The organism is Janthinobacterium sp. MP5059B (assembly GCF_001758645.1).
Taxonomy (GTDB): domain Bacteria; phylum Pseudomonadota; class Gammaproteobacteria; order Burkholderiales; family Burkholderiaceae_D; genus Janthinobacterium; species Janthinobacterium lividum.
On record NZ_LRHX01000006.1, the window covers coordinates 56974 to 167121 of the forward strand.

General features: G+C 64.6%; 111 protein-coding genes (2 of these 111 cut by a window edge). 52 read left to right on the forward strand and 59 right to left on the reverse strand.

Features of this window, described 5'->3' with window-relative positions; translation table 11 throughout:
- The 9 genes from JAB1_RS05000 to JAB1_RS05040 all read left to right on the forward strand — a co-directional run.
- Positions 1–271, forward strand: partial view of an alpha/beta hydrolase gene (locus tag JAB1_RS05000; protein WP_070279046.1) — the end only. Its footprint begins 587 nt before the window's first position; the window shows 271 of its 858 coding nt (coding positions 588–858); its start codon lies beyond the left edge, outside the window; it ends in the stop codon at positions 269–271.
- The gene (locus JAB1_RS05005) at positions 268–873 is read left to right on the forward strand and encodes a glutathione S-transferase (RefSeq protein WP_070279047.1); all 606 of its coding nucleotides are present in this window, start codon (positions 268–270) and stop codon (positions 871–873) included. The genes JAB1_RS05000 and JAB1_RS05005 overlap by 4 nt, the downstream gene beginning before the upstream one ends.
- A 75-nt stretch (positions 874–948) precedes the next feature.
- Entirely contained in the window at positions 949–2529 is a 1581-nt protein-coding gene (locus JAB1_RS05010) for an AAA family ATPase (RefSeq protein WP_070259207.1), read from the forward strand.
- Complete coding sequence (locus JAB1_RS05015) at positions 2526–3011, forward strand: hypothetical protein (protein WP_070279048.1); 486 nt, start codon at positions 2526–2528, stop codon at positions 3009–3011. Before JAB1_RS05010 ends, JAB1_RS05015 begins: the two co-directional genes overlap by 4 nt.
- Positions 3012–3020: 9 nt before the next feature.
- Positions 3021–3992, forward strand: a complete 972-nt coding sequence (locus JAB1_RS05020) for a hypothetical protein (RefSeq protein ID WP_070279049.1) — start codon at positions 3021–3023, stop codon at positions 3990–3992.
- Positions 3989–5752: a VWA domain-containing protein gene (locus JAB1_RS05025; protein WP_070279050.1), complete on the forward strand. Its 1764-nt coding sequence runs from the start codon at positions 3989–3991 to the stop codon at positions 5750–5752. The genes JAB1_RS05020 and JAB1_RS05025 overlap by 4 nt, the downstream gene beginning before the upstream one ends.
- A 1-nt stretch (position 5753) precedes the next feature.
- Positions 5754–6347: a hypothetical protein gene (locus JAB1_RS05030; RefSeq protein WP_070279051.1), complete on the forward strand. Its 594-nt coding sequence runs from the start codon at positions 5754–5756 to the stop codon at positions 6345–6347.
- Entirely contained in the window at positions 6344–7711 is a 1368-nt protein-coding gene (locus tag JAB1_RS05035; protein ID WP_070279052.1) for an AMP-binding protein, read from the forward strand. Before JAB1_RS05030 ends, JAB1_RS05035 begins: the two co-directional genes overlap by 4 nt.
- Entirely contained in the window at positions 7708–8736 is a 1029-nt protein-coding gene (locus JAB1_RS05040) for an AAA family ATPase (protein ID WP_070279053.1), read from the forward strand. The genes JAB1_RS05035 and JAB1_RS05040 overlap by 4 nt, the downstream gene beginning before the upstream one ends.
- Here the strand turns inward: JAB1_RS05040 and JAB1_RS05045 are convergent.
- Complete coding sequence (locus JAB1_RS05045; RefSeq protein ID WP_070279054.1) at positions 8708–9271, reverse strand: TetR/AcrR family transcriptional regulator; 564 nt, start codon at positions 9269–9271, stop codon at positions 8708–8710. The genes JAB1_RS05040 and JAB1_RS05045 overlap by 29 nt on opposite strands.
- Positions 9272–9437: 166 nt before the next feature.
- Here JAB1_RS05045 and JAB1_RS05050 point away from each other — a divergent pair, with 166 nt between their 5' ends.
- Positions 9438–10241 (forward strand): SDR family oxidoreductase, encoded by an 804-nt coding sequence (locus JAB1_RS05050; RefSeq protein ID WP_070279795.1) that lies wholly within the window; start codon positions 9438–9440, stop codon positions 10239–10241.
- Positions 10242–10259: 18 nt separating this feature from the next.
- Here the strand turns inward: JAB1_RS05050 and JAB1_RS05055 are convergent, their stop codons facing one another.
- The 12 genes from JAB1_RS05055 to JAB1_RS05110 all read right to left on the reverse strand — a co-directional run bounded on the left by JAB1_RS05055 (position 10260) and on the right by JAB1_RS05110 (position 26685).
- Positions 10260–11252 (reverse strand): GyrI-like domain-containing protein, encoded by a 993-nt coding sequence (locus JAB1_RS05055; RefSeq protein WP_070279055.1) that lies wholly within the window; start codon positions 11250–11252, stop codon positions 10260–10262.
- Between the two features lie 49 nt (positions 11253–11301).
- Positions 11302–12588: an aminotransferase class I/II-fold pyridoxal phosphate-dependent enzyme gene (locus tag JAB1_RS05060; protein ID WP_070279056.1), complete on the reverse strand. Its 1287-nt coding sequence runs from the start codon at positions 12586–12588 to the stop codon at positions 11302–11304.
- Positions 12589–12682: 94 nt separating this feature from the next.
- A complete protein-coding gene (locus tag JAB1_RS05065) occupies positions 12683–13594 on the reverse strand; it encodes a PfkB family carbohydrate kinase (protein ID WP_070279057.1) in 912 nt (303 codons plus the stop codon).
- Positions 13591–15270, reverse strand: a complete 1680-nt coding sequence (locus tag JAB1_RS05070; RefSeq protein ID WP_254671975.1) for an alpha-amylase family glycosyl hydrolase — start codon at positions 15268–15270, stop codon at positions 13591–13593. Before JAB1_RS05070 ends, JAB1_RS05065 begins: the two co-directional genes overlap by 4 nt.
- Complete coding sequence (gene malG, locus JAB1_RS05075) at positions 15228–16118, reverse strand: maltose ABC transporter permease MalG (RefSeq protein ID WP_034783032.1); 891 nt, start codon at positions 16116–16118, stop codon at positions 15228–15230. The genes JAB1_RS05070 and malG overlap by 43 nt, the downstream gene beginning before the upstream one ends.
- Before the next feature lie 10 nt (positions 16119–16128).
- Positions 16129–17640, reverse strand: coding sequence for a maltose ABC transporter permease MalF (gene malF, locus JAB1_RS05080; RefSeq protein ID WP_071653298.1), 1512 nt, complete (start codon positions 17638–17640; stop codon positions 16129–16131).
- Between the two features lie 140 nt (positions 17641–17780).
- Complete coding sequence (gene malE / locus JAB1_RS05085; RefSeq protein ID WP_070259175.1) at positions 17781–19001, reverse strand: maltose/maltodextrin ABC transporter substrate-binding protein MalE; 1221 nt, start codon at positions 18999–19001, stop codon at positions 17781–17783.
- 98 nt (positions 19002–19099) lie between these two features.
- Positions 19100–20185: a sn-glycerol-3-phosphate ABC transporter ATP-binding protein UgpC gene (gene ugpC / locus JAB1_RS05090; protein ID WP_070279060.1), complete on the reverse strand. Its 1086-nt coding sequence runs from the start codon at positions 20183–20185 to the stop codon at positions 19100–19102.
- Positions 20186–20407: 222 nt separating this feature from the next.
- On the reverse strand, positions 20408–22045 hold the full coding sequence (locus JAB1_RS05095; RefSeq protein WP_070279061.1) for an alpha-amylase family glycosyl hydrolase: 1638 nt from the start codon (positions 22043–22045) through the stop codon (positions 20408–20410).
- A gap of 283 nt (positions 22046–22328) precedes the next feature.
- Positions 22329–23342: a substrate-binding domain-containing protein gene (locus JAB1_RS05100; protein WP_070259168.1), complete on the reverse strand. Its 1014-nt coding sequence runs from the start codon at positions 23340–23342 to the stop codon at positions 22329–22331.
- A gap of 312 nt (positions 23343–23654) precedes the next feature.
- Complete coding sequence (locus JAB1_RS05105) at positions 23655–24872, reverse strand: carbohydrate porin (protein ID WP_034783044.1); 1218 nt, start codon at positions 24870–24872, stop codon at positions 23655–23657.
- Between the two features lie 238 nt (positions 24873–25110).
- The gene (locus JAB1_RS05110) at positions 25111–26685 is read right to left on the reverse strand and encodes an MFS transporter (protein WP_070279062.1); all 1575 of its coding nucleotides are present in this window, start codon (positions 26683–26685) and stop codon (positions 25111–25113) included.
- Between the two features lie 115 nt (positions 26686–26800).
- Between JAB1_RS05110 and JAB1_RS05115 the strand changes: the two genes are divergently transcribed.
- The 3 genes from JAB1_RS05115 (at position 26801) to JAB1_RS05125 (ending at position 30888) form a co-directional block, all read left to right on the forward strand.
- Positions 26801–27727 (forward strand): LysR family transcriptional regulator, encoded by a 927-nt coding sequence (locus JAB1_RS05115; RefSeq protein ID WP_052140180.1) that lies wholly within the window; start codon positions 26801–26803, stop codon positions 27725–27727.
- Between the two features lie 313 nt (positions 27728–28040).
- A complete protein-coding gene (locus JAB1_RS05120) occupies positions 28041–29162 on the forward strand; it encodes a patatin-like phospholipase family protein (RefSeq protein WP_070259166.1) in 1122 nt (373 codons plus the stop codon).
- Between the two features lie 79 nt (positions 29163–29241).
- The gene (locus JAB1_RS05125) at positions 29242–30888 is read left to right on the forward strand and encodes a methyl-accepting chemotaxis protein (RefSeq protein WP_070279063.1); all 1647 of its coding nucleotides are present in this window, start codon (positions 29242–29244) and stop codon (positions 30886–30888) included.
- 210 nt (positions 30889–31098) lie between these two features.
- Here the strand turns inward: JAB1_RS05125 and JAB1_RS05130 are convergent, their stop codons facing one another.
- From JAB1_RS05130 to JAB1_RS29370, 3 genes are all read right to left on the reverse strand, one after another.
- Positions 31099–31413, reverse strand: coding sequence for a hypothetical protein (locus JAB1_RS05130; RefSeq protein ID WP_070259164.1), 315 nt, complete (start codon positions 31411–31413; stop codon positions 31099–31101).
- Between the two features lie 512 nt (positions 31414–31925).
- A complete protein-coding gene (locus tag JAB1_RS05135) occupies positions 31926–32342 on the reverse strand; it encodes a hypothetical protein (protein ID WP_175445023.1) in 417 nt (138 codons plus the stop codon).
- A 6-nt stretch (positions 32343–32348) separates the two neighbouring features.
- The gene (locus JAB1_RS29370; protein WP_139144436.1) at positions 32349–32609 is read right to left on the reverse strand and encodes a hypothetical protein; all 261 of its coding nucleotides are present in this window, start codon (positions 32607–32609) and stop codon (positions 32349–32351) included.
- A 117-nt stretch (positions 32610–32726) separates the two neighbouring features.
- Between JAB1_RS29370 and JAB1_RS05140 the strand changes: the two genes are divergently transcribed.
- From JAB1_RS05140 to JAB1_RS05165, 6 genes are all read left to right on the forward strand, one after another.
- Entirely contained in the window at positions 32727–33194 is a 468-nt protein-coding gene (locus JAB1_RS05140; protein WP_254671978.1) for an SRPBCC family protein, read from the forward strand.
- 272 nt (positions 33195–33466) lie between these two features.
- A complete protein-coding gene (locus tag JAB1_RS05145; RefSeq protein WP_070279066.1) occupies positions 33467–34237 on the forward strand; it encodes a creatininase family protein in 771 nt (256 codons plus the stop codon).
- Positions 34238–34292: 55 nt separating this feature from the next.
- Positions 34293–35564, forward strand: coding sequence for a YncE family protein (locus JAB1_RS05150; RefSeq protein WP_070279067.1), 1272 nt, complete (start codon positions 34293–34295; stop codon positions 35562–35564).
- A gap of 108 nt (positions 35565–35672) precedes the next feature.
- On the forward strand, positions 35673–36044 hold the full coding sequence (locus JAB1_RS05155; RefSeq protein ID WP_170846428.1) for a VOC family protein: 372 nt from the start codon (positions 35673–35675) through the stop codon (positions 36042–36044).
- Between the two features lie 26 nt (positions 36045–36070).
- Positions 36071–36406, forward strand: coding sequence for a hypothetical protein (locus JAB1_RS05160; RefSeq protein WP_052140423.1), 336 nt, complete (start codon positions 36071–36073; stop codon positions 36404–36406).
- Positions 36407–36686: 280 nt separating this feature from the next.
- Positions 36687–37325: a phasin family protein gene (locus JAB1_RS05165; RefSeq protein WP_070279068.1), complete on the forward strand. Its 639-nt coding sequence runs from the start codon at positions 36687–36689 to the stop codon at positions 37323–37325.
- Positions 37326–37430: 105 nt separating this feature from the next.
- Here JAB1_RS05165 and JAB1_RS05170 read toward each other — a convergent pair whose 3' ends face one another.
- Both JAB1_RS05170 and JAB1_RS05175 read right to left on the reverse strand, forming a co-directional pair.
- Positions 37431–38462, reverse strand: coding sequence for an alpha/beta hydrolase (locus JAB1_RS05170; protein WP_070279069.1), 1032 nt, complete (start codon positions 38460–38462; stop codon positions 37431–37433).
- A 105-nt stretch (positions 38463–38567) separates the two neighbouring features.
- Positions 38568–39458 carry a LysR family transcriptional regulator ArgP gene (locus JAB1_RS05175; RefSeq protein ID WP_034785706.1) on the reverse strand — a complete coding sequence of 297 codons (891 nt, stop codon included), beginning with the start codon at positions 39456–39458 and terminating at the stop codon, positions 38568–38570.
- 202 nt (positions 39459–39660) lie between these two features.
- On the opposite strand from JAB1_RS05175, the gene JAB1_RS05180 reads away from it, so the two are divergent.
- The gene (locus tag JAB1_RS05180) at positions 39661–40266 is read left to right on the forward strand and encodes a LysE/ArgO family amino acid transporter (protein ID WP_034785705.1); all 606 of its coding nucleotides are present in this window, start codon (positions 39661–39663) and stop codon (positions 40264–40266) included.
- Between the two features lie 4 nt (positions 40267–40270).
- Here JAB1_RS05180 and JAB1_RS05185 read toward each other — a convergent pair whose 3' ends face one another.
- On the reverse strand, positions 40271–41698 hold the full coding sequence (locus JAB1_RS05185) for a coniferyl aldehyde dehydrogenase (RefSeq protein WP_070279070.1): 1428 nt from the start codon (positions 41696–41698) through the stop codon (positions 40271–40273).
- Between the two features lie 147 nt (positions 41699–41845).
- On the opposite strand from JAB1_RS05185, the gene trxC reads away from it, so the two are divergent.
- From trxC to JAB1_RS05210, 5 genes are all read left to right on the forward strand, one after another.
- Complete coding sequence (gene trxC / locus JAB1_RS05190) at positions 41846–42298, forward strand: thioredoxin TrxC (protein ID WP_070279071.1); 453 nt, start codon at positions 41846–41848, stop codon at positions 42296–42298.
- A 71-nt stretch (positions 42299–42369) separates the two neighbouring features.
- Positions 42370–42879 carry a MarR family transcriptional regulator gene (locus tag JAB1_RS05195; RefSeq protein WP_217494281.1) on the forward strand — a complete coding sequence of 170 codons (510 nt, stop codon included), beginning with the start codon at positions 42370–42372 and terminating at the stop codon, positions 42877–42879.
- Positions 42876–43622, forward strand: coding sequence for a HEAT repeat domain-containing protein (locus JAB1_RS05200; RefSeq protein ID WP_070279073.1), 747 nt, complete (start codon positions 42876–42878; stop codon positions 43620–43622). Before JAB1_RS05195 ends, JAB1_RS05200 begins: the two co-directional genes overlap by 4 nt.
- 24 nt (positions 43623–43646) lie before the next feature.
- The gene (locus JAB1_RS05205; protein ID WP_070279074.1) at positions 43647–43982 is read left to right on the forward strand and encodes a DUF6616 family protein; all 336 of its coding nucleotides are present in this window, start codon (positions 43647–43649) and stop codon (positions 43980–43982) included.
- 62 nt (positions 43983–44044) lie between these two features.
- Positions 44045–44635 carry a DUF1287 domain-containing protein gene (locus tag JAB1_RS05210; RefSeq protein WP_070279075.1) on the forward strand — a complete coding sequence of 197 codons (591 nt, stop codon included), beginning with the start codon at positions 44045–44047 and terminating at the stop codon, positions 44633–44635.
- Here JAB1_RS05210 and JAB1_RS05215 read toward each other — a convergent pair.
- A complete protein-coding gene (locus JAB1_RS05215) occupies positions 44604–46076 on the reverse strand; it encodes a PLP-dependent aminotransferase family protein (protein WP_070279076.1) in 1473 nt (490 codons plus the stop codon). The genes JAB1_RS05210 and JAB1_RS05215 overlap by 32 nt on opposite strands.
- Positions 46077–46180: 104 nt before the next feature.
- Here JAB1_RS05215 and JAB1_RS05220 point away from each other — a divergent pair, with 104 nt between their 5' ends.
- Together JAB1_RS05220 and JAB1_RS05225 are read left to right on the forward strand one after the other, a co-directional pair.
- On the forward strand, positions 46181–46621 hold the full coding sequence (locus tag JAB1_RS05220) for a carboxymuconolactone decarboxylase family protein (protein WP_070279077.1): 441 nt from the start codon (positions 46181–46183) through the stop codon (positions 46619–46621).
- 80 nt (positions 46622–46701) lie between these two features.
- Positions 46702–46998, forward strand: a complete 297-nt coding sequence (locus JAB1_RS05225) for a hypothetical protein (protein WP_070279078.1) — start codon at positions 46702–46704, stop codon at positions 46996–46998.
- 79 nt (positions 46999–47077) lie between these two features.
- Here JAB1_RS05225 and JAB1_RS05230 read toward each other — a convergent pair whose 3' ends face one another.
- The gene (locus JAB1_RS05230; RefSeq protein ID WP_070279079.1) at positions 47078–48253 is read right to left on the reverse strand and encodes a multidrug effflux MFS transporter; all 1176 of its coding nucleotides are present in this window, start codon (positions 48251–48253) and stop codon (positions 47078–47080) included.
- A gap of 189 nt (positions 48254–48442) precedes the next feature.
- Here JAB1_RS05230 and epsC point away from each other — a divergent pair, with 189 nt between their 5' ends.
- Positions 48443–49381, forward strand: coding sequence for a serine O-acetyltransferase EpsC (epsC, locus tag JAB1_RS05235; protein ID WP_052140419.1), 939 nt, complete (start codon positions 48443–48445; stop codon positions 49379–49381).
- Positions 49382–49474: 93 nt separating this feature from the next.
- Here the strand turns inward: epsC and JAB1_RS05240 are convergent, their stop codons facing one another.
- The 9 genes from JAB1_RS05240 to JAB1_RS05280 all read right to left on the reverse strand — a co-directional run bounded on the left by JAB1_RS05240 (position 49475) and on the right by JAB1_RS05280 (position 57940).
- The gene (locus JAB1_RS05240) at positions 49475–49954 is read right to left on the reverse strand and encodes an META domain-containing protein (protein WP_070279080.1); all 480 of its coding nucleotides are present in this window, start codon (positions 49952–49954) and stop codon (positions 49475–49477) included.
- A 92-nt stretch (positions 49955–50046) separates the two neighbouring features.
- Entirely contained in the window at positions 50047–50952 is a 906-nt protein-coding gene (gene bla, locus JAB1_RS05245) for a subclass B3 metallo-beta-lactamase (protein WP_070279081.1), read from the reverse strand.
- 65 nt (positions 50953–51017) lie between these two features.
- Complete coding sequence (locus JAB1_RS05250) at positions 51018–51800, reverse strand: hypothetical protein (protein ID WP_070279082.1); 783 nt, start codon at positions 51798–51800, stop codon at positions 51018–51020.
- A gap of 76 nt (positions 51801–51876) precedes the next feature.
- Positions 51877–52611 carry an ABC transporter ATP-binding protein gene (locus tag JAB1_RS05255; protein WP_070279083.1) on the reverse strand — a complete coding sequence of 245 codons (735 nt, stop codon included), beginning with the start codon at positions 52609–52611 and terminating at the stop codon, positions 51877–51879.
- A gap of 15 nt (positions 52612–52626) precedes the next feature.
- Positions 52627–53457, reverse strand: a complete 831-nt coding sequence (locus JAB1_RS05260) for an ABC transporter permease (protein WP_070279084.1) — start codon at positions 53455–53457, stop codon at positions 52627–52629.
- Between the two features lie 6 nt (positions 53458–53463).
- On the reverse strand, positions 53464–54453 hold the full coding sequence (locus JAB1_RS05265) for an aliphatic sulfonate ABC transporter substrate-binding protein (protein WP_070279085.1): 990 nt from the start codon (positions 54451–54453) through the stop codon (positions 53464–53466).
- A gap of 28 nt (positions 54454–54481) precedes the next feature.
- Complete coding sequence (locus tag JAB1_RS05270; RefSeq protein ID WP_070279086.1) at positions 54482–55873, reverse strand: LLM class flavin-dependent oxidoreductase; 1392 nt, start codon at positions 55871–55873, stop codon at positions 54482–54484.
- A gap of 3 nt (positions 55874–55876) precedes the next feature.
- Positions 55877–56704, reverse strand: coding sequence for a MetQ/NlpA family ABC transporter substrate-binding protein (locus JAB1_RS05275; RefSeq protein WP_070279087.1), 828 nt, complete (start codon positions 56702–56704; stop codon positions 55877–55879).
- 21 nt (positions 56705–56725) lie between these two features.
- Positions 56726–57940, reverse strand: a complete 1215-nt coding sequence (locus JAB1_RS05280) for an acyl-CoA dehydrogenase family protein (RefSeq protein ID WP_070279088.1) — start codon at positions 57938–57940, stop codon at positions 56726–56728.
- A gap of 253 nt (positions 57941–58193) precedes the next feature.
- Here JAB1_RS05280 and ssuE point away from each other — a divergent pair, with 253 nt between their 5' ends.
- Genes ssuE through JAB1_RS05305 form a run of 5 tightly spaced genes read left to right on the forward strand, consistent with a single transcriptional unit; the run spans position 58194 to position 62678 of the window.
- Positions 58194–58814: an NADPH-dependent FMN reductase gene (gene ssuE / locus JAB1_RS05285; protein WP_070279089.1), complete on the forward strand. Its 621-nt coding sequence runs from the start codon at positions 58194–58196 to the stop codon at positions 58812–58814.
- A gap of 24 nt (positions 58815–58838) precedes the next feature.
- Positions 58839–59843 carry a sulfonate ABC transporter substrate-binding protein gene (locus tag JAB1_RS05290; protein WP_070279090.1) on the forward strand — a complete coding sequence of 335 codons (1005 nt, stop codon included), beginning with the start codon at positions 58839–58841 and terminating at the stop codon, positions 59841–59843.
- Between the two features lie 33 nt (positions 59844–59876).
- Positions 59877–61037 carry an FMNH2-dependent alkanesulfonate monooxygenase gene (gene ssuD / locus JAB1_RS05295; RefSeq protein ID WP_070279091.1) on the forward strand — a complete coding sequence of 387 codons (1161 nt, stop codon included), beginning with the start codon at positions 59877–59879 and terminating at the stop codon, positions 61035–61037.
- A gap of 1 nt (position 61038) precedes the next feature.
- A complete protein-coding gene (gene ssuC / locus JAB1_RS05300; protein WP_070279092.1) occupies positions 61039–61830 on the forward strand; it encodes an aliphatic sulfonate ABC transporter permease SsuC in 792 nt (263 codons plus the stop codon).
- 17 nt (positions 61831–61847) lie between these two features.
- Positions 61848–62678: an ATP-binding cassette domain-containing protein gene (locus JAB1_RS05305; RefSeq protein ID WP_070279796.1), complete on the forward strand. Its 831-nt coding sequence runs from the start codon at positions 61848–61850 to the stop codon at positions 62676–62678.
- On the opposite strand, the gene JAB1_RS05310 is transcribed toward JAB1_RS05305, so the two are convergent.
- Together JAB1_RS05310 and JAB1_RS05315 are read right to left on the reverse strand one after the other, a co-directional pair.
- Positions 62635–63345: an HAD-IA family hydrolase gene (locus JAB1_RS05310; protein ID WP_034782899.1), complete on the reverse strand. Its 711-nt coding sequence runs from the start codon at positions 63343–63345 to the stop codon at positions 62635–62637. The genes JAB1_RS05305 and JAB1_RS05310 overlap by 44 nt on opposite strands.
- A gap of 55 nt (positions 63346–63400) precedes the next feature.
- Complete coding sequence (locus tag JAB1_RS05315; protein WP_070279093.1) at positions 63401–63868, reverse strand: META domain-containing protein; 468 nt, start codon at positions 63866–63868, stop codon at positions 63401–63403.
- Positions 63869–64017: 149 nt separating this feature from the next.
- On the opposite strand from JAB1_RS05315, the gene JAB1_RS05320 reads away from it, so the two are divergent.
- From JAB1_RS05320 to JAB1_RS05340, 5 genes are all read left to right on the forward strand, one after another.
- Positions 64018–64953 (forward strand): hypothetical protein, encoded by a 936-nt coding sequence (locus JAB1_RS05320; protein ID WP_070279094.1) that lies wholly within the window; start codon positions 64018–64020, stop codon positions 64951–64953.
- The gene (locus JAB1_RS05325) at positions 64950–66425 is read left to right on the forward strand and encodes a PLP-dependent aminotransferase family protein (protein ID WP_070279095.1); all 1476 of its coding nucleotides are present in this window, start codon (positions 64950–64952) and stop codon (positions 66423–66425) included. The genes JAB1_RS05320 and JAB1_RS05325 overlap by 4 nt, the downstream gene beginning before the upstream one ends.
- Positions 66426–66602: 177 nt before the next feature.
- Positions 66603–67739, forward strand: coding sequence for a benzoate/H(+) symporter BenE family transporter (locus JAB1_RS05330; protein ID WP_244965475.1), 1137 nt, complete (start codon positions 66603–66605; stop codon positions 67737–67739).
- 86 nt (positions 67740–67825) lie between these two features.
- A complete protein-coding gene (locus tag JAB1_RS05335; protein WP_070279097.1) occupies positions 67826–68569 on the forward strand; it encodes a CPBP family intramembrane glutamic endopeptidase in 744 nt (247 codons plus the stop codon).
- A 31-nt stretch (positions 68570–68600) separates the two neighbouring features.
- A complete protein-coding gene (locus JAB1_RS05340; protein WP_070259099.1) occupies positions 68601–69143 on the forward strand; it encodes a gamma carbonic anhydrase family protein in 543 nt (180 codons plus the stop codon).
- On the opposite strand, the gene JAB1_RS05345 is transcribed toward JAB1_RS05340, so the two are convergent.
- From JAB1_RS05345 to JAB1_RS05375, 7 genes are all read right to left on the reverse strand, one after another.
- Complete coding sequence (locus JAB1_RS05345) at positions 69116–70057, reverse strand: fatty acid desaturase (protein WP_070279098.1); 942 nt, start codon at positions 70055–70057, stop codon at positions 69116–69118. The genes JAB1_RS05340 and JAB1_RS05345 overlap by 28 nt on opposite strands.
- Complete coding sequence (locus JAB1_RS05350) at positions 70057–70374, reverse strand: DUF3144 domain-containing protein (protein WP_034782889.1); 318 nt, start codon at positions 70372–70374, stop codon at positions 70057–70059. Before JAB1_RS05350 ends, JAB1_RS05345 begins: the two co-directional genes overlap by 1 nt.
- Positions 70375–70445: 71 nt before the next feature.
- Positions 70446–70949, reverse strand: coding sequence for a gluconokinase (locus JAB1_RS05355; RefSeq protein ID WP_254671981.1), 504 nt, complete (start codon positions 70947–70949; stop codon positions 70446–70448).
- Entirely contained in the window at positions 70946–71449 is a 504-nt protein-coding gene (locus tag JAB1_RS05360; RefSeq protein ID WP_070279100.1) for an OmpA family protein, read from the reverse strand. The genes JAB1_RS05355 and JAB1_RS05360 overlap by 4 nt, the downstream gene beginning before the upstream one ends.
- Before the next feature lie 16 nt (positions 71450–71465).
- Entirely contained in the window at positions 71466–72737 is a 1272-nt protein-coding gene (locus JAB1_RS05365; protein WP_034782885.1) for a diguanylate cyclase, read from the reverse strand.
- Complete coding sequence (locus JAB1_RS05370; RefSeq protein ID WP_254671983.1) at positions 72734–73321, reverse strand: YfiR family protein; 588 nt, start codon at positions 73319–73321, stop codon at positions 72734–72736. The genes JAB1_RS05365 and JAB1_RS05370 overlap by 4 nt, the downstream gene beginning before the upstream one ends.
- 194 nt (positions 73322–73515) lie before the next feature.
- Entirely contained in the window at positions 73516–75168 is a 1653-nt protein-coding gene (locus JAB1_RS05375; protein ID WP_034782883.1) for a Na+/H+ antiporter, read from the reverse strand.
- A 207-nt stretch (positions 75169–75375) separates the two neighbouring features.
- Here JAB1_RS05375 and JAB1_RS05380 point away from each other — a divergent pair, with 207 nt between their 5' ends.
- The 4 genes from JAB1_RS05380 to JAB1_RS05395 all read left to right on the forward strand — a co-directional run bounded on the left by JAB1_RS05380 (position 75376) and on the right by JAB1_RS05395 (position 80328).
- Positions 75376–76674 (forward strand): cytochrome c, encoded by a 1299-nt coding sequence (locus tag JAB1_RS05380; RefSeq protein ID WP_070279102.1) that lies wholly within the window; start codon positions 75376–75378, stop codon positions 76672–76674.
- Between the two features lie 24 nt (positions 76675–76698).
- Complete coding sequence (locus JAB1_RS05385) at positions 76699–77166, forward strand: (2Fe-2S)-binding protein (RefSeq protein WP_070279103.1); 468 nt, start codon at positions 76699–76701, stop codon at positions 77164–77166.
- Complete coding sequence (locus JAB1_RS05390) at positions 77159–79477, forward strand: molybdopterin cofactor-binding domain-containing protein (protein ID WP_070279104.1); 2319 nt, start codon at positions 77159–77161, stop codon at positions 79475–79477. Before JAB1_RS05385 ends, JAB1_RS05390 begins: the two co-directional genes overlap by 8 nt.
- A 185-nt stretch (positions 79478–79662) precedes the next feature.
- Positions 79663–80328 (forward strand): hypothetical protein, encoded by a 666-nt coding sequence (locus tag JAB1_RS05395; RefSeq protein ID WP_070279105.1) that lies wholly within the window; start codon positions 79663–79665, stop codon positions 80326–80328.
- A 9-nt stretch (positions 80329–80337) separates the two neighbouring features.
- Here JAB1_RS05395 and fghA read toward each other — a convergent pair whose 3' ends face one another.
- The 5 genes from fghA to JAB1_RS05420 all read right to left on the reverse strand — a co-directional run bounded on the left by fghA (position 80338) and on the right by JAB1_RS05420 (position 84189).
- Complete coding sequence (gene fghA, locus JAB1_RS05400; protein ID WP_070279106.1) at positions 80338–81204, reverse strand: S-formylglutathione hydrolase; 867 nt, start codon at positions 81202–81204, stop codon at positions 80338–80340.
- Between the two features lie 72 nt (positions 81205–81276).
- Positions 81277–81831, reverse strand: coding sequence for a hypothetical protein (locus JAB1_RS05405; RefSeq protein WP_070279107.1), 555 nt, complete (start codon positions 81829–81831; stop codon positions 81277–81279).
- A complete protein-coding gene (locus JAB1_RS05410) occupies positions 81831–82694 on the reverse strand; it encodes an NAD-dependent protein deacetylase (RefSeq protein ID WP_070279108.1) in 864 nt (287 codons plus the stop codon). Before JAB1_RS05410 ends, JAB1_RS05405 begins: the two co-directional genes overlap by 1 nt.
- Before the next feature lie 48 nt (positions 82695–82742).
- A complete protein-coding gene (lepB, locus tag JAB1_RS05415; RefSeq protein WP_070279109.1) occupies positions 82743–83414 on the reverse strand; it encodes a signal peptidase I in 672 nt (223 codons plus the stop codon).
- A gap of 223 nt (positions 83415–83637) precedes the next feature.
- Positions 83638–84189: a GNAT family protein gene (locus JAB1_RS05420; protein WP_070279110.1), complete on the reverse strand. Its 552-nt coding sequence runs from the start codon at positions 84187–84189 to the stop codon at positions 83638–83640.
- A 79-nt stretch (positions 84190–84268) separates the two neighbouring features.
- Here JAB1_RS05420 and JAB1_RS05425 point away from each other — a divergent pair, with 79 nt between their 5' ends.
- Positions 84269–84661: a VOC family protein gene (locus JAB1_RS05425; RefSeq protein ID WP_070279797.1), complete on the forward strand. Its 393-nt coding sequence runs from the start codon at positions 84269–84271 to the stop codon at positions 84659–84661.
- 1 nt (position 84662) lies between these two features.
- Here JAB1_RS05425 and JAB1_RS05430 read toward each other — a convergent pair whose 3' ends face one another.
- Complete coding sequence (locus JAB1_RS05430) at positions 84663–85247, reverse strand: DinB family protein (RefSeq protein WP_070279111.1); 585 nt, start codon at positions 85245–85247, stop codon at positions 84663–84665.
- A 158-nt stretch (positions 85248–85405) separates the two neighbouring features.
- Between JAB1_RS05430 and JAB1_RS05435 the strand changes: the two genes are divergently transcribed.
- On the forward strand, positions 85406–86404 hold the full coding sequence (locus tag JAB1_RS05435; protein WP_070279112.1) for an HDOD domain-containing protein: 999 nt from the start codon (positions 85406–85408) through the stop codon (positions 86402–86404).
- Between the two features lie 40 nt (positions 86405–86444).
- Here JAB1_RS05435 and JAB1_RS05440 read toward each other — a convergent pair whose 3' ends face one another.
- The 8 genes from JAB1_RS05440 to JAB1_RS05475 all read right to left on the reverse strand — a co-directional run bounded on the left by JAB1_RS05440 (position 86445) and on the right by JAB1_RS05475 (position 94578).
- Positions 86445–87146, reverse strand: a complete 702-nt coding sequence (locus JAB1_RS05440) for an ABC transporter ATP-binding protein (protein ID WP_034782870.1) — start codon at positions 87144–87146, stop codon at positions 86445–86447.
- 4 nt (positions 87147–87150) lie between these two features.
- On the reverse strand, positions 87151–87864 hold the full coding sequence (locus JAB1_RS05445; RefSeq protein WP_034782868.1) for an ABC transporter ATP-binding protein: 714 nt from the start codon (positions 87862–87864) through the stop codon (positions 87151–87153).
- Positions 87857–88819: a branched-chain amino acid ABC transporter permease gene (locus tag JAB1_RS05450; protein WP_070279113.1), complete on the reverse strand. Its 963-nt coding sequence runs from the start codon at positions 88817–88819 to the stop codon at positions 87857–87859. The genes JAB1_RS05445 and JAB1_RS05450 overlap by 8 nt, the downstream gene beginning before the upstream one ends.
- The gene (locus tag JAB1_RS05455; protein WP_034782865.1) at positions 88816–89688 is read right to left on the reverse strand and encodes a branched-chain amino acid ABC transporter permease; all 873 of its coding nucleotides are present in this window, start codon (positions 89686–89688) and stop codon (positions 88816–88818) included. Before JAB1_RS05455 ends, JAB1_RS05450 begins: the two co-directional genes overlap by 4 nt.
- Before the next feature lie 94 nt (positions 89689–89782).
- Positions 89783–90949, reverse strand: a complete 1167-nt coding sequence (locus JAB1_RS05460) for an ABC transporter substrate-binding protein (RefSeq protein ID WP_034782864.1) — start codon at positions 90947–90949, stop codon at positions 89783–89785.
- Positions 90950–91009: 60 nt separating this feature from the next.
- Complete coding sequence (locus tag JAB1_RS05465; RefSeq protein WP_070279798.1) at positions 91010–92548, reverse strand: AMP-binding protein; 1539 nt, start codon at positions 92546–92548, stop codon at positions 91010–91012.
- Positions 92549–92559: 11 nt separating this feature from the next.
- Entirely contained in the window at positions 92560–93714 is a 1155-nt protein-coding gene (locus JAB1_RS05470) for an acyl-CoA dehydrogenase family protein (RefSeq protein ID WP_034782861.1), read from the reverse strand.
- Between the two features lie 39 nt (positions 93715–93753).
- Positions 93754–94578 (reverse strand): IclR family transcriptional regulator, encoded by an 825-nt coding sequence (locus JAB1_RS05475; RefSeq protein WP_070279114.1) that lies wholly within the window; start codon positions 94576–94578, stop codon positions 93754–93756.
- A gap of 277 nt (positions 94579–94855) precedes the next feature.
- On the opposite strand from JAB1_RS05475, the gene JAB1_RS05480 reads away from it, so the two are divergent.
- Together JAB1_RS05480 and JAB1_RS05485 are read left to right on the forward strand one after the other, a co-directional pair.
- The gene (locus tag JAB1_RS05480; protein ID WP_070279115.1) at positions 94856–96853 is read left to right on the forward strand and encodes a TonB-dependent receptor; all 1998 of its coding nucleotides are present in this window, start codon (positions 94856–94858) and stop codon (positions 96851–96853) included.
- A gap of 30 nt (positions 96854–96883) precedes the next feature.
- The gene (locus tag JAB1_RS05485; protein WP_083299574.1) at positions 96884–97420 is read left to right on the forward strand and encodes a molybdopterin-dependent oxidoreductase; all 537 of its coding nucleotides are present in this window, start codon (positions 96884–96886) and stop codon (positions 97418–97420) included.
- A 52-nt stretch (positions 97421–97472) separates the two neighbouring features.
- On the opposite strand, the gene JAB1_RS05490 is transcribed toward JAB1_RS05485, so the two are convergent.
- Genes JAB1_RS05490 through JAB1_RS05500 form a run of 3 tightly spaced genes read right to left on the reverse strand, consistent with a single transcriptional unit; the run spans position 97473 to position 100339 of the window.
- Positions 97473–98402 (reverse strand): alpha/beta hydrolase, encoded by a 930-nt coding sequence (locus JAB1_RS05490; RefSeq protein WP_070279117.1) that lies wholly within the window; start codon positions 98400–98402, stop codon positions 97473–97475.
- Positions 98399–99265, reverse strand: coding sequence for an alpha/beta hydrolase (locus JAB1_RS05495; protein ID WP_070279118.1), 867 nt, complete (start codon positions 99263–99265; stop codon positions 98399–98401). The genes JAB1_RS05490 and JAB1_RS05495 overlap by 4 nt, the downstream gene beginning before the upstream one ends.
- 12 nt (positions 99266–99277) lie before the next feature.
- Positions 99278–100339, reverse strand: coding sequence for a sugar phosphate isomerase/epimerase (locus JAB1_RS05500; protein WP_070279119.1), 1062 nt, complete (start codon positions 100337–100339; stop codon positions 99278–99280).
- 140 nt (positions 100340–100479) lie between these two features.
- Between JAB1_RS05500 and JAB1_RS05505 the strand changes: the two genes are divergently transcribed.
- On the forward strand, positions 100480–101085 hold the full coding sequence (locus tag JAB1_RS05505; RefSeq protein ID WP_070259047.1) for a TetR/AcrR family transcriptional regulator: 606 nt from the start codon (positions 100480–100482) through the stop codon (positions 101083–101085).
- Positions 101086–101117: 32 nt separating this feature from the next.
- Here JAB1_RS05505 and JAB1_RS05510 read toward each other — a convergent pair whose 3' ends face one another.
- Positions 101118–101489, reverse strand: a complete 372-nt coding sequence (locus tag JAB1_RS05510; RefSeq protein ID WP_034782850.1) for a flagellar basal body protein — start codon at positions 101487–101489, stop codon at positions 101118–101120.
- 234 nt (positions 101490–101723) lie between these two features.
- On the opposite strand from JAB1_RS05510, the gene JAB1_RS05515 reads away from it, so the two are divergent.
- From JAB1_RS05515 to JAB1_RS05535, 5 genes are all read left to right on the forward strand, one after another.
- A complete protein-coding gene (locus JAB1_RS05515; protein ID WP_254671985.1) occupies positions 101724–102845 on the forward strand; it encodes a CocE/NonD family hydrolase in 1122 nt (373 codons plus the stop codon).
- 112 nt (positions 102846–102957) lie between these two features.
- A complete protein-coding gene (locus JAB1_RS05520; RefSeq protein WP_071653299.1) occupies positions 102958–104469 on the forward strand; it encodes an NYN domain-containing protein in 1512 nt (503 codons plus the stop codon).
- A 135-nt stretch (positions 104470–104604) separates the two neighbouring features.
- A complete protein-coding gene (locus JAB1_RS05525; RefSeq protein WP_070279121.1) occupies positions 104605–105222 on the forward strand; it encodes a hemolysin III family protein in 618 nt (205 codons plus the stop codon).
- A 91-nt stretch (positions 105223–105313) separates the two neighbouring features.
- Entirely contained in the window at positions 105314–106195 is an 882-nt protein-coding gene (locus tag JAB1_RS05530; protein WP_034782846.1) for a LysR family transcriptional regulator, read from the forward strand.
- 23 nt (positions 106196–106218) lie between these two features.
- A complete protein-coding gene (locus JAB1_RS05535) occupies positions 106219–106452 on the forward strand; it encodes a hypothetical protein (protein ID WP_139144437.1) in 234 nt (77 codons plus the stop codon).
- Here the strand turns inward: JAB1_RS05535 and JAB1_RS05540 are convergent.
- Entirely contained in the window at positions 106442–109321 is a 2880-nt protein-coding gene (locus JAB1_RS05540; protein WP_070279123.1) for an EAL domain-containing protein, read from the reverse strand. The two genes, JAB1_RS05535 and JAB1_RS05540, sit on opposite strands and share 11 nt — an antisense overlap.
- A gap of 154 nt (positions 109322–109475) precedes the next feature.
- Positions 109476–110148, reverse strand: the 3' portion of a protein-coding gene (locus tag JAB1_RS05545) for a transferase spermidine synthase (RefSeq protein WP_070279124.1). 104 nt of this gene lie beyond the right edge of the window; only the last 673 of its 777 coding nucleotides appear in the window; its start codon lies off the right edge, out of view; the stop codon is at positions 109476–109478.

Below are 110148 nucleotides of genomic sequence, written 5' to 3' on the forward strand. Positions count from 1 at the left end.
CTACCAGCACCAGGTGGCGCACTATAACGCCTGCTATACGATGGACTTTGCCGAAAGACTGCCGCAGTTGACAGTGCCGGTACAGGTATTATGGGGCCAGCAGGACGAGTGGCAGCCGGTGGCGTACGGCCATCGCCTGCAGCGCGATATTCCCGGCGCCACCTTGCATCTGTTTGACGAGGCCGGGCACTTCCTGATGGAAGACGCGCCCTTGCCCGTCGCGGCGCAAGTCATCGCGTTTATTCAGCAGATGGAGAGGAGAAGGCCATGATATTGATCGGCATGCTCGATTCGCCCTACGTCAGGCGCGTTGCCATCGGTATGAAAGTGCTGGGCCTGGAGTACGAACACCGGCCCCTGTCCGTGTTTTCCGATGTCGACCAGGTACGGAGCATTAACCCGGCCGTCAAAGTGCCGACCCTGGTCACGGACGACGGCCAGGTGCTGATGGACTCGACCCTGATCCTGGCGTATCTGGAGGAACTGGCCGCGCATGCTCCCCGCATCAGGCCGGAGCCGGGTCCGGCACGCCTGCGCGCGCTGTGCCAAACCAGCTATGCTTTGGCCGCCTGCGACAAAGCCGTGCAGATCGTCTATGAACGGCGCTTGCGCCCGCAGGAAAAACAGCACCAGCCCTGGCTGGACCGCGTCCAGCTGCAGTTGCATGGGGCCTGGGCGCAGCTGGAGGCGTCATTGCGCGAAGAGGCGCCAGACTGCTTGAGTATTGCCGGCATCACCATTGCGGTGGCCTGGAGTTTTGCTCGGCAGATGGTGCCCGACGTGATGGCGGCCAGCGATTATCCGGCCGTGGCCGCTTTGACGGCGCTGGCCGAGCAGCAGTCGGTGTTTCGGGCCACGCCGATGGCGGGCTGAGTTGCTTGTCATGCGAACCGGTGCTTGCAGGTGGCTTGTGCAATAATTTCATTTCCTTAATGGAAGAATATTGCCATGCCGTCTTTTAACCTGTTCCAGCGCCTGTCCCAGGCCCCCACCAAACCCAAGTCCGCGCCCGCTGCGCGGCAGTTCGACGTGGCGGACCTGTACCAGGGCCCCATCGCGCTGGGAGCGGAAGGCGAGGCGCAAGCGCGGCCGTTTGATGAAAAGCTGCGCCAGGCGTATTTCTGGATCGTCAATCACGCCATCATCAGTCCCCATTACGACATCGAATACAACGATGGCCCGTCGCAGACGTATTCCGTGGGCGACAGCCGCCGCACCCTGAATCTGCCGTCGGCGCAAAGCTATTCCAGCTTCATTTTGCTGCCTCTGCTGACCTTTGCCACGCGCCGCAAATGCCTGTTTGTCGGCGGGCCGGGGCGGGGCAAGACGGCCAGCGCCCTGCTGATGGGCGTGCTTGCCGGCTCCACCGTCAAGGAAGTCAAGCGCGCCATGCAGCATGGCCACCCGCAGATGACGGTGGCCGATTTGCTGGGCAATCCGCTGCCGGCGGACCTGGTGAACGCGCAAAGCATGGACGATATCCGCATCGCCTGGCGCGCCTGGCTGGGCATGCGCGTGAAGATCGTCGATGAATACAATCGCATCCCCACGCGCACGCAAAGCGCGCTGCTCACCGTCATGGGCGACAATTACGCGGAAGTGCTGAACCATATTTACGAATGCCCGGAAGCGGCCTGGTATCTGACGGCCAACGATGACCAGGGCGGCGGCACGTACCAGGTGATCGAAGCGCTGCGCGACCGGGTCGACGTGACGGTGCAGGCGCTGGCCTTCAACCCGCGCTTCCTGAACGAACTGCTGCTGCGCGTGGAAGAAAACGTGCGGCCCGAAGAGCTGGTGCCGCCCGATATCATCTTCACGGAAGGGGAGGTGGATCAGATCGGCGCATCCATCCGCCAGGTGGCCATACCCGACGCCGTACGCCGCCGCCTGGAATTCTTTGCCAGCCAGTTCGAGCTGTTCGAGACGGCCGGCGGCCAGTTTGAATACATGACCAAGGATACGGCCCGCCTGGCCGGAGCCGACCGGGGCGCCGCGCAGGCGGCCGACAATGGGCGCGACCGCCTGAAAGACCTGGGCTGCCAGACCTTGAACGGCATTTCCGTGCGCACCCTGATGGCGCTGATGATCTACGCCAAGGCCATGGCTTATTTCCGCGGCAATGGCGAGGTGGCGCTGGAAGACTTGCGCCAGGTACTGCCGTTCGTCCTGCATAACAAGCTGCAGCCGGACCCGGATGCGCCATTTTTCGCGCTGCCGGAAAACGCCGCCTACCGCAGCGACAGGCTGGGCTGGCTGCGCCGCCTGTTCGATTTGTCGAACGATGAATTCAACCGCCTGGATCTGGACCGCGATGATCCTGTCGGCGTGCTGTCGGCCGAATTCGACCTGGGCCTCGATGGCGTCAGCGAGCGCGAGACTCTGGCGCGCCTGAACCGCATCGAAAAGCTGATCGGCGAACGCACGAAGGGCAGAAAATTGTACGGTCCCCTGTACGACGACCTGCTGAAGCTCAAGTATCTGCACCAGCGCTATACGAACTACCGCACTTGGCTGCGTTCGCAATGAATGACGCTCTGAATATCGACCATTGCCGCGGGTTTCTCGATGCGCTGGCCATGTTGAACAGCGAGGCCAGCGACCTGTGCGCAACTTACGAGCTGCAACGCCTGCCCGACGCGCCAGACCTGGCCACGGCGCTGGGCTTGCGCATCGAAGAATATGCCTTGACTGTCATCGAACCTGCGCGCGACTTGCCGGCGGCCTTGTGGCAGATCGCGGCGGTGCCGTGCGGGCGTGCGCAGCTGGAGCAGCTATGCCAGCGCTGGTTCTTCTCGTCGGATCACATGCGCACGGCGCCGCCGGGCCGTTTTCGCGCCTGCCTCGTCAACGCCTTCCTCGAAGCGCTGGACATGTCGCTGGCCGGATTCAGCGTGCACGCCGTGGCGATGACGCCGCCACCTGGTGTCTGGTACGCGATTCACTGGGACGAGATCGCCTTCGAGTCAGGGGATGAGCGCTATCTGCTGCACTTTTCGCACAGCGATTGACAGGCTGCGATGATTTCCCCTGCCTTTTCCTCGATACTTGCCAGCGGCCGCGCCCAGTTCAATGCGCGCGCTGTGGAGGCGCTCCGGCGCTTTCCCGCGCTCGACATGGCCGCCTTTGGCGCCTTACTGCACGACGGCGTCGATCCGCTGGTGCTGGCCTTGGCCGCCGCCGCGCCCGAGCGCGTGGGCGGCGCTACCTTTGCCGCCTATGACATGGCGCTGGAACTGGTGGGCCATGGCCTGGCCGGGCCTGCCGCGAAAAATCCGTTCCTGAATACCGTCTGGCGCGAACTGGCGCCCTCGTTTGCGCCGTTGCTGGCCACCGCGCCCGTGGATGTATTGGGCATGCTCAGCAACGCCGCCATCCACATTGGCGCCGTGGCGGGAGCGCGGCCCGCGCAATGGCAGGCCGGAATGGCTGCCGTGGCGCCGCAAGTCGCCAGCGTCGCGCAGCTGCGCGCCGTGGGCCAGGTGCTGGCCTGGCGCGCCGGCGTCGCGCATTTCCGCCTGGGCGCGCTGGCCGCCGCCGACACCTTGCCACAAGCGCTGGCGCTGGCCGCCTTTGGCGAGCCGGGCGCGCAATGGCCGCAGGTGCATGCGCAGTTGCTGGCGAATCCCTGGCGCGGCAATGCCGAGGGCAGGGCGTTCGGCAGCTTCAGCGGCCTCGGTGGCGACTTCGGCACACCGCCGCAAGTGCGCGCGACAAAGGACGGTTTTGTCGTGCGCAGCGCCGAGCGCCACTACCTGCTGGTGGCCGACGCCTATGGCGCCGTGCTGCACAGCGCCACGGCGCAGGAGTTCGAGCAGGCGCCAGGTGCCATGCCGGCGTCCGTGCGCCTCGAGGGGGCGACCGTGCATATCGGCGCGCGCAGCATCGCGCTCGACCTGCCGGCCGGTGATATCGCGCTTGCCGCGAATGCGCATACGCTCGCCGTCACGTCACCGTGGACGCATGCGATCCGCCTGCTGCCGCTCGCATGAAGAACGATGCCGACTTGATCGACCGCTGGCGCGCCGCCTGGCCCGAGGCCCTGGCCGCGTGGAGCAAATTTACGCGCCTGCGCGACCCGAACCTGTGCGCCAGCCGCGTCGAGGCCAGCAGGCAGGGCTTGTCCGGCAGCTTCGCCATGATCCGCTTGCTGGACCAGAGCGTGGTGGTGGACTTGCCGCTGGTGACGGAGCTGGGCCTGGACGACTATGCGCTGGAAGTGCTTGCCCATGAAATCGGCCACCACATTCTCGCGCCGGGCAGTGCCAGCGACCAGTTCCGCCTGCTGGCGCGCATGCGCCGCGCCTTGCCGACCCTGGAGCAGCATGCGCCCATGGTGGCCAACCTGTACACGGACCTGTTCATCAACGACCGTTTGCAGCGCCAGGCGAATTTGCGCATGGCCGATATCTACCGCAAACTGCAGCAGGGGCGCTCTGCGCAAGCCGATGCCAAGGGTAGCGGCGGCGTATGGACCCTGTACATGCGCATCTATGAAAACCTGTGGCAGCTGCAAAAGGGCGAACTCGGAGGCGGTAGTGCAGACGAACGCCTGGACACGGATGCCTGGCTGGGCGCGCGCCTGATCCGTGTTTACGCGAACGACTGGATGCTGGCGGCGGGCCGCTTCGCCACCTTGCTGCTGCCTTATCTGGTGGAAGACACGGATGCCTTGAGCCCGAGCCGCTATCTGCTCGACACGCGCGACGCAGCCCGTGGCTGCCAGACCTATGGCGCGCAGCAGATCGAGGACGACGAGGCGGACGGCGCCATCCACCCGGTGCACGACAAGCGCATTTCCGGCCTTGATGGCGAGGAACCTGTGACCGAGGCGCCCGCCAGGCCGGGCGGCGGGCAACTGCGCGAACCGTTCGAGCTGGGCGATATCTTAAAAGCGTCGGGCGTGAACCTGAGCGACCATGAAATCGCCATCCGCTATTACCGCGAACGGGCATTGCCGCACCTGGTGGCGTTCCCCAGCCGCCCCGCGCCCGAGTCGCAGGAGCCGCAGATGGAAGGGCTGGAAGCATGGGAAATCGGCGACCCTCTGGAAGACATCGACTGGCTGCAATCGGTGATGCAATCGCCGCGCCCCGTGCCGGGCGTGACCACCGTGCGCCGCGTGTACGGCCGCGAACCGGCGCGCGCCATCGACGCCGTGCCCGTCGACCTGGACATGTACGTGGACAGTTCCGGCTCCATGCCGAACCCGCAGGCGCATACCTCGTTCCTGACACTGGCTGGCGCCGTGATCGCCTTGTCCGCCCTGCGCGCCGGCGCGAAGGTGCAGGTGACCCTGTGGAGCGGCAAGAACGAGGTGATGCAAACGCCAGGCTTCGTGCGCGATGAAGACATGATCCTGGGCGTGCTGACGGAATTTTTTGGCGGCGGCACCTGTTTCCCCATCCACCGCCTGCGCCAGACCTATGCGGCCAGGCGCGAACGGCCCGCGCACATCCTGATGATTTCCGACGACGGTATCACCACCATGTTCGACAAGGATGAACTGGGCAACAGCGGCTGGGATATCTCGGCGAAAGCGCTGGCGCAGGGCGGCGCGGGCGGCACCATGGCCCTGAACCTGGAGCGCGACTGGGATGGCGCGGCGGCCAACAAGTGGCTGCAGCAGACCTATGACGATCTGAAGCGCGCGCGCCGCGAGCAGGGCTGGGATATCCACGCCGTCGAGCGCTACGAGGACTTGCTGGACTTTGCGCGGGCGTTCAGCCGGCGCCACTACATACAACAATGACATGCATACTCACGGTCCCCACCTCGAAACCCTGACCCACCGCCTGGCCGACACCCCCGTCGAATTCCTCGCCGAGCCGCGCATCGCCGGCGTCGCCAATGCGCAGGCGGTGGCGGTGGCCGCGCTGGTCAACGATATTTTGCTGCTGCATGGTGCGCGTGCACCGGTCGTATCCCTGCAGGGTTTTATCGGCGCGCAGGTGAAGGCGGACCGCAACCGGCTGGCGCTGGCCATGATCCTGTGCTGGCTGCTGGCCGACGACTGGTTCATCGGCCAGCAGTTGCCGCAGCACGATTTGTTGCAGGTACTGGGCGAGGCGGCGCGCGAACTGGCCGCTGCCACGCCGGCCCACCAGTTCACGCAAGACCCCGAGCGGCGCGAGGAACTGGCGCGCATCGTGCTGGCGCGCCTGGGCTTTCGGCCCCGCGACGAAAGCGTGGCGCAGGCCACGGACCGCTTGTCCGCCATCAGCGGCACGGAGCGCCGCCGCCTGCTCGAAGCGAGCCGGCTGGCCGAGCAGCGCGCGCGCGAAATCCGCGAAGCGCTGGCAAAGAAGGCGGCCGAGGAATCGGCCGACAAGTGGTCGCGCGAATGAGTGTGGACGTCAATTTGCCGGACGGCGCCTGGGAATCGGACTGCGACTACTGTCCCACCCTGACGCAGGCGGGGGCGCGCATGCTGGAAAAACTGCGCAGCCATCCCGCGGCACCCCGGTACCGCAACCGCAGCGGCAACAAGCTGCTGGCCGGGGAGGTCGAAGCGCTGCGCGCCTACGAGCAGGAAGTCATGCAGGCGGAGATCGGCTGGAGCAAAGACGCGCCGCCGCCCTGGCTGGCGGATTTTCTCAGGACGACCTACGCCACCGTGCCGCATTACCGCGCCTGCGGTTCGCCGCCCGCGCGTCTTGCGGACGTGGCGCCCATCAGCCGCGCCGAACTGGCCCACGACATCGCCGCCTTCGTGCCCGACGACGCGGACCTGGCGCGCATGATCAACTTCCAGACGACAGGCACGACCGGCCACCCGCTGCTGATCGCCTCGCACCCACTGGTGGCGGGGCGCTACCTGGCCTTCCACAAGCGTGCGCTGCGCCGCTTCGGCGTCACCCTGCGCCATGGCGCGGGCCAGGTGGGCGTGATGCTGCTGGGGCATCAGCGCCGCTGCTTCACCTACGTTTCCGTCACGCCGGCGATGAACGAATCGGGCCTGGCGAAGATCAACCTGCACGAGGACGACTGGCGCGACCCGGATGACCGCGCGCGCTACCTGGACGCCATGGCGCCCGAGCTGATTGCGGGCGACCCCATCTCGTTTGCCGAGTTGCTGACCCTGCCCATGGCGCACAAGCCGGCCGCGCTGCTGTCCGTGTCGATGATGCTGTTGCCCGGCATGCGCGCGCGTCTCGAAGCGGCGTTCGGCTGCCCCGTGCTCGATATCTATTCGCTCAATGAGGTGGGCCCCGTGGCCGTCTACGATGAACAGGCGGGTGGCCACGTGCTGCTGCAGCACCGGCTGTACGTGGAAATCCTCGATAGCGCGGGCCAGCCCGTGCCGGATGGCGCACGCGGCGAAATCACCGTGACGGGCGGCTTCAATTTTTGCCTGCCGCTGGTTCGCTACCGCACGGGTGATTACGCTTCGCTGGCGCATGGCCCGCACGGTCCCGTGCTGGTGGGCCTGGCCGGCCGCAGTCCCCTGCGCTACAGGACGATCAATGGCGAATGGATCAACAATATCGACATTACGCATGCCCTGAAACCGCTGGCCATCGCCCTGTTCGGCGTGCACCAGCATGGCGACGGCGCCATCGCGCTGCGTCTGGCGCCGAACGCCATGCCGCAGGCTGACCGGGCCCGCTCCTTGCTCGCGCCTTTTTTCGGCGCCATCGCGGTCGAGACCTTGCTGGCGGAAGACAAGATCATTCAATACACCTCGGATTTGCAGGAAGCAGTGGCATGAACCTTTATAAACGCGGCCTCGTGGTCGGTAAATTCTGCCCGCTGCACCAGGGCCACGAACTGTTGATCCATCGTGCGCAAGAGGCCAGCGAAGAACTGCTGGTGGTCAGCTACACCAGGCCCGAATTTCCCGGTTACGAGCCGGCGCGCCGGGAACGGTGGCTGCGCGCGCAATTCCCGCAGGCGCACATCGTCGTGCTGGATGATGCGCGCCTGGCCGCTCTGTGTGCGGCGCGCGGCGTGCCGGCGCGTACGCTGCCGCACAACGATGACGATGGCGACGCGCACCGCCATTTCATGGGCTGGCTGTGCTGGACAGTGCTGGCGCTGCCCGTCGATGCCGTCTTCACCAGCGAGGACTATGGCCCCGGCTTTGCCCAGGTGCTGGAACGGCATTATGCCGGCGGGCTGGTGGCGCATGTGAGCGTGGACCAGGCGAGAACTGTGGTGCCCGTGTCCGGCACGCGGGCCAGGCAAGACCCGCATGCGCACAGCGCCTTCCTGTCGCCGATTGTGCGCGCCGATTTTGTCACGCGCGTGTGCGTGCTCGGCGGCGAATCGAGTGGCAAGACGACCTTGGCGCAAGCACTGGCGGCGCATTTCGAGACGGCCTGGGTGGCCGAATATGGCCGCGAGTTGTGGGAAAGCCAGGATGGCATATTGAACTATGACGATCTGCTGAAGATCGGCCGGGAACAGCTGCGCCGCGAAGCGCAGGCGCTATTGGCTGCGCGGCGCTGGCTGTTTTGCGATACCTCGCCCATGACGACGTATTTTTACTGTGTCGAGATGTTCGGCAGGGCCGAACAGGAATTGGCGCAGCTGGCAGAACACCGTTACGATCTGGTGCTGCTGTGCGCCCCAGACTTCCCCTTCATCCAGGATGGCACACGCCGCGACGAGGATTTTCGCGCGCGCCAGCATGCGTGGTACCAGGACGAGCTGGCGCGGCGGGGGATCGCTTTTATCAATGTGTCCGGCACGGTGGCCGACAGGATCAGGCAGGTGGCGCAAGTGTTGCGCTGACTGCCGCCAGGATCTCATCGGAAAGCGCGGCATCGTCGACGGCGCGCGCCAGCGCCACGGCGCCCACCATGGCTGACAGCATGACGATGGCTTCCTGTTGTCGGTTGCGTTTTTTCTGCCACGGAAAATGCGTGGCCAGCTTGCCGATGATGGATTTCAGGTGGACGGTGAAGGCGGGGCGCACGGCCGGCTGCTTGCGCGCGTCGCCGGCCAGGGCGGCCAGCAAACAGCCATCGCCCGGCGCGTCTCGGTGGGCCGCGCTCACGTAATCGCGCACATACTGGCGCATGGCTTCCGGGCTTGCCGTTGCTGCATCGAGCGCCACGCGCGAGTGTTCCGAGCCATGCAGGGTGCTTTCCGCCATCAGCGCTTCCTTCGAAGCGAAGTGGTTGTAGAAGGGGCCATGCGTGAGCCCCGTCGCCTGCATGATCTGTCCCACGCTGACGCCGTCGTAGCCTTTTTCACGGAACAGTCGCGCCGCTTGCGTCAGGATGCGCTGGTGCTTTTCAGCGGTTTCTTCGGCGGGATAACGCATGGCAGGCTCCTGATCGCGGTTCAAAAATAATGGTTGACATCATACATGATGTTCGTCATGCTTCAACACATTAAACATGATGATCGTCATATTTAATGTGTTGAAGCATGATGGCTGTCATGTTTTGTGACGCCAGTCCACCCCCTATCTTGAAGAAGGAATGATCATGAATGCAGTTACTACCCAAGGCACGGCCCTCGTCACCGGCGCATCGTCGGGCCTGGGCGCCGTGTATGCGGACCGCCTGGCCAGCCGTGGCTTCGATTTGATCCTGGTGGCGCGCCGGGTCGAACGCCTGGGCGTGCTGGCCAAGTCGCTGGCGGAAAAGTATGGCGTGTCCGTGCGCGACTTGGCGGCGGACCTGTCCGCACCGGCCGACCTGCAGCGCGTGGCCGATGAACTGGCCAGCAATCCGGCCATCACCATGCTGGTCAATAATGCGGGCGCCTCGACCCTGGCGCCCGTCGTCGATACGCCGAAAGCGGGCATCGCCACCATGGACAAGGTCAACGTGACGGCCGTGGCGGAGTTGAGCTACGCCGTGCTGCCGCAGTTCAAGCTGCGCAACAGCGGCACCATCATCAATATCGGTTCCGTGCTGTCCTTCCACATCTTGCCCGTCAGCACGATCTACAGCGCCACCAAGGGCTATGTGATGAATTTCACGCGCGGCTTGCAGCAGGAGCTGGCCGGTACGGGCATCGTGGTGCAGCTGGTGCTGCCCGCATCGACGGCGACGGAAATCTGGGAATTGAGCGGCGTGCCGCTGGCGCAGCTGGACCAGGCCACCATCATGCGCGCCGAAGACTGTGTCGATGCGGCGCTGGCGGGCCTGGATCAGGGCGAACTGGTGACCCTGCCTTCCGTCGAAGACCAGGCCTTGTGGGAGCAGTTTGACTCTGCCCGCCTGGCCCTGTTCGCAGGCGCGATGCGCGGCAAGCCCGCATCGCGTTATGGTATCGCGGGCTGATACACGCGAAAGAGGAAGCTACAGGGGCCGCACGGGGATGCAGATGTCGCAGGAGAATTCGCCGGTGGCCGGGTCCAGCGCCGTGGCCGCGGAAAAGCGCTCGAAGCACGGGCGCTCATCCCACTGCAGGCCGCTGACCTGCAGCCATTCGCGCGTCATGCGCGTCCATGTTTCGGCAATGGCGCTGGATGGTCCCTTGAATTGCGCCACCGCATAGCGCCCGCCCGGCAGGGTGGTGATGCTGGCCCGGCCGCCCGACTGGAACGCATCGGGCACGGTGACGCAGGCGTCGTAGCGGCATTTGTCTGGCGGCGTGATGCTGGGATCGTCATGGCCGATGCCGTAGCACGTCGCGTCGCCCAGGCCGTGCGACTGCATCCATGGCGCGATGGTGTCGCGCCAGAAGGCGCCGATGGCGGGACCGTAGAGGCCGATATGGCGCTGGCACGCCACCGTGGCGGGCGGCAGGTCGAGGATGGTGACTTGCATGGGACTCTCTCTATGAAGTGGATTGGAGTGCCCATGGTGCTGGAAGTTCGGCCCGTTTTCCTGACCAGGATTGCGCATGGCCTGATCCGGATTGCTATCTTGCCGGCGCAGGCGCATGGCTGCGAGCATGGCAGCGTTTTTTGCGGCGATGCCGGCGCGCCAGGCCGTTGGCGTGCAGCCGAATTTCAGCTTGAAGGCGCGCGCAAACGCTTCGCCGGAACCGAAGCCCGTCGCCAGCGCGATGTCCAGTATCGTTTCGTCGGGACGGCAGGCCAGCCGCAGGGCGGCCGTTTCCAGGCGCCGGCGGCGCGCATAGTCGCCCAGCGTCTCGCCCATCCAGGCGGCGAATACGCGGTGGAAGTGGAAACGTGAAAAATGCGCGACGTCGGCCAGCTGGGCCAGGTCCAGCGGCGTGTCGAGGTGGCGGTCGATATGGTCAAGCACGGCATTCATGCGCCGCGCGTATTCGGCGCGGAAATGGCCAGATGCCGGCTGCTCAGGGGGAGTAGGAGGGGAAGACATGCCGCCGATTATGGCATGAAGTCCCCTCCGGGCGGCGTGGAAAAGAGGCTTACGCCGCGTTCAAGGCTTGTTCCAGGTCTTCGCGCAAGTCATCGATATGCTCGATGCCGACGGACAGGCGCAGCATGTCTTCCGACACGCCTGCCTTCGCCAGTTCTTCGGGATTGAGCTGGCGGTGCGTAGTGGAGGCAGGGTGCGTGGCCAGCGACTTGGCGTCGCCGATGTTGACCAGGCGCGTGAACAGTTGCAGGGCGTCGAGCACGCGGGCGCCGGCCGCGCGTGGATCTTCACCAGCCGCCAGTTTCAGGCCGAACGATAAAATGCCCGAGGCGCGGCCATTCATGTATTTCTTCACCAGCGCGTGGTCCGGGTGGTCTTCCAGGCCCGCGTAATTGACCCATGCGACTTTCGGATGCTGTTTCAGGTGCCTGGCCAGGGCCAGCGTGTTGTCGCAAATGCGGTCCATGCGCAGGGCCAGCGTCTCGATGCCCTGGATCAGCTGGAAGGCGGAGAGTGGCGAGATGGCCGCGCCCATATTGCGCAGCGGGACGACCCTGGCGCGGCCGATGAAGGCGGCGGGGCCGAACGCTTCCGTGTAGACGACGCCGTGATACGACACGTCCGGTTCGTTCAGGCGCTTGAAGCGTTCCTTGTGATCGGCCCACGGGAACTTGCCGCTGTCGACGATGGCGCCGCCCACGGTGGTGCCGTGGCCGCCCAGGTATTTGGTCAGCGAGTGCACGACGATATCGGCGCCATGCTCGATGGGACGGAACAGATAGGGACTCGGCACCGTGTTATCGACGATCAGCGGGATGCCGTGCGCATGCGCGATCTCGGCCAGTTTCGCTACATCGGTGACATTGCCCAGCGGGTTGCCGATCGATTCGCAGAAGATGGCCTTGGTGCGCGCGTCGATCAGAGCGGCAAAGGTCTCGGGCTGGCGCGCGTCGGCGAAGCGCACTTCGATGCCGATCTGCGGCAGGGTGTGGGCAAACAGGTTATAGGTGCCGCCATACAGCTGGCTGGCGGAGATGAAATTGTCGCCCGCTTCGGCGATGGTCTGGATCGCATAGGTGATCGCCGCCATGCCCGACGCCACGGCCAGCGCGGCCACGCCGCCTTCCAGCGCCGCGACCCGTTTTTCCAGCACGTCCTGCGTGGGGTTCATGATGCGCGTGTAGATATTGCCGGCGACCTTGAGGTCGAACAGGTCGGCGCCATGCTGGGCATTGTCGAAGGCGTAGGCCACCGTCTGGTAAATGGGGACGGCGGCGGCCTTGGTGGTCGGGTCGGGGGTATAGCCGGCGTGCACGGCCAGGGTTTCGATTCTCATGTGGTCTCCGGTTGCTATGGTATGCGGTGGTGAAATCCGCAGCCATTGTGCCATGCGCCCGTTAGCTGGTTGCTACGCTTGATAGAATTTTAATTCATAAGCTAGTGCTGTCTTGATATAAGTCATGCAGCTCTGCCAGCCCGATGAACCGTTCATGCGTGCCGTTCTGCGCGCAGGCAAATGCGCCGCCGATGGCGCCGCGGTGCATGGCGGCGTCCAGGCCCGCGCCGCCCAGCCAGGCATGCAGGAAGGCCGCCACGAACGAGTCGCCGGCGCCATTGGTGTCTACCACGGGCAGCTTCAAGCCTGCCGTCGGCGTGTGACGCACGGTCTCGCCGCCCCGTTCCAGCAGGTAGGCGCCATCCGCGCCCGCCATGGCGATGACGGCCTGCGCGCGGCCTTCCGAGATAATGGCGCGCATGACGGACTCCGTACGCTCGCCCAGCGCGGCCGTGCTGAGGAAGACCAGGTCGGCGCGCAGCGCAAAGATCTTGTGGTGCGGGTTGACGCCATCCCAGTCGTGCAAATCCGTCGACACCGTGGTGCCGCACACTTGCGCATCGTCAAACAGCTCGGCCACCCAGCCCATGATGGAAAAGTGCGCATGGCGCGCCGGGCCCAGGTAGGGAAGATAAAAAGCGGCCGGCATGCGCACGTCTTCCGGATGGCGGCCGTCGTACAGCGACAGCCGGCGCCCTTGCGGATCGACCAGGTTGACGCTGCGCCGCGTGCCCGAGGGTTCGACAAGGTGTGAAAAATCGAGCCTGGCTTCCTTGTAGCGCTGCAGGATGGCCGCGCCCTGCGCATCGTCGCCGATGAAGTCGATGAACTTGCAGCGCAATCCCAGCGCATGGCAGCCCAGCGCCACGCCATTGCCCGTGTGCGCCACGTAGTCGTGGATGGGCGGCACGTGCAGCGAATCGGCCACGGGCAATTGCAGGTCGGGGACGCGCACGATCGTGTCGATGCCGGCGCCGCCGACCACTAAAATGTCATAGGTACTCATGGTGCAGCTTTCTCCAGCAGGACGGTGCCGCCCGCGTTCACCGCGACGGTGCCGTTTTTTACGATATAGGTTTGATTGGTGTAAGCGTCGCGCAGACTGGTGCCGTCGGCGAACACGCCGTGCACTTTCAGTTCGAGCGGGCCTTGCGCCTCGGGTACGGCGATGATGGCGTCGCCCTGTGTCACGCGGGCGAACGCATACGGTTTTTCATCGATGAAGCGGTGTTCGCCGCGCGCCAGGGCAGGGTGGCGCAGGCGGAACTGGCCCAGTTTGCGCGCATGCGCCAGGGTGGCAGGGTCCAGCGACGACCAGTTCATGCTTGACCGCGTGGCTTGTTGTTCGTCGCCGACGGGCGCCGCGCCAGGCTGGCGCGCGCTTTCATCGCCATAGAACAGCTGCACGCCGCCCGGCGCCAGCAGCAGGGCGGACAAGCCATGTTTCAGCCGGTCGCGCGGGAACAGGCTGGTGTCGTGCGACGAGATATACGACAGGATGTCGTAGCGGGGGCCCTGGCCCTTGCCCAGCAAGCCCGCGTACTGGCGGTAGACGCCATCGATGCTTTTCCAGTCGCCGCCAGCGCGGCTTTGAAAGTCGAAATTGATCATCGAATCGAAACCGGCGTCATGCCAGCTGCTGCGCTCGGGGCCGTGGCCCCACGCTTCGCCCGTCATCCAGAACGGTGCGTCATCGATCTTTTGCTGTGGATGGCGGGTTTTCCAATCCTTGAGGGCATCGGTGGCCGCCGCGCGCAGGGCCAGCCAGCTGGCCGGCTCCACGTGCTTGACGGTGTCGGCCCTGAAGCCGTCGACGCCGAATTCGCGCACCCAGTCGGCCAGCCAGCTGACAAGGTAAGTGCGGACAGTCGCATCGGGCAGGGCCACGGCGCGCGTGTCGGCCTTGCGCTGCAAAATCGGCGGCAAGCCCACGGCCTTGCCGCTCTCCGTGCGGAAGTCGGGCAGGTAGGCCAGCTGCATGGTGAAATCATCCTTGCCGCCGTCGGCGTAGCCGGGCAAGCCGGCGCGCACCCAGTCCGGGCCCCACCACTGCTTGAATTCGAAGTTGTTGTAGTCGATGAAGCTGTGATAGTCGCGCAGCACGGCCTGCTCATGGCCGGGCCACAGGACCGGCACCTTGTATTCGGACAGGGTGCGCAAGTCCGCGTAGCCGGGATGGTTCAGTACCACGTCGAACAGCACGCGGATGCCTTGCGCATGTGCCGTGTCTATCATCTCGCGCAGCTCGTCGCGCGTGCCCATGTTGGCATCCATGGTCGTGTAGTCGAGCGCCCAGTAGCCGTGGTAGGCGTAGTGCTGGAACTGCTGCTTGCCGCCCACCACCCAGCCGTGGATCTGCTCGTACGGCGCCGTGATCCACAGGGCGTTGACGCCCAGGTCGCGGAAGTAGCCGGCTTTGAGCTGCTGCGTGATGCCGGCGATGTCGCCGCCGTGAAAGCTGCCCACATCGCCGCCTTGCGGGTCGGCGGCGCGGCCATAACTGTGGTCGTTGCCGGGATTGCCGTTGGCGAAGCGGTCCGTTACGGCGAAGTAGACGATGGGGTTGTCAGCAAAGCTCCCTGCCTGCGCCGAAGCGCTGAGTAACAGGGCGGCCAGCGTAGTCAGGGCGCGGCGCATGGTCAGCCCTTCACGCCGCCAGCCGTCAGGCCGGAGATCATCCATTTCTGCGCCAGCAGGAATACGGCCGTGATGGGCAGGCCGGACAAAATGGCTGCCGCGGCGAAGTCGCCCCACAGGTATTTTTGCTCGTACAGGAACAGTTTCGAGCCGACGGCCAGGGTCAGGTTGTTCTGTTCATGCAGCAGCACGGAGGCGATCGGGTATTCGATGATGGCGCCGATGAACGACAGCAGGAATACCACCATCAGGATCGGCACCGTCATCGGCAGCAGCACGTAGATGAACGCCTGCCATTGCGTGGCGCCGTCGACCTTGGCCGCTTCCTCGATTTCGATGGGGATGGTTTGATAGTAGCCCTTGATGGTCCAGATATGCAGGGCGATGCCGCCCGTGTAGGCCAGCACCAGGCTGCCGTGGTGGTCGATGCCCAGCCACGGCACGTAGCTGCCCAGCACATCGAAGATGGCGTAGATGGCCACCAGGGCCAGCACGGCGGGGAACATCTGCAGCAGCATCAGCGCCGACAGGGTTTGCGACTTGAAGCGGAACTGCATGCGCGCGAATGCGTACGCGCAGGTGGTCGACAGCAGCACGGTGACGGTGGCGCTCATGCTGGCCACCTTGATGGAATTCCACAGCCACAGCAGCACGGGGAAGTCCGGCTCGACCAGGGCGCCGTTGGGCGCCTGGTAAGACATGCCCAGCGCCAGGCGCCAGTGCTCGAAGCTGATCTCGGGCGGTATCAGGCTGCCCGAGGCGAAGTTGCCAGGGCGCAAAGAGATCGACAAGATCATCAGGAAGGGGAACATCACCAGCGCGATCAGCGCGATCACGGCGACGTGGGCCGCCAGGATACGCCAGCGGTTGGAACGGTCGACAACGATAGCCATATGCTGTCCTTTATGCTTTGTTCATGCGCGTCAGGCGCATATTGACCAGCGAAATCGCGGCCACGAGGAAGAAGATCAGGGTCGAGATGGCGGCGGCCAGGCCAAAGTTCTGGCCGGAATCCTCGAACGCGATGCGGTAGGTGTAGGACACGAGCAAGTCCGTCGTGCCGGCCGGCAAGGTGGTGTCGAGGAAATCGGGACGTCCGCCCGTCAGCAAGCTGATCAGCACGAAATTATTGAAGTTAAAACCCAGGCTGGCCACCATCAGCGGCGTCAGTGGCTTGATGATCAATGGCAACGTGATCTTGAAGAAATTCGTCAGCGGTCCCGCGCCGGCCAGGGCCGAGGCTTCGTACAGGTCCGACGGGATCGCCTTGATCAAGCCCATGCACACCACCATCATGTAGGGATAGCCGAGCCAGGTGTTGACGATCAAAATCATGGCCTTGGCCAGGGTTGTATCCGAGAACCAGGCGGGCTTGATGCCGAACAGGGCATCGAGCACCAAGTTGATTTCGCCGAAGTTATTGTTGAACAAACCTTTGAAGACCAGGATGGAGATAAAACCCGGCACGGCGTACGGCAGGAATAGCAGGGTGCGGTACAGGCCGCGGAAGCGCAGCGCATCCCAGTTCAGCAGCACGGCCAGCACCATGCCCAGGCCCGTCGTCGTGGCCACGCTGATCAGGGCGAAAACGATGGTCCACACGAAAATGCGCAGGAAGGGGCCGCGGAACGCTTCATCGGAGAAAATCTTCACGAAGTTGGCGAAGCCGACATTGACCTTGAAGCCCGGTTCCAGCTTGGTACCGTCCGGCATTTCATAAAAGCCCGTCTTGAAGTTCGGTGTCACGAGCTCGCCCGTGGCGATTTTCTTCAGGGTCTTGTCGGGCAGTTGTTTGTAGACATGCGCGACGGGGCCGAATTCGCGCAAGCCCACCATGCGCAGCTCGATCTTGTTCGGCATGACCAGGGTAAGCAGCTTCAAGTCCTTTTGCAGGGCGATGATGTCCTTGATGGGCAGCGGCGCGGCCAGCACGGGCGCCTGCACGGGGTCCAGCGGCGCCACTTCCACGTTCAGGGGGACGGCGCGCTTGAGGGCCAGCGGCTGCGTCAAGAGCACTTCGCCCGTGTCCGGGCTTTCCAGGCGCAGGCGGTATTCCTTGTTGTCGGCATGCACGGTCATGGCATAGCCGGCGCTTTCCACGCGCTGCGTCTCGTCGAGCAGGTATTGCGTGGCACGCTCATACGTGAGCAGGTTGCGCGAACTGAAATTGGTAAAGCCGATCGACACCGTGTACACCATCGGCAGCAGCACGAAGACGATGACCGCCGTAATGCCGGGAAACAGATAGCGGTAGGCATAGGCGCGCGGCGACGTGAAGACAAACGTCGTCAGGGTCAGCAAGCCGAGGAAAACGGCGGCCAGCATGGTCTGGCCGGAAATGTACAACATGAAGAGCAGATACAGACCCAGCGCCATGCTGATGGTCAATACCGTAGGGCCGATAAACTTGCGCACGATGGATACCTGTGAAGATGGAGTGATACGAGATGGCGTAGGTCGGATTAGCGGCTATGCCGCGTAATCCGACAACATTGTTGGCTGCTGGTGTCGGATTACGGCCCTTCGGGCCTAATCCGACCTACGCCTTGACCTGCTTAATTGGCGGTCGTAATCCGCTTTGCCGCCGCATCCAGGCCATCCTTGGTCGTTTGGCGGCCTTGCGTGATGTTTTCCAGCGCCGATTGCATCGACGACCAGAAGCGGCCCATTTCCGGGTTGTTCGGCATCGGACGGCCCGCTTGCGCGCTTTCCATCGTCGCCTGGATGTTCGGATTGGCTTTCAATTCCGCGAACAGCACCTTGTTCGCTGGCGTGCCCAGCGGGACGTCGGCGTTGATGGTTTTCAGGCCATTGATCTGCAGCATCTGGTTTTCCAGGAATTCCGTGGCCAGGTCCTTGTTCGGGCTAGCCTTGGAAATCATCGCGCCCAGCACGCCCACGAATGGGGTGGCCGTCTTGCCTGCCACGGTAGGGATCGTTGCCACGCCAAAGTTGATCTTCGACTTGCGCGCATTGTCCCACGACCATGGGCCGTTGATCATCATGGCGATCTTGCCCTGATTGAAACCGGCTTCCATTTCCGCGTAGCCCGCGCCCTTCGGCATGGCGCCGCTGTTGATCAGGGTCATCAGCGCATTCACGCCCGCTTGCGAACCGGCATTGTTCACGCCCGTCTTGGCTGCATCGTAGCGGCCGTCGGCCTTGACTTCAAACGGGAAGCCGCCGCCCGCGCCCAGCAAAGGCCACGTGAAATAGGTGTTCGTGTAATCCCACAGTATGGCTTTCTTGCCCTGAGCGGACAATTTCTTGTCCAGCGCGGCGATTTCCTCGAAGGTTTTTGGTGGCGTCGGCACCAGGTCCTTGTTGTAGACGAGGGCGACGGCTTCGATGGAGATCGGGTAGCCCCAAGTCTTGCCGCCCACCGTGAAGGCATTCCAGGCCAGCGGCAGGATGGCGGCGCGCGCTTCCTTGCTTGGCGTCAATGGTTGCAGCAAGCCGGCGTCGATCCAGGTGCCGATGCGGTCATGCGGCCAGATCCAGATGTCCGGACCCTTGCCGGCGGCCGCCGCTTGCTGGAATTTGTTCGGCGCATCTTCCGGATGCTCGACGACGACCTTGACGCCTGTTTTCTTGGTGAATTCCTCGCCGACCTTGGCCAGGCCCTTGTAGCCCTTGTCGCCATTGATCCAGATCAAGAGGGTGCCTGCTTCGGCCGCGTTCGCCATGCTGACGGCGGCCAGGTTGCCGATGCCGGCCAGGGCGGCGGCGATCAGGGTGGTTTTGATGAAGCTGCGTTTCGCGTGTGTGAAGGACATGTCAATCTCCAGTGTCTTTTTTTATGTTAAGTATCAAGGCTGAGACGATACAACCAGGCCAGGCGGCGCCTGTAGCGCCTGGCCCTTTAAATTCGGAATCAGGTACGGGTCTGGCCATGCTCGTCGAACACGTGGACGCGGGCGGGCGCCACTTGCAGCGCCACGCTTTGGCCAATGGTCCAGTCCGTTTCCGCATCGGCGCGCACCACCAGCGGCTCGTCGCCGCCCGGTACTTGCACATACAGATAGCTGATGTCGCCCAGTTTTTCCACCGCCTGCACGGTGGCCGTGATGGCGGCAGTGGCGCCGGGCGCGCACGCCTGCACGTGTTCGGGACGTGCGCCGACGGTGACGGGGGTGCCGCTGGCCAGCGGCTGCGTCAGGACGGCCTGCAGCATGCCGCCCGCGTTGGTGGCGATGGTGGCCACGCCATCGGCATAGCTGTGGATCTTGCCTTTGAGGAAGTTCATGCGGGGCGAACCGAGGAAGCCGGCCACGAACAGGTTGGCGGGGTGGTGGTACAGCTCCAGCGGCGCGCCTACCTGTTCGATGCGGCCCGCGTTGAGCACGACGATGCGGTCGGCCAGGGTCATCGCTTCGACCTGGTCATGCGTGACGTAAATCATGGTTGAGCGCAATTCGCGGTGCAAGTTCGCCAGTTCGATGCGCATCTGCACGCGCAGCGAGGCGTCCAGATTCGACAGTGGTTCGTCGAACAGGAAGACGTCGGGTTTGCGCACGATGGCGCGGCCGATGGCCACGCGCTGGCGCTGGCCGCCCGACAAGTCCTTCGGTTTGCGTTCCAGCAAGGGTTCGATGCGCAGGATTTGCGCGGCGCGTTGCACGGCGTCGGCGATCTGCACCTTGCTCATGCCGGCCAGTTTCAAGCCGAACGCCATATTCTGCGCCACGCTCATGTGCGGGTACAAGGCGTAGCTCTGGAACACCATGGCGATGCCGCGCTTGGCGGGCGGCACGTCGTTCATGCGGGTCTTGCCGATGAATAAATCGCCGCCGCTGATCTCTTCCAGGCCGCAAATACTGCGCAGCAAGGTGGATTTGCCGCAACCGGACGGGCCCACGAACACCATGAATTCGCCATCGGCGATCTCCAGGTCGATGCCGTGCAGGGTTTGCACGTCGCCATATGCCTTCTTCAGGCCTGTTAACTTCAGTCCAGCCATGTCTGTCGTCCTCAATCTCACTGAATGTGCCTGGCCAAATCTACTGCGCGTCGAGATTTGCGGCTGGCGATGCTCACTGTGCCTTCGCACAGCTGCGCTTCTCTGCCACAACTCTCATCCGCTCGCTACGATTTTTCCAGGCACTGATACGCTGTTGTTCGGCCCCGCTGATGCGCGGGGCTCGTTATTGTAATTGGCGGCATGGCCGCCAAAGCCTGCGATTTACGCCAGGGTGCCGAACCAGCCGCCATGCGGAGGCAGGCTGAGCTGTTGGCCATCTTTGCTACCCGGCAAGCCGTGACCGGCCAGGTCGGCCGCTGGCGCCGCATCGGGCCAGGCGAAGGTGACCGCTTGCGTGCCCAGGTTGAAGGCGGCCAGGACGGACGGTTGGCCGGGCAAGTCGCGGCGCAGGGCCAGCACGGGTTCCGGTGCATCGAAGAAGACGATATCGCCGCGCAGCAATTGAGGCAGGGTGCGGCGCCAGGCGAGGATCTTCTGCGCAAACTGCAATGGCGAGGCGGAATCGTTTTCCTCGACATCAACGGCGCGGGCCAGATGCTCGGGCGGCACGGGCAGCCAAGGTTTGGCATTGCTGAAGCCGCCATGCGGCGCATCGGCCACCCATGGCATCGGCGTGCGGCAGCCATCGCGGCCCTTGAACTGGGGCCAGAACGGGATGCCGTACGGGTCTTGCAGCGCCTCGAAAGGAATGTCCGCTTCCGTCAGGGCCAGCTCGTCGCCCTGGTACAGGCAAGGCGTGCCTTTCAGCGCGGCCTGCACGGCCAGCACCACCTTGGCCAGCGATGGCGACGGATTCTCGCCGCCCCAGCGCGTCATGACGCGCACGCTGTCGTGGTTGCCCACGGACCAGGAAGCCCAGCCGTCGGCCACTTGCGCCTCGAACTCTTCCACCTGGGTGCGGATGTGCGCGGCCGAAAACTCCGCCGTCAGCAAGTTGAAACTGTAGGCCATGTGCAACTTGTCGGCGCCCGTGTAGGCCGCCATGGTGGCCAGCGCATTGTCGTCGCCCACTTCGCCGATGGAAATGGCCTGGTATTCATCGAGCACGGCGCGCACGCGCTGCAGGTAGGCGATGTTTTCCGGCTGCGTTTTGTCGTACACGTGCGCCTGCATGCCGTACGGGTTGATGGCCGACACGCTGCTCGCGTCGCGCTGCACTGCGGGCGGATTGTCGCGCAGCAGCTGGTCGTGATACGGGAAGTTGCAGGAATCGAAGCGGAAGCCATCGACGCCGCGCTCGAGCCAGAAACGCAGATTGTCCAGCTGGGCCTGCTGCACGGCGGGATTGTGGAAATTCAGGTCGGGCTGGCTGGCGAGGAAATCGTGCAGGTAATACTGGCCGCGGCGCGGCTCCCATTGCCAGGCGGAACCGCCGAACACGGACAGCCAGTTGTTCGGCGCCGTGCCGTCCGGCTTCTGGTCGGCCCACACATACCAGTCAGCCTTGGCATTGTCGCGGCTGGAGCGGCTTTCCACGAACCACGGGTGGTTGTCGGACGAGTGCGACAGCACCTGGTCGATCATCACTTTCAAGCCCAGTTCATGGGCGCGCGCCACCAGACGGTCGAAATCGGCCAGTGTGCCAAACATGGGGTCGACGTCGCAGAAGTCGGCCACGTCGTAGCCGAAATCCTTCATCGGCGACGTGAAGAAGGGCGAGATCCAGACGATGTCGGCGCCCAGGGCGGCGATGTAATCGAGCTTGGAAGTAATGCCAGGCAAGTCGCCGATGCCGTCGCCATTGCTGTCGAGGAAGCTGCGTGGATATACCTGGTAGATGACGGCGCTGCGCCACCAGTCGGCGGGCAGGTGGGCGAGATTGTTCTGGATGGTCGGCATGAATGATTTCTTAAAAGTTGCCTGTAGCCGTGGCTATCAGGGCAGCGCTGCTGGTTGGTAGGCGAACGTCTTATTTTAAAATTCAAAGCGCTTTGGGTATGAAATGAGTATAGTTCAAAGCGCTTTGAAAAGTAAAGCGATACACGCGCCAGACATACGATTTTTTTATGAGGGTGATTCAGGAAGGCAAAGCAGAGCGGAAGAGGGAGTTCTACGAAACCCCAAGCGGAGGCTGGGGTCGGACCCTGAGGGTCCGACCCCAGTAGTTTGCTCTAGGGGTAAATCATGCGTGTATTACGGGCCCTGCCGACTCGCCCGGCAGCAGTTCGCACGGCCACAGTTCCTGCAGGTCGGTGACGGGCGTGCCATCCATCAGGGCCAGCAGCATGTGGATCATCTTCGCACCGGCGCCGCGCGGGTCGGGCTGGACGACGGTGGTGACGTTGTGGCCGGCCAGGGAATCCTCCATCACGCCCCAGACGATCAGCGACATTTCGCTGCCGATGGCGATGCCCGCGTCGAGCAGGGCGCGCACGGCGCCCACGCCCGACATGTGATTGTCGACGATGACGGCCGTGGGGCGGGGCGAGCGGGCCAGCAGGCGCTGCATGGCTTGGTAGCCGGCGCGGCGGTCGTGCGCATTGTCGACCAGATTGTCGGGGTCGACGGCCAAGCCGCCCGCCTGCATGGCGTGCTGGAAACTCTCGACGCGCTGGCGCACGAAGTTCAGGTCCGGCGTGGCGCTGATCAGGCCGATGCGCTGGTGGCCCAGCTGCGCCAGGCGCTCGACGGCCAGGCGCATGCCCGCCTCATTATCGTAGTCGAACCACGCGTGCGGCTGGTTCAGCTGGGTGCGGCCATGGGCGACAAACGGCATGCCCTGCTGCGCCAGGTAGGCGATGCGCTCGTCGAACGGTTTCGTGCGTCCGACGATCAGGCCATCGATGCGGCGGCCCTTGACCATGCGTTCATAGGTGTGGAATTCGTTGCCGGCCGAGGCGGGCGCGATCATCATGTCCATCTGCTGGGCTTCCAGCGCTTCCGACATGCCACCCACGATTTCGATGAACATGGGGTCGGCCAGGTCGTTCGGCATCAGCGGGTAGATGATGCCGACGATATTCGTGCGTCCCACAGCCAGGCTGCGCGCCATGGGATTGGGACGGTAGCCGGCCGCCTGCGCGGCGGCCAGCACCCGCTCGCGCGTGCGTTCGCTCACTTCCGGATAGCCATTCAAGGCGCGGCTGACGGTGGTTTCGGATATTCCTAGCGTTTTGGCGAGATTTTTGAGGTTCATGGATGCTGCAGTTGGGGTCTATCCAGGGTGGGTCGGGAGCGATGCGGTGCGATGACGGGTAGTTTATCTGATAAATGCCGGAATGATCAGGGGTATGACAAGCGGCGGCAGCGCCCAAAAAAATACGCGGGCAAACCCAGGGGCGCCCGCGCTAAAAGAGGATACTGCTGAATCACTACATTGAAGCTGCCGGCCATCGCGTGCAGCGGCGAAATGGTGGGTCCGGATATTACTTGCCCCTGGATAAGCGGGCGGTGTTGCTGCCACCGGCAAGCGTCCGGGGACGCTTGCCGACGTTCTAGCGGCCTGCGATTACCACCAGCTTTCCACTTGGAAACCGACGGAGCTGCCGTTGGTCTTGCCACCAAACACGCCCGTCGACGACAGGGCCGATTCCGCGGCGGCGGCCGACTGGGCTGCCTTGTTCCATTTGGCGTAGGTGTAGAAGGCGCGCAGCACGGGGCGCGACCAGAAGCTGTTGCCGGCCGACAGTTGCGGCGCGAAGGTCAGCTTGGTCAGGTTGCGGCTTTCGCCGCCTTCCGGCTTGACGATGTCGTGGCCCAGTTCCACGGCCAGGCTGTAGTTGTCCGTGAAGTGGTAGACGGGGCGCGCGCCGATCGATGTCCACTTGCTGCTCACGCCTGCCGTTTCCTTGTCTTCATAGACGAAGGTGCCCATGCCCGACCAGGCGCCTTTGGGCTGGATCATGATCTGTTCCGTCAGACGCACGACCTTGTCATCCTTGCCGGCGCCCAGGCTGAAGCCGCCCGTGTTGGCTGCGCTGCCTTTGCCATACTGCAATGCCACCTTGTTGAAGCCGCCCAGCAGATTGCCTTGCGTATGCATGATGGTCAGCAGGTGGCCGCTGGCGATGGGGGCCGCGCCTTGCGCATTGCGCTTCTGGTTGAATTGCAGGCCCAAGGTCAGTTCGCCATCGGGATTGACCTTGATGCCGGAGAAGCGCAGGTCGTGGGACAGGCCCATGCGCTTGCTGTCGCCGTCATCGGCCGTGCGCACGACGGCGTAGGCCAGCTTGGCGGCGCCCAGGTCGATGTTTTCCAGGCCGGCGCCAGGGCCGCTGTTATTCCAGAAGTAGTAATCGGTGATGTGCACGTCCTGGCGGTCGTAGTAGCGCTTGCCGACCCAGGCGCGCGCTTCGGCGAAGGCGCCCGTGCCGATCTTGTCGGCGACGACGTTCATTTCGCGCCACGACGGGTCCGATTGCTCCCAGTCCTGGTTCTGGTTGACGGAAAACGCCACCAGGGTATTGATGCGGAAGGTGGTGCCGTTGGCTGCCTTGAAGGCTTCGCCGCCGAATTTCAGTTCGCCGTAGGTTTCGCACTCATTGCCAAGACGATACTTGGACGAGGCACCGGCCAGGCCGAAACACGCTTCCTTGCCGCCTTCGCTGCTGGTGCCGAAGCCCGAGCGGATATAGCCGCCGAAGTCGATCGGCAGGGCGGCCTGGGCCGACGCACTCAAGGCCATCAGCACTGCCGCTGGCAACGCTTTCAAGAAAAATTTGTTCATTGTGTCTCCAGTGTTTTTATAGGTGTGGGATCGGCGCGCATCAATTTGCACAACCAAAGCGCTTTAACTATGTTTCAAAGCGCTTTGAGTATAGTTCAAAGCGCTTTGATAAGTAAACTCGTTTTGTTCTTGAAAACTTTTGAGGTGTTGCAGAGAAACATCAAAGGCGGGCGGCGGCGCGTGGGCGCCGCCGGGTATGGCGGGGCAGGGAATGGTTGCCGCGGGAAAGCCGGGCGGCTTAGTTTGGCGCCTTGCAGGCGGGCAGGGCGGCTGTGTCCCGTGCGGCATCGGCCGCATTCGCCGGATGGCGCAGGAAGGCGAGGATCAACAGGGCCGACGCCGTCGTGATGCTGGCCAGCACATACAGCAAGTGGCGGAAGGCCGTGCCATACGCTTGCGCCAGCTCGGCGGCGGGAGCGTGTGGCAGCAGGGTGCTCGCATGGCGCAGCTCGCCCAGCGCCAGGAAGGGGCCGGCATGCGCCGCCTGCTCCGCGCCGATGCCGGCAATGCCGGCGCCGCCCAGCGCCGCGACGGTGAGCGTACCCAGCAGCGCGCTGACGATGGCCAGCGCCAGGCCTTCGCCCGCCACGCGCGTCGTATTGAAGATGCCGGCCGCCATGCCGGCCCGCTCGACGGGCACGACGCTGATGGCCAGGCCATCCATCAAGCCCCAGGGCAGGCTGATGCCGCAGCCGATCAGCAGCAGCGGCCCGATCAAGGTAGCGGGCGCTTGCCCTGGCGCGCAGGTGGAGAGCCACAGCAAGCCGCCCGCCGCCAGCAGCAGGCCGCTGGCGCAAATGTGGGCGGCGGCAATGCGCTGCGCCGCCATGCCGGCCAGGACCGGCAGCACCAGCATGGGTGCCGACAGGGCGATCATCATGCGTCCCGCTTCCAGCGCGCTGTAGCCTTCGATGCCGATGAAGCGGGCCGGCAGCAATACCAGCAGTACGACAAAGGAAAACGCGGGCGCTGCCGCCAGCAGTTGTACGCCAGCAAAAGCGGGCAGGCGGAACAGGGTCAAGTCCAGCATGGGCCGCGCCGCGCGCCGCTCCAGGCGGATGAATGCGCCCAGCAGCACGGCCGCGCCACCGAGCAGTCCCAGGCTGGCAGCACTGCCCCAGCCGCTGTCGGGCGCCTGCAGCAAGCCATAGGTAAACAAGGAGAGGGCACCCGTAAACGTCAGGGCGCCGGGCCAGTCGACGCCCTGCGCCTGCGGGTCGCGCGATTCGCGCATGGCGCGCGCGGCGGCCAGCAGGGCGGCCAGGCCGGCCGCGGCAGTGGCGACAAAAATGGCGCGCCAGCCCGTGTGCGTGATCAAGGTGCCGGCCAGGAAGGGGCCGAAGGCCAGGCCCGCGCCGAAGGCCGTGCCGATCAGGCTGAAGGCGCGCGCGCGGGCGGGGCCGTCGAATTCCTGTGCCAGGGCCGCCAGTCCGCTCGACAGGGCCATGGCGCAGCCCAGGCCCTGGACGGCGCGCAGCACGTCGAGCCACAGGATGCCGGGCGCGGCCGCCAGTGCCAGCGCGGCGGCGGAAAACACGCCCATGCCCAGCAAGAACACGCGCTTGCGGCCATAGCGGTCGGCCAGGGCGCCGGCCACCATCAGGCAGCCGCCAAAGCTGAGCATGAAGGCGTTCGTGATCCATGCCAGCGCCAGCGGCGTGCCGTGCAGGTCGGCGGCGATGGCGGGAATGGCGATGGCCGGTCCCGTAAAACTGAGCGGCATGCACAAGGCGGCCAGGCAGACGGCGGCCAGCACGAAGGCGCGCCGGGCTGTCGCTTGGTCCGTGGCTGGCGCGGAGAGATTCGTATCCATGGGAATGATTCCAGAAAGAGGGAATCCGATGATAATATGGGCGTAATCAATGAAAAAGTGGCTGAAAATCCACTCATAACGGACAAATATTCCCTAATCGAGATGGCGAGATGGCATGGATAATCTGAATGGCATTGCCGCCTTCGTGCGCGCGGCGGAAACGCGCAGTTATGTGGCGGCCGGGCGGCTGCTCGGCGTGTCGGCCTCGGCCGTGGGCAAGAGCGTGGCGCGGCTGGAAGAAAAGCTGGGCGTGCGCCTGCTCAACCGCAGCACGCGGCGCATCAGCCTGAGCAACGAGGGTGCGCTGTTTTACGAACGCTGCCAGCGCATCCTGGCCGACCTCGGTGATGCCGAGGCGGAACTGTCGCACCTGGCCGAGGCGCCGCGCGGCAAGCTGCGCGTCAGCCTGCCCGTGATCGGCTACCGCATCATCCTGCCCCTGCTGGCAGAGTTTACGCGGCGGTACCCGGAGATCGAGCTCGACCTCGATTTCAACGACCGCTTGGTCGATGTTGTGGCCGAAGGCGTCGACGTGGCCGTGCGCAGCGGCACCTTGACGGATTCGCGGCTGATGGCGCGCGAGCTGGGGCCGTTTGCTTTTGCCATCGTGGGCTCTCCCGCATATTTCGCCCGTCACGGCGTGCCGGCCACGCCACGCGCGCTGGAAGGGCACGCCTGCGTGCGCTATAAATTTCCCACCACGGGCAAGCTGCAGGAATGGGCGCTGCAGCGGGCCGACGGCGACAGCGGCGGCGAGTTGCGCTTGCCGACTGCCTTGACCTGCAACAATATCGAGGCCTTGATCGGCGCCGCCACGCAGGGCGTGGGCCTGGCTTACCTGCCTGACTTTATCGTGCGCGACGCCATCGCGCGCGGCGAACTGCAAGCCGTGCTGGCCGATTGCCTGTTGTACTCGAGCAAGTTCTGGGTGCTGTGGCCGTCGAGCCGTCACCTGTCACCTAAAATCCGCGTCTTTGTTGACCATTTGTGTACCCACCTGCATTTTTCTCCGCCCCCTCCCGACCCTGCATCATCCCTTTGATGGCCCTGGCCGCCGCGCTGGCGGCTGCTTGGGGAATATTCCTACCCCAAAACGATTATTCCTAACGCCGCTGGATTTATATTTGCTGCGCCGCATCACGCCATGCCGCACGGCATCAACTTATGGCCTTCCTGAATACCCGTCATTCGTTATGGAAATTGCCATAAGGAATTTATTTATGTTAATTTCATATCTGTTTCTGCAACATTGCATCGGCTGGTCGCTTGCGGGAACATGTGCAGGATTAGGCGCCATAAGCGTGTAGTAACCAACAATTAAGGGATGGTAACCCCGTTCCGTTCAGGGAGTGTGCATGAAGACAGTCACTACGACGCCGCAGGATCCGGCGCCAGCCACGACAGCGAAACCGGCCCGCAAAACGGGTTTGCTGCTGGGTGGCGGCGCACCAAATTCCACCTTGATCGCCGGCGCCCTGGCTGCTTTCCTTGACGAGGGCATCGAGTTCGACGTCATTTCCGCCTCGGGCGCCGGCGTGTTGATGGGTTTGCTTTACACGACGCCGCACGAGGCCACGCCGCGCCAGGCCTTGCAAAGCTGGGCCGACACGGGCGTGGCCGACAGCATCTACAAGATGATCCCGATCAACTACAAGGTGTTCCAGAAGCCGGGCATGCACGCGAGCACTTTCCGCGACGCCTTCCAGCCGCCGGCCAACAATCCTTTTTTCCAGGCATTCCAGCAAACGTTTGCGGGCGTACCCACGGCCTGGTCGGATTGGGGCAAGCTGATGGTGTCGTCGCTGTCGCCATCGGACCTTTCGGCGAAAAGCCTGGGCCTGTGCGCGCACTTGCCCTTCCTGGAAAAAGCCGTGGATTTCTCGGGCGTGGCCCGCATGCGCCCCGATTTCTACATCAATGCCTACAACCTCAGCGAGCACCGCATGCAAATCTGGGGCAAGCACGAGATCGAAGCTATCCACGTGCGCGCCGCGTTGTCGTTTCCCTTCCTGTATGCGCCCACGACCATCGCCGGCGACGACTACATCGAAGGCGCGGCGCTCGATACGCTCAATTTCGACCCGTTCATCGAAGGCAAGGGCGAGCACCATGACGCCGACACCCTGGTCATCCTCGACATCCTCGGCGACGAGCGACTGCTGCGCAAGCCGCGCAACCTGTACGACGCCTGGGTGCGCTCCATCATCACGCCGCTGGTCAAGATTTCCAAGAGCGAGCTGCGCCTGTTCGAACTCGAACATAACACGGATGCGCGCACGGGCCAGCCCAAGCGGCGCCTGCTCAAGCTCGACTTGATGGGCGGCATCCCGGAGCAGCACTGGCCCGATACGCTGGACTGGTCCAGTTCGAACATGCAGTTGCTGTTCGACGTGGGCCACAAGGCGGGCCTGGCATTTTGCCGCCAGCATGGCGACTTGCTGCGCCGCGCGCCCGAGGCTTCCCCGCTGGCGGCCTAGCAACCGATCCCCGGCCACCTGATCGGCAGCTACTTATCCTGCCTGGCCTTGCCAGGCTACCTTTTTACTGTGACACACCATGAATATCACCAAGCAATTAATTCTGACCCTGACCATCGCCTTGCTGGCCTTGCTATTGCTGGGCGCCGGTGGCGCCATCCAGCTGCAGCGCGCCCAGGAGCGTTTTGATACCGTGCAAAACCGTATCATTCCCAGCATCCAGGGCTTGAATGCGGCCAAGGGTTTCCTGGCCGACTCGCGCCTGGCCGGCTACCGCCTGTCCGTATTCTCGAACCTGGCCGACAAGACGGCGCTGGACAAGGCCGTGGCCGATGCCAACACGAATTTCGACAAGGTCATCGCCACCTACCGTGCCGAGCGCCTGTATGACGCGACGGACAGCAAGATGCTCGACGCCGACCAGGCCGCGATGGAAGCCTACCGCCGCGCGCTGGCGCCATTCTTTGCCGCCGCCTACGCGGGCGACATGGATGGCGTACGCGCCACCTTGCTGGCCGGCACGCCGCTGGCCATCACGGCCGCCGCCGCCAAGAAGAGCATGGATGACCATATCGCCTACAACAACAAGCTGGTCGATGACGTGAAGGCCGAAAGCCTGGCCGCCTACGACACGGCGTTCAACACCATGCTGGCCGTGCTGGGCGTGGCCGTGTTGCTGACGGGCGCGCTGGCCTGGCATATCTACCGCACCATCAGCGGCGGCCTGGGCAATATCGAACACACGCTGGAGCGTGTCAGCGCTTCGCTCGACCTGTCCGCCGCCATGCCCGTCGAGCGCATGGATGAAGTGGGCCGCACGGCCACCGCCTTCAATAAATTCCTCGAGCGCATCGTCGGCGTGATCGCCACCGTGCGCGCTTCGGCCGATACGGTCAGCGTGGCGGCCGCGCAGATTTCCGCCGGCAACGCGGACTTGTCGGTGCGCACCGAACAGCAGGCGTCTTCCCTGGAAGAAACGGCATCCAGCCTGGAAGAGCTGACCTCGGCCGTACGCCAGAATACGGACAATGCGCGCCAGGCGAACTCGCTGGCCGTGTCCGCCTCGGACGTGGCCCGCAAGGGCGGCGCCGTGGTGGCGCAAGTGGTGGGCACGATGGGTTCGATCAATGAATCGGCGAAGAAGATCGCCGACATTATCGGCGTGATCGATGGCATTGCCTTCCAAACCAACATTCTGGCGCTGAACGCGGCCGTGGAAGCAGCCCGCGCAGGCGAGCAGGGCCGGGGCTTTGCCGTGGTGGCCACGGAAGTGCGCAACCTGGCGCAGCGCTCGGCAGCGGCGGCCAAGGAAATCAAGGGCTTGATCGAAGATTCCGTGGACAAGGTCAACACGGGCAGCGCACTGGTCGACCAGGCGGGCGCGACGATGGAAGAAATCGTCGCCAGCATCCGCCGCGTGACAGACATCATGGGCGACATTGCCAACGCCAGCCACGAGCAAAGCGCCGGCATCGAGCAGGTGAACCAGGCCATTTCGCAAATGGACCAGGTTACCCAGCAAAACGCAGCCCTGGTGGAAGAGGCCGCCGCGGCCGCATCGTCGCTGCAAGACCGCGCCGTCGAGCTGGTCGACGTGGTGGCCGTGTTCCGCCTGCGTGGCGACACCCAGGCAAAACCGTTGACAGTGGCGGGCGGCTTGCCGGCCCCGGCTTCAGCCTCAGCCAGCCGGCGCCTGGCGCTGCCTGGCCGCAGTGCCCGCGCTTAAGTTTAGTCATTGAATTGCCCCGGTACGCCGGGGTTTTGGTGATGTCATTGTTTTATTCGGGGGGGGGCGTTGATGTTCGGTATCTGTGACGACGGTAAGTAAGGTTTCCTGGGCTGACAGGGAAGGAGGGCACTGCCCTGTTTCGCAAGTCAGGGTGCCTGCCTTTCGCACACGTGAGTCCGCTTTCGCCCCAAAGCGGACCATCGAGAACTAGGATTCCTTCTTGATGGTAATGTTGTTTGCGCGAATTCTGATGTCGCCGAAGTCACCTTCAAGGATTGCACCATCTTCAGTTGTTGCCGCACCTTCAAGCTCACCAAGACTTGGAACATTCTCACGAGTTGTGATGTTCCCGGCAAAACGAAGTTCGCCAACTTCAAATCCAATTGGCGAGCCATCGGAATTTGTCGCCAGCAACTCAAATCGTGTCCCGTCATAGCCAATCAACTTCGTCAGAAAATAGGAATGGCGCTGCTCCAGGTAGAAGGAGAGCACGTAGGTCTCAGCTAGGTCTTCGATCTTCATGCGCGATCATTCCTTTAATATTCCTGGCGTTGTTCAAGTATTTGGCTAGGTCCGCTTTTAGCCGGTTGCCGTCGTTGGCAGGTTGCGCCCCGAAGCGGAAGTTTACGCAGCAACATATGAAAATCGCTCGCGCATTTCCACTCGGATGGAATATTTACTAGCACAAGGGAATTGTGGAATGCCATCGCTGGCAACGGCTGCTTTTGGCCGGTTGCCGTCTTGTTATATCTTAACCTCTGATGATAAATTGGAGCTCGTATCAACCCATCGTGGGCGGAGTCCTTTCGCAAACTCCTCCCTTACCTTGGTTAACGAATACTCGTCGCCCATGTCTGCTTCAATTTCACCGATGCAGCCCCAACAGTCGCCACCACAGTCAACTGATAGAGGGTCATCTTTCTGGTCCAGTTTTCGACTGCATATACTGCATGTATTTCGCATCTTCAAACCTCTATACGACTACAAGTTGTTTGCGGCCACGGCGAGCGTCGGCTTTTGGCCGAACTCGGTCTCTAATCAAAAACAATTCGCTGTCCCACTTCGAATTCATTCTCATGGCAATAAAACAGGATAAGCGGTGTGTCGTGCGAATAGATCATCGCGTCGTCACGTGAAGGGATAAAAATATCCGACCAATTCTCGAACAGGAACACACTGCTGCACAAGAAACATTCGTCTTCTCCAAACACCACAACGACCTGCTGGTTTCCCGGCACACGGGCACGTAACCATTTGCTTGCGGTGGCCGCATCGTCTCCGGATGCGAACCGCTCGATCGAGTCAACGGTGTTTATGTTCAGGCTGAGATGGGTCTTTGAGTCGTGAAGGCCTGCTACCTCATAGGCGCGGCGGGCGTCTTCGGCATTCAGCCAGGCGATATCCGCTGAGTGATGCTGTAGTTCCTGAACCCGCCAATGTGCTGTATTCATCATTTCTCAAAGTTTCATATGCTCATGGCCATGGCGAGCAGCAGCTTTCGGTCGAATCCTGAGCATCCCTTGATCCTGGCGCAAAACAAGGCTGTCATCATGGCCCGGCTTTATCTGCGACCAGTATAACCACAATCTAATTCTATTTGCATGATAAAAAAACAGTGTATCCTGCAATTTCAGCGGATATATTTTTTGTCGAGGCAAAGAAAAGGCTGCGGCATTTGTTTCTGCTGGCGGAGTATCTTTGAATTGGCGCAATGGCATGGCGATACTGAGTGATGAATGCTATGCCGCGGGCCAATATCCCCAATTTTCATATACTGCGCGACGCCGGATAACAGGCCCAGTTACTTTCACACAATGATAGGGAGATCCCCCAAATTGGCGCAAATTGAAGAAAGCATCCACATTGCCGTCCCGCCCACGGTCATCGACCAGATTTGGAGCGAGGTCGACCGCTGGCACTTGTGGGATCCCGATACAAAGCAAGCCCGGCTCAATGGGCCGTTCGCGGTGGGAACACAGGGCAGGATAGTTCCCAGCAAGGGGATGGGTATTGCGATGCTGGTCACGGAGCGCTCGGCAGGCCGCTCGTTCACCGTCGAGGGCTACATCCCTTGGTTCCGCATCCACTTCGAGCACACGGTTGTTGCGGCAGAGGGCGGATCGCAAGTCGTTCACCGCGTGTGGTTCACGGGAGCCCTTGCCTTTCTGTTCGGCCCAGGCGTTGCCAGACAGGTCCGGGACGGGCTTCCCAGGACGATGCGCTCGCTGAAGGCCTATGCCGAGAAGCGCAACGACACTCGCCACAGCGCCGAGGAGGGCGGAGCTAACGCGACAACAGCCTGATAGATAGTTTCCCCTCGTCAATTCCTTGCAAACTGCCCCGTCAAATTAACGTGCCGTTCCCGTCATGATGGAATACAATTCCTGCGTGGCAGCCAGCTTGCCTGGCAAGGCCGGGCACGGCGCCTTTGACCTCGGAAAGATGTTGGCTTATGACTCTGCAGTTCCCTCAGCGAACGGCGCCTTGCGCGCCATCCACGCTCCGCATTTCACGCAAGCCCCCCGTTTCCCTGTTCGTCCTGACATTTTCGTGCCTGCTGGTCACGGCGCCCGTCATGGCGGCTGCGCCTGCCAGCAGCAGTGTCATGCTGGAAGAGCTGACCAGCACGGAGTTGCGCAGCCGTATCGACCACGGCGCCACGACCGTGCTGGTGCCGATTGGCGGCGTCGAGCAGAGCGGGCCGTATATCGCGCTGGGCAAGCACAATGTGCGCGCCGGCCTGCTGGCGCGGCAGATTGCGCAAAAGCTGGGCAATACCATCGTCGCGCCCGTCGTTTCCTACGTGCCGGAAGGCGCGGTTTCTCCGCCGGCCGGCCACATGCGCTTTGCCGGCACGATCTCGATTCCCCCTGCCGCCTTCGAAGCCGTGCTGGAAGGGGCGGCCGCCAGCCTGCGCCAGCATGGTTTCCGCGACATCATTTTTCTCGGCGACCATGGCGGCTATCAAAAAAACGAGCAAAACGTGGCCAACAAACTCAACCGCGCCTGGGGCAAGGCTTCCGCCGGCAAGGATGCACGCGCTTACGCCTTGCTCGACTACTATGACATCACGCAATCGGCCTATATTGCCGAGTTGCAGAAACGCGGCCACAGCAGCGCCGAGATCGGCTTGCACGCGGGCTTGGCGGATGCGGCCTTGATGCTGGCGACGGACCCGTCGCTGGTGCGCAGCGACGCCATGGCCCACGGACCCAAGCCCGGCGTGGCGGACGGCGTGCGCGGCGACGCGACGCGCGCCACGGCTGAACTGGGCCAGATCGGTGTCAAGCTGCAGGTGGATACATCCGTGGCTGCCATCAAACAGCTACTGAAACGTAATAAATAACTTCCGCTGGAAGTGCTGAACTTCCGGCTTTTGCAACGAAACGACGCGAAATCACATGAAAAAATCTCAACGACGCACCATCGTCACCTTGTCCGCCCTGGCTGCCGCACTGGCCGGCCTGGGCGTGGCCAGCCAGGTCACCGGCGCCAGCACAGCGGCTCCAGCCGCCGTCGCGCCGGCCGCCGCCTATTCGCCGCTGCCGGGCATGCCGCCGCTGGTGGATCCGAAAAACGTGTACGGCAGCATCGCCAGCAGCAATATGAGCCCCGTCGTCAAGGATCATTTGCGCCGTGTCTACGTGCCCAACCTGCGCTCGAACGATGTCTACGTGATCGACCAGGAAACCCTGAAAGTGGTCGACAAGTTCAAGGTCGGCAGCGGCCCGCAGCACGTGGTGCCGTCGTGGGACTTGCGCACCCTGTGGGTGGCGAACAATGCCGAGCGCACGGACAAGGGCAGTTTGACGCCTATCGACCCTTTGAGCGGCAAGCCGGGCAAGGAAGTGCCCGTCGATGATCCCTACAATATGTATTACACGCCGGACGGCAAATCGGCCATCGTCGTGGCCGAAGCGCGCCACCGCCTCGATTTCCGCGATCCGAAGACCATGGCGGTGCAGTATTCGATCGACACGCCCCAGTGCGGCGGCATCAACCATGCCGATTTCTCCAATGACGGCCGCTACGCCATGTTCACCTGCGAGTTCGACGGCACCATCGCCAAGATCGACCTGGTGGGCCGCAAGGTCGACGGCTACCTGAAATTGCAGATGCCGGCCAAGCGCTTTGCCGAATCCGGCCCCGTGGGCGGCCCGGCAAATGAAATCTGCAGCGTCAAGAAGGGCATGCCGCAAGACATACGCATCTCGCCGGATGGCAAGAAATTCTATATCGCCGACATGGACGCCGACGGCGTGCACATCGTCGATGGCGCCACCCTGAAGGAAATCGGCTTCATCCAGACGGGCGTGGGCGCGCACGGCTTGTACCCTAGCCGCGATGGCAAGAAATTGTACGTGGCCAACCGCGGCACGCACCGCATCCACGGCAAGCCCAAGGGCAAGGGCAGCGTCAGCGTGATCGATTTCGCCACGGAAAAAGTCGTGTCGAACTGGCCGATACCTGGCGGCGGCAGCCCCGACATGGGCAATGTGTCCGCCGATGGCAAGTACCTGTGGCTGTCCGGCCGTTTCGACGACGTGGTCTACCGTATCGAGACGAACAGCGGCGACGTTGCCAAGGTCAAAGTTGGCCAGGAACCGCACGGCTTGACCGTATGGCCGCAGCCGGGCCGCTATTCGCTGGGCCACACGGGCAACCTGCGCTAAGCAGGCGCATGGCGTTTCCTGAGCAGCCGGATTCGCAGTTGTGGTTGCTTAAAAGGCAATGTTGGCGCATACTGTACTTCCATTTCACTATCGCCAGGGAGCGCCATCATGATTCTTGATCACATCGGTTTGAATGTCAGCGATGCACAGGCCAGCAAGGCCTTCTTTTCGGCCGCGCTGGCGCCCCTGGGCGTCGCGGTGGTGATGGAAGAGCAGGGTTGGGTCGGCCTGGGCAAGGATGGCAAGCCCGATTTCTGGTTCGGCGTGGGCGGCACGCCGCATGCCGGCATGCATCTCGCCTTCGCGGCGGACAACCGTGCCCAGGTGGACGCCTTTTACAAGGCCGCGCTGGAAGCGGGCGGCAAGGATAACGGCGCGCCAGGCATCCGCGCCCTGTATCACCCGAATTACTATGGCGCTTTCGTGCTGGGGCCGGACGGTCACAATGTCGAAGCCGTCTGCCACCATCCCGAGCCCTGACACCGTTATTTCCTGAAGAGAGCAGCATGAAGCACAGCGCCACCCTGTTTGCCGACGATGCCGGCCGCTATGCCTACGTCAAGGCGGGTTTTTCCTGGCCGGCTCTGTTCCTGGGCTCGTTCTGGGCCGTCGCCAAGCGCCGCTGGTGGCTGCTGCTGCTCATGCTGGCGATGGATGCGTGCCTGTGGTTTGGCAGCCATCTGGCCACCGAACTGCGCATCGGCCCGATGATGCTGCTGATGGCCGTCTCGGAGCTCAGTTACCTGCTGGCGCGTGGCTGGTATGGCAATCGCTGGCTGGAAGCGTCGCTGCGCAGCCATGGCTACAAGCCCGTCGTGCCGGGCGCGGGCGCCGCTTGTTGAGCTTGCCTGGCACAGATTTTCCTTCCCGTCACTGACGTTTGCCAAAGGCAAGCCGTCCAGCCCAAACTTTCTGCGCAGCCTAGCGCACCTTTGATCCAGATCATCCCTCGCCAGCGGTGCTCACGTAGCCTTGGGACTCGCGTTGCAAAGCATCTTCCCACCAATCGGATATGTTTTTTCGCGTTTCGTGGCGTAGCCTGGCCGTTTGCCTCACCGTTCGACTGCCGGTGGTGTCGCCATTTGTTTGTGTCCACCCAACCGCTATTTAATGAGGAACTCCATGTATCCATATTCCCGTAGTGTTACCCCTGCCGCCAAAAACCACCTGGAAGCCCAGCTGGCTTTCTTCAATGGACTGTCGAAGTCGCTGTTCCAGTCGGTGCAGCACTTCAGTGACCTGAACATGCAGCTGGCGCAAGGCTTGCTGGAAGAAACCACGGTCACCGGCCAGAACCTGCTGACGGTCGAGCGCGCTGAAGATGTGTTCCAGGTGGCTGCCGCCTCGGGCCAGCCTGCCGCCGAGCAATTGCGCAAGTACCAGCAACAGGTAGCGCGCCTGGCAGCCGATACGCAAGTCGAACTGGCCAACGTGGCAGAGCGGCATGTGAATGAAACGAGCCGTACTGCCAAGGCCCTGGCCGAAGAAGTGGCCCGTACTGCTTCGGAAGAAACGGAGAAAAACGTGCGCAAGCAGCAGGAAGCCATGCAGCGCATCGCCGAACCGTTCCAGGCCTATCATCAGAACGGCGCCAGCCGCGACCAGCAGCGCGGCGCGCAAAGCCGTGACGGTCAAAGCCTGCAAAGCGGCAGCCATCAGGGCAGCCAGCAGTCGGCCGGCAGCGAAAGCTCGGCCAGCGGCAGCGTCTCGCAAGCGGGCTCCGCACAAAGCAAAAGCAGCAGCGCCAGCCGTAAAGAGTAAGCGGGCCGCTGCAGTCAACTGAATCCGCATTCGGGGGCCGAGCCTTGAGGTGCGGCTGGTTGACACGCAGCGTCGCGCGCAGTGGCCAGGCAGAGCGCCCGTCCCTCAGGGGGCGGGCGTTTTGTCGTGGACGCGCGCCGCGGCAGCCTGCGTGGCGGTGCCCTGCGCCATTGCCGGCTGCTGCGGCGTGGCCGGAGGCGTTGGCCTAACGTCTTGCGGCGTGCCTCCGTTGTTTGCCGTATTGTCCGCCGCATTATCTGTCTTGCTGTTGGCGTCGATAAAGGCGCTCACGGCGTCGAGCGTGGGCGCCAGCATGCGCAAGGGGCTGGCCAGCGAGGCGACCAGGGTGGTATGGCTGACCTTGTCGAAATACGTTTCCGTCACGGGCCTGGCAAGCGCCCGCAAGGCCCTGGCCAGGCCACCCGTGTTGCGTTGCGGATCGACCAGCTTATCCTTGCCGGGCGCCGGTGCAATCAGCAGGGCGGGCGGCGCTTCGGCAGTCACGTGATGGATGGGCTGCGAAGCGGCGGGCGTATCCGGGTAAAAGAAAACGGGGCGGGTGATGGTGTTTTCTATTGGCAGGAAATCATAGGGGCCGGCCAGACCGATCCAGCCCCGCAAGTCGTGCGGACGCATGCCGTGGCGCGCCAGCAGGCTGGCGTCGAGCGCTAACATCGCCGCATTGTAGGCGCCGGCGCTATGGCCCATGACGAACAGCCGCGCCGGGTCGCCGCCATGGCGGCTGGACTCCATCGCGGCCCATGCCACGGCGCGGGCCGCATCCTGCAAGATTTCGGGATAGTGCACGTCCGGATACAGCCGGTAGTCGGCGATTACGGCCAGATAGCCGCGCGCCGCGAGCGCGTGACCAACGAAGGCATAGTCGGCGCGCTCGCCCGTTGTCCAGTTGCCGCCGTAAAAGAACACCACCACGGGCACGGGCCCCGTACGGGTCCTGGGGGCGTAGACATCGAGCTTTTGCCGTGGCAGAGGGCCGTAGGCCAGGCCGCGCGTCACTTGCGAGGCGTTGCCGGACGACAAGGCATTGATGGCTATCAAGGGCGAGCAGGCGGCCAGGCCGACAGCCAGCGGGATGGCCCCCAGCAAACCGAGCAGGGTGGTGCGCAGGATCGTCATGCTTGCTCCTGATGGTGATGGCTGATGCTTGCAGTGTAGGCCAGGCAGGGCTGGGCGCACACGGAGAAGTTGCTGTCTGGCATAGATAAATGTTGCATGCGTCAATCAGTCCTGTAACAGCCATTTGCGCGCCGTGGCGATGACGGCGTCCGACAGGGTGCGCGTGAGCGGGGTCTGGATATCCCAGGCATGCCAGGTCAGGGGCACATCGAGCGCCTGCCCGGCCGCCACGTCGACCAGCCTGCCGGCGGCCAGCGCCGTTTCCGCCTGCAGCAAGGGCACCATGCCATAAGCATAGCCCGCTTCGATGAAGCGCACGAAGTCGCGTGCCGAACCGAGCACATGGTGTGGATAGCGGCCCGTGTAGCCGAGGCGGTGCTGCAGGTAGCGTTCGTGCAGTGCATCCTTGCTGCCAAACGTGATGGCCGGCGCCTGGCTGACGGCTTCCACCGTAAAACCGTGGGGAAACCATTGCTGCGCGAATGCGGGCGAGGCTACGCACAGGTAGCGCATGCCGCCCAGCGGCGTGGCCGTGGTGCCGGCCACCAGGTCGTTGGCGCTGGTGACGCAGGCAAACACGCGCCCTTCGCGCAGCTGGCTCAGGGTGTGGTCCTGATCGTCGAGGCGGATATCGAGCAGGCAGGACGGCGGCGACAGCAGCGGTCCTAGCGCTTCCGGGATCCAGGTGGCGGCGCTGTCGGCGTTGACGGCGATGGCCAGCTCCGGCAAATGCGTGGTGGGGCCGGGCTGGGCGTCGAGCGCCGCTTCGAGCAGCTTGACTTGCCGGTAATGGGCGATCAGGCGCTGGCCCGCTTCCGTGGGCAGGGGCGGATGGCTGCGGATGATCAATAAAGTGCCTTCCAGATTTTCCAGGGTGCGGATGCGCTGCGATACGGCCGGCTGGCTGATCGCCAGCGCCTGTGCGGCCTTTTCAAAGCTGCCCAGACCGATCACGGCGTCGAGGGCGGCCAATCCACGGTAATCGACGACGCGCATAAGTTTCTCTTATATATGGTTAGAATCATTCATTATACTTATATTTACTTTTTCTTTACACTGTTGAAATAGGGTAACAACTCCACTCTCCCGCGCGGTCCTGCTGGTACCGCTACACCCTCCACCTACCTTTGATGACTTTGCCGTTGCCGGCAGAGCGTGGGCGGCCGTGCGCGTGATGGAAAGCAATAAAGGAATCGATATGGACAGCGCAATCTTCTTGAAAGGCATGGGGCTCGGAGCGAGCCTGATCGTGGCCATCGGCACGCAAAACGCTTTCTTGCTCAAGCAGGGCTTGAAGCGCCATTACGTGCTCACCTGCATCCTGGTCTGCCTGGTGTGCGACGCCATCCTGATCACGGCCGGCGTGGCCGGCATGGGCACGTTCATTGCCGACAATCCCAATTTCCTGCTGTGGGCCAAGGCCGGCGGCGCCACCTTCCTGATCGCGTATGGCTTGCGCGCCGCCAAGTCGGCCTGGCGCCCAACGGCCCTGACGGTGTCGGCCGCCAAGTCGCCCGAAGGCTACTGGGCCGTGATCGGCGCGGCGCTGGCGTTCAGCCTGCTGAACCCGCACGCCTTCCTCGATACGGTCATCCTGCTCGGCTCGATCGGCGGCCAGCATGAAGGCGTGGGACGTTTCTACTTCGCCGGCGGCGCCATCATGGCTTCGGCCCTGTGGTTCTTCCTGCTGGGCTTTGGCGCCCGCTACCTGGCGCCCGTGTTTGCCAAGCCCATGGCCTGGCGCGTGCTCGACGGCATCATCGCCCTCGTCATGTGGGCCATCGCCGCCTCGCTATTCCTGTAAAGCATCAACGCGTCAGGAAGGCCAGCACGCGGCTGGCCAGCTTGCCATACGGTGGCCACAGCAGTTTCAGCACACTGTAGCGGGCCTGGTAAAACACGGGCCGCAGCTTGCTGAAGGTGTGGAAACCTTCCACGCCATGGTAGTGGCCCATGCCCGACTCGCCCACGCCGCCGAAGGGCAGATCGTGCTGGCCCACGTGGAAGAGGGCGTCGTTGACGGACACGCCGCCCGACATCACGCGGTCGATCAGCAACTGCACCGTGTCTGCCTGCTTGCTGAACGGATAGATGGCCAACGGGCGCGGTCCCGCGTTGATGCTGGCGATCACGGTGTCAAGGTTCGCATAGCCGCGCAGCGGCAGGATGGGGCCGAAGATTTCCCGCGTCAGCAACAGGCAATCGTCGGGCGCGTCGAGCACGATGTGCGGCGCGATCTTGCGCGTGGCGCGGTCGTGGCTCGGGCCCGGCAACAGCGAAATCACTTGCGCGCCCCGTTCCCGCGCCTCGTCGAGCGCCAGCAGCAGGCGCTCAAAGGCGGCCTCGTCGATGATGGAGGTGTAGTCGGGCGTGTCCAGGCGCGGGTAGCGCGTGGGCACGATGTCGCGCGCATGCGCGACGAAGGCGGCGATGCTGGCTTCGGGCAGCCAGGCGTGGTCGACGCTGGTGCAGATTTGCCCCGCGTTCAGGTACTTGACGAACAGGATGCGCTCGGCTGCCGTGCGCACGTCGAAATCGGCGCAGACGATGGCCGGCGCCTTGCCGCCCAGCTCCAGGGTGACAGGGCACAGATTGCGCGCGGCGGCCGCCATGACGGCGCGGCCCGTCTGGCCGGAACCCGTAAACAGCAGGTGGTCGAACGGCAATTGTGAAAAAGCTATGCCCACGCCGCCCGTCTCGTCAAAAAACTGCAGTTTTTCCGGTGGAAAATAGGCGGGCATGGTGTTGATCAGCAGCCGCGCCAGGTGGCGCGAATTTTCGCTCATCTTGACCATGGCGCGGTTGCCGGCGGCGAAAATGTAGGTCAAGGGAACCAGGCTCAGGTTCACGGGAAAATTCCACGGCACGATCACGCCCACCACGCCCAGCGGCTGGGGCATCACGCGGTTGCGGGCGCCAGGAAAGCTGCGCCAGTCCACGCCGCGGCGCTGCGGTCGCATCCATTTTTTCAAATGTTTCAGGACGTGGTCGATGCCGTCGATGGTGGGAAAGATTTCCGCCAGCAAGGTTTCGTGCCGGGAACGGTTGCCGTAGTCGGCGCTGATCGCCGCGCACAACGCGTCCTTGTGGTCGCGGATAAAGCGCTGCAGAGTCTGCAGGTCGCGTTGGCGCTCGGCCAGGGTCGGCACGGGGTGGGCCAGGCAAGCGGCGCGCTGCAAGCGCAGGGCGGCAGTCAGTTCGGTGCTCAATTCCATGTTTTCTGCGACATCAGGCATTGTTTTCCTTGGCCGGCCCGGCAATGTGCGCGCCGTTCCAGCACACTATAGTGGACTCCGCGGATAAGTGCCGCCAGCGTGCCGGCGGCGGTGTACGATACACCGTAAAATGTCCATCAACTTGACACTACGCTTTCCAGGAATGCCATGACCTCGACCCCGCCAGACTCCCTGCACATCGTGTGCCCCCATTGCGACGCCGTCAATCGCCTGCCGGCAGCCCGCCTGATTGAACAGCCCACGTGCGGCAAGTGCCAGAAGGATTTATTTACGGGCCAGCCCGTGGACCTGGCCAGTGCCCGTTTCCTCAAGCATATCGAACGCAGCGACATTCCCGTGCTGGTCGATTTCTGGGCGCCGTGGTGCGGTCCCTGCCGCAGCATGGCGCCATTCTATGTGCAAGCCGCCAAGACCCTGGAACCCGCATTTCGCGTCGTCAAGGTGAATACGGAAGCGTCGCCGGACCTGGGCAGCCGTTTCAATATCCGCAGCATTCCCACCCTGGCCCTGTTTATGCGCGGCGTGGAAGTGGCGCGCCAGCCCGGTGCCATCGATGCGAATGCCATCATCGCCTGGGCGCGGGACAAAGCCCGTTTTTGAGCCGGCAGGAAAACCATCGCAGGTTTTCCATTTGACAATTAATATGGTGCCATATTATATTGCGCCATATGATAAAACTCGAACAAAAATATACGGCCCTGCTGGGCGACGTGCAGCGGCGCGCCAGCGGTCTCGACATGGCGCAGTCGACGGCGCGCTTGCGCCTGTGCTTTGAAGTGCTGGGCCTGGCATCCGCCATCGATGGCGATTGCGCCGCGCGCCTGGGCCGGCATGGTTTGTCGGAAGGAAAATTTGTCTTGCTGGCCCTGCTGCGCGACGTGCCCGGCGGACTGTCGCCGCACGAACTGGCCGAGCGGGCCGGCGTGACGCGCGGCACCATCACGGGCTTGCTCGACGGCCTGGAGCGCGATGGTTTCCTGGCGCGCCACGCGGACCAGGTCGACCGGCGCAAGCTGCTGGTGCGCCTGAGCGCCAAGGGCGAAGCGGCCGCAGCCACCCTGGTCGATGAACACGCGCAATGGATCGCCAGCCTGTTTGCGGATTTCACGCCGGAAGAAATGCAGTTGTTGAGCGCGCTGCTGGAAAAAGCCTGGCGCAAGACGGACCGAGGTGCCGCATGAGCCGTGGCGTCGCCGACATCGCTTCCGCGCGCCTGGCGCTGCTGAACGGGGGAAGCGTGGCCAGCACCACCCTGACGGAAGGGCTGGCCATCGATTTCGCCCAGCTGCTGGCGGCGGCCGTGCCCGCTATCGGCGCGGCCCGGCTGGAGCAGATGCGCGCGCAGGCCGCAGCCGGCATCACCAAACGCATGGCGCTGGCGGGGCATTTGCTGCTGGAGGGCAACGCCGACCTGGCTGTGCTGCAGGCGCACCCATCCGACACGGTACGAGGCTGGGTCTGCTTTGCCATCGCCGCCCAGGCTGGCTGGACCTTGCCGCAACAGCTGGCCGCCATGCGGCCGCTGGCCGACGATGGCCATTTTGGCGTGCGCGAATGGGCCTGGCTGGCCCTGCGGCCCCATCTGGCGGCGCATCTTGACGAGGCCATTCGCTTGCTGGCGCCGTGGACGTCGGACCCGTCGGAAAGAGTCCGCCGTTTCGCCTGCGAAGCGCTGCGCCCGCGCGGCGTCTGGTGCGCGCATATCGCCCAGCTAAAAGAACAGCCGCAGCTGGCCTTGCCCGTGCTGCACGCCTTGCGCGCTGACCCGGCCGTCTACGTGCAGGATTCCGTGGCCAACTGGCTCAACGATGCGGCCAAGAGCCGGCCGGACTGGGTACGCAGCCTGTGTGCGCAATGGCTGCTGGAAAGTGCTAATGCCGCCACGCAACGCATCTGCAAGCGCGCCCAGCGCTCGCTGGCCTGACGATGGATCACTGAAGGAGAAAACATGCATTACCTGTTAGAACTGTACAGTCCGAAACCGGCCTGGCTGGCCCTCGATGGTGCCGCGCGCCAGGCGTATTTCGACACGGTGGGCGGCGGCATGGCGGCCTTGTCCGGCATGGGCGCCGAAGCGCTGGCCATGGGCGCCATCGATGGCGGCAAGTTGCATGCCGCTGCCCGGCAATTCTATGCCGTCTGGCGCTTCCCGGACGAGGCGGCACTGAACGCCTTGCTGGCTGGCATCGCCGCTACGGGCTGGCATGATTATTTCGATACCATCAATGCGGCCGGCCCGGCCGTGGATTTTCCTGGCCACCTGGCGCAGCTGGCGGGCCTCTAAGCGTACGGCGTTTTCCTTGCCGCTGCGGTAAAGTTGGCATTTTCATCCGACCATTGACGTTGATGCCGACCAAACTGCTCCCCATCCTGATGCTTGCTCTGGCGCCCATGCTGGCCTCGGCCATCCCTGCCACCCCGCAAGCCCTCGTCGTCGCCGCCCGCAAGCAGGTGGGCGTGACCGTACAGTACGACCCGCGCTACGAACGGCTTGCCTATCCGGGCGGCGACGTGCCGATAGAGCGGGGCGTGTGCACGGACGTGGTCGTGCGCGCCTACCGCCAGCTGGGGCAGGATTTGCAGGTGCTGGTGCACGAAGACATGCGCAAGGCGTGGCAGGTGTACCAGCAGCAGGGACGCTGGCAAATGAAGGGGCCGGACCGCAATATCGACCACCGCCGCGTGCCGAATCTGGGCACGTACTTTGCCCGCCACGGCACCAGCCTGTCGCCAAGCAAGGAAGTGAACGCTTACCGCGCGGGCGACATCGTCACCTGGCGCCTGCCGCGCAACCTCACGCACATCGGCATCGTCAGCGACAAGCAGTCGTGGAGCGGCGTGCCGCTCATCATCCACAACATCGGCGAGGGTGCACGCGAGGAAAATATTCTATTCAGCTATCCCATCACGGGACATTATCGCTGGCAGCCCCGTTGACGGCCAGCGGTGCTATTTCCTGCAGGATCGCCAGCACCTGGGCCAGCGCCGTATCGATATCGAGCTTGTCGATGGCGCCATAGCCGAGGAACAGGCCTTCGTGACGCGCCACGCCATGGTAAAAGCCCGATAGCGCATACAGGCTGATGTCGGCCAGGCGCGCGCGGCGCAGCAATTCGGCGATGTCGAGCGGCGCCTGGGCCAGGGCCGCCACGTGGAAGCCGGCGCTGGCCGGCACGAGGCGGAACCACGGCGCCAACGGGCCGTTGAACCAGTGCTGCAGCCGCTCGCGGCGGCCCGCATAAATGTCGTGGCAGCGGCGTATGTGGCGCAGTAAATGGCCGTCGCCGATGAACTTGGCCAGCGCATGCTGGCCCAGGCTGGCCGTATGGCAATCGCTCAGGTATTTCACCGTTTCCACGGCGGCCACGATGGCTTGCGGCAGCACTGCATAGCCGAGCCGCAATTCCGGCAGCATGATCTTGGAAAAGCTGCCCACATGGGCCACGACGCCATAGCGGTCCATGCTTTGCAGGGAATCCTCGGGCCGGCCTTCGTAGCGGAAGGCGCTGTCGTAGTCGTCCTCGATGATGATGGCACCCAGTTGCTGGGCCCGCTCCAGCAAGGCATGGCGGCGCGCCATGCTCATCGGCATGCCCAGTGGAAATTGATGCGCGGGCGTGACATAGATCAAGCGCGTGCCGTCGGGAATCTGCCCGACGACGAGGCCATCCTCGTCCACTTCGATGCCCACCACGCGGGCGCCCTGGCTGGCGAACACGGCGCGCGCCACCGGGTAGCCGGGTTCCTCCACGGCAACCGTGTCACCGGGCTCCAGCAAGGTCAGCGCCAGCAGGTGCAAGGCTTGCTGCGCGCCGCTGGTGACGAGCACTTGTTCCTCGGTGCAATGGATACCGCGGCTGAAGGCGGCATGGCCGGCAATCGCCGCGCGCAAGGATGGCAAGCCGGCGACAGGCGCATAGCGGCCGCGCGCCTGTCCACCCTGGCGCAGCGCGTGCAGCATGCAGGCGCGCCATTCATCCTGCGGGAAGTGCGCGGGCGTGGCGCGGCCGCCGATGAAGGCGTAGCGCGCAGGCTCTTCCTGGCTGGCACGGCGCAAGGGCGTGGGTGTCGCTTCCCAGCGGGCGATGCGCTGCGCGCTGGCCAGCGGCGTGCTGGCGTGGCGGCGCTGCGGCGAGGCGTGCGGCGTCTGCACGAAGCTGCCCACGCCCACTTTACCGACCAGCAGCTTTTCATAACCGAGCTTGTCATACACGTCGGAGACCGTCTTGCGCGACAGCCCCAGCTGGCTGGCCAGCAGGCGCGAGGGCGGCAATTGCTGGCCGTCCGTCAGCCGGCCCGAGCGGATGGCCTCGCTGAGCTGGCGGTACAGCTGGCCGCCCAGGTCGCGCGTGCCGTCGATCAGGATATGTAATTCCATGGTGTGTCTGCTGGTGGTCTGCTGTTTTTCGGGGGGATTGGCCTGCCGCGCGTACTGCTTGCGCTTCTACAATAGTGCATCTTTACTCTATCAAGGAATGCATCATGACACAGCAACGACTCGACTTCACGCAAGCATCGCCGGACGCCGTCAAGGCCATGTACGCACTGGAAGCGGCGATCGCCAAGCTGGGCGTGGAACACTCGCTGCTCGAGCTGATCCGCCTGCGCGCCTCGCAAATCAACGGCTGCGCCTATTGCGTGGACATGCACACGAGCGACGCGCGCAAGGCCGGCGAAACGGAACGCCGCCTGTATGCCGTGTCCGTCTGGCGCGAAACGCCGTTCTTCACGCCGCGCGAGCGGGCCGTGCTGGCCTGGACGGAGGCGCTGACCCTGCTGCCGCAGAACCATGCGTCCGACGCAGACTATGCGGCGCTGGCGGAACAATTGACGCCGGCGGAAATGGTCAACGTCACCCTGGCCATCGGCTCCATCAACACCTGGAACCGCCTGGCCGTGGGTTTCCGCAAGATGCCCGAATAAATTCTGTGTTCGTTCGCGAACAGACGCCTGGCTGGTCCCTGGGTAGGCTGGCAAAATAACTTGTCAGCGAGGGAACGGCCATGGAAGTCAATATTAGCGAAACAATTGAAAAGACTCCGGAACAGCTGGAAGAGACGCGCCGCGAATTCGTCGCCGAACTGTGGCGGCGCTTTGAAGCCTTGCAGGAGTGGGCCGTCAGCCACTGGCCTGACCAGCACAACCCCTTGAGTTCCGCCGACTTCGTCGAGGCGCGCAAGGAAATCTTGAGTCTGCGTTCGCCGGCCGGTTCCCTGAACCAGCCGGCGCAGCGGAATGAAGCGGAACCGGAGCAGGGCGGGGCGCAATACCAGGATGTGACGCCGGCACCGTGGCCGTAGGTCGGATTAGCGCTTGCGCGTAATCCGACGTCACCCGCCAACAATGTTGTCGGATTACGCGCTTGCGCGCTAATCCGACCTACGTTTCTGCCTTACCCTGCGCAAACACCCAGCACAATAAACTCACCAGCAATCCCGCCATCACGCCATACGCCAGATTCAAGGCGCTGTCGAACAGCAGCGGCGCCACCAGGCCCGAGACCAGCGCGAACAGCAGCATCTGGATGAACGACTGCATCGACGATGCCAGGCCGCTGTTGTTGGGGAAGTGGTTCAGGGCCATCAGGGTCATCGGCGGCATGGCGATCGACAGGGCGAACGAGTAGAAGAACAGCGGCAGCACTGCCCACGGCACTTCGGCGGCGAAGACATAGTTGTAGCCGATGTTGGCTGCAGCCGCCACCAGCATCAGGATAAAGCCGGCCCAGATCATCTGGCGCTGGCTGTAGCGGTGGGCGATCTTCGCCGACAGGGCCGAACCGAACACCATGCCGCTGATCAGGGGAATGAACAGCCAGGCAAACGCCGTTTCCGGCAGGTGCAGGATGTTGATGATGAAGTAGGCGGCCGAACCGATGTACAAGGCGAAGCCGCCAAAGGCGGCGCCGATGGCCGTCGACAGCAGCAGGAACTGGCGATGGCACAGCACTTTCCAGTAATTGACGGCGATATCGCCCAGGTGGAAGGCGTGGCGCTGCTCCTTCGGCAGGCTTTCCGGCAGCGCGCGCCAGACGACGACGAACATCAGCACGCCGAAGGCCGTCAGGAACCAGAAGATCCAGCGCCAGCCCAGGCCCACCTGCAGCCAGCCGCCCAGCACGGGCGCGATGGCCGGCGCCAGCGCGAACACCATCATGATGTGCGAGAGGATTTTTTGCGCGGCGGCGCCCGAATAGCGGTCTTGCACGATGGCGCGCCCGATCACGGAACCGGCGCCCGCCGAAAGTCCCTGCAGCACGCGCCAGGCCAGCAGCCAGCCCAGCGACGGCGCCAGCGCGGCGCCCACGGAGGCGATCACATACAGCACCAGCGAGACGAGAATCACGGGACGGCGGCCGAACGAGTCGGACAGGGTGCCGTAAAACAGCATCATGAAGGCGAACGTGAACAGGAAAAAGCTCAGGGTTTGCTGCACCAGCAGGGGGCTGGCATTGAAATCTTGCACGATGGCGGGGAACGACGGCAGATAGGTGTCAATTGCAAGCGGTCCGACCATCGCCAGGCCCGCCAAAATCCATGTTAATAATTTAGTCATGTTGAAGAGTGTTTTTGTTAGCCCGTCATTTTACGCTAGTGGACGCAATCGGGTTTGGCGCCGGCCTTGTTTGTCATTCATATGTGTTTTTCGCATATGGAATCTTGAAATTCTTCGTTTGCATCGCTTGTCGCCACCGCTATGCTTGGGCGACCCGGCTTGTTTGCCATTTTCTGGAAGTGATACGCCATGCACAGTATTTATCCCGCGGCGCCCGCCGACGACACGGCCCAGTGGAACCTGGGGCCCGTGATCCAGGCCTTGCGCAGCTCGCGCGAAGACAAGCACAAGATCCGCCATAACGGCAGGGTGCGCGAACTGCCGTCGCGCGAAGCCCTCACTACCATCGTCAACGGCCTGTCGGCAGCCTTGTTCCCCACGCATTACGGGCGGCCCAACCTGACGGACGAAAGCATCGATTATTTTGTCGGCGACACCCTCAACACCACCCTGAACCGCCTCAGCGAACAGGTGCGGCGCGGCTTGCTGTTCTCAGTGCCGGCCGGCGATGAGGGGGATGCCGCCAGCGACGACGCGGCCTTGGCGCAGCAGGCGCGCGACATCACCCGCGCATTCGCCGCCAGCCTGCCCGATATCCGCGCCCTGCTGGTGTCGGACGTGCAGGCCGCGTATGCGGGCGACCCGGCCGCCACCTCGGTGGCCGAGATCATGCTGTGCTACCCGGGCACCATCGCCATCCTGTACCACCGCCTGGCGCACCGCCTGCACGCGCTCGGCGCACCGTTCCTGGCGCGCCTGATCGCCGACATCGCGCACACCCTGACGGGCATCGACATCCACCCGGGCGCGCACATCGGCGCCTCCTTCTTCATCGACCACGGCACGGGCGTGGTGATCGGCGAGACGGCCATCATCGGCCAGCGCGTGCGCCTGTATCAGGCCGTCACCCTGGGCGCCAAGCGTTTTCCCGCGGATGCTTCCGGCGCGCTGATCAAGGGCACGCCGCGCCACCCCATCGTCGAGGACGACGTGGTGATATACGCGGGCGCGACCGTGCTGGGGCGCATCACCATCGGCGCGGGATCGACTATCGGGGGGAATGTGTGGCTGACGCAGAGCGTGCCAGCGAACAGTAATGTATCGCAGGCGCAGATGCGCAATGACTAGGTGCGGTGGAGGTGGAGCAAGCCCCTGACAGATGCCGGGGTCGTACCCTGAGGGTACGACCCCAGTCTTTGCCTTTGGGGGAAGGCAGCAGTTTTACTTCACCGTCAGCGCTTCATAGCGCGCCACGGGCACGCCATCCTTCAGCAGCAGCAATTCCTGGTCGGCGTAGCGGTAGCCATTGACTTCGCCCAAGGTGGTCAGCAGCAGGCGTTCCAGGTCCATGTCCTGCGGCTGGCACATCATCATGGTGCCGGCCATCTGCCCAAAGTTCAGAGTGCTGACGCCATCGCTGGTGTAGCCGCCCATCATCTGGTTGCAGCCGCTGTTGCCGCTGGCGCGGCCTTCAGCCAGCAGCAGGGTCACTTCGCGCTGTTCGGGCGCCTTGCGCACCACTTGCTTGCCCTTCAATTCCTTCAGCTTCCACTGCGTGCCCGTCAGCTTCGGTGCCGGCTTGGCGGGCGAGGTGGCGCCTGGCGCAGCGGCGGCAGCGTCGCTGCGCACCGGCGTCTGCGCGCAGCCGGCAGTGATGGCGACGATGGCGGCGAAGGGAATCAGTCTGGCGAGTTTGAACATGGTATTTCCTGGTTAACGTAATAGGGGATAGCCGCCAGCGTAGCAGATTGGCGCCACGCCAGCGTGCACGGTTGACAAGCTTGCTGGCAAGCTCATTCCTGTTTTTCCTGTTCCAGCCGGGACTCGAGCACGGTGCGCGCGGCTGCCACGTAGGCGCGGCAAGCCTGCGGGTCGATGAACGCCTCGCTGCCGGCCGTGGCGCTCGCTTCCAGCCGCTCCCACAGCTGCGACGCCTCCGGGTGGGCGGAGATCAGCACGTCGCAAGGCAGTTTTTCCAGGGTCTCGAAGCTGCGGTGCAAGTCCGCCACCGCGTTTGGATATTCGCTGCTGGCGCTGAACTTGAAACCGGGACGCGAGACGGCGTTGAGGCTGTCCGCGTAGACCATGTTCAGGCAGCGGGGGCCGTCGCACGATTGCCACGTCCAGCTCAAGCCTCCGGGCGTGTGGCCCGGCGTGGCGTGCGCCGTCAGGTTGACGGGGCCGACGTTGAACCGGCCGCCGTCGCGCGCCAGGCGCATGTCCTTGACGGGCGGGTACTTGGGCAGCGCGTGGTATTGCGGGTCATCCGGCCCCACTTCGCCCGACGCCAGGTCCAGCGCGGCCGACGGGCTGGCGGCCACCAGCGCATTGCTGCGCCGCTGCAGTTCGGCCAGGCCGCCCGCATGGTCGATATGGCCGTGCGAATTGAGGATCAGCTTGACGTCCTCGATGCGAAAACCCAGCGTGCCGATATTGGCGATGATCTTGGGCGCCGATTCCGGCAAGCCGCCGTCGATCAGCACGTGGCCCTGCGGCGACGTCACCAGCACGGAACTGAGGCCTTTTACGCCCACATAATAGGTATTGCCGAAGATGCGGAACGGTGCCTGGTCCGCATTCCAGGTGGCGCAGACATCGCAGCCCTGCGTCGGCGGCGTGACTGGCGCCTGCGCCAATGCCAGGGAGCCATGGCCTGCCAGCAGCGCCAGTGCCAGCGCGCGCGTAAGAGTGGGGGGCATTGCGATCCTTATCCGTGGTGCCAGGGTGGCATATGCTGACATGGAACGGGGCGCGACGCAAATGGTCACAAGGATGCGGGCGGTGCACCGGCGGCATCAAGGTACACCAGTTCGATCAGGGTATCGTCCGCATAGCGGGTGTCGCCCAAGGGGGCCAGGAAGGACGTGCCGCCATTTTTCACCTGCAGCGCGACGCGGCGCTCGCCATCGAGCAGGGTGGCGCTGGCGATGGCCGGATCGCTGTACGTGCTCATCTTGAGTTCAATGGCGGAGCACCAGTCGGTGGTGCGCAGCTTGGTGGCGACCAGGGTGCGTAGCAAGAAGGGCGTCTCTTTCTTGGCAATGGCGATGCCGACCTGGCACTGCAGGCGCAGGTCGCCCAGGCGGCGCATGCCGGGCGGTACATCGTCGCTGCGGACGATGGCCTGCCAGCGGAACCGGTCTTTTTTCTGGTTGGTGACCAGGTCCGCGTTGTCGCTGTCGGCTTGCGCGCTGCGGGGCAGCACAAAGCTGCCATCTGCAGACAGGGGCACGCTGATCGCCGTCTCGTTGCCGACGATGCGCAAGGTTGCGTCCCGCAGGGCATCGGCCGCGACGCCGGGGCCGGGAATCAGCTGGAAGCGCACTTCGCGTGCCCTGGGTGCCAGTGCATGGTGGTCGTCAAAGGCATCGAGGCCGGCCGCCATCACGCGGTAGGACTTGAGTTCCGGGTTGCGTATGCTGCTGACGTGGACGGACTGGCTGGTGTCGGCCGGCGCCTCTGGAGCTGCGTCAGCCTGAGTGCCGGCGTGCGCCGCGATGTGGCCTAGGGCCAGGATGGCGAGGATGGGAAGGGAAGGAAGGTGCACGTAGCCGCCTGTCTGTTTTTAACCTGGCAAGCTAACATGAATGGCAGGGCTTGTCACTGGCGCCGCCGCGCCAGCGTCAGATCGCGTGCGCGGCGTGCAGTTCGCCGAGGATGGCCTCTTTTAATTGCGCCTGCGCCGCCGGCGTGCGCAGGCGGGGCCGGGGCGCGGCCACGTCGTACTGGGCGCGTGGCGGTCCGGCGCGCGTGTCGAGCATGACGATGCGGTCGCTCAGGTACAGCGCTTCATCGATATCGTGCGTCACCAGCAGGACGCTCAAGCCGTGGCGCGCGGCGATGGCGGCCAGCAAGTCTTGCAGCTTCATGCGCGTAAACGCGTCGACGGCGGAAAACGGTTCGTCCAGCAGCAGGATGCGGGGCTGGCCAAACAGGCCGCGGGCAATCGCCGCGCGCTGCGCCTGGCCGCCCGACAACTGCTTGGGCAGGCTGTCCGCATGGCCCTGCAAGCCTACTTCCTCCAGCAGTTGCGCGACCCTGGGATCGTCTTCGCCTTTGGGGCCGAGGCCGAAGGCGATGTTTTGCGCCACTGTCAGCCAGGGAAACAGGCGCGGTTCCTGGAAGATCAGGCCAATGTCCGCATGCACTCCCGCCAGCAGCTTGCCGTCGAGGCGCACGGTGCCGCGAAAGTCCGTATCGAGACCTGCCACGATGGATAGCAGGCTGCTCTTGCCGCAGCCGCTGGCGCCGATCAGGCTGACGATCTCGCCCTGGCGCAGCTGCAATTGCAGGTTGTGCAGCACGCGCCGCGGGCCATAGGCTTTGTCATGGATGGCAATGTCGAGCAGGGCAGTCATGCGTGGGGGCTTTCGTCAGGCAGTGGCATAGCTGTCCCGCCAGGCGAGCAAGCGGGTTTCCAGGTGCTGCATCAGGCTGTCGCTGGCCTTGCCCAGCACGGCCAGCAGCACGATGGCCGCCAGCACGATGTCGGCGCGGCTCGTTTCGCGCCCGTCGCTGAGCAGGTAGCCGAGGCCTTGGCTGGCGGCGATCAGTTCGGCCGCCACCATGAACATCCAGGCCAGGCTCAAACCGTTGCGCAAACCCGTGAAGATGGCCGGCAGCGCGGCCGGCAGCAGCACGCGCCGCGCCAGCGCGGGGCGGCTCAAACGATATAAACGGGCCGCGTCGATCAGCTTGCGGTCCACGTCGCGGATGCCCGACGCCACGCCCATGTAGACGGGGAAGAAGGCGCCGATACCGATCAGGACCAGCTTCGGCGCTTCATCGATGCCTAGCCACAGCAGCAGCAAGGGCACCCAGGCCAGCGAGGGAATGGCGCGCAGGGCCTGGAACGTGGGGTCGAGCAGCGCTTCCGCCGTGCGGTTCAAGCCCACCGCCGCACCGAGCACGATGGCCAGCAGCGCGCCGCCCGCAAAGCCGATGGCCACGCGCGCCGTGCTGGCCAGCACATGGCCGGCCAGGCCCTGGCGCGCCAGTTCGGCGATGGTGGCGCCGATGTCGCTGGGCGCCGGCAGCAGGTTGGCGGGGATGGCACCCGTGCGCACGCCCAGCTCCGCCGCCAGCAGCGCCAGGGCGGGGAGCAGCAGGCCTAGCGCCGCGCGTGGCAAGGGCGGGCGAAAGTGTTTGTGCCGGACGCCCGTGTCGTGGGCCGGTGCCGGCGCGGCGAGCGTGTCTCTGGCCATGAGCGCCTACGCCTTGCTGATGAAGGGCGCGGCGAAGCGCGTGTCGACCAGGTCCGCGATGGCGCGGTTCAGGTCGGCGCCGGGTTTGACCAGCGCTTCCTCGGCGAGGATGGGCGCGGCCACCAGCAGTGCCTTCACATGTTCGCTCGACGGCTGTGGATTGCTGAAGTCACTGCGCAGTTTCACCTGCAGCAGCGCCACCGGCAGGCTGACCTTGGCTTCTTCCGACAGGATCTTCGCCGCCTCTGCCGGATTGGCGTGTATCCAGGCGCGCGCCCGCTCGTAGGCCTGTATCACCTTGCCCACTTCGACGGGGCGGCTGAAGAGGAAGTCCTCGCGCACGTTCAGGAAGCCGTAGGTGTTGAAGGCCACGTTGCGGTAGATCAGGCGCGAACCCGCTTCCAGTTCGCTGGCGGCCATGTGCGGATCGAGGCCGGCCCAGGCATCGACCTTGCCCTGTTCCAGCGCCGCGCGGCCATCGGCATGCTGCAGGCTGACGTGTTCGATGTCGCCGCGTTTCAGGCCCGCCGTCTTCAATGAGCGCAGCAGGAACAGATACGGGTCGGTACCCTTGGTGGCGGCTACCTTCTTGCCCTTCAAGTCGGCCAGGCTGCGGATGGGACTATCCTTGCGCACCACCAGCGCCGTCCACTCGGGTCGCGAAAAAATATACGGCGCGCGGATAGGGTTGCCGTTGGCGCGCGCCAGCAGGGCGGCCAGGCCGGCGCTCGAACCGATGTCGATGCTGTTGGCGTTCAGGTATTCGAGCGCGCGGTTGCTGCCCGCGCTGAGCACCCACTTGATGCTGGTGCCGTCCGGCTTGAATGCTTCTTCCAGCCAGCCGAAGCGGCGCAGCACCAGGCTGGTGGGCGAATAATAGGCGTAGTCGAGGCGCAGCTCCTTCAGCGGCGCAGGCGTGGCGGCGCGTGTGAGGCCGGGCAAGGCGGCGAGGGTGGCGCCGCTGGCGGCCAGTTGCAAGATGGTTCTGCGTTTCATGGTGTCCTTGAATGGGGAATCTGATGCGTCAGGCCGCTGCCAGGCCGGCGTTGGCGGGAGCGATGCTGACCTGCCGGCCCGCGTGATCGGCGGGCAGGCGCGGGCCCTGGCCGAAGACCTTGTGGCGCAAGCTGCCTTCCTCGTATTGCGTGCGGTAGCGGCCGCGCCGCTGCAGTTCCGGCACGATGTGTTGCACCACGTCGGCCATGCTGTCGTGGGCCACGGCGAAGGCGAGGTTGAAGCCGTCGATGCCCGTCTCGTCGAGCCAGTTTTCCAGCTGGTCGGCCACCTGGCGCGCATCGCCCACCAGCACCGGGCCGCGTCCGCCCAGGCCGATGTATTCGGCCGCTTCGCGTACCGTCCATGTGCGACTCGGGTCGGCCTGGCTGAACGAGGCCAGCGCCGAGCGGCCTGCCGGGGAATCGATGTAGTCGATGGTGGCGTCGAGCGGGTAGCTGCTGAAATCGACGCCCGTCCAGCCGGACAGCAGCACGAGGGCCGCCTCGATATTCACGTGGCGCAGGTAGTCGGCATGCTTGGCGCGCGCTTCTTCCTCTGTGGCGCCCGTGATGACCAGCGCCTGCGCGTAGATCAGCAGCGCGTCGCCATCGCGGCCGGCCTGCCGCACGGCGGCGCGCAGGTCGTCGGCGTAGCGTTTCACCACCGTCTTGCTGGGGCCACTGACAAAGGTGGCTTCCGCATGGCGCGCCGCGAAGCGCGTGCCGCGCGGCGAGGTGCCCGCCTGGTACAGCAGGGGCGTGCGCTGCGGCGACGGCTCGCACAAATGGATGCCGGGCACCTGGTAGTGGCGCCCGGCATGGTTGATCGGATGAACTCTGGCCGGATCGGCATAGATGCCGCGTGCCTTGTCGTTGACGACGGCGTCGTCGTCCCAGCTTTTTTCCCACAGCTTGTAGACGACGTCGAGGTATTCGTTGGCCAGGTCGTAGCGTTCGTCGTGGCCCAGTTGCTGGTTCAGGCCCAGGTTGCGCGCCGCGCTATCGAGATAGCCGGTGACGATATTCCAGCCGATGCGCCCGCCAGTCAGGTGGTCGAGGGTGGAGATGCGCCGCGCGAACGTGTACGGATGTTCATAGGTGAGGGCGCAGGTGACGCCGAAACCCAGGTGCGTGGTCGCTTGCGCCATGATGGGCACGAGGGCCAGCGGGTCGTTCAGCGGCACCTGCACGCCGTGTTCCAGGGCCGCATCGAGGCTGCCCCGGTACACGTCATACACGCCCAGCACGTCGGCCAGGAACACCGCGTCGAACAGGCCCGCTTCCAGCAGCCGCGCCAGTTCCGTCCAGTGCTGCGGATCGGTATAGCGGTGGCTGCGGTCGCGCGCATGCGTCCACAGGCCCGGCGACTGGTGGCCGACGGTATTCATCTGGAAGGCGTTGAAGCGTATCGTCTTTGCCATGGCTTACTTGGCCGCCGTCTGCAAGGCTTGCTGGTAGTCGGGTTTCGAATAGCCGGCAAAGTGTTTATTGGTGATATCGAGGAATTCGCGCGAGCGGTAGGCGGCCGCCAGGTCCTTCGCGAACTGCTTGTCCTTGTCCGCCGTGCGGATGGCCACCAGGTTGATGTAGTTGGGCGAGATTTTCTCGGCCACCAGCGCATCCGTCAGTTTCAGCCCCGACGCCAGCGCGTAATTGCCGTTGATGAAGGAGTAGTCGGTGTCGCCCAGCGAGCGTGGCAGCTGCGCCGCTTCCAGCGGCAGCAGCTTGATTTTCTTCGTGTTGACGGCGATATCCTTTTCCGACGCGCGCACGGGGTCGAAGCTGGCGCGCAGCTTGATCCAACCGAGCTGGTCGAGCAGCACCAGCGCGCGCGCCTGGTTGGTCGGATCGTTCGGCAAGCCCACCGTCGTGCCTTCCTTCACGTCGTCCAGGGTCTTGTGCTTCTTGCTGTAGATGGCTATCGGCGCCGTGGGGATCGTGATCAGGTCCGTCAGGGCCAGCTTGTGCTCCAGCGCGAATTTCTTCAGGTAGACGATGTGCTGGAAGACGTTGGCGTCCAGCGAACCCTCGGCCAGCGCGAAGTTCGGCTGGATGTAGTCGTTGAATTCCACCAGCTTGACCTTGTAGCCCTGCTTTTCCAGGATGGGTTTGATGCCCAGCTTGATCTGGTCCGCGTACGGCCCGGCGCTGGTGCCGATGGTGATGTCCTTCGGGTCCTTGGCGTGGGCGAAGGTGGCCGTCAACGCCAGGGTCAGGGCGGTGAGGAGGATGCTGCGGCGGGCGATGGTCATGGTGGCTCCTTGGTGGGTGAATTATGAATACGCGGTTGGTTCGGGCACCGTGCCGGTCAAGGCAAAGCGTCCCAGGTCGCGCAGCTTGTAGTCGATGGGGTCGTGCAGGGTATGCACGCGCACGTTGCGCCAGAAACGGTCGTAGCCATACTGGGCCGAGGTGGAACGGGCACCCGTCAGTTCGAACATCTGGCTGCTGATCTCCAGTCCCGCCTTGTGCGCCAGGCACTTGGCTTCGGCCACGGCCACGGCCAGCAAGCCCCGTTCGCGCGCCGTCACCAGCGCGCCCTTGCGGAACACCTTTTCCAGTTCCTGCGCCGCCGCGTCGGCCAGCACTTGCGCGGGACGCAGCAAGAGCCACAGCTGGCCGTAGCGGTGCTGCACCAATGGGTCGTCCGTTGCCTTGGCCACGCCCGAGGCAAACCAGGCTTTCGCCTGCTCGTCCGTGTAGCGGCGCGCCGCCTCGAACGCGCCTTCGGCGATGCCCAGATAGAGGTTGGCCATGATCAGCTGCGCGATCTGCGAGCGCACGGTGGCTTGCGGCGTGGCGGCCTGCGCGGGCGCTTGCAGCACCAGTTCGCGCGGCAGGGCGACGCCGTGGAAATGCACATTGCCGCTGTCCGTCTGGCGCTGGCCGAAGGCATCCCAGTCCGCCTGCACGGTCACGCCATCCTGGCGCGTGGGCAGGGCGGCGATCAGCGCCGTTTGCGTGGGCGCATGCCAGGCGGAGACGGTCAGCCAGTCCGACCCCACGGAACCGGAAGAAAAGCTCTTGATGCCGTCGAGGGTGAAACCGTCGTCGCTGTCGGCCGCGGTGACCCGTTTGTCGAGGGGATTCAAGGCATTGCCCCAGAACAGGCGCTCGTCGACGGTCAAGGCGAGCAGGCGGCGCTGCTGCTGCGCGCTGCCATACAGCTGCAGGCCGGCCAGCTGCAGGTGGTGGAAGCCGAAGACATGCGCCAGTGCGCTGTCGGCCCGCGCCAGGATGCGGATCACCTGGTACACGAGGGGCCACGACGCGCCCTGGCCGCCGAATTCCACGGGGATCGACAAGGTGAGCAAACCCGACTCGCGCAGCCATTCGCGTTCCTGCGCAGCGTGCCCGCCGGCCTGGTCGCGGGCATTGGCCGTTTCAGACAGGTGCGCGGCCAGCGACGTGGCGATGCTGATGGCGTCCTGCAGGGGTTCCGGCACAGGTGGCTGAGGACGGGCGGCATGGAGAAAAACGCTAGACATGGGTGACATTCCAGAAAGACGATGACGCCGATATTGCACCGCCAGGCACGCGCCGTACACGAAGAAAACCGCGCATGGATATGCGAAAAAAGCCGCGCAAGGAGCGGCGACTTCGCTTGCGGGGCGTCAGGCCCGGATAGTCAAAAAACGCATATCGAAGCGCGAAAGCATTCGTTTTACACGGCTGCTGATGGCGATAGGCTGCAAGCATCCGAGCAACTCCAATCCGACAACGTACAGGGACGGGCATCACATGAGCATCTTGTTATTGGGCGGTAGCCCGCAACTCCCATCGAGTTCCAGCCGTCTGCTGCTGCATATCGGCGAACAGCTGGCGCTGCAGGGCCATAGCTACGCCAAGCTGCATGTGCGCGACTTGCCGGCGCATGCCTTGCTGCTGGCCGACTACGACGACGCGGCGATTGCCCGCGCCGTGCGCGCCGTGGCCGACGCGGACGCCATCGTGATCGCCACGCCCATCTACAAGGCTTCGTATACCGGCTTGCTGAAAGCCTTCCTCGACCTGTTGCCGCAAGATGGCCTGGCCGGCAAGCTGGTGCTGCCGCTGGCCACGGGCGGCGGCCATGCCCACACCCTGGCGCTCGACTATGCGCTGCGTCCCGTGCTGCATGCGCTGGGCGCCAAGCAAGTCTTCACCAGCATCTATGCCAATGCGCAGCAGCTGGCGTGGCATGAAGAGCGGGGCCTGAGCCTGGATGCGCCGATTGCCGAACGCGTGCAGGCCGGCATCGAGGAACTCTCCACCGGCCTGTTCGTGCTGCAGGGACAGCGTCCGCCCGCGCCCGCCGATATCCCGTTGCCCGTGCGTTCGCTGCAAGACCAGCCTTACGCGCCCCAGTATCAAGCCGCCTGATTATTCACCGACCAAGGAACTGCCATGACACACCGCCACGCACAACGACTCTCGCGCCGTACCACCCTGGGCCTGCTGTTTGCCGCCGCCGCGGGCGTGATGGCGGCCGGCATGCCGGCCGCGGCGCAGGCGCAGGCGCAGGCCAAGGGGGAGGTCCGCATCGGTTACCAGAAATACGGCACATTGACCCTGCTCAAAGGGCGCGGCACCCTGGAAAAACGCCTGGCAGAGCAGGGCGTGGGCGTGAAATGGACGGAGTTCCCGGCCGGTCCCGTGCTGCTGGAAGGCCTCAACGTGGGCAGCATCGACTTCGGCACGGTAGGCGAGGCGCCGCCGATCTTTGCCCAGGCGGCCGGCGCGAACCTGGTGTATGTCGGCAATGAGCCGGCGTCGCCGGCCAGCGAAGCCATCGTCGTGCCCAAGGGTTCCGGCCTGCGCACCCTGGCCGACTTGAAGGGCAAGAAAATCGCCCTGAACAAGGGCTCGAACGTGCATTACCTGTTATTGAAGGCGCTGGAAAAGGCCGGTGTCGCGTACGCCGACATCCAGCCCGTGTTCCTGCCGCCGGCCGATGCGCGCGCCGCCTTCGAGCGGGGCAGCGTGGACGCGTGGGCCATCTGGGATCCGTTCCTGGCGGCCGCCGAAAAGCAGCTGGGCGCCCGCGTCCTGGCCGATGGCAAGGGCCTGGTGGCGAACTACCAGTTCTACCTGGCTTCGCGCACGTATGCGGAAAAAAATCCCGAGATCCTGCGCATCGTGCTCGACGAGGTGGCCAAGGTCGATGACTGGGGCCGCAACAACCCCGACGAAGTGGCGACGATTCTCGCCGCGCAGACGGGGCTGGGCAAGGATGTCGTGGCGCTGGCCGCTTCGCGCTATGCGTATGGCGTCAAACCCGTGTCGGTCGATGTCATCGCTTCGCAGCAAAGGGTGGCGGACGCGTTTTCCAGCCTGAAGCTGATTCCGAAACCGATCGTCGTCAAGGACGCGCTGCTGCCGGCGCGCCAGCTCGCCACCAGCACAAAATAAACAAGCAAAGAAACAAGCAAAGGAAAGCACGCCATGTCATTGAATGTCTTCTGGTTCATCCCTACCCACGGCGACAGCCGCTACCTGGGCACGTCGCAGGGCGCGCGCCCCGTCGATGCCGATTATCTGCGCCAGGTGGCGGTGGCCGCCGACACGCTCGGCTACGACGGCGTGCTGCTGCCCACGGGCCGCTCCTGCGAAGACGCGTGGGTGGTGGCGTCGTCGCTGATCAGCGTGACGCAAAAGCTCAAATTCCTCGTGGCTATCCGCCCCGGCCTGTCCACGCCCGGCCTGGCCGTGCGCATGGCGTCCACGTTTGACCGCCTGTCGAACGGGCGCCTCTTGATCAATGTCGTCACGGGCGGCGACCAGGGCGAGCTGGAAGCGGACGGGCTGTTTGCCGACCACGCCAAGCGCTATGAAATTTCCGATGAATTCATCAAGGTGTGGCGCGCCACACTGGCGGGCGAGGGCGGCGCGGCCGGCTACGATTTCGAGGGCAAGCATATCCAGGTAAAGGGCGCGAAAACCCTGTACCCGCCCGTGCAGAAACCGTATCCGCCCCTGTATTTCGGCGGCTCGTCCGAGCCGGCGCATGAACTGGCGGCCGAGCAGATGGACGTGTACCTGACGTGGGGCGAACCGCCGGCCGCCGTGGCCGAGAAAATTGCCGACATCCGCGCGCGCGCAGCAAAAAAAGGCCGCACGGTGCGCTTCGGCATCCGCCTGCACGTGATCGTGCGCGAAACCAACGAGGCGGCCTGGCGCGCGGCCGATGAACTGATCAGCCACCTCGATGACGACATCATCGCCAAGGCGCAGGCGGCCTTCGGCAAGATGGATTCCGTGGGCCAGCAGCGCATGGCGGCCTTGCATGGCGGGCGGCGCGACAAGCTCGAAGTGTCGCCGAATCTCTGGGCCGGCGTGGGCCTGGTGCGCGGCGGCGCGGGCACGGCCCTGGTCGGCGACGGCCCGACCGTGGTGGCGCGCATGCAGGAATACGCGGACCTGGGCATCGATACCTTCATTTTCTCTGGTTATCCGCACCTGGAAGAGTCGTACCGCTTCGCCGAACTGGTATTTCCGCTGCTGGGCAAGGGCAAGGCCGTGGGCGAGCAGTCACTGACGGGGCCCTTCGGCGAAGTCATGGCCAGCAATATCGTGCCGGCCGCGCCGCAGAAAAAGGCGGCCTGAGATGGCGGCCGGCTCCATACAACGGGCAGGCGCCGCGCCGTGGCGCAATGCCTTGGCGCCATGGGCCTTGCCTGTGGCGCTGCTGCTGGCCTGGCAACTGGCGGCGCAGTGGGGCTGGCTGTCGAGCCGCATCCTGCCCGAACCGTGGGCCGTGGCGAAAGCCTTCTGGCACCTGGCCGTGTCGGGCGAACTGTGGCTGCACCTGAAAACGAGCTTGTGGCGTGCGACGGTCGGTTTCGCCGTCGGCGCGGGACTGGGCTTGCTGCTGGGGTTATTGACGGGCAGTTTCCGCCATGCGGAAACACTGCTCGACACGACCCTGCAAATGGTGCGCAACATCCCGGCCCTGGCCCTGATTCCGCTGGTGATCCTGTGGTTCGGCATCGACGAGACGGCCAAGCTGTTTCTGCTGGCCGTCGGCGTGTTCTTTCCCGTCTACCTGAATACCTTCCACGGCATCCGCTCGGCCGACCAGGGCTTGATCGAAATGGCGAAAAGCTATGGCTTGTCCGGCTGGCCCTTGTACCGCGACGTGATCCTGCCGGCCGCCATGCCTTCCATTCTGGTGGGCGTGCGCTTTTCGCTGGGCCTCGTGTGGGTGCTGCTGATCGTCGCCGAAACCATCTCGGCGCAGGCCGGCATCGGCTACATGACCATGAATGCGCGCGAATTTTTGCAAACGGACGTGGTGCTGGTGGGGATACTGCTGTATGCCTTGCTGGGCAAGCTGGCCGATTTGTTCTCGCGCCGGCTGGAGCGCCACTGCCTGCGCTGGAATCCCGCTTACCGCTAATGACGAAAGAAGACACCATGCTGCTTGCCCCCATCCAGATCGAAACGGATTTCCTGTCGCACTTCGTGCAGTACGACCCGGCCAGTGCGCCGCCGCAGGCGAAGATAGCCCCACAGGCTCCCTTGCAACGGCGCGGCGTACCCTTGGCGCTGACGAACCTGAGCAAATCCTACACCAGCCGCTCCGTGCTGAAAAACGTCGACCTGCAGCTGGAAGCGGGCGAATTTGTCGCCATCGTGGGGCGCAGCGGCTGCGGCAAGAGTACCTTGCTGCGCTCGATCGCGGGCCTGGAAAGCGTCGATGACGGCAGAATCGCCATCGGCAGCGGCATCGGCGCGCCCGACATCCGCATCATGTTTCAGGAGTCGCGCTTGCTGCCGTGGAAGACCGTGCTCGACAACGTGGCCCTGGGCCTGCCCCGTTCCGTCGGTGCGGCGGCCGCTTCGCTGTGGACGGTGGGCCTGGCCGAGCGGGCGGACGACTGGCCATCGGCCCTGTCGGGCGGGCAGAAACAGCGGGTGGCGCTGGCCCGCGCCCTTGTGCACGAGCCGCAACTGCTGCTGCTCGACGAGCCTTTGGGGGCGCTCGACGCCCTGACGCGCATCGAGATGCAGCAGCTGATCGAGTCGCTGTGGCTGGCGCGCGGCTTCACGGCCGTGCTGGTGACGCATGACGTGGCCGAGGCCGTGGCCCTGGCCGACCGCGTGCTGCTGATCGAGGATGGGCAGATCACCATGGACGTGCAGGTGGATTTGCCGCGCCCGCGACAGCGCGGCCATGCGGCTTTCGCCGCGCTGGAACAGGCTATCTTGTCGCGGGTGTTGCAGCCATCTCCGCCAGGACAATAAAGCCGTCACCATCGACGGTTGCCACGATGCGTTCGTAGCTGTCGATGGCCGGGTGGCGCGTGGCCAGCGGATGCGCATGCGTGGCAGTGACGACGATGACCTTCGCACCGGCCGCTTCTCCCGCCTCGATGCCGACCGAGGCATCCTCGAATACCAGACAGTCTGAGGGCGCCACGCCCAGTTTTTCCGCCGCCAGCAAATAGCAATCGGGTTTCGGCTTGCCGGCCTTGACGTCTTCCGCCGTCACCATGATGGCGGGGATGGGCATGCCGGCCGCCTTCAGGCGCGCCGTGGCCAGCGCCCTCGGCGCCGAGGTGACGATGGCCCATTGCGCGGGCGGCAGCGACTGCAAGAAGCGCAGCGCGCCCGCGATTTCAATAATGCCTTCCACATCGATGATTTCCGCATCCGTGATGCCCTGCGATTCGCGCTGCGCGTCAACGCCGGGCAAGCGCAGCTTGGCGATGGTGTCGACCGAGCGCGCGCCGTGGATGGTGGGCAGGAAGGCCGCCACGTCGAGGCCCTGGCGCTGTGCCCAGGTGCCCCAGATGCGTTCGGCGGCGGCGATGGAATTGATGACGGTGCCGTCCATATCAAAAAGAAAAGCCCGGTAGCGGCCGGCGGCAGATGGTGTCGGGGATGAAGACGGCGAGGGCAGTGCGGACATGGCTTCCTTCCGGATGATGGGCTGGAAGCCATTGTAACGGCAGTCGATTTTTATTTCACAGGTAGACCGATTCAAACCTGGCCACGGGCGCGCCATCCTTGAGCAGGATCAGGTACTCGCCTTCGAAGCGGTAGCCCGTCACGCTGTTCAAATTGGCCAATACCGCGCTTTCCAGCTGCATCAGGGGCGGCGGGCAGGCCATGCGGGTGCCGGCCAGTTGCGTGAAGCGCAGGACGTTGCCGCTCAAGGTATAGCCGCCCATGACCTGGTTGCAGCCCGTGAACCCATGGACCTTGCCATCGTCGGTGAGGGTGATGCGCACTTCGCGCTCCTGCTCCGGCGCCATCGTCACGTCGGCGCCATCAAGCTGCGTCAGCTTCCAGTAGGTATTCGTCAGGCTGTACATCGGTGTCAGACCGGTGTCCGGCTTGGCGCTGTCGGGCGTGGTGGCGCAGCCGCCGGCCATGGCGATGGCGGCGGCAAGGGGCAGGTAGGTGAGACGATGCGTCAGGCGATGCAGCATGGGGCGCTCCTGTGAGGGGGAAATGCCTGCACACTAGCAGATTTTTCGAGCCGGCCGGCGTACTGCAGCGGCGAATGTTTCCATTTTGCCAGTACTGGCATTACACTCATGCTTTCTATTGTTTTAACCTTGATCGGGGAGCCGGGCCGATGCTGCAAGCGCAAGCGCTGGATAATCGACTGGTCGCCACCAGTGCCGACGACGTGCTGGTCGACCGCATCGTGCCCGGCGCGCCGCTGGTGATCGCCTTCGGTTTCGTGTCGTGGACGACGCGTCCCGCCTTCGATTTTTACGGGCGCCTGCGCAAGCTGGAGCAGGCCAGCGGCCAGCATCTGAACAAGATCCTCGTGCGCGATTCGGGCAATGCCTGGTACCACCGCCGCATCGCGGGCCTGGGCAGCCATGTGGATGAAACGGCGCAGGCCCTGCGCGAACTCGTGCGCCGCATCGCGCCCAGTCAAGTCACCACCGTCGGCCAATCCATGGGCGCGTACGCGGCCGTCATGTATGGCTTGCTGCTGGACGCGCAGCAGATCGTCGCCTTCGGGCCGCTGTCCTTCCTCGATGTGCAGCAGGCGCGCTTGTACCACGAGCTGCGCTGGCTGCCCGTGATGGAATCGCTGGCGCAAGACCCGCCGCCGTCTGGCTACTACGACCTGGCGGCCCTGTGCCGCGCCAGGGCGACGGACGATACGCAGCTGCACCTGGTGTTCGGCACGCGACCGGACGCGGCCAGTGCCGGCGCCAGCGCCAGCGAATCGGTCAACCTCGACGCCATGCACGCGCAGCGCCTGGCTGCGTTCGGCCGCTGCACCCTGCACCCGTTCCCGCAGTCGGGCCATGCGGTGGTGCAGCACCTGATCGACACGAAGCGCATCAACGGCTTGCTGGCCGCATGCATACTCGGTCTCGCGCTGGAAGATGAGCCCATGCCGGAGATCGGCGCCGCCTGGCAAGACTGGGTGGCGGAAAACCTGCGTTTGGGCTGCGCCGGCGAGCAACTGGTGGCGGTGCTGCAGCAGCACGGTTTTTCGCTGGCCAGCAGCATGGCTGCCGTGGATGCGGCCCGCGCCAAGGCCATATGACGCCGCAGTTCGAACTCGACACCCTGAAAATCCGTATCGCCGCGCCCGAACTGGCGGCGCTCGACTTGCGCGTGCGGGTGCAGCGCGCGCTGCGCCAGCTGATACTCGACGGCGTGCTGGCGCCCGGCCTGCGCCTGCCGGCTACGCGCGCGCTGGCGCAATCGCTGGGCGTGTCGCGCGATACGGTGGAAATGGCGTATGCGCAGCTGCGTCTCGATGGCTATCTGCGGCGGCAGGCGGGATCGGGCAGTTTTGTCTCGCCGACGATAGGCGCGAGCTTGCTGGGCAAGCCTGCGATGACGCTGCCGCCCTTGTCCGCGCAGCCGGTGGCCCTCAGCGCGCGCGGCGCGCAGATTTTCGCCAGCGGCGGCGTGGCCGACCAGCAGAGCGTGAAGGCATTCGCCACGGGCTTGCCGGAAACGCGGGCCTTTCCGCTCGACGTGTGGGAGCGCTTGCGGCGCCAGGCCGCCTGCGAACACCAGGCCGGCGTGCTGCTGCACGGCGACCCGCAAGGCGCGGAACCGCTGCGCCAGGCCATCGCCGACTATGTGAACCTGGAGCGGGGTGCGCGGGCCACGGCGGACCAGGTGCTTGTGCTGAGCAGCACGCGCCAGGCCCTGTACCTGTGCGCGCAAGTGCTGGCCGACGCGCATGGCCCCATCCTGATGGAAGACCCCGGCTATTTCGGCGCGCGCAAGGCGTTCGAGATGGCGCAATTGCGGGTCGTGCCAGTCCCCGTCGATGCGCATGGCTTGTCCATCGAGCACCTGCGCGCGGACCGCAGCGGCGCCAACACGATTTACGTCACGCCCTCGCATCAATACCCGACGGGCGCCACCCTGGCGCTCGAGCGCCGGCTGGCCCTGACTGCCTGGGCTGCGGAACGCCAGGGCTGGATCATCGAGGATGATTACGACAGCCAGTTTCACTACGCGGGCTTGCCGACGGCGTGCGTGCAGGGGCTGGACACGCAGCAGCGCACGATTTACCTGGGTACCTTCGCCAAGTCGCTGTATCCGGGCCTGCGCATCGGCTACATGGTGCTGCCGCCCGCGCTGGTCAAGCCGATGACCCATGCGCGCAGCATTCTCGATGGCCACACGCCGCAGCTGGACCAGCTGACACTGGCCCGTTTCATCGCCGATGGCCATTTCGCGGCACATGTGCGCGCCATGCGCAAGGTCTACGCCGTGCGCCGCGATGCGATGGCGCAGGCCGTCCACCGGCACTTGCCGCACGTGGTCGCGGCGCAGCTGCCGCCGGGCGGTTTGCAGATGCCGTGTCTGCTGCACGAGGGCAGGGACGAGCTGGAGACGATACGCCTGGCGGCGCAGGCGGGCATTGTGCTGCCGGGCCTGAGCCGGCTGTATGCAACGCCGCCCCCGCGGGGCGGCTGGCTGCTGGGCTTTGCCGCACTCACGCCGCACGAGATCGACAGCGGTATCGTCCGCCTGGCCCGCGCGCTGGGGTAAGTATTCAAGTGGTCTGTTATGCATGCGAAAAGTGGCCTGTTTGAGCAGTCCATGTGGCCGTTAAGATGCCCCTTTTGAACATCAGGCAAAGGCACACGCATGCACACAAGCTCCACACCATCGGCCGCAACCGGCAACAGGCGCCAGGCGCGCTGGCGCGACCTGGCATCCCCCGCCATGGCGGCCTTCATCTCTGTCCTCGTCAACTATGGCGGCACCTTCGTGCTGGTGTTCCAGGCAGCCCAGCTGGCCCAGCTGAGCGCGGCGCAGACGGCGTCCTGGGTCTGGTCGCTGAGCATCGGCGTGGGCGTGACGGGCATCTGGCTCAGCTACCGCTACCGCGCGCCCATCATCACGGCCTGGTCCACGCCCGGCGTGGCCTTCCTGGCCACCGTCATGCCGCACACGCCGTATGCCGAGGTGATCGGCGCCTACATGATCTCCGCCATCGCCTTCATTGTACTGGGCATGTCCGGCGCCTTCGAGCGCCTGGTACGCTTGATTCCTGGCGGCATCGCTGCCGGCTTGCTGGCCGGTATCCTGCTGCAGTTTGGCGTGAATGCGTTTGGCGGCGCCAGCGCCGACCCGCTGCTGGTGGTGGTGTTGCTGCTGTCGTATGCCGTGCTGCGCCGTTTCACGGCACGCTTTGCCGTCGTCGGCATCATGCTGATCGGCCTGGTCCTGCTGCTGGCGCAGGGACGCATCGATGCGCAAGGCATAGCACTGGCCCTGGCCGCGCCCGTGTTCGAGATGCCGCGCTTTTCCGTGGCGTCCCTGCTGGGCGTGGCGCTGCCCCTGTTCCTGATCACCCTGACGGGGCAGTACATGCCCGGTATGCTGGTGCTGCGCAATGACGGCTACCAGGTCAGCGCCAATCCCATCCTGACGGTGACGGGCCTCGGTTCGCTGCTCATGGCGCCATTCGGCGCGCACGCCTTCAACGTGGCCGCCATCACGGCCGCCATCTGCACGGGCAAGGATGCGCATGCGGATCCGTCGAAGCGCTATGTCGCGGGGCTCGCTTGCGGCGTGCTGTACATTCTGGTGGGCATCTTCGGCGTCACCCTGGCCAGCCTGTTCATGGTCTTGCCGCGCAGCTTCATCACGGCGCTGGCGGGCCTGGCCCTGCTGGGCGCCATCGGCAACAGCCTGGCGCAGGCGATGGCGGACGTGCGCATGCGCGAAACGGCCTTGATTACTTTCCTGGCGACGGCCGCGAATGTGACACTGCTGGGTGTGGGCGGCGCCCTGTGGGGACTGGCGGCCGGACTGGCGGCGCATGGCCTGATGCATGGATGGCGCAAGGCGGCATAGCAAGATAGGTTGCCCGTTTTGCCAGCCGGCGCATACAATTGCTGCGCCCGTGCCCGTTGGCACCGTATTCCGACTTGACCCGAACGATGCCCGAGATCACTTCCCTGGCGCAGTATCTGCTGGCGATCACGCCCGCCTTCCTCGTTTGCGGCGCCTTGCTGCTGGTGTTGCCACGTACTGTGCCACGCTCGGTGCCGCTGCTGCGCGTGCTCGTGCACATTTTATTTTTCGTGCTGGCGCGCGATGCGATGACGGCGCACGGCTACTGGCAAGTGGCGGCGGGCGGCTTGCGTTTCACGGCGCCGCCGCTGGTCTTGCTGGCGCTGGGCGCCATGTCGCTGGGGCTGGTGGCCAGCACATGCTGGCTGGAAAGTGAGGCGCGCCGCCAGATCCACTGGTTCGGCATGCGGCCAGCCCTGTCCGTGCTGCTGGGCGTGGCGGGCGCCGCCCTGATCATCGCGCTGGCGACGGGCTTGAAAGCCGTGTTTAACTTGCCCTCGCTGGCGCCCGTCGCGCCATCCGCGCTGCCCTTGCTGCTGGGTTTTGCGCTGGCGGCCAATTGTTATGAGGAATTGCTGTTTCGCGGCTTGCTGCAGCAGCAATTGCGTGCCTGGCTGCCGGCCTGGCGCGCGGCGCTGGTGTCGGGCCTGCTGTTCGGCCTGTGCCACGCCTTCCTCGCCACCACCGTCACGCAGGTGGGCGCGCCCATCCTCGTGTTTACCGTGATCGAAGGCGTGGTGGCGGGGCTGGTATATTGCCGTGCCGGCCTGCTGGGCGCGTCCCTGGCGCATGGGCTGGCGATTTTTGCGCTGGCCGCCGGCTGGGTGTGAATGTTTACTATTTATGAAGAGTGAGAAAGCGATGCCTGTCAGTTCCTACCTGAATACCCGCCCCGTCGTGGGCGAGCGCGTCTACCTGCATGACACGGCGCAAGTGATCGGCGATGTGCAGATCGGCGACGACTGCTCCATCTGGTGCAACAGCGTGCTGCGCGGCGACGTCAACCGCATCGTCATCGGCGAAGGCAGCAATATCCAGGACTTTTCCATGGGCCACGTGTCGCACAGGAATGCGGCCAAGCCCGATGGTTCACCGCTGACCATCGGCAACTACGTGACCATCGGCCACTCCGTGATCTTGCACGGCTGCACCATCGGCGACGAGTGCCTGATCGGCATGGGCAGCATCGTCATGGATGACGTGGTGGTGGAAAAGCACGTGATGCTGGGTGCGGGCAGCCTGGTATCGCCGGGCAAGGTGCTGGAAAGCGGCCATCTGTACGTGGGCCGGCCCGCCGCCAAGGTGCGCGCGCTCACCGAAGCCGAGATCGCCTACCTGCGCTATTCGGCCGAGCATTACGTGCGCGTCAAAAACAATTACCTGGCCGGTGGCGACGGCGCCTGAGCGCTAGCGGTATCAATGCGGCGCAGTTCCGGCCGCGGCGCCAGGTCTTGCGGCAGGCGCAAGCTGGACACGAGGCCCAGGCGCCGCAAGAGCAGCAGTACCCACCAGCCCGGGTCCCATTCTCCCTGCAGCAGGCCCAGCCTGGCCGAGCCCGGATACGCATGATGGTTGTTGTGCCAGCATTCGCCCATGGTCAGCAGCGATGTCAGGCGGATATTCCGGCCCTGCACGGCCGCGCCGTCGACATGAAAGTGCATCTGGCCATGGTTGTGGGCGAAGTAGCCGATCAGCCAGTGACCGAGCACGCCGGCGCTGACCCGCGCGCAGACGCCCCAGCAGACCAGGACCCAGCCGCCCCAGGCGTAGAACAGCACGGCCCACGGCAGTTGCTGCAGCATCCAGGTTCTTTCCAGAAAACGATAGAAGCGGTCGTGCGCGATGCGCGGCTCGATGGCGATGTGCGGCGGGTGATCGAGGTCAAGGCGGCAGAACAATTGCCACCAGGCATCGTTCCAGAAGCCGGCGCCGTGGCGCAGATACGGGTGGCAATCGGGCAGGCGCTGCGCATAGTCGCGCAGTTCGTGCTGGCGCAGCAGGCCGAGCGGGCCGCTGAGGCCCACCAGCACGCCCAGATACACGAGTACATATGCCAGCCATTGCGGGCATTCAAAGCTGTCGTGGATCAGCTTGCGGTGGCTGCCCAGCGAATGGCCGAACAGCAGGACGATGGCCGTGCCGCTCACAAACAGCAGCAAACCGGTCCAGCTGAAGCAGAGCAGGGCGCCCGTCACGGCGCCGGCCAGCATGGTTATCAGCCACAGCGCTTGCAAAGGCGCAAAGCGTACTGAACCTTTCAGCACGCTGTCGGCGTAGGTGGCGCGGGCGCGGTGGCTGGCCAGGCTGGCTGCGGACATCAACCCTTGGGGGCTGACGACGGTTGCGTGTACTTGTCGAAGTTGGTGATGTAGTCGTTGAAGTTGTCGGTCAGCATGCGCTTGTACTGTTCCGTGAAGAACGCCACGGCGCCTTCCTTCTCTTCCTGCATCTTGGCCACGTCATTGCTCTTGCTGGCGACGAGGAAGGCGTTGAAGCGGGCGGCCGCGTACAGCAGCGAGGTGGCGACTTCGTTGCCGCCGCTGTGCATGCATTGTTCATTGGCCAGGGCGATGACCTGGTCGGCGCGTTCCCAGAATTCCGGGCCCGGTGCTGGTTTGGTGGTTGGTGTGCTCATAAAAATCCCTCATGAAAGTGCGCGCCAGTCTACACAGGGGGCCGCGGGCTGTCCAGCCGCGCGGCCGCCAGTCAGGGCGTTTGCAGGATCTGTCCGAGCAGCACGGCCAGCGGCTGGCGGATATCGAGCACGATGCCGGCCTCGTCCGCCTGCAGCGGCTGCAGCGTGGCCAGCTGGCTGTCGAGCAGGCTGGCCGGCATGAAATGGCCGGGGCGCTGCAAACGGCTTTCCAGCACGGCGCGCGGGCCGTCCAGGTGGACAAAGCGCAGGGCCGGGTCGCCCTCGCGCAGCACGTCGCGGTAGGCGCGCTTCAGGGCCGAGCAGGAAACGACGAGGCCGTCGCCTTGCGCGCTGGCCGTGGCGATGCGCTCGCGCAGGGCGGCCAGCCAGCCGGCACGGTCGGCGTCGTCGAGCGGGATGCCGGCCGCCATCTTGGCCACGTTTTCCGGGGAATGCACGTCGTCGCCTTCCACATACGGCACGCCCAGTGCGCTGGCCAGCAGGCTGCCGACGGCGCTCTTGCCGCGGCCGGACACGCCCATCACGACCCAGCGGGCGGGCGCGCCTGTCCTCATGGAGCCGAGACGATGACGGTGACGCGGCGGTTTTCCGCCTTGCCGGCCTTGCTGGCGTTCGAGGCGACCGGCTTGCTCATGCCCAGGCCCTTGACGGTGATATTGCCGCGTGGAATGCCGGCCACGCCCATCGCATCGGCCACCACGTTGGCGCGCGCCAGCGACAGCTTGTTGTTCAGCACTTCGGCACCTTCGTTGTCCGTATGGCCTTCCACGCGCATGTGCGTGATGCCCACTTTCAGCAGGGCCGCGCTGATTTTCTGGATGGCGGCCCGGCTCGGCGCCGTCAGGCTGGAAGCGCCGAAATCGAACAGCAGCTTGTCGGTAAAGCTCAGCTCCCAGCCTTCTTCGGTCTGGTTGAAGCCTTGCTCCTTCAAGGTGGCCACTTGCTCGGCATTGAACAGCGGTTTTTTCTCTGGCGTGCTCTGGCAGGCGGCCAGCAGGCCCAGCATGAACAAGCCGAGGAAGACGCGGCATAATTGCTTGTAGATGGATTGCATGGTATTGCTCCTTGATTCAGGGGTGGGTATGGGGTTGCGGCAGGCGCGCCACCTGGCGCGTGCCGCGCTGCGCCTGCTTGGCGCGGTACATGGCTTCGTCCGCCGCGCCGACCAGCGAAACGGCGTCGATGGCGTGATCGGGGAAGACGGCCACGCCGATGGTCAGCGAGCTGACGATGCTATTGCCGGTGGGCAGCTCAATGGCTTGCGCCATGGCGGCGATGATGTTGTCGGCGATGTGCATGGCGTCGCTGCTGTTGCGCAGCGGCTTGAGCAGGATGGCGAATTCGTCGCCGCCCAGGCGCGCCACCAGGTCGCCCTCGCGCAATTGCTGCTTGATGCGCGCGGCGATCGTCACCAGCACGCGGTCGCCCGAGGCATGGCCGAAGGTGTCGTTGATATATTTGAAACGGTCGCTGTCGAGGAACAGCACGGCCACCTTGCCATTGCCGACCCGCGCTTCGAGGATGGCGCGTTCCAGCTCCGCTTCCATGAAGGCGCGGTTGGACAGGCCCGTCAGGCTGTCGTGATTGGCGCGGTGCGACAGCGAGGCATTTTCCTTTTGCAGATGGCTTTGCCATGCTTCCAGTTCGTCGAGCAGGGCGTTGAAGTCGTCATTGATCTGGTTCAGCTCGGCAATGTTGGCCGGCGGCACGCGCAGTTCGAACGAGCGGTCGCGCCGCACGCGGTGGGCCGTTTCCGCCAGGTGGCGCAGGGGCGACGTGATCTCCGTTTCCATGCTGCGCGACAGGCGCACGGCGACGACGAGGCTGAGCACCAGGCAGGCGAGCAGGCAGGTCAGGCCGCTGAGCAGGAAGGGCAGCAGGCTGCGGCTGTGCGGCACCAGCTTGATGCTGCCGATGGCCTGTTCGTTGCGCGTGATGGGGAAGGTCAGCGAATCGGGCAGCATCCAGCCCGTCAGCGCGCGTTCGATGTAGTAGCGCGTGCCGTGTTCGCCCCGTTCCCAGCGGGCCAGCACGTTGCCGGCCGTGTCGCTCACCTGCGCCTGGTCGATGTCTTCATTGACGCCGATCAAGGCCAGCGCCTCCTTGGCGGCCATGGAATCGCCAAAGACGACGGCCCCTTCCACCGTGTAGCTCATCGAGCGGGCCACCAGGCGCAGGTTCTGGTCCGAATACACGCGCAGGGCCAGCAGCGCCACGGCCGTCAGGGTCAGGCCGGCCGCCAGCACGGCGATCAGCGACACGCTCAGGTGGGCGCGCCGCAGCACGCTGTCGAGCGTCGGGCGGGGCCGGCGGGCAGGCTTGTTGCTCATCCGGGCGCTCATGGCGGCGGTCCCTTGCGACGTGCAATTTGCAAGGCGTTCGGATGCACGCGCAGGCCGCTGCGGGCGATGGCGTCGAGGTTGACGTCAAAACCGATCTGCGCCTCGGCGAGGCGGAGGCAGAACATGGTGCCCACGGCGCAGGACGTGCCGGGTTCGGCCACCGATAAAATCGGCTTGCCGATGATCTGCGCCAGCAGATGCTCGCGTTCGCCCTCGGGCAGGCTGCCCAGGTAGACGACGTCGCATTCGCTGACAGCGGCGGCTGCCGCCGGGATTTTCACGCGGATGCGCTGGCCCAGGCTGGAAGCGGGCGTGTCGACGATGGCCGTGCCGTAACGGGCCGCACCGAGCATGCAGACGCGCACTTCCTGGCGCGCCACGGGCCAGCGCACATAACTGATGATGCCAAACAGGACCTGGGCCACCTCGGCGGGACGCCTGGCGTCCGTCGCCGCGCCCGTTTGCGCCCACGCGCACGGGGCCAGCGCCGTGCAGGCCAGCAATGATGCCAGCAGCGAGGCCAGCAGCACGACGAGCAGGGCGGGCGGCGCGGAGCGCTGCCGGTGGAGAGGGAAGGAGGGCACGGCGTCGGTGTCTTTATGCAGGTCGGGTTGCTATTCAACTAGTTACTCAGCAACACAGACTCTACGGAAGTCCTTGTTGAAAGTAAATCACGGCGCTACGCCATAAACCTTGCATTATAAACACGAATGTGAAAACTTGCATTCTTTACCATGAGAATTACTTGTCAACACTGCCGTGGCACGCCAAAGTGTTGCTATTCTTCCAGTGTCGCTTCCAGCAAGTCGATTTCGCGCAGCAGGCGCAAATGGATGGTGTCGTCCAGTTCGCCCGAGATGCGGCGGCGGAACAGTTCATCCCGCTCCGCATTCAGCGCTTCCAGGCGCAACGCCCGTTCGGCCTTGGCCAGTTCCTGCAGCCGCATCGCTTCGTCGTTGCTGCTTTCGCCATACGCGAGGCGGCGCCGGTAGGCTTCGATCAGGCGGTTGGCCGCCTCCGTGACGACTTGCTGCTTGTCATTTTTGTCGATGCCTTCGCACACTTTTTCCAGGCGCGCGATGGCCGCTTCGGCGGCAGCGGCGCGGGCATTGCGCTCTTCCGTCGAACGGCGCGCGGGCGGCGCGAACACGAGGCCCTTGGTCAGCAGGGGCAAGGTGACGCTGGCCAGCAGCAGCGACAATAAAATCACGCCCATGGCCAGGAAGATGACGAGGTCGCGCGCGGGAAAGCGCGTGCCGTCGGGCAAGAACAAGGGCAGGGTCAGAATGCCGGCCAGGGTCAGCGCACCGCGCACGCCCGCGAACGACGCCACCAGCAGCAGGCGCAGGCTGGGGCGCGCCAGCAGCGCCGCGTCCTTCGGCTCGCCCGCCATTTTCTTGTGGTGCTTGAACAGGGTCAGTTTCATGGAAATGAAGACCCAGAGAAAGCGCATGAAGGTCAGTCCCACCGTGATGGCGATGACGAACAGCGGCAGTTTCCAGGCGCTGCCGGCGCCGATTTCGGCGGAGGCGGCCGGCAAGCCGGCAACGGTGGTGGGCAGCTGCGCGCCCAGCATGACGAAGATCACGCCATTCAAGACCAGTTGCACGGTATCCCACACGGCCTTGCGCTGGGTGCGCGTGGCGGCCAGCGGACGGCCGATCAGGTCGGCGTAATGCATGGACACGCCCGCCGTGGCGGCGGCCAGGATGCCGGAACCGTGGATTTGCTCGGCGCCCAGGTAGGCGGCGAACGGGATCAGGATGCTGATGAGGATTTGCAGGCCCGGCTCTTCGCCGACCTTGCTCACCAGCCATTTATTCGCCAGTCCCACGCCCCACGAGATGGCCAGGCCTATGATGATGCCGCCGCCCGCTTCCTGCAGGAAACTCAGCGAGGCGGCGCCGATGGAAAAGCCGCCCGTCATCATGGCGCCCACGGCAAACGTGAAGCAGACGAGGCCCGACGCGTCGTTGAGCAGGGATTCGCCTTCCAGGATATGCATCAGGCGCGGCGGGATCGGGTTGCCGGCGGCGATCGCCGACACGGCCACGGGGTCCGTCGGCGAGAGGATGGCGCCCAGCGCGAAGGCGACGGCCAGCGGCACGCTGGGGATCAGCCAGTCGATGAAAAAGCCCATGCCCAGCACGGTAAACAGCACCAGGCCGATGGCCAGCATCAGGATCGAACGGGCGTCGGAAAAGAAGGCGCCCTTGGGGATGCGCCAGCCATCGAGAAACAGCAGTGGCGGGATGAAGAGCAGGAAGAAAATGTCGGGATCGAGCGGCACTTGCACGCCAAACACGGCCAATCCCGTGCCGCCGGCGATCTGGATCAAGGGCAGCGGCAGCTTGACCCAGCGCGAGCGGGCGAGAAAGCCGCACAGGACGACGGTCAGAACGAGGATGAGGATGATGGTAACGGTATGCATGAAGGAGCGGCGGCGTGCTGAAACGCTGATTATAAGGTGCAGCCCGCCTGTAGGCACCGCCTGCGTGTCATTGCGTACATACAACAAGTCACAATCGCGGTAAGATTGTCACTGTGGCCCTGCTGCTGCCGCCGTTGGCCGGCGGCTGGCCGCCTTGCTTGATATCTTTGCTGTTACCCTGGCCTTTACTTTTCACTGGTTCCTGTTTTGCTCAAGAAAATCTTCACCGGACTGTTGCTGTCGCTGGCATTGCTCATCGTGGCGGCCCTGGCCGCGTATCTGTATTACTGGCGCCCCGCGCTGGCGCCCATCGATCCGCCTGCCGCCACGGCATTTTCCCCGCAAGTGGTGGAACGGGGCCGCATCCTGGCCGGCATGGGCAATTGCGCCGCCTGCCATACGGCCAAGGGCGGCGCCGATTATGCCGGCGGCCACGGCCTGGCCACGCCGTTCGGCACGATCTACGCGACGAATATCACGCCCGACAGGCAAACGGGCATCGGCCGCTGGTCGCTGGCCGCCTTCCAGCGGGCCATGCGCGAAGGCGTGGGCCGCGATGGCGCGCATTTGTATCCCGTCTTTCCGTACACCCATTTCAACCTGGTCTCGGATACGGACCTGACGGCCTTGTACGCGTATGTCATGACGCGCCCGCCCGTGTATGCGGTGGCGCCCGCCAACAGCGTGCCGTTTCCCCTGAACCTGCGCCCCTTGCAGGCGGGCTGGAAGCTGCTGTTTTTCAAGCCAGCGACTTTCCAGCTTGATCCTGCACAAGGACTGGACTGGAACCGGGGCCGCTATCTGGCCGAAGGCCTGGCCCATTGCGCCGCCTGCCACACGCCGCGCAATGCGCTGGGCGCCGAGCTTGCCGGTTCGTCCTATCTGGGCGCGCCCATCGACCACTGGTATGCGCCGGCCTTGACCAGCGCCAACACGGCACCCTTGCCATGGACGCAAGACGAGCTGTACGCCTTCCTGCGCACGGGGGCGACGGCCCTGCACGGCGTGGCGGCAGGGCCCATGTCGGCCGTCGTGCATGAAGGCATGGGCGCCTCGCCCGACAGCGATATCCGCGCGCTGGCAACGTATTTTGCCGGCGTGGCCGGGGCAGAGCAACGCCAGGTGAATACCGATACCGTGGTAAAGGCCGGCATCGCCCGCTCGCAGAGGGTCAGCCTGGTCGACAATGACCGTGGCGCCAGCCTGTACGTGGCCGCCTGCGCGTCGTGCCACTCGAACAGCGATGGCCATCCCGCAGCCTTGCGCCCGGAACTAAGCCTGAACAGCGCCGTCAGCGCGCCCGATCCCGCCAACCTGATCCAGGTGATATTGCACGGCATTAGCAAGGATGCAGCCATGCCCGGCGTGCTGATGCCCGGCTTTGCCGCCTCGCTGACGGACAACGACGTGGCCCAGCTGGCCGCTTATCTGCGCCGCAGCCGCAGCCACCAGCCGGCCTGGACGAACCTGGAAGCGGCCGTGGGGCGCGCGCGCGCCGGCAAGTAATTTGTGAAAGTTTCTTAAATATTTATGTATAACATTACCGTGAATGGCCAACCCTTCGGCACCGAGGCCGATGCCGAGACGCCCCTGCTGTGGGTGCTGCGCGACGAAGCTCGGTTAAAAGGCACGAAGTTTGGCTGCGGCATCGGCATGTGCGGCGCCTGCACCGTGCACGTGGATGACCGCGCCATGCGCTCCTGCATCACGCCGATTGCCGCCGTGGCCGGCTGCGCCATCACCACCATCGAAGGCCTCTCGCCAGACGGCACGCACCCGCTGCAGCGGGCGTGGCTCGCCACGCAGGCGCCCCAGTGCGGCTATTGCCAGTCGGGCCAGATCATGCAGGCCGCCACCCTGTTGAAAGACTATCCCCAGCCGACGGATGCGAATATCGATGCCGTCATGAGCGGCAACCTGTGCCGCTGCATGGCATATGTGCGCATCCGCAAGGCAATCAAGCTTGCGGCCGGCATGTCGGAGGCGCCCGGTGTTTAAGTTGCCAAAAGAAACTACCAGTGCCCGTCCCAGCCCGCTGAGCCGGCGCGGTTTCCTGATCGCCGCCGCCGGCACGGGTTTTACCCTGGCTTTCTTGCGCGCCGACAGCTCCTTGGCCGCCGGCAAGGCGGCGCCCGTGCCGCCAAAACAAACCGCCGCGCCCGTGTTCGATCCCGGCATCTGGTTCCAGATCGGCCGCGACGGCATCGTCACCGTCAATATCGCCAAGGCGGAAATGGGCCAGCACATCGGCACGGCCCTGGCGCGCATCGTGGCCGAGGAGTTGGAAGCGGACTGGAGCAAGGTGCGCCTGCATTACGTGGACACGGACCCGAAGTGGGGTTTGATGGTGACGGGCGGCAGCTGGTCCGTCTGGCAGAATTTCGACCCACTCAGTCGTGCCGGCGCGGCCGGGCGCCTCGCGCTCGTCGAGGAAGGCGCGCGTCTGCTGCGCGTGCCCGCGTCCGCCTGCCACGCCAGACTGGGCGTCGTGCATGGCCGGGGACGCTCGATCAGCTATGGCGACATCGTGCGCCGTGGCAAGCTGGCGCGCCAGTACACGCCCGAGCAATTGAAGGCCATCGTGCTGAAAACGCCGCAGCAGCGCAGCCTGATAGGCCAGCAGGTGCAGGCGCTGGATATCCCCGCGAAGATCAATGGCACGGCCGTGTACGGCATCGATGCGGAAGTCGAGGGCATGCTGTTTGCGCGCCCGAAGATCCCGCCCACGCGCTATGGCTCGAAAGTGGTGTCCATCGATGATACGGCCGCGAAAAAGGTCAAGGGCTACCTGCGTTCGTTCGCCTTGCAGGACCCCAGCGGCACGGTGCCCGGCTGGGTCATGGTGGTGGCTGAAACGTATGCGGCCGCCATGCGCGCGGCCGAGCTCGTGCAAGTGAAATGGCGGGCCGGCGCGGCAGCCCACGTGGCGGAGCAGGATATCCTCAACTATGGGACCAAGCAGCTGGCCGATGCCAGCCTGGGCGCCCGCGTGGTCGATGATGATGGCGTGGAGCAAGCGTTCCACGATGCCAGCCTGCAGCTGGAACGCCACTACACGACCAGCACCGTGCTGCATTTTCAGCTGGAACCTGTGAATGCCGTGGCGCAGGAAATCGACGGCGTCTGGCACATTCATGCGGGCAACCAGTGGCAATCCCTGATCCTGCCCGTGCTGGCGCAAGCGTTGAAGGTGCCCGAGAGCAATGTCATGCTGCACACCTATCTGCTCGGTGGCGGCTTCGGGCGGCGCCTGAATGGCGATTATTGCGTGCCGGCCGCGCTGGCCGCGCAAGCCGTGGGGCGCCCCGTCAAGATGATTTGCACGCGGGCCGACGATGCCCGTTTTGATTCGCCCCGTTCACCATCCGTGCAGCATGTACGCATGGCCTTCGACGACGCCGGCAAGGTGTCGGTGATGGTGCATGAAGCGAGCGCGGGCTGGCCCACGCAAGCCATGATTCCCGCCTTCCTGGCCAAGGATAAGCAGGGCCATCCGTATGACCCGTTCGCCATCGCCGGCGCCGACCACTGGTACACGGTAGGCGCGCAGCGCGTGCGGGCCGTGTCGAACGATCTGGCCAACAGCAGTTTCCGCCCCGGCTGGCTGCGCTCCGTGGGGCCCGGCTGGACGAATTGGGCCGTGGAAAGTTTCATGGATGAGGCGGCGCAGGCGGCCAAGGTCGATCCGCTGGCGTTCCGTTTGTCCTTGCTGCAGGGCACGGGGCGCAACGCGGGTAGCGCGCCGAACGCCGTCGGCGGCGCCGCGCGCCTGGCCCACGTGCTGCAGCGGGTGGCGGACAAGGCAGGCTGGGGCAAGGCCATGCCGCCCGACACGGGCCTGGGCATCGCCGCCACGTTCGGCCAGGAACGCGACATGCCCACCTGGACGGCCTGCATCGCGCGGGTCAAGGTGGACCGCAGCACTTGCATGGTGAAAGTCGAAAAATTGTTCATGGTGATTGACGCGGGCAGCATCGTCGACCCCGATGGCGCGCTGGCGCAGGCGGAAGGGGGCGCCCTGTGGGGCGTAAGCATGGCCTTGCATGAAGGCACGGCCTTCCTGAATGGCGAAGTGAAGGATACCAACCTGAATACCTACACGCCCCTGCGCATGGCCGACGTGCCTGAGCTCGACATCGAATTCGTTACCAGCACGGCAACTTCGACGGGCATGGGCGAACCGCCCACGACGGCCGTGGCGCCCGCCATCGGCAACGCCATCTTTGCCGCCGTGGCCTCGCGCGTGCGGCATTTGCCGATCCGCCCGGAAGCCGTGCTGAAGGGGCTGGACCGGTACGGCGCCGTGTAGTCTTGCCATCCTGCTTTCCTGGCGGCGGTGCGCGAACGGCTGCGCAGGAATGGCTGCGGGCTGCTACACTGATGTTAGCCGCCCCGGGTATGCAGGCTGTGCCCGTCCCGGCAAGATCAGCGTAAAATCAGCGCACAGCTCGACTTCAGCATTAGCTTGATCCCAGCTCGATTGCGGAGGCAACCATGCAAGAACAATTTGTCAGCATTACGGCCGATGAACTTCAACTGGATGGCGTGCTTGAAATGCCCGAGCGGCCGGTCGGCATCGTCCTGTTTGCCCACGGCGCAGGCGCCGACAGCGACTACCTGGGCGCCTCCAGCCACGCTACTTCCCAGGATTTCTTGCGAGCGGGCATCGCCACCCTGCGTTTCGACCAGGGCGGCGTCGGGCCTGGCGGCGGCAGCAATGGCCACGCCTATTTCGTGCGCAGCGATATCGTGCTGCTGGCGCGCCAGCTGGAAAAAGCCCTGGGCTGGCTGCAGATGGACGCGTCCACGCGGCGCTTGCCTTGCGGCCTGTATGGCTATGGCACCAGCGCGGCCGTCGTGATGCAGCTGGCGGCCTGGCGCAGCGCGGAAATCGCGGCGCTGGCCGTGTGCGATGGCCAGGTGGAAATGGCGGGCAAGGCGGCGCTGGAAAATGTGCGCGTGCCATCGTTGCTGATCGTGGGCGGGCGCGATCCCGACGTGGCTGGCCTGAACCGCATGGCCTTCGCCACCTTGCGCTGCGACAAACAACTGGAACAGATTGCCGCACCCGGCGGCCCCGACACGCGCCACCAGGCGGCCTTGCTGGCCACGGACTGGTACACGCGCCATTTCAACGGGCATACCAGCACGGCGCAGTAGCGCGGCAGATCAGGCTGCGCGCAAGTTCTTCGCATGGAAGCGCAGATGCTCTTCCATGAAGCTGGCGATGAAGTAATAGCCGTGGTCATAGCCGGCATGGCGGCGCAGTTGCAGAGGCTGGCCGGCGTCGCGGCACGCCGCTTCGAAGACGTCGGGGTACAGTTGCTCGGGCAGGAACTTGTCGGCCAGGCCCTGGTCGATTAGGATGCCTTCGGGAAATGATGCTGGCTGGCCCTGCAGGCCGCGCATCAGCGCGCTGGCGTCGTACTGCCGCCAGCTGGAAGCATCGCTGCCCAGGTAGCCCGTAAACGCTTTCTTGCCCCACGGACATTGACTCGGTGCGGCGATAGGGGCGAAGGCGGAGACGGAGCGGAACAGCGCAGGATTGCGCAAGGCCAGCACCAGTGCGCCATGGCCGCCCATCGAATGGCCGAAGATGCCCGTGCGTTGCGCATCGATCGCCAGTTCCTGCTCCAGCAGGGCGCGCAATTCCAGGATGTAGCTGTACATGCGGTAGTGGCTGCTCCACGGCGCCTCGGTGGCGTCCACGTAAAAGCCCGCGCCCACGCCGAAATCCCAGGATTCGCTCTCGCCCGCGATGTTCGCGCCACGGGGGCTGGTATCGGGCGCGATCAGGATCAGTCCTTCTTCTGCCGCCACGCGCTGCGCGCCGCCCTTGATCATGAAGGTTTCTTCCGTGCAGGTCAGGCCCGCCAGGTAAAACAGGGCGGGGCGTTTGGTGCTGACCGTGGCGCCTGGCGCCGTGTCGGGAATGAAGGCCGAGAAACGCATGGGCAAGCCGATGGCTTGCGCGTCGTGGCGATAAAAGCGTTGTACGCCGCCAAAACAGGCGTGTTCACTCAACAGTTCCAGCATGAATTCTCCTCGTTAATCTCACAGTATAGCCAGAGTGGCAGGCGGCTGGAATAGCAGAGCGGCAAGCACGCGTCACCACTTGCAGCCGCTGTCGCCGGTCGCGCCTTTCAGCAGGAAGGGCAGCCTGGCCAGGCCGACGAATTCCACATTGCCCAGCCGCGGCTTGTAATCGTTGTCGCACTTGGGCCGCGCGGCGCTGGCGATGGCTTGCGCCGTCCTGTCGCTGGACGTCAGTGCTGGCCCGGTGATGGATGGGCCAGTCTGGCGTGCCGCTTCCCTGGCCTGGCGTTTCAAGACGTCAAGGTCGAGCGCAGCGGGAGGCGGCAATGCGGCTGCCACGTCGGCAGCGGCAGCGGGCGCGGGCATTGCTGCGGACACTGGCGCGGGCGTGATGGCTACCGTATGCCAGGGACGCGCCTGGCTTTTTGAGATTGCTGGCGGCAGGGGGTGCGCGGGCGGCGTCACGGGGGCCAGCAACAGCAGTTGGGTGCTGCGCTGTGGCAGCAACGGTGGCGCCGGCAGGTGGTTTGAGCGCAGCACTTGCCAAAGCAGCACATGCAGCAGCACGGCGATGCCGGCACCGGCCAGCATGCGTGCCGATTCCCGTGGCAGCGGCGGGGACGGCATCAATCGAGCATGGCCGCGACCAGCGGCAGGATGTCCTGTGCCGGCGCTTCGGTCTTGAATGCCAGCAAATGGTCGGCGCGCGTCTTGCCCAGGTTGATGGCGGCCACGGGCTTGCCCGTTTCGGCCGCCATGCGGCACAGGCGAAAGCTGGAATACACCATGACGGACGAGCCTACCACCAGCAGGGCGCCAGCTGCCATCATCTTGCGCTCGGCTTCGGCCGCGCAGGCGGCGGGCACGCCATCGCCGAAAAACACCACGTCCGGCTGCAGGGTGCCGCCGCAGCGGGGGCAGGCGGGCACGTGGAAGGTGGCCAGCTGCATTGGTTCCAGCAAGGCATCGCCATCGGGCGCCGGCGTGGCCGTGGCGCCCAGCAGCTGCGGATTGTCGCGTTCGAGCTGATCCTGGATCAGGCGGCGCGTATGGCGGGTATGGCAATCGAGGCACACGACGCCATGTATGCTGCCGTGCAACTCCGTGACGGCCGCGCTGCCCGCTTGCTGATGCAGGCCATCCACGTTTTGCGTGACCAGGCCGCCTATTCTCCGGCGTTGCGCCAGTTGCGCGATGGCCAGGTGACCGGGATTCGGCACGGCCCGCGCCAGGGTTGGCCAGCCCACCATGCTGCGCGCCCAGTAGCGGCGGCGCACGGCTTCCTGGCGGCGAAAATCGGGACCTTGCACGGGCGCGTTGCCGCGCCGCACGCCTTCCGTGTCGCGGTAGTCGGGAATGCCGGACGCCGTGCTGATGCCGGCGCCCGTCAGCAGCAGCACGTCGGGATGGCGTTGCAGGAACTGCGCCAGCTGATCGAGGGCGTGGTGGCTGCTGGCTGGCTGCTGGCTGGCGAAGGAAAAATTTTGCATGATGCGCCATGCTAACCGAAAAGCAGGGCGCCGTTGCAAGGGCGATATTTACTCCAGTTTCATGCCGAAGCGCTGCAGCCGCGGCTGCCAATGTTCCTCGATATTGGCCGAGACGAGGATGCGCTCGGCCTTGCCGATCAGCAATGCACGGGGCACGAAGCCGAAATAGCGCGAGTCGGCGCTGTTGTCGCGGTTATCGCCCAGCATGAGGAAATGGTCGGCCGGCACCGTCACGGGGGCAAAGCTGCGCCGCGCGCCAGCGATTTGCGGCAAGATCTGGATGCGGTGCTGCTCGGTCTGGTTGCGTTCGCTGATGCGCTGGGCCGTCAGCTGGCCCACGTGGGCGATGGTTTCCGGCGCCGTGTCGAGCGCCGTGTACTGGGCAGGCTGGCCATTGATGACCAGCTGCTCATTGCGCATTTCCACCGTGTCGCCGGGCAGGGCGATGATGCGCTTGATCAGGCGCGTGCCGTCTTTTGGTGAAGAAAAGGTGACGATATCGCCCCGCTGCGGTTCGCCCAGGCGCTGCAGCACGATATCGGTGAGCGGCACTTTCAGGTTGAAGGCCAGGCGGTTGACGAAGACCACGTCGCCTTCGAGCAGATTGGGGCGCATGGACGCCGACGGTATCGGATTCCAGTCCGCCACGGCCGTGCGGAACACGCCGAACAGCAGGAGGAACATCAAAAAACCTTTGTTGGCGCGCATCCATGTGCTCATGTCGGCTCTTTCGCTGGGCTGTGCCCGTGATGGTGAAGGGAGGCGCCATTGCTGCTGGCGACCTATTCACGATGCACGGCGAGGCTGAAGCCAGTCTTAAATGGCGCCAATGCGGCCACCAATGCGCAGGTGAATGGCGGGGATGGCGTACCGCTGTTGCGTGCACGCATCACTACGCCGGCTTCAGCGATGCAGGCGCTTGTCGTGCATGCCATCCCACAGCTCACCGAGCGCCACCAGCCATGGTTTGCGTGTTGCGCCGTTCAAAATACAGCAGGTCAGACCAGGCATCCTGGAAGCGCATGGCTTTTTCCGAGCGGCCATACTGGTGAAAGCCATTGCGCTGCATGACGGCGACCGAGCCCAGGTTTTGCGGCCGCGCCGTCGCTTCCAGGCGCCACAGTTCCAGTGTGCCGAACGCTTCTTCCAGCAGCAGGGCGACCACGCGCGTGGCGTAGCCGCGTCCGCCGAACCGTTCGCCGATGCGGTAGCCGAGCGTTGCCTTGTTGAAATAGGGGCGCGTGACGGCCGTCAGGTTGACCCGGCCAATGATTTGCCCGTCCAGTTTTGCCAGGTATTGGTAAGCGAGGTCTTGCTGGCGCTCGCGCTGCGCCTGCTCGATGGCGGCGGCGATGGCTTCCGGGTGGTAGTAGGATGGCGCGCGCGCCGTGACCCAGTTTTCAAAATACGCGCGGTTTTCCAGTTCAAAGGCCAGCAAAGCGGGAAGGTCGCTGCTGGCCGGCGGGTGTAGCTGAAGGCGGTCGTGGTCTGGCATGGGAGCGTGTCGAAAAGCGATGCGCCATTATAATCAGCTGGCGCATTTCGCCGCACATCTGAATTCATGGAGGAGCAGCATGCTGTCCCATATCTGCCTGGGAACCAACGACTTTCCCCGCGCCTACGCCTTCTACACGGCGCTGCTGGGAGAACTCGGTTTGATCGAGAAATTTCATGACCCCGTCAAGCCATGGGCAGGCTGGATGGCGCACGACGCGCCGCGTCCCTTGTTCGTGCTGACGGCGCCGCATGACGGCTTGCCGGCCGCGCCCGGCAATGGACAGATGACGGCCCTGCTGGCGGCCAGCCGCGCCCAGGTGGACCGCTGCTACCAGGCCGTGCTGGCGCTGGGCGCCGCGTGCGAAGGGCCGCCCGGCTTGCGCCCCCATTACCACGCCCATTACTATGGCGCCTACTTCCGCGACCTCGACGGCAACAAGCTGTGCGTGTGCTGCCACGCCGAGGAATAGTTCAGCGCTGGCCCCAGATATCTTCCTCTGTCCAGCCCAGCTCCGCAAAATCCTGCGCCCGCTCGTCCGCTTCGCCGGCGCAATAGAATTCGTCGAGCTGCGGCGGCGCGATGCGCGTGCCGGCCAGCATGGCGTGCACTTGCCCCCGGTGGTGGATCTGGTGCTGGAACAGATGCGCCAGCATGCGCTGGCGCGTGTCGACTTGCGGCGTGTCGCGCAGGATCGTCACGGGCCGCGCCAGGTCCGCGTCGCACAGGCTGCGGCAATGGGCGATCAGGCGCGCATCGGCTGCATGCTGTGCCGCCTGCAGCGTGGCGCAGTCGGTAAATGGCTCATCCTTTTCAAAGAAGACATAGCAGTCGGCATGCGGCGCTTCGCCGCGCAGCTCGCGTTCGAGCGCATCGAGGTAAAACCAGTCGCACGTGAGAATGTGGTTCAGGGTGGACTGGATGGTGGGGAAAAAACTGACGCGGGTCGCCTGGAATTCGGCCTGGCTCAGTTCGCCGCAGGCTTTCAGCAGGCGGTGGTTGGCCCAGGCGTTGTTGTACGCCTGGCTGGTGACGTACTGGGCCAGCATGTTGCTCATGATGTACCTTGCAAAGAGGGGGACCTGCGGGAGCGCCACTGTAGCACTTTGCGGCAGGCGGACCAAGCCGGCCACGCCCGCCGCACCGGCACGGCTGTCATCAAGTAAAATCGCGCAGCGGATGTCGCGATAGTGATGCATATAAGGCTGGAATAGCAATGGGTTGGATAGGAAAATTACTGAACGGCGGCGACGAAAAAAACAAGCTCGCGCCAGCCACGGCAGGGGCGGCACCCGAGATGGCACGGCAGCCAGCCACCATCACCGAAATCGATGCCATCTACTACCGCTGGCTGGCGGCCGCGGGTGCGACGCAGGCGACAAAGCAGGCCGAACAGCAGATGCTGGATGAATTGACGCGCCTGGCCAGTGAACCGGTCGCCGGCGCCGCGCTGGTGCCGCGCATTCCGGCCATCATTCCGCAGTTGATGCGTACCTTGCAAAATGAAAACATGAGCGCGGCCGAGCTGTCGCGCCAACTGGCCCAGGACGTGCTGCTGGTCGCCGAGGTCTACCGCGAAGCGAACCGGCCCCGCTACCATTCGCGCTACAACGCCAGCCCGTCGATCAACAACATGGAAGGCGCCATCATGCTGCTGGGGCAAAACGGCATGCGCATGCTGCTCGCCCGCGTCGCCTTCCGTCCCATCGTCAGCATGCAGAGCGGCGGCCTGACCATACGCACGGCGCCGCTGATCTGGCGCCAGTCCGAGAAATGCGCGCTGGCGGCCAACCTGGTCGCACCGGCCATGCAGGCCAACGCCTTCGACGCCTATCTGGCGGGACTGATGGCCAATGTCGGCCTGGTGGTGGCGTTCCGGCTGATCGACCAGATGCATGCACCCGATGCCTTTCCGCAATCGGACGCCTTCATTGCCCAGGTGTTTGCGCAAGCGCGCATCCTGTCGGTACGGATCGCCGAGTTATGGGAGTTTCCCGAGTCCGTGACCCGCGCGATCGGGCATGCCGGCGTCGATGCCCAAGCCGATGCCGATCCGCAGGCGCGAGCGCTGGCGCTGGGAGATCGCTTGAGCAAGCTGCGCATGCTGGTCGATACTGGCCGCTTTCCTGCCGACGATCCCTTCGTGATGACGGGATTGAGCAAGGCCGAGCTGCAGGTGTTCGACAAGCTGGCCGACGAGGACGACGAGGAGTGACGGCCGCAGGCCGTCACGATGGGCATGCGGCGGATATCGCTCAGCGCGCAAAATAGAGTTCGTGCAGGTGATCGAGGTCGACCTCGGAAGCCGCCTGTGACAGCGCCACTTTGCCGCTTTGCATCAGGTAGACGTGATCGGCCACGCCCACGGCACGCGCCGTGTTCTGCTCGACGAGGATGATGGTGCGCCGGCCGTCGTTCAGGCGCGCGAGGATCTCGAACAGCTCGTTGACCACCAGCGGCGCCAGGCCCAGCGACGGTTCGTCGATGATCAATAGCGATGGGTCGGACATCAAGCCCCGCGCCATCGCCAGCATCTGCGCCTCGCCGCCGGATAATGATCCGGCCAGCTGCTTGCGCCGCTCGTGCAGGCGCGGGAACATGGCGTAGGCTTCGGCCAGGCGCGCCGGCATGTGGCTGCGGTGCTCTTTCGGAAACGCGCCCATGATCAGGTTTTCTTCCACGCTCATGTCGCGAAATGTCATGCGCCCCTCGGGGATCATGGTGACCCTCGCGTCGCTCATCTTCCACGTGGGCGTGCCGTTGATGGCCACGCCATCGAGCGCGATGCTGCCCGCGCCCACGGGCAGCAAACCCATGATGGCGCGCAGCAGGGTGGTCTTGCCAGCGCCGTTCGGGCCGATGATGGTGGTCAGCTTGCCCTTCTGGATCGACAGCGACACATCCCACAGCACATTGATGGCGCCATAGCCGGCGCGCAGTTTACTTATGTCAAGCATCGTTTCAGGCATGAACGGCTCCCGTGTAGCTTTCGATGACGGCCGGATCGCGGAACACGGCATCTGGCGTGCCGTCGGCGATCAGCTGGCCAAAATTGAGCACGGCCACGCGCTGGCACAGATTGCTGATGGTTTCGATGTCGTGCTCGATCATGACGATGCCCACGCCAAAGGCCGCGTGCAAGTCCTTCAGCATGCCCATGAAGCGGCGCTTGCCGTTCGTTTCCAGGCCGGCCAGCACTTCGTCGAGCAGCAGCAGCTTCGGATTGGTGGCCAGCGCCTTGGCCACTTCCAGCGCCTTGAGTTCCGTCAGCGCCAGTTCGCTGGCCGCGTCGCGCCCGGCCTTGTCCGCCAGGCTGGTGAAGTCGAGGATTTCATCGATCTTGCGCGGGTCCACCTTGCCGGTGCCGAAGCGCTGCGCCACGATGAGGTTTTCGCGCACCGTCAATTCATGCATCGGTTGCGGAATCTGGAAGGTGCGGCCCAGTCCCAGGCGGGCGCGCTGGTACATGGGCGTGGCCATGATGTCGCGCCCCTCGAAGCGGATGCTGCCGCTGGTGGGGCGCACCAGGCCGGAGATCGCGTTGAACAGGGTGGTCTTGCCGGCGCCATTCGCGCCCACCAGGCCGATCACGTCGTGGCTGCCCACGTTCAGGGTGACGGAATCGACGGCCGTCAGGCCGCCGAAGCGCACGCAGACATTATCGAGTTCAAGCATGTTGTTTCTCCTTCGCTTTGAACGCCTTGCGTAGCAGCGGCAGCAGGCCGTTCGGACTGAAGACGATCATCGCCACCAGCAGCACGCCCAGCACCAGCTGGTGGCCCGTGGGAATCAGTGATTTGAAAATCAGCTGGTCGACCAGGTAGACCACCACGGCGCCCAGCACGGGGCCGAGGATGGTGCGGTAGCCGCCGAAGATGGCCGCCACGATCGGCAACGTTACCCACAGGCTGTTGAAGGCGTAGTCCGGCTCCAGGAAGTTGATGTAGTGGGCGTTGAAGGCGCCGAACAGGCCTGCCATGAAGGCCGACACGAGCAGCATGGCGCCTTTCAGCAAGGTGCTGTTGACGCCGACGACGCGCGTGGCGTCTTCGCTGTCGTGCATGGCGCGCAGGGCGATGCCGTAGTGGCTGGCGCGGATGCGGCTGTAGGCGAACGCGCATGCCACCACCAGGGTCAGCACCACCAGGTAGGCGCCCGTCTTGCTGGCCAAATCGAAGCCGAGGACGGTGGGCAAGGTCGGGATATTGTTGATGCCGCCGGCGCCGCCCGTCACGGAACTCCATTCCGTGGCCAGGATGCGGAAGATGTGGGCGTAGGCGAGGATGGCCAGCGCAAAATACGGCCCGCGCAGGCGCAGCACGGGCAGCATGATGACGGCGGCGATGGCCGCCCCCGCGCCGCCCAGCAGCATGGCGGCAAACACGGGCAGGCCCAGTTTCACGGTAGCCAGGGCGGAGACATACGCACCCACGCCGAAGAAGGCCGCATGGCCGAAGCTGACCATGCCGCCCAGGTTACCCAGCAGGGCCCAGGACATGGCCACGCCGCCGATGATCAGGGCCGCCACCACCATGCTCATCACATACTGGTTGCCGCCCAGGGCCAGCGGCACGGCGATATAGGCGGCCAGCAGCAGGCCCGCCGTGGACATCAGTGAAGTACGGCTCATCCGCGCCTCCGTTGTGCGCCGAACAGGCCGTTCGGCATGATGAACAGCACCAGCAGGAACAGCACCATGCCGGACAATTCCTGCAACGCGGAGCTGGCCAGCGTGACGGTCAGCGCTTCGGCCACGCCCAGCAGCACGGCGGCGATCAGCACGCCGGGTATCGAGCCGATGCCGGCGAGGACCGTGATGATGAAGGCTTTCACTGTCAGTGCGCCGCCGTAGGCGGGCTGGATCACGCCATAGCTGAACAGGGCGACACCGGCAAAGGCGGCCAGGATACCTGCGACTAAAAAGGAAACCAGTTCCGTGCGGCCCGGGTCGATGCCCATCAGCTTGGCCGCGTCGCGGTTGCTGGAGACGGCGCGCACGGCGCGGCCATACCAGCTGGTGGACAGCCAGCGCCACAGGGCCGCCATCAGCACCAGGCTGACGCCAAAGAAAATCACTTCGCTGCGCATGCTGAAAAAAGGACCGATCTCGATGCCTTCCTGCAGCCAGCTCGACGATGTCGAGCGGATGTCCGCCTTCCATACGAGCAGGATGAAATTGGTGAGGATGACGCCGATGCCATAGGTGAGGATCAGCGAATTGATTTCGCGGTCTTTCTTGATGCGGCTGACGATCAGGTACACGCCCACGGACGTCAGGCTGACGATCACCAGCGCGATGGGAATGGCGAACATGGGCCCCAGGCCCAGGCCGGATTCCACGCTGTAGGCGATGTAGGCGGCCAGCAGCACCAGCTCGCCGTGCGCCAGGTTGATCACTTTCATGGTGCCGAAGACCAGCGCCAGTCCCAGTGCGATTAGGGCGTAGGAGCCGCCCTGTAGCAAGCCAGAATACAAGGCTTGCAAGATTAATTCTGTCATGTCGTCATCCCGTCAGGCAGCCCTGGCGCGGGCCAGAACTGCCGTTCATCGGTGCGCGCCCTAGCGGACACGCGCGTGTGCAGCGGGAGGCTGCCTACCAGGGCAGGGCTGGATAGGCCAGCTTGCCCGTGGCGTGTTCCTTCGGCCAGACGATCACCACTTTCTTGTCCTGGTGCTGCGCCATGCGGTGCACGAAATTCTGGTTGTCGCCATTGGCGGCGAACTGCACCCGGCCGATCAGGGTTTCACGGTCCGTCTTGCGCATTTCCTCGGCCACGCCGCCTTTCTTGAGCGTGCCCTTGTCGGCCGCGCGCGCGATGGCCTCGAACAGCAGCATCGATTGCACATAGCCGAACTGGCCCAGGTAGTCGGGCTCCTTCTTGTACAGCTGCTTGTAGGCGTCGCTGAAGGCCTTGCCGTCGGCCGTCTTGAATTCGGTAGGGAAGGGCAGCAGGGCTGTGCCGAAGACGTTCGGCATCAGGTCGGGGAAGTCGGCCGCCATTTTTGGCGTGGCCAGCGACCACACGCCCACCATGGCCTTGATCTTCGGCTTCAGGACGCGGGCGGCGCGGATGATGCCCACGTAGTCGTTTTCGTAGCCGACCATGGCCACCACTTCCGATTTGTCCTGCAGCTTGATCTTGTTGATGATGGGCTTGAAGTCGGTAATGGCCGGGTCGAACGAGTGCGTCGTCACTTTCACGCCTTTGGCGGCCAGGGCCTTTTCCACGTCTTTCGCCAGGCCCGTGGTGGCGTCCTTGGTCGAATACACGATGGAGACGGACTTGGCGCCCACATCCTGCAGCAGTCCCAGCATGGCTTTTTCGTAGCCGGCCGTGTTATTGATGCGGAAAAAATTCTTGCGCCCGCTGGACACCAGGCTGTCGTCCACGCCGCCCGAGGTGATGTAGACGAGGCCCAGCTTATTCGCCGTGTCCGAGGCGGGCGAGATATTGTTCGAGCCATAGCCGCCCGTGATGGCCACCACGCCCTGGCTGGCCAGCTTTTCCACGGCGGCGATGGCCTTGGCGGGCGCCGATTCATCGTCGACGGTGATGATCTTGATGGTGTGCTTGCCGTTGGTCTTGTTGAATACCTCGGCCGCGACCATGATCCCTTCCTGCATGCCGGCGCCGACCCGCGCCAGGTTGCCCGTCAGCGGGATTTCCGCGCCGACCAGAAATTCGTCGGCGCTGGCCTGTGCCATCCAGGCGCTGGCAACCAGCGCTGCCATGGCGATGCGTGTATAGGTGCGTTTCATCGTGTCTCCTCCGGTGATGTGGCTTGGTTTTATTGTCTTGTCTGGTACAGCATGGTCAACTTATCGTGCATTCTGCGCCATTTGCCGCAGCTGCCCCTTTAAAATCTTGCCCGTGGCGGCCGCTGGCAGCGCTTCCATGAAGATGATGGCGGATGGGCACTTGTACGGCGACAGGGTCTGTGCCAGCCATGCCTGCAATTCTGCCACGCTGGCGGGCTGGCGCGGGTCCAGTTCCACGTAGGCGATGACGTCCTCGTTGCCATCGGCGAGGGTGCGCCCCACTACGGCCGACTGCACCACGGAAGGGTGGGCGTTCAGCGCCGTTTCCACTTCCAGCGGATACACATTGAAGCCGGAGCGGATGATCAATTCCTTGGTGCGTCCGACAATGAACAGCGCGCCGTCCGCTTCCTGGCGCGCCATGTCGCCCGTATTGAGCCAGCAGCCGGCGCGCATGGTGGCCGCCGTCATGGCCGGTTCGCGGTAATAGCCGGCCATGACGTTCGGTCCGCGTATCCACAATTCTCCCGGCTCGCCCGGCGTCACATCCGTACCGGCCAGGTCCACCACGCGCACTTCCACGCCCGGGATCGGCATGCCGACGGAATCGTCGCGGCGCGGCGCTTCCAGGCGGGTCTGGCTGATGGTGGGCGCGCTTTCCGTCATGCCGTAGCCATTGTGCAGCGCGGTACCCAGCAGCTTTTCCACGTCGCGCTTGAGCGATGGCGCCAGCGGCGAGCCGCCCGCATACGCAAAGCGCAGCCGCGTGGGCAGCGGCGTATCGGCGCCGCCCAGGGTTTGCAGCAGCTTGGCGTACATGGCGGGCACGCCCTGCACAATGGTCAAGCCGTCTTCTTTCAAGGCCGAGAGGAGGCCATCGACGGAAAAGCGCGGCACCAGATACAGCGCGGCGCCCGCATACAGGGTGCCCAGTGCCACCGAGGCCAGGCCGTACACGTGCGAAATCGGCAGCACGCCATACGCGCGGTCGCTGCGCGTCAGGCCCCGCAATGTGCTGGAGACGGCGGCGATGAACAGCAGGTTGCGGTGCGTGAGCATCACGCCTTTCGACTGGCCTGTCGTGCCCGTCGTGTAGATCAGCGCGGCCACCTGTTCGTTGCCGGGGACCGTGTCTTCCGCGATGGCGGCGTCGTTCAATTCGCCCGCCAGCAGCTCGCCCATGCCATCGACGGTGACAGGGCGGGCGCCGCGCCGCGCCGCATGCGCGGCCGCTTCCGGCGAGGCGCCGGCCAGGAACAGCACGCGCCGCGCGGAACTGTGCGCGGCGATGGTATCGATCTCGCGCGCCGACAGTCGGGCATTGACGTTGACGATCCACGCATCGATGCCGGCGGCCGCGAAGATCAGCGCCACCTGCAGCGCGCCATTCTCTCCCACCACCATCAGGCGGTCGCCGGCGCGCACGTCGAGCTTGCGCAACAACTGCATTGCATTTTCCACACTGTGCTGCAACTGCGCGTAGGTCCAGCTGCGGCCACCTTCATGCAGCGCCGGCGCGTCCGGCGCGCGCGCCGCCCAGTAGGCAGGGATGGCCGACAGGCGCGCCGGCAAGCCGGCCAGCAGGGTGGGGATGTCCATCACGGCCTCCTTCACTTTTGCGCTGCCTTGATCATGTTGCGGGCGATGACGATCTGCTGGATCTGCGTCGTGCCCTCGTAAATGCGGAACAGGCGCACGTCGCGGTAGAAACGCTCGGCCGCGTATTCGCTGATGTAGCCGGCGCCGCCGTGGATCTGCACGGAGCGGTCAGCGACCCTGCCGCACATTTCGGAGGCGAACAGCTTGCAGCACGACGCTTCTGTCGAAATGTCTTCCTTGTTGTCGCGCCGGCGCGCGGCGTCGAGCACCATGCTGCGCGCCGCGTAGATCTCCGCCTTGCTGTCGGCCAGCATGGCCTGGATCAGCTGGAATTCCGCGATGGGCTGGCCGAACTGCTGGCGCTCCATGGCATACGCGAGGGCATCGGCCAGCATGCGCTCGGCCGCGCCCACGCAGACGGCGGCGATGTGCAGCCGACCTTTGTCGAGCACTTTCATGGCCGTCTTGAAGCCCACGCCTTCCTTGCCGCCGATGATGTTCGCGGCCGGCACACGGCAATTTTCAAAGATGACGTCGCAGGTATGTGCGCCTTGCTGGCCCATTTTCTTATCAATCTTGCCCAGCGAGAGGCCCGGCGTGTCCTTTTCCACGATGAAGGCGGAGATGGCCGAGGCGCCCCGCTTGACGGGATCCGTGCGGGCCATCACGGTAAAAATGCTCGCTTCGGGCGCGTTGGTGATATAGCGCTTGCTGCCGTTGAGGATATAGAAGTCGCCGTCGCGCACGGCAGTCGTGCGCAGGGATGCCGCATCCGACCCCGATCCCGCTTCCGTCAGGGCGAACGAGCCGATGATCTCGCCCGCCGCCAGCTTGGGCAGGTAGTATTGTTTTTGCGCTTCCGTGCCGTCGATAACGATGCCTTGCGAGCCGATGCCGTTGTTCGTGCCGATCAGCGAGCGGAAGGCGGGCGAGGTGCGGGCGATTTCGAACGCGACCCTGACTTCCTCTTCCATGCTCAGTTCCAGGCCGCCGTAGGCTTCCGGGATGGACAGGCCGAACAGGCCCAGTTCGCGCATCTGCGCCACGATGGCGGGCGGGATCGTATCCGTTTCAGCTACCAGCGCCTCGTTCGGCACCAGCACTTCGCGCACGAAACGGGCGATGCTGTCGAGCAGGATGTTCAGGGTTTCTTCGTCGCGTATCATCAGGGTCCTCGGAGGCGATGTTGAGAGGGGGCGCGCAGTCTAACCGCGGCCCAGGTTTTTTTCCACTGTCTTGACCAGGACGACCAGGCGCGGTCCCAGATCCGATTCGAGTTTTTCGCGCGACAGCAGGAAGGCGGGGCCGCCGCAATTGAAGGCCATCACCTGTTCGCCATCGGCACCCAGCATGGGCACACCCACGGCGTGCACGTCGTTCTGCCATTCGCCGGCCGAGATGCAAAAGCCCCGGTCCTGGTAATCCTTGAAGCCTTGTTCGATACCGGCCTTGATGCGGGGCCAGCGTTCCGTCTCGTGCACGCGCGCATGGTCCATCAGGTAGTCGCGTTCGGCCTGCGGCAGGATGCACAGCAGGGCCTTGCCCATGGCCGTCGTCATCAGGGGGATGCGCGAACCGACGTCGAGGCGCAGGGTGACGTTGGCGCTGCTGCGGCACGTTTCCACGTACACCATGCTGAGACGGTCGCGCGTGCCCAGCGAAACGGAGGCCTGCGCATGCTCGGCCAGTTCTTCCATCAGCGGGCGCGCCATCTTGCGTACATCGAGGTTCGACAGCATGCGGTAACCGAGGGCCAGCACGCCGGCACCCAGCTGGTACTTGCCCAGGCTGTCCGAATAATTCAGGTAGCCGAGTTTGGTGAGGGTATAGGTGAGGCGCGAAATCGTCGGTTTCGGAATGCCCGTGCGCCTGGCCATGTCCGCATTCGACAGGAACACTTCGCCGGGGCGAAAGCAGCGCAGTACTTCCAGCCCGCGCGCCAGCGCGTTGACGAACTGGCGGTCCTTGCCTTCCTCGTCGTCGCTGAAGACGATGAGTTCCGGATCTGCTGCGGTCTGAATATTTGTCATATTTGCATTCATTTTCAGGCTCCCTGGAAATCAGTTTGCCTAGCCAAAATCGACGTGTCAACAATTTTGTGAAACATTCGTTCGCACAGCGAAATGCTGCGCTGCATGAATTTTTCTCGGAAAATTGACCTGCGCAGGCGTTTTGGCGCTTGTCGCTTGAGAGTCGTTATATACGTCTGTATATTGCGCTGTTGGGTGACGGCCGCCGCAAGAGTGGCCGCTTTTTTGAGTATCGCTATATGAGACTCTATATAACGACAGTGGAAAGATCGAAACGATGTTGAAACAGGTATTGGCAGGCACCGTGATGCTGGCGCTGGCGCAAATGGCACAGACGGCGCGGGCGCAGCAAACCGCCGACAAGGACGAGGCGGCGCCGTTCGTGCTGGGCACGGTGACGGTGATCGGCCAGCGCGAGCAGGCAGGGCAGATGGAACAGCAGGTGGGGTCGCAAGTGAGCCGCGCCGAGATGCGCCGGTTCAACCGCGACAACGTGGGCGACGCCTTGAACTTGCTGTCCGGCGTGTCGCTGTCGACCAATGCGCGCAATGAAAAAACCGTCGCCATCCGCGGCTTCGACTCTCGCCAGGTGCCGCTGTACATCGACGGCATTCCCGTCTACGTGCCGTATGACGGCTATGTCGATTTCAACCGCTTCACCACCAGCGACCTGGCCGCCATCCAGGTGGCCAAGGGTTTCAGTTCCGTGGCCTACGGCGCCAATACCCTGGGCGGCGCCATCAACCTGGTGTCGCGCAAGCCGTCCGCGCGGATGGAAGGCGATACGTCCATCGGTTTCGGCTCGGGCAGCGAACGCCAGGTGTCGGCCAACGTGGGCACGAACCAGGGCCTGTGGTATCTGCAGGCGGGCGTGTCGTACATCGACAGCGACGGCTTTCCCCTGTCGTCCGATTTCCGCCCGACGGCCACGGAAGACGGCGGCACGCGCAACAATTCCTACCGCAAGGACCATAAACTGTCGTTCAAGGTGGGCCTGACGCCCGATGGCGCGCGGGCGGGCGACGAATATGCGCTCAGCTACTACAAGCAGCATGGCGAAAAAGGCCAGCCGCCATCGACGAATCCCGTCGGCGCGCGCTACTGGCAATGGCCGTACTGGAACAAGGAAAGCGTGTACTTCGTCTCGCAGACGCGCCTTGGCGACGCCGAGCGCCTGAAACTGCGCCTGTACCACGACAGCTATGACAATGAAATCACCTCGTACACGAACGGCAGCTACGCGACCCTGAAGACCAGCGGCCAGGGCAGCGTCAGCGGCGGGCGCAGCATCTATAACGACCGCACGAACGGCGGCGCGGTGGAACTCGAATCGTTCCGCCTGGCCGCGCACAGCCTGCGCTTTGTCGCCAGCTACAAGGCCGACGAGCATCAGGAACTCGACGCCAAGGGCGTGCGCACCACCTGGTACAAGGATGCCCTGTGGACCCTGGGCGCGGAAGACAGCATTGCCCTCAATGCGGCGACGGAACTGTCGCTGGGCGTCTCGCGCAATGCACTGCGTCCGGATACCGTCTACAGCGCCGGCAACGCCTATACCTTGCCGGAGAATCAATCGGCCACGGACATGCAGGCGGGCCTGTTCCACAAGACCAGTCCTGATGCGAGGGTGTACGCTACGGTGGCGCGCAAGTCGCGCCTGCCGACCCTGAAGGACCGCTACTCGCAGCGCCTGGGCACCTATATTGAAAACCCGAACCTGCGCGCCGAGGAGGCGCTCAATTATGAAGTGGGCTACCAGGCAAGCGTGCGCGGGCTGGCGCTCGATGCCGCCCTGTTCTACAGCGACGTGAAGGACAAGATCCAGAGCGTGGCGAATGTGGCGGGCGTGCGCGCGCAGATGCGCAACGCGGGCAGGGCGCATATCAGCGGCGCGGAGCTGGGCTTGCGCGGCAGCGCCGGCGCCTGGCTGGACTTCGGCGGCAACTACACGTATACGGAAATGAAGAACGTCAGCGACCGCGCCATCCGCCTGACGGACGTGCCGCGCCACAAGCTGACGGCGCACGCCGTGCTGCACGCGGCGCGCCAGGTCGACGTGGTGGCCATCGCGGAATCGAACAGCGGGCGCTGGGTCTCGAACACCCTGGAACTGGGCGGCTTTGCCACCGTCAACCTGAAGGCCGTGTACCGGCCCTTGCCGGCCTTGACCCTGGAAGCGGGCGTGAGCAACCTGGCTGACCGCAACTACGCGCTGGCAGACGGTTTCCCCAGCGCGGGCCGCACCTGGCTGGCCAATGCGCAATACCAGTTCTGATTTTTTGATTGTTCCATGAAAGGACACAGCATGTTGAAGAAAATATTCCTTGGTTTTGCTTCGGCCGCCCTGCTGGCGACGGCGCCCGCATGGGCCGGCCCGGCGCCGGCGCGCGAGCATATGAGCCACGCGCTGACCGTGACGGGCGTGGTGGAAACGCCATTGACCTTGAAGGTGGCCGACCTGCGCCAGCTGCCGCCGGCGAATGGCGGCGAGCTTGCCGTCACGCGCCACAACGGCGACAAGGCCGAGACCATTACCAGTTACAAGGGCGTGCGCCTGCGCGATATCCTCGACAAGGCGGCGCTCGATGCGCCGGGCCACAACGACGTCAAGAAACTTGCCATCATCGCCACGGCCACCGATGGTTATGCTGTGGTGTTTTCCTGGAGCGAGCTGTATAACGCGCCGGCCGGCGAGGGCGTGATCGTCTACTACGAGAAGAACGGCAAGGCGCTTGACGAGAGCGATGGCGAGATCGCCCTGATCGCGGCCAGGGATATCCGCACGGGTCCGCGCCACGTGAAGTGGTTGAACCACATCGAGGTGCGCAAGCTGGTGGAATGACACGCAGCTGATGGAAAAAACGCGCCGTGGAGCCATCCCCGGCGCGTTTTTTTTATGCCGCCAGCGCTTGCCGCATGGCCTGGCCCGCCACGTCGAACAGGCCGCGCGCCGCTGGCGTCAAGCCCAGCATGTGCATCGATGCGTGGATCATGCCGTCGAGCTGCACGCATTGCGCCGCCACGCCGTCGTCGCGCAAATACCGCGCATAGGCTTCGCCTTCGTCATGCAGCGGGTCGTACTCGCACACCAGCACGGTCGCCGGCGGCAAGTCCTTCAGCGACGTTGCCCGCAGGGGCGCCGCATAGGGCTGCGCGCCATCAGCCGGCTCGTTCAGATAGGCCGACCAGCAAAAGCGCATGGCTTCCCGCGTCAGCGAATGGCCTTCCGCATAGCGCTGGTAGGATGGCGTGTCGAAGGCAAAATCGAGCGCCGGGTATAGCAGCAGCTGGTGCGCCAGCGCGGGACCGGCCTGGTCGCGCGCCATCAGGGCCGCCGCCGCCGCCAGGTTGCCGCCGGCGCTGTCGCCGCCCACGGCCAGCCGTTTCACGTCGATGCCCAGCGCCTCGGCATGGTCCGCGACCCAGCAGAGCGCCCGATAAAAATCATCGAGCGGCACGGGGAACTTGTGCTCGGGCGCCAGCCGGTAGTCGACGGAAAAGACCACGCAGCCGGTGGCGTTGGCCAGCGCGCGGCACGGATTGTCGTACAGGTCCAGCGAGCACAGACACCATCCTCCCCCATGCGCAAAGACGATGGCCGGCAGCTTCCTGGTCGTATCCGCGCCGGCCGGCACATAGGCGCGCACGGTCAGCGCATGCTCGCCGGGCAGCACGTAATCCTTGATCGACGCGACGTCTTCCAATGGTCCGTGCAGCTGGCGCAAGCCCGTTTCCGTGGCGGCGCGCAGGTCCGCCAGCGAGGCGGGTGGCGGCGCATCCCTTGTCTCTTCCAGCCAGGCGGCGATCAGCGGGTCGAGGCTCATGCGGGTGCTCCGGCCAGGAAGGGCAGCAGGTGGGCGATGAACGCTTCCGGCTGTTCTTCCATGATGAAGTGGCCGCATTCGGCGACGATGGCGCCCTGCAAAATATCGGCCTTGCCCTGCATGGTCAGCAAGGGCGCGTCATTCGTCGCATGGTCGGCGCCGATGGCCAGCACTGGCATGGCCAGGCTCTTTTTCGCCCGCTCGAGGTTTTGCCGGATGGTTTCCGGAATGGCACGGTAGTAGGCGAAGCCGGCGCGCAGGGCGCCCGGCGTGGCATAGGCGTCCGCATACACGTCGACGGCCACCTTGTCGCGGCGGTACGACCAGCGGTCCAGGATGAAGCGGATGTATTCGCGTTCCTTGCCCGCCGTGAGCATCTCCGGCAAATCGAGCACCTGGTTGAACATGAAGTGCCACAGGAAGATGTTGTCGGACGGCGCGACAAAAATCGGCGGCGCCGGCGCCAGGCCTGGAATGACGGCTTCCGTCAGCGCCAGTTTCGTCACGGCCTGCGGGAAATCGCTGGCCAGCGCATAGCCGACCCACATGCCGATATCGTGGCCGACGACATCGTACTGCGCATGGCCCAGGGCCAGCATGGCGCGGTGCAGGGTGGCGGCAACGGCGCCCGTGTCATAGCCGCCGGCCGGGCGTTCCGAGTGGCCGCTGCCGGGCGGATCGATGGCGATCGCCTGGTAGCCCTGGGCGGCCAGGGCCGCCATCACATGGCGCCAGGCATACCAGGTCTGCGGCCAGCCGGGGATCAGCAGCACGGGTTTGCCTTCTCCGGCGATGACGCAATGCAGGCGCTTGCCGTCGATGCGGACGTAGTCGTGGGTGTAGCTGTCTTGATTCTGATGCATGGTGTTTCCTTGTTAGTTGTGCTCGATGCCGAGCAGGGTATTGATCTGCTGCGCGCTGACGGGGGCGCCGGCGAAGTCGTCGAAGATCCTGTCGGTCACGGGAATGATGTGGGCATTGATGAAGGCCACGCCTTCGCGCGCGCCTACTTCCTGGTCCTTCAGGCAGCATTCCCATTCCAGCGTGGCCCAGCCCGCGTAATCGTTCTGCGCCATCTTCGAGAAAATGGCCTTGAAGTCGACCTGGCCATCGCCCAGCGAACGGAAACGCCCGGCGCGGTTTTCCCACGACTGGTAGCCGCCGTAGATGCCTTGCCGCCCCGTCGGATTGAACTCCGCATCCTTCACATGGAACATGCGGATATGGTCCTTGTAGATGTCGATGAATTCCAGGTAGTTCAGCTGCTGCAGCACGAAGTGGCTCGGATCGAACAGCATCTTGCAGCGCGGGTGGCGGCCCACGCGCTCGTAGAACATCTCGAAGCTGATGCCGTCATGCAGGTCTTCGCTCGGGTGGATTTCGTAGCACAGGTTGATGCCCTGTTCTTCGCACACGTCGAGGATGGGCAGCCAGCGGCGCGCCAGTTCGTCGAAGGCCGCTTCGATCAGGCCGGGCGGGCGCTGCGGGAACGGGAACAGGTAGGGCCAGGCGAACGAGCCGGAGAACGTGCCCATGTCGGTCAGGCCCAGGCGCTTCGATGCCATGGCCGCCAGTTTCACTTGCTCGATGGCCCACTCGGTGCGCGCCGCCGGCTGGCCGTGCAGGTGTGCCGGCGCAAAGCTGTCGCACAGCGCGTCGTAGGCCGGGTGCACGGCCACCAGCTGGCCGAGGATGTGCGTCGTCAGTTCGCTGATGACGAGGCCATGGCTGGCCAGCATGGCGACCAGATCGTCGCAGTATTGCTGGCTATGGGCCGCTTGCGCCACGTCGAACAGGCGTGCATCCCAGGCGGGGATCTGCAGGGCCTTGAAGCCCATGCCGGCCGCCCACTCGGCGATGGCGGGCAGGGTGTTGAAGGGCGCCGTGTCGGCGGCGAATTGTGCCAGGTGCAGGCTTGGTCCTTGGATGGTTTTCATATCGGCTCCTATTGTTTGTCGATCGACAAAGAATAGGCGAAATTTTCCCTTCGGTCAAGCCCGTGATGCAAAATAAATCGGGAACGCGCCGTGGGCGCCAGGCGTTATACTGGCCGCCACTTCGCAAGCAGAGGATCGAGATGGCAGGAAGACCGAGGGAATTTGACCGCGCGCTGGCGCTGGCAAAAGCGCGCGACGCGTTCTGGACGCGCGGCTATGAAGGCGTATCGATGGCTGACCTGGTGGCGGCGCTGGGCATCGCCTCGGCGCGCATCTATGCGGCGTTCGGCTCGAAGGAGCAGTTGTTCCGCGAAGCCGTGGAATTGTATGAAACGGGAGAAGGCGCTTTTGCCGTGCATGCGCTGGCGGCCAGCCTGAATGTGCGCGACGCGGTGGCGCGCATGCTGGAAGAAGCGGTGCTGCTGTACACGCGCAGCGGCCAGCCGCAAGGCTGCATGGTGGTCACGGCCGCCACGAATACGAGCGCAGAAAACGCGGGCATCGCCGACTGGCTGGCGCAGCACCGCCGCGCACGCACGCAAGCCGTCATCGAACGCCTGCGCGCGGCGCAGCAGGCGGGAGAATTAAAAGGGGAGGCGGACGTGCAGGCCTTGGGCGACTACTATGCGGCCTTGCTGCATGGCCTGTCGGTGCAGGCGCGCGACGGCATTCCCGCCGAACGGCTGCTGGCGCTGATTGCGCCGGCGATGGCGCCTTTGGTGCTGGAAATGCAAAAACCGGACTAGCGTGTCGATAGTCGCCGTGGATGTTTGCTGCCTCAGGTCTTGACGTCGATCAGGCTGCCCAAGGCCTGGTCGGCCGCCTTGACGACATTCGCCGATAAATTAAAGCCGGCCTTGTAGACGAGGTTATCCGTCAGCTCGGACGCCAGGCCCACGCCGTTCGGCCGGCTTTCCGCCGCCTTGGCCGCATTCGCGTTGGCGCCGCTGACGCTTTCGCTGGCGGCCAGCTTGCGCCCTTCGACGGAGAGGGTGACGCCAGTGCCGGCCGGGCTGGCTTCCTGGAACTCGGCTTGTTGCGGCTGGAAGCCCGGCGTATTCGCATTGGCGATATTGTTGGCGGCCACATCCAGCGCGCGCTGGTTGGCGGTCAGCCCCGAGGTACCGGTGGTGAGGGCGGATATGGACATGGCAACTCCTTCAGAATGCGCCCAGTTTACTCCCGCCAGCGGGAAAAGTGGTTGGTGCAAGGCAACAATTTTTCTTGCAGGCGGTTGCCGCAAAAAATAGGTGCATCACGTAATTTTTTTATATTGTTCTGTGGCATTTCGCTGCCTAGACTGGCAGGGAAGTCATCCACGGAGTCCGCCATTTTTCACCTGTTTCGTCCTCTTTTCCTGGGTTTTCTGCTCTGCCTGCCTTGCTTGCCCCTGAAAGCCCAGCTTGCTCTCTCCCAGTTGCCGCTCGATGTGCGCCTGAACGAGCAGGTCATCATGGTGCCGGCCGGCGACGGCTTGCGCGAGATGCTGGAAACGACGGTGTTCCGTCCAGCCGGCCCCGGCCCGTTTCCCCTGCTGCTGATGAATCATGGCAAGCAGGCCGGCCCGGCCCGGCTGCAGGCGCGCGAGCGCTTCATCTATATGGCGACCGAATTCGTGCGCCGCGGCTATGCGGTGATGCTGCCCATGCGCGCCGGCTTTGCGCGTTCCACGGGCGCCTACCGCGATTTCGGCTGCGACATGCTGGGCAACGCCCAGGGCCAGGCGCGTGACGTGCTGGCCGCGCTGGCCTATGCGCGCCGCCAGAGCTGGGTCGACCCGGAACGCATCGTCGTCGCGGGCCAGTCGTATGGCGGCATGGCGGCACTGGCGCTGGCCACCCGGGTGCTGCCCGGCGTGCGTGGCGTGCTCAATTTTTCCGGCGGCTTGCGCGTCGACATGCCCGGCTGCGACTGGCAAGGGGCGCTGGCCAAGTCCTTCGCCACCATGGGCGCCTACAACCACATCCCCAGCCTGTGGCTGTATGGCGCGAATGACTCGTATTTTTCGCCGGCCCTGGCGCGGCGGCTGTTCAATTCCTTTACCGGATCGGGCGGCCGGGCGCAATTGCTCGCCTATGGTCCGTTCAAGCGCGACGCGCACCTGACCCTGGGCAGCCGCGACGGCGTGGCCGTGTGGTTGCCCGCCACCGAGCGCTTCCTGCGGAAGATCGGCATGCCGGTGCGCCAGGTCTACCGCGTGGCCGAGGCGCCGTCGCCGGCCGCCACGCATTTCGCGCCGCAGGACGATATCGCCGCCGTGCCGTATCTGGAAGAGCAGGGGCGCGCCGCCTACCGCGTCTTCCTGGAGAAAGCCGCGCCGCGCGCCTTTGCCCTGTCGGCCAGCGGCGCCTGGGGCTGGGCCGAGGAGGGCGAAAGCCCCGATGTGCGCGCGCTGGCCTCGTGCCAGCGCCGGAGCAGCCTGCCGTGCCAGCTGTATTCCGTCGATGAAAGCGTCGTTTGGCCGGTCGCCGGCGCCAGCGCGAGCGCCGCCGGCGGCGCGCAATAGGCGGGCTGCGCACGATAGTTGTCGCCGAAACGGGGGATGGGCGAATATACTAGGCGAAAAGGGAGGCGTTGCGCTTCCCGTCCGCCCTTATCATCAGCGAGAATTCACCCTTATGGCGTCATCCCCAGAAAACCTCAGCATGGCCGTGTTTTGCGACTTTGAAAACGTCGCGCTTGGCGTGCGAGATGCAAATTACGAAAAATTCGATATCAAGCCCATCCTTGAACGCTTGCTGCTCAAGGGCAGCATCGTTGTCAAGAAGGCATATTGCGACTGGGACCGTTATAAAAGTTTCAAGGGCACCATGCATGAGGCAAACTTCGAGCTGATCGAAATTCCCCATGTGCGCCAGTCCGGCAAGAATTCTGCCGACATCCGCCTGGTGGTCGATGCGCTGGACCTGTGCTACACCAAGGCCCACGTCAACACCTTCGTCATCATCAGCGGCGACTCCGATTTTTCGCCGCTCGTGTCGAAACTGCGCGAAAACGCCAAGCAGGTGATCGGCGTCGGCGTCAAGCAGTCGACCTCCGACCTGCTGGTGGCGAACTGCGACGAATTCATTTTCTACGATGACCTGGTGCGCGAGAGCCGCCGCACTGCCGCCAAGCGCGACGCGCGCGAAAGCCCTGCTGCGGCCGCCAAGCGTTCGCCGGACGAGGAAGTGCGCCGCAAGGAAAAGTACGAGTCGCGCAAGACGGAAGCGATCGAGATGGCTGTCGAAACCTTCGATGCGCTGGTGTCCGAACGGGGCGACAGCGGCAAGATCTGGGCCTCGATGCTGAAGGAAGCGATCAAGCGCCGCAAGCCCGATTTCAGCGAGTCGTATTACGGTTTCCGTACCTTCGGCAACCTGCTGGAAGAAGCGCAGACGCGCGGCTTGCTGGAATTTGGCCGCGATGAAAAATCGGGCGCCTATGTCTACCGCAGCAGCGGCCTGGTGGCCGTACCCGCTGCCGTGAACGGCGAAGCCGCAAGCGAAGCCATCGTCGCCGGCGAGACGGGCGTGACGGCGGAAGAGGGCAATCAGCGCGAAGGCGGCAGCCGCCGCGATTCGCGCCGCAATGGCCGTGGCGGCCGCAAGCAGAACGAACAACGCCGCGGCGAGTCCGCGCCACAGGCTTTCGTGCCGGTGGCCGACGCGGAAACGGTCGTCGTCGAGCAGTATGCGCCGGCGCCGCAGCCGGAAGTGCAGCACGAAGTGGCCGAAGCCGCCGCCGAAACGGTGGCCGAGGTGGCGACGGAAGAAGGCAACGCCAAGCGCGGTTCGCGCCGCAATGGCCGCGGTGGCCGCAAAAATGGCGATGGCGGGCGTGAAGCGCGTGCCGAAGTTGTCGCCGTCGAGGTGGCGCCGGTGGTCGAAACCATGCCGGAGCCTGTACCTGAGCCTGTACCTGAGCCGGTAGTGGAAGCGAAGCCGAAAGCCAAGCCGCGCACGCCGGCCCGCAAGGCGGCAGCGGCAAAGAAACCGGCCAAGAAGGCGGCTGACGTCGTGGTGGAAGCCGCACCTGTCGTTGAAGCGGCGCCGGTGGAAGTGGCCGTTGTGGCCGAAGACAAGCCAGCCAAGGCGCCGGGCAAGACGCCGGCGCGCCGTCCTGCGCGCAAGAAGGCGGAAGAAGCTTGATTGACACCCCCCCAAGCAGGTACTGGGGTCGGACCCTCAGGGTCCGACCCCGGCCTTTCTATTGGGGTGAAGTTGCGTCACCTGGTCCCCAAGCGTGTACGATGAGCCTGTCTTTAACGCGGCAGGCGGTGATGCATGTATTACGGTGAACGGTTCAACAGCATTTCCCATACGGTGGGCGCCGCGCTGGCGGCCATCGGCGGCGTCATCCTGATCGTCGTGGCGGCCCGCACGGGCGATGCCTGGAAAATCGTCAGCTGCAGCGTGTATGCGGCCATGCTGCTCACGCTCTACCTCACTTCCACCCTGTACCACAGCATGCGCGGCAAGGCCAAGGCCGTGCTGCAGCGGCTCGACCACTGCGCCATCTACCTGCTCATCGCGGGGACCTACACGCCATTCATGCTGGTGACCCTGCGCGGACCTTGGGGCTGGTCGCTGTTCGGCGTCGTGTGGGGCCTGGCCCTGCTTGGCATCGTGCAGGAATATGTGTACGCGAAAGGCGCGCGCATCCTGTCGCTGGTGATTTACGTGGCCATGGGCTGGCTCATCGTCATCGGCATCAAGCCGCTGCTGGCCGCGCTCGAGTGGAACGGCTTCCTGTGGCTGGTGGCGGGCGGCCTGTGCTACACGGGCGGCATCGCTTTCTATGCCACCGACCACAAGCTGCGCCATGGCCACGGCATCTGGCACCTGTTCGTGCTGGCCGGCAGTAGCTGTCATTTTATCGCCATTTTGTTCTACGTTGCCTGACGTTGGCTGCTGCCTTCACTGTTGCCATGATTCCATTATAATGGCGCGATATGTGAAAATAGCGCAACAATGCGGCAATAATAAGGCAACAATGGATATCAATTCGGACGACCTGAAAATCTTCGTCACCGTGATCGACAGCGGCACCCTGAGCGCGGCCGCCGTGCACCTGGGGCAAACCACCTCGGGCGTCAGCCGCGCCCTGTCTCGCCTGGAAGACAAGCTGGCCACCTCGCTGCTGACGCGCACCACGCGGCGCATGGAGCTGACGGAAGAGGGGCAGCTGTTCCTGGACAAGGCGCGCGCCATCCTCGCGTCGATGGAAGACGTGGAAGAGTCGATCCGCATCCGCCGCCAGAAGCCGGCCGGGCGCCTGTCCGTCGATGCCGCCTCGCCCTTCATGCTCCATTGCGTGGTGCCCCACGTGGCGGAATTTCGCGCCATGTACCCGGACATCCGCCTGGAACTGACCAGCAACGACCAGATCGCCGACCTGCTCGAACACCGCACCGACATCGCCATCCGCATCGGCGCCCTGGTCGACTCGACCCTGCATGCGCGCCCCCTCAGTGCCAGTCCGCTGCACGTGCTGGCCACGCCCGCCTACCTGGCGCGCCACGGCACCCCGGCCACGCCGGAAGCGCTGTCCGGCCATGCGCTGCTGGGCTTTGCGCAATATGAACTGGGCAATAGCTGGCCGCTGCGCCACGAAGCCGGCAACAGCCTGCAGATCGTGCCCGCACTGGCCGCTTCCAGCGGCGAAACCCTGCGCCAGCTGGCCCTGCACGACCAGGGCATCGTCTGCCTGTCCGACTTCATGACGAAGGACGACATCGCGGCCGGCCGCCTGGTGCAGGTGCTGCAGCCGTTCTATACGGGCTACCGCCAGCAGATCCACGCCGTGTATTACCGCAATACGCAACTGGCGCAGCGCATCAGCTGCTTCCTCGAGTTCCTGCAACAGAAGCTGTAAGCCCGGGCATGAAGGCGAAGAGCATGGAGTGCCCCACCTGCGGCGAATATGGCGACCTGCTGCACGCAACGGTCAAGAAGACGGGGCAGACGGTGATCGTTTGCACGGAATGCGACTTGCTGTGGATGCATCCGCAACAGGACATCGATCCGGCCCGCGCGCTCGACGTGGCGTCGTTTCTCGAGCAAGCGGGCATTGAGCCCGATTGGCAGGAACTGCAATTAGGCGCCAGGGTGCCGCCGCCGGCTACAGCATGACGTGCGTTTCTTCCGCCCGCAGCAGCGCTTCCACTTCGTGCGCGGGCAGCGGCCGGCTGAAGTAAAAACCTTGCGCCTCGTCGCAGCCATGGCGGCGCAGGTAATCGAGCTGCTCGGCCGTTTCCACGCCTTCGGCCACCACGCGCAGCTTCAAATTGTGCGCCAGGGCGATGATGGATACGACGATGGCCGCATCGTCCGCGTCGCGCGCCACGTCGCCGACGAAGCTGCGGTCGATCTTCAGCACGTCGATGGGGAAGGTGCGCAGGTAGGCGAAGCTGGAATAGCCGGTGCCGAAGTCGTCGATCGACAGCTTCACCCCCAGCGCCTTCATGTCGTGCAGCTGGCTGACGGCCAGCGCCACGTCGTGCATGAACAGGCTTTCCGTCAGTTCCAGCTCCAGGCAGGCCGGCGGCAAGCCCGTTTCCAGCAGCACGTCGGCGATCGACGCCACCAGGTTCGGCTCGTTGAACTGGCGCGCCGACAGATTCACGGCCAGGCGCAAGGTGTCCAGTCCCGCCGCATGCCAGCGTTTTACCTGTGCGCACGCTTCGCGCATGACCCAGGCGCCGATCGGCACGATCAGGCCCGTGTCTTCCGCCAGCGCGATGAAGCGCTGCGGCGCCACCATGCCCAGGTCGGGGTGCTGCCAGCGCAGCAGCGCTTCCACGCCGACGATGCGGCCGCTGGCCAGGTCCACCTGCGGCTGGTAATGCAGCACGAACTGCTCGCGTTCCAGGGCGTTGCGCAGCGCCGTCTCGATGCGCAGGCGCTCCAGGGTGGCCTGGTTCATGGCCGTCGTGTAGAACTTGATGTTGTTGCGGCCCTGTTTCTTGGCGCAGTACATGGCGATGTCGGCCTGCTCGATCAGGTTCTGCGTCTCGCCATTCAGGGTCACGTCGCCGGGCGCGTCGTAGCGCGACATGTCATAGACGGCCACGCCGATGCTGCAGGTGACGAAGAATTCCTTGCCATCCAATAGCACCGGCTGCGCCACGGCATCCATCACGCGCTGCACGATGGCGCCGCTGAGCACTTCGTCCGCCTGTTCGCACAGGATGGCGACGAATTCATCGCCGGACAGGCGCGCCACCGTATCGCTTTCGCGCAGGCTGGCCTGCAAGCGCGTGGCGATGGTTTTCAGCAGCAGGTCGCCAGCCTTGTGGCCCAGGCTGTCGTTGACGAATTTGAACCGGTCGAGGTCAATCAACAGCACCCACAATGCGCGGTTCTTACGGCGCGACAGGGCCATCGCCTGCGCCAGGCGGTCGCGCAGCAGGGCGCGGTTGGGCAAGCCTGTCAGCACGTCGTGGTGGGCGATGTGCTGGATTTGCTGCTCGGCCAGCTTGCGTTCCGTGATTTCCGAACCCGTGCCCCGGTAGCCGCGAAATTCGCCCAGCTCGTTGAATAGCGGTTCGCCATTGATGCTGAACCAGCGCAGCTGGCCATCGCGGTCCTGCATCGCATATTCGAGGTTGGAAAAGGGCAGGTGCGCTTCCAGGTTGGCGATATGCTGCTTGCCCCAGCGCGAATTGCGCATCTCTGCATTGTTGTCCCAGCGGGTCAGGCCGATGAAGCGTTCCAGCGGCATGTTCGACTTGTCCGTGAAACCGCTGGTGATGTGGGTGAAGCAGAAGTTGGCATCCTGTTCCCAGTACCAGTCCGAGGACAGGGCCAGCAGGCGGCGGAAGCGCTTTTCGCTCTCCTGCAAGGCGCGCTCCGTGCGCTGGCGCGCCCGCACGTCGGCGCTGAGCAGCTCGTTGCTGCGTTTGAGGTCGGCCGTGCGCTGCTCCACCAGCAGTTGCACGCGGCGCGAACGCTGCGTCAGCGACTGCACGAAGGCGGCCGTCAATACGCTGAACAGCAAACCCGTGATCAGGGTAAACAGGGAGCCCAGGTGGTCGGCCAGGAAGGGGCGGGGATGGGCCACCACGCGCACGTGCCAGGGCCGGCCGGCGGAAGCGAAGGCCCGGTCATAATGGCTGTGGTAGGCAAAGTGCAGCCAGCGGGGCAGCGATTCCCACGCGCCGCCCGGTTCGTCGGCAGGCGCCTGGCCATGCCGGAAGATCAATTGGCGCGGGTCGGCGCCGGCATCGGCGTAGACGCTCAGTTCAAGCTGCGAGTCGCCCAGCAGGTCGGCGCCGGCGAGGATTTTCTGCACCAGTTCCCCGGCGCGCACGATGACCGCCGTATCGCCGATCAATGCCGCGCGCCGCTGCTGTACCGTCTGCAGGGGCACGCCGTGGCGGTACACGGGGCGCACGATGACGAAGCCCTGCTGCGGTCCCTGCGCCAGGGCCAGCAGGCCGGTGGCGGTGGTCTGGCCGCTGACGATCGCCTGTTCCAGCGCGCGCGCCAGCACGCCGTTCGGGCTGACGTTCAGGCCGAAGGCGGGGCGGTTGCCCTGCAACGGTTCGAGGTAGTCCACCACCAGGTAGCTGGCGCGCGTCGTGGCGGGCACGACGACGCCATCGCGCATTTCCGTCATGGCGTAGTCGGGCACGATGCGCCGCAGCTCGGCCTCGAATGCCGCGCGCTGCGCATGCGGCACGATGCGGTGGAAATTGAAGGCCTGGATGAACGGGTGGCGCTGCAGCAGCGGCGTGGTGAAGTCGTGGAACTGTTCCCGTGTGACGGGCACGACGGCGGCAAACAGCTGGTTCGTCGTGGTCAGCACCTCGACGGCATCGTCGAGTCCCTGCTCGATGGCGGCCACCCTGGCGCTGGCGCGCTGCTGCAGGCTCAGGCTCATCTTGTCGTATTCGAGCTGGCTGATGGCGGCGAACAGCACGGCCGTCACGCTGACGCCGCAGGCAAAGGTCAGCGCGGCCGCGGCAGAAATTGACAATGGCAGGCGGCCACGCAGCATGGTTTTTCCTATCTCACTTCATGGATACATGGGTTCGGCGGCGCCTGCCGGCCCCACGCAGGCCGTAGTTTGTCATAAACCACATCCATCATGCTGATTTTGCACCAAATCACTGCTAATAAGCAACAATATCTATGGCCGGGGAGGGCGACTTTTAGTCGCTGCCCGCGCCTGACTGGCGGCGCACACGCCACAACTGCCAGGCCGGCAGCCAGCGGTTCAGGAAAGCCAGGCCGGCCATCCGCCGCCAGCGCACCAGGCGCACCACGCGCACGGCGCGGCCGTCGGCGCCTTGGCCTTGCTTCGGCTTGGCGGCGAAGATGATGCGGTTATTGCCCGCGATGCCATCGAAGTGGCACACGGCACCGCGGAAGGTGAGCATTAGGCGCGCCAGCATGGCAGGGTAATGCTCGTCATAACTGAACAGATTGGCCACCAGCACGCCGCCGGGCAGCAGCGCGCGCAGGCAGTCCGCATAGAAGCGCGCGCTGCCCAGTGCCGGCGGCAAGCCCGTCTCGTCATAGCCGTCGAGCAGCAGCACGTCGGCGCAGCCCGGATGCTGGCGGATATAGCTGACGGCATCCGTCTCGATGATGCGCAGGCGCGCGTCGTCGGGCGGCAGCATGAACTGCTCGCGCAGGGCGATCACGTCGGCGCGCAATTCCAGCACGGTGATGCGGGTGTCGGGCAGGTGGCGGTGGCAGAATTTCAGCAGCGAGCCGCCGCCCAGTCCCACCATCAGGATATGCCGCGGGCGCGGCACGAACAGGGTAAAGCACATCATGGCGCGCGCATAGCGCAGCAGCAGATGGTCGGGGCGCGACAGC

Bases quoted from the DNA above. Each gene is read 5' to 3' on its own strand.
- JAB1_RS05060 (WP_070279056.1), bottom strand. From the start codon at position 12,588: ATGAGAATCGAAACCCTGGCCGTGCACGCCGGCTATACCCCCGACCCG.
- ssuC (WP_070279092.1), top strand. From the start codon at position 61,039: ATGGCGGCCGGCTCCATACAACGGGCAGGCGCCGCGCCGTGGCGCAAT.
- JAB1_RS05475 (WP_070279114.1), bottom strand. From the start codon at position 94,578: ATGACAAATATTCAGACCGCAGCAGATCCGGAACTCATCGTCTTCAGC.
- JAB1_RS05065 (WP_070279057.1), bottom strand. From the start codon at position 13,594: ATGAGTACCTATGACATTTTAGTGGTCGGCGGCGCCGGCATCGACACG.
- JAB1_RS05255 (WP_070279083.1), bottom strand. From the start codon at position 52,611: ATGACTGCCCTGCTCGACATTGCCATCCATGACAAAGCCTATGGCCCG.
- JAB1_RS05160 (WP_052140423.1), top strand. From the start codon at position 36,071: ATGAAGCACAGCGCCACCCTGTTTGCCGACGATGCCGGCCGCTATGCC.
- JAB1_RS05020 (WP_070279049.1), top strand. From the start codon at position 3,021: ATGATTTCCCCTGCCTTTTCCTCGATACTTGCCAGCGGCCGCGCCCAG.
- JAB1_RS05325 (WP_070279095.1), top strand. From the start codon at position 64,950: ATGACGCCGCAGTTCGAACTCGACACCCTGAAAATCCGTATCGCCGCG.
- JAB1_RS05275 (WP_070279087.1), bottom strand. From the start codon at position 56,704: ATGACCATCGCCCGCCGCAGCATCCTCCTCACCGCCCTGACCCTGGCG.
- JAB1_RS05470 (WP_034782861.1), bottom strand. From the start codon at position 93,714: ATGATACGCGACGAAGAAACCCTGAACATCCTGCTCGACAGCATCGCC.
- JAB1_RS05290 (WP_070279090.1), top strand. From the start codon at position 58,839: ATGACACACCGCCACGCACAACGACTCTCGCGCCGTACCACCCTGGGC.
- JAB1_RS05320 (WP_070279094.1), top strand. From the start codon at position 64,018: ATGCTGCAAGCGCAAGCGCTGGATAATCGACTGGTCGCCACCAGTGCC.
- JAB1_RS05205 (WP_070279074.1), top strand. From the start codon at position 43,647: ATGCATTACCTGTTAGAACTGTACAGTCCGAAACCGGCCTGGCTGGCC.
- JAB1_RS05490 (WP_070279117.1), bottom strand. From the start codon at position 98,402: ATGAGCCTCGACCCGCTGATCGCCGCCTGGCTGGAAGAGACAAGGGAT.
- JAB1_RS05005 (WP_070279047.1), top strand. From the start codon at position 268: ATGATATTGATCGGCATGCTCGATTCGCCCTACGTCAGGCGCGTTGCC.
- JAB1_RS05070 (WP_254671975.1), bottom strand. From the start codon at position 15,270: ATGGATGATCTCCGGCCTGACGGCTGGCGGCGTGAAGGGCTGACCATG.
- JAB1_RS05335 (WP_070279097.1), top strand. From the start codon at position 67,826: ATGCCCGAGATCACTTCCCTGGCGCAGTATCTGCTGGCGATCACGCCC.
- JAB1_RS05280 (WP_070279088.1), bottom strand. From the start codon at position 57,940: ATGTCTAGCGTTTTTCTCCATGCCGCCCGTCCTCAGCCACCTGTGCCG.
- JAB1_RS05460 (WP_034782864.1), bottom strand. From the start codon at position 90,949: ATGAAACGCACCTATACACGCATCGCCATGGCAGCGCTGGTTGCCAGC.
- JAB1_RS05340 (WP_070259099.1), top strand. From the start codon at position 68,601: ATGCCTGTCAGTTCCTACCTGAATACCCGCCCCGTCGTGGGCGAGCGC.
- JAB1_RS05145 (WP_070279066.1), top strand. From the start codon at position 33,467: ATGGCGGCTGCGCCTGCCAGCAGCAGTGTCATGCTGGAAGAGCTGACC.
- JAB1_RS05310 (WP_034782899.1), bottom strand. From the start codon at position 63,345: ATGTCCGCACTGCCCTCGCCGTCTTCATCCCCGACACCATCTGCCGCC.
- JAB1_RS05025 (WP_070279050.1), top strand. From the start codon at position 3,989: ATGAAGAACGATGCCGACTTGATCGACCGCTGGCGCGCCGCCTGGCCC.
- JAB1_RS05040 (WP_070279053.1), top strand. From the start codon at position 7,708: ATGAACCTTTATAAACGCGGCCTCGTGGTCGGTAAATTCTGCCCGCTG.
- JAB1_RS05265 (WP_070279085.1), bottom strand. From the start codon at position 54,453: ATGAAACGCAGAACCATCTTGCAACTGGCCGCCAGCGGCGCCACCCTC.
- lepB (WP_070279109.1), bottom strand. From the start codon at position 83,414: ATGAGCACATGGATGCGCGCCAACAAAGGTTTTTTGATGTTCCTCCTG.
- JAB1_RS05130 (WP_070259164.1), bottom strand. From the start codon at position 31,413: ATGAAGATCGAAGACCTAGCTGAGACCTACGTGCTCTCCTTCTACCTG.
- JAB1_RS05095 (WP_070279061.1), bottom strand. From the start codon at position 22,045: ATGCCGACCATCCAGAACAATCTCGCCCACCTGCCCGCCGACTGGTGG.
- JAB1_RS05525 (WP_070279121.1), top strand. From the start codon at position 104,605: ATGTATTACGGTGAACGGTTCAACAGCATTTCCCATACGGTGGGCGCC.
- JAB1_RS05365 (WP_034782885.1), bottom strand. From the start codon at position 72,737: ATGAGCGCCCGGATGAGCAACAAGCCTGCCCGCCGGCCCCGCCCGACG.
- JAB1_RS05500 (WP_070279119.1), bottom strand. From the start codon at position 100,339: ATGAAAACCATCCAAGGACCAAGCCTGCACCTGGCACAATTCGCCGCC.
- JAB1_RS05465 (WP_070279798.1), bottom strand. From the start codon at position 92,548: ATGGACATCCCCACCCTGCTGGCCGGCTTGCCGGCGCGCCTGTCGGCC.
- JAB1_RS05360 (WP_070279100.1), bottom strand. From the start codon at position 71,449: ATGCAATCCATCTACAAGCAATTATGCCGCGTCTTCCTCGGCTTGTTC.
- JAB1_RS05540 (WP_070279123.1), bottom strand. From the start codon at position 109,321: ATGCTGCGTGGCCGCCTGCCATTGTCAATTTCTGCCGCGGCCGCGCTG.
- ssuD (WP_070279091.1), top strand. From the start codon at position 59,877: ATGTCATTGAATGTCTTCTGGTTCATCCCTACCCACGGCGACAGCCGC.
- JAB1_RS05120 (WP_070259166.1), top strand. From the start codon at position 28,041: ATGAAGACAGTCACTACGACGCCGCAGGATCCGGCGCCAGCCACGACA.
- JAB1_RS05200 (WP_070279073.1), top strand. From the start codon at position 42,876: ATGAGCCGTGGCGTCGCCGACATCGCTTCCGCGCGCCTGGCGCTGCTG.
- JAB1_RS05105 (WP_034783044.1), bottom strand. From the start codon at position 24,872: ATGAACAAATTTTTCTTGAAAGCGTTGCCAGCGGCAGTGCTGATGGCC.
- JAB1_RS05345 (WP_070279098.1), bottom strand. From the start codon at position 70,057: ATGTCCGCAGCCAGCCTGGCCAGCCACCGCGCCCGCGCCACCTACGCC.
- JAB1_RS05425 (WP_070279797.1), top strand. From the start codon at position 84,269: ATGCTGTCCCATATCTGCCTGGGAACCAACGACTTTCCCCGCGCCTAC.
- JAB1_RS05035 (WP_070279052.1), top strand. From the start codon at position 6,344: ATGAGTGTGGACGTCAATTTGCCGGACGGCGCCTGGGAATCGGACTGC.
- JAB1_RS05495 (WP_070279118.1), bottom strand. From the start codon at position 99,265: ATGCATCAGAATCAAGACAGCTACACCCACGACTACGTCCGCATCGAC.
- JAB1_RS05230 (WP_070279079.1), bottom strand. From the start codon at position 48,253: ATGACTAAATTATTAACATGGATTTTGGCGGGCCTGGCGATGGTCGGA.
- JAB1_RS05170 (WP_070279069.1), bottom strand. From the start codon at position 38,462: ATGACGATCCTGCGCACCACCCTGCTCGGTTTGCTGGGGGCCATCCCG.
- JAB1_RS05010 (WP_070259207.1), top strand. From the start codon at position 949: ATGCCGTCTTTTAACCTGTTCCAGCGCCTGTCCCAGGCCCCCACCAAA.
- JAB1_RS05520 (WP_071653299.1), top strand. From the start codon at position 102,958: ATGGCGTCATCCCCAGAAAACCTCAGCATGGCCGTGTTTTGCGACTTT.
- JAB1_RS05240 (WP_070279080.1), bottom strand. From the start codon at position 49,954: ATGTTCAAACTCGCCAGACTGATTCCCTTCGCCGCCATCGTCGCCATC.
- JAB1_RS05125 (WP_070279063.1), top strand. From the start codon at position 29,242: ATGAATATCACCAAGCAATTAATTCTGACCCTGACCATCGCCTTGCTG.
- bla (WP_070279081.1), bottom strand. From the start codon at position 50,952: ATGCCCCCCACTCTTACGCGCGCGCTGGCACTGGCGCTGCTGGCAGGC.
- JAB1_RS05430 (WP_070279111.1), bottom strand. From the start codon at position 85,247: ATGAGCAACATGCTGGCCCAGTACGTCACCAGCCAGGCGTACAACAAC.
- JAB1_RS05455 (WP_034782865.1), bottom strand. From the start codon at position 89,688: ATGACAGAATTAATCTTGCAAGCCTTGTATTCTGGCTTGCTACAGGGC.
- JAB1_RS05330 (WP_244965475.1), top strand. From the start codon at position 66,603: ATGGCGGCCTTCATCTCTGTCCTCGTCAACTATGGCGGCACCTTCGTG.
- JAB1_RS05530 (WP_034782846.1), top strand. From the start codon at position 105,314: ATGGATATCAATTCGGACGACCTGAAAATCTTCGTCACCGTGATCGAC.
- JAB1_RS05355 (WP_254671981.1), bottom strand. From the start codon at position 70,949: ATGAGGACAGGCGCGCCCGCCCGCTGGGTCGTGATGGGCGTGTCCGGC.
- JAB1_RS05535 (WP_139144437.1), top strand. From the start codon at position 106,219: ATGGAGTGCCCCACCTGCGGCGAATATGGCGACCTGCTGCACGCAACG.
- JAB1_RS05055 (WP_070279055.1), bottom strand. From the start codon at position 11,252: ATGTCTTCCCCTCCTACTCCCCCTGAGCAGCCGGCATCTGGCCATTTC.
- JAB1_RS05485 (WP_083299574.1), top strand. From the start codon at position 96,884: ATGTTGAAGAAAATATTCCTTGGTTTTGCTTCGGCCGCCCTGCTGGCG.
- JAB1_RS05315 (WP_070279093.1), bottom strand. From the start codon at position 63,868: ATGCTGCATCGCCTGACGCATCGTCTCACCTACCTGCCCCTTGCCGCC.
- JAB1_RS05045 (WP_070279054.1), bottom strand. From the start codon at position 9,271: ATGCGTTATCCCGCCGAAGAAACCGCTGAAAAGCACCAGCGCATCCTG.
- JAB1_RS05480 (WP_070279115.1), top strand. From the start codon at position 94,856: ATGTTGAAACAGGTATTGGCAGGCACCGTGATGCTGGCGCTGGCGCAA.
- JAB1_RS05210 (WP_070279075.1), top strand. From the start codon at position 44,045: ATGCCGACCAAACTGCTCCCCATCCTGATGCTTGCTCTGGCGCCCATG.
- epsC (WP_052140419.1), top strand. From the start codon at position 48,443: ATGCACAGTATTTATCCCGCGGCGCCCGCCGACGACACGGCCCAGTGG.
- JAB1_RS05155 (WP_170846428.1), top strand. From the start codon at position 35,673: ATGATTCTTGATCACATCGGTTTGAATGTCAGCGATGCACAGGCCAGC.
- JAB1_RS05050 (WP_070279795.1), top strand. From the start codon at position 9,438: ATGAATGCAGTTACTACCCAAGGCACGGCCCTCGTCACCGGCGCATCG.
- JAB1_RS05015 (WP_070279048.1), top strand. From the start codon at position 2,526: ATGAATGACGCTCTGAATATCGACCATTGCCGCGGGTTTCTCGATGCG.
- malG (WP_034783032.1), bottom strand. From the start codon at position 16,118: ATGGCTATCGTTGTCGACCGTTCCAACCGCTGGCGTATCCTGGCGGCC.
- JAB1_RS05030 (WP_070279051.1), top strand. From the start codon at position 5,754: ATGCATACTCACGGTCCCCACCTCGAAACCCTGACCCACCGCCTGGCC.
- JAB1_RS05115 (WP_052140180.1), top strand. From the start codon at position 26,801: ATGGATAATCTGAATGGCATTGCCGCCTTCGTGCGCGCGGCGGAAACG.
- JAB1_RS05135 (WP_175445023.1), bottom strand. From the start codon at position 32,342: ATGAATACAGCACATTGGCGGGTTCAGGAACTACAGCATCACTCAGCG.
- JAB1_RS05505 (WP_070259047.1), top strand. From the start codon at position 100,480: ATGGCAGGAAGACCGAGGGAATTTGACCGCGCGCTGGCGCTGGCAAAA.
- JAB1_RS05220 (WP_070279077.1), top strand. From the start codon at position 46,181: ATGACACAGCAACGACTCGACTTCACGCAAGCATCGCCGGACGCCGTC.
- JAB1_RS05405 (WP_070279107.1), bottom strand. From the start codon at position 81,831: ATGCCGTCCCCGCCGCTGCCACGGGAATCGGCACGCATGCTGGCCGGT.
- JAB1_RS05385 (WP_070279103.1), top strand. From the start codon at position 76,699: ATGTATAACATTACCGTGAATGGCCAACCCTTCGGCACCGAGGCCGAT.
- JAB1_RS05305 (WP_070279796.1), top strand. From the start codon at position 61,848: ATGCTGCTTGCCCCCATCCAGATCGAAACGGATTTCCTGTCGCACTTC.
- JAB1_RS05150 (WP_070279067.1), top strand. From the start codon at position 34,293: ATGAAAAAATCTCAACGACGCACCATCGTCACCTTGTCCGCCCTGGCT.
- JAB1_RS05225 (WP_070279078.1), top strand. From the start codon at position 46,702: ATGGAAGTCAATATTAGCGAAACAATTGAAAAGACTCCGGAACAGCTG.
- JAB1_RS05445 (WP_034782868.1), bottom strand. From the start codon at position 87,864: ATGCTTGAACTCGATAATGTCTGCGTGCGCTTCGGCGGCCTGACGGCC.
- JAB1_RS05440 (WP_034782870.1), bottom strand. From the start codon at position 87,146: ATGCTTGACATAAGTAAACTGCGCGCCGGCTATGGCGCCATCAATGTG.
- JAB1_RS05180 (WP_034785705.1), top strand. From the start codon at position 39,661: ATGGACAGCGCAATCTTCTTGAAAGGCATGGGGCTCGGAGCGAGCCTG.
- ssuE (WP_070279089.1), top strand. From the start codon at position 58,194: ATGAGCATCTTGTTATTGGGCGGTAGCCCGCAACTCCCATCGAGTTCC.
- JAB1_RS05395 (WP_070279105.1), top strand. From the start codon at position 79,663: ATGCAAGAACAATTTGTCAGCATTACGGCCGATGAACTTCAACTGGAT.
- JAB1_RS05175 (WP_034785706.1), bottom strand. From the start codon at position 39,458: ATGCGCGTCGTCGATTACCGTGGATTGGCCGCCCTCGACGCCGTGATC.
- JAB1_RS05420 (WP_070279110.1), bottom strand. From the start codon at position 84,189: ATGCCAGACCACGACCGCCTTCAGCTACACCCGCCGGCCAGCAGCGAC.
- JAB1_RS05375 (WP_034782883.1), bottom strand. From the start codon at position 75,168: ATGCATACCGTTACCATCATCCTCATCCTCGTTCTGACCGTCGTCCTG.
- JAB1_RS05350 (WP_034782889.1), bottom strand. From the start codon at position 70,374: ATGAGCACACCAACCACCAAACCAGCACCGGGCCCGGAATTCTGGGAA.
- JAB1_RS05260 (WP_070279084.1), bottom strand. From the start codon at position 53,457: ATGGCCAGAGACACGCTCGCCGCGCCGGCACCGGCCCACGACACGGGC.
- malE (WP_070259175.1), bottom strand. From the start codon at position 19,001: ATGTCCTTCACACACGCGAAACGCAGCTTCATCAAAACCACCCTGATC.
- JAB1_RS05185 (WP_070279070.1), bottom strand. From the start codon at position 41,698: ATGCCTGATGTCGCAGAAAACATGGAATTGAGCACCGAACTGACTGCC.
- JAB1_RS29370 (WP_139144436.1), bottom strand. From the start codon at position 32,609: ATGCCATTGCGCCAATTCAAAGATACTCCGCCAGCAGAAACAAATGCC.
- trxC (WP_070279071.1), top strand. From the start codon at position 41,846: ATGACCTCGACCCCGCCAGACTCCCTGCACATCGTGTGCCCCCATTGC.
- JAB1_RS05215 (WP_070279076.1), bottom strand. From the start codon at position 46,076: ATGGAATTACATATCCTGATCGACGGCACGCGCGACCTGGGCGGCCAG.
- JAB1_RS05450 (WP_070279113.1), bottom strand. From the start codon at position 88,819: ATGAGCCGTACTTCACTGATGTCCACGGCGGGCCTGCTGCTGGCCGCC.
- fghA (WP_070279106.1), bottom strand. From the start codon at position 81,204: ATGCTGGAACTGTTGAGTGAACACGCCTGTTTTGGCGGCGTACAACGC.
- JAB1_RS05270 (WP_070279086.1), bottom strand. From the start codon at position 55,873: ATGGCAAAGACGATACGCTTCAACGCCTTCCAGATGAATACCGTCGGC.
- JAB1_RS05100 (WP_070259168.1), bottom strand. From the start codon at position 23,342: ATGAACCTCAAAAATCTCGCCAAAACGCTAGGAATATCCGAAACCACC.
- JAB1_RS05410 (WP_070279108.1), bottom strand. From the start codon at position 82,694: ATGCAAAATTTTTCCTTCGCCAGCCAGCAGCCAGCCAGCAGCCACCAC.
- JAB1_RS05165 (WP_070279068.1), top strand. From the start codon at position 36,687: ATGTATCCATATTCCCGTAGTGTTACCCCTGCCGCCAAAAACCACCTG.
- ugpC (WP_070279060.1), bottom strand. From the start codon at position 20,185: ATGGCTGGACTGAAGTTAACAGGCCTGAAGAAGGCATATGGCGACGTG.
- JAB1_RS05510 (WP_034782850.1), bottom strand. From the start codon at position 101,489: ATGTCCATATCCGCCCTCACCACCGGTACCTCGGGGCTGACCGCCAAC.
- JAB1_RS05435 (WP_070279112.1), top strand. From the start codon at position 85,406: ATGGGTTGGATAGGAAAATTACTGAACGGCGGCGACGAAAAAAACAAG.
- JAB1_RS05110 (WP_070279062.1), bottom strand. From the start codon at position 26,685: ATGGATACGAATCTCTCCGCGCCAGCCACGGACCAAGCGACAGCCCGG.